Annotated in this window: 109 protein-coding genes, 1 tRNA gene and 3 pseudogenes (2 of these 113 running past the window's edge); 43 read left to right on the top strand and 70 right to left on the bottom strand. The window is 56.3% G+C overall.

Translation table 11 applies throughout. The features are described from left to right. The 26 genes and pseudogenes from NOR51B_RS05580 to NOR51B_RS05455 all read right to left on the bottom strand — a co-directional run. Positions 1 to 172 carry the start of a glycosyltransferase family protein gene (locus NOR51B_RS05580; protein WP_009020412.1) on the bottom strand. The gene continues 962 nt to the left of window position 1, outside the view, so only the first 172 of its 1134 coding nucleotides appear in the window; the start codon lies at positions 170 to 172; its stop codon lies beyond the left edge, outside the window. Between the two features lie 26 nt (positions 173 to 198). Continuing rightward, positions 199 to 629 (bottom strand): annotated as a pseudogene (locus tag NOR51B_RS15775) (GDP-mannose 4,6-dehydratase). Between the two features lie 35 nt (positions 630 to 664). Beyond that, positions 665 to 1153 (bottom strand): GDP-mannose 4,6-dehydratase, encoded by a 489-nt coding sequence (locus tag NOR51B_RS15915; RefSeq protein ID WP_407635207.1) that lies wholly within the window; start codon positions 1151 to 1153, stop codon positions 665 to 667. Between the two features lie 489 nt (positions 1154 to 1642). Next, complete coding sequence (locus tag NOR51B_RS15910) at positions 1643 to 1840, bottom strand: glycosyltransferase (protein ID WP_081443896.1); 198 nt, start codon at positions 1838 to 1840, stop codon at positions 1643 to 1645. A 405-nt stretch (positions 1841 to 2245) separates the two neighbouring features. Then, positions 2246 to 3398 (bottom strand): annotated as a pseudogene (locus NOR51B_RS15160) (DDE-type integrase/transposase/recombinase). Between the two features lie 452 nt (positions 3399 to 3850). After that, on the bottom strand, positions 3851 to 4822 hold the full coding sequence (locus tag NOR51B_RS05560) for a GDP-L-fucose synthase family protein (RefSeq protein ID WP_040481830.1): 972 nt from the start codon (positions 4820 to 4822) through the stop codon (positions 3851 to 3853). Continuing rightward, positions 4822 to 5946 carry a GDP-mannose 4,6-dehydratase gene (gmd, locus tag NOR51B_RS05555; RefSeq protein ID WP_040481829.1) on the bottom strand — a complete coding sequence of 375 codons (1125 nt, stop codon included), beginning with the start codon at positions 5944 to 5946 and terminating at the stop codon, positions 4822 to 4824. Before gmd ends, NOR51B_RS05560 begins: the two co-directional genes overlap by 1 nt. Before the next feature lie 212 nt (positions 5947 to 6158). Continuing rightward, positions 6159 to 6290, bottom strand: a complete 132-nt coding sequence (locus tag NOR51B_RS15905; protein ID WP_407635212.1) for a hypothetical protein — start codon at positions 6288 to 6290, stop codon at positions 6159 to 6161. 129 nt (positions 6291 to 6419) lie between these two features. Beyond that, positions 6420 to 6779 (bottom strand): class I SAM-dependent methyltransferase, encoded by a 360-nt coding sequence (locus NOR51B_RS15655; protein WP_230198411.1) that lies wholly within the window; start codon positions 6777 to 6779, stop codon positions 6420 to 6422. A gap of 184 nt (positions 6780 to 6963) precedes the next feature. Continuing rightward, on the bottom strand, positions 6964 to 7728 hold the full coding sequence (locus tag NOR51B_RS05545) for an FkbM family methyltransferase (RefSeq protein WP_154647607.1): 765 nt from the start codon (positions 7726 to 7728) through the stop codon (positions 6964 to 6966). Between the two features lie 3 nt (positions 7729 to 7731). Next, entirely contained in the window at positions 7732 to 9069 is a 1338-nt protein-coding gene (locus NOR51B_RS05540; RefSeq protein WP_040481827.1) for a lipopolysaccharide biosynthesis protein, read from the bottom strand. A 246-nt stretch (positions 9070 to 9315) separates the two neighbouring features. Then, complete coding sequence (locus tag NOR51B_RS05535; protein WP_009019372.1) at positions 9316 to 10278, bottom strand: GDP-mannose 4,6-dehydratase; 963 nt, start codon at positions 10276 to 10278, stop codon at positions 9316 to 9318. Next, positions 10275 to 11390 (bottom strand): glycosyltransferase family 4 protein, encoded by a 1116-nt coding sequence (locus tag NOR51B_RS05530; RefSeq protein WP_009019942.1) that lies wholly within the window; start codon positions 11388 to 11390, stop codon positions 10275 to 10277. The genes NOR51B_RS05535 and NOR51B_RS05530 overlap by 4 nt, the downstream gene beginning before the upstream one ends. A gap of 176 nt (positions 11391 to 11566) precedes the next feature. Further along, positions 11567 to 12799 carry a glycosyltransferase family 4 protein gene (locus NOR51B_RS05525; RefSeq protein ID WP_009021369.1) on the bottom strand — a complete coding sequence of 411 codons (1233 nt, stop codon included), beginning with the start codon at positions 12797 to 12799 and terminating at the stop codon, positions 11567 to 11569. A 108-nt stretch (positions 12800 to 12907) separates the two neighbouring features. Then, a complete protein-coding gene (locus tag NOR51B_RS05520) occupies positions 12908 to 13759 on the bottom strand; it encodes a class I SAM-dependent methyltransferase (protein WP_009019025.1) in 852 nt (283 codons plus the stop codon). Then, positions 13759 to 14745, bottom strand: a complete 987-nt coding sequence (locus tag NOR51B_RS05515) for a hypothetical protein (RefSeq protein WP_009020630.1) — start codon at positions 14743 to 14745, stop codon at positions 13759 to 13761. Before NOR51B_RS05515 ends, NOR51B_RS05520 begins: the two co-directional genes overlap by 1 nt. A 52-nt stretch (positions 14746 to 14797) precedes the next feature. Further along, the gene (locus NOR51B_RS05510) at positions 14798 to 15754 is read right to left on the bottom strand and encodes a UDP-glucuronic acid decarboxylase family protein (protein WP_040481826.1); all 957 of its coding nucleotides are present in this window, start codon (positions 15752 to 15754) and stop codon (positions 14798 to 14800) included. A 1582-nt stretch (positions 15755 to 17336) separates the two neighbouring features. Further along, entirely contained in the window at positions 17337 to 18482 is a 1146-nt protein-coding gene (locus NOR51B_RS05490; protein ID WP_009020229.1) for an NAD-dependent epimerase/dehydratase family protein, read from the bottom strand. A 569-nt stretch (positions 18483 to 19051) separates the two neighbouring features. Continuing rightward, positions 19052 to 19696, bottom strand: coding sequence for a class I SAM-dependent methyltransferase (locus tag NOR51B_RS14865; RefSeq protein ID WP_050759416.1), 645 nt, complete (start codon positions 19694 to 19696; stop codon positions 19052 to 19054). A gap of 87 nt (positions 19697 to 19783) precedes the next feature. Beyond that, positions 19784 to 20401 carry an FkbM family methyltransferase gene (locus tag NOR51B_RS05480; RefSeq protein ID WP_268257909.1) on the bottom strand — a complete coding sequence of 206 codons (618 nt, stop codon included), beginning with the start codon at positions 20399 to 20401 and terminating at the stop codon, positions 19784 to 19786. 122 nt (positions 20402 to 20523) lie between these two features. Further along, the gene (locus tag NOR51B_RS05475; RefSeq protein ID WP_009019570.1) at positions 20524 to 21855 is read right to left on the bottom strand and encodes a flippase; all 1332 of its coding nucleotides are present in this window, start codon (positions 21853 to 21855) and stop codon (positions 20524 to 20526) included. Between the two features lie 192 nt (positions 21856 to 22047). Beyond that, a complete protein-coding gene (locus NOR51B_RS05470) occupies positions 22048 to 22443 on the bottom strand; it encodes a type II toxin-antitoxin system VapC family toxin (protein WP_009019088.1) in 396 nt (131 codons plus the stop codon). Beyond that, positions 22440 to 22670, bottom strand: a complete 231-nt coding sequence (locus tag NOR51B_RS05465) for a hypothetical protein (protein ID WP_009020291.1) — start codon at positions 22668 to 22670, stop codon at positions 22440 to 22442. Before NOR51B_RS05465 ends, NOR51B_RS05470 begins: the two co-directional genes overlap by 4 nt. A 300-nt stretch (positions 22671 to 22970) precedes the next feature. Then, a complete protein-coding gene (locus tag NOR51B_RS05460; RefSeq protein WP_009020313.1) occupies positions 22971 to 23267 on the bottom strand; it encodes a HigA family addiction module antitoxin in 297 nt (98 codons plus the stop codon). After that, a complete protein-coding gene (locus NOR51B_RS15900; protein ID WP_407635211.1) occupies positions 23260 to 23391 on the bottom strand; it encodes a hypothetical protein in 132 nt (43 codons plus the stop codon). Before NOR51B_RS15900 ends, NOR51B_RS05460 begins: the two co-directional genes overlap by 8 nt. Positions 23392 to 23587: 196 nt before the next feature. Then, positions 23588 to 24466, bottom strand: coding sequence for a tyrosine-type recombinase/integrase (locus tag NOR51B_RS05455; protein WP_009021282.1), 879 nt, complete (start codon positions 24464 to 24466; stop codon positions 23588 to 23590). A gap of 233 nt (positions 24467 to 24699) precedes the next feature. Between NOR51B_RS05455 and NOR51B_RS05450 the strand changes: the two genes are divergently transcribed. Together NOR51B_RS05450 and NOR51B_RS05445 are read left to right on the top strand one after the other, a co-directional pair. Continuing rightward, positions 24700 to 24996, top strand: a complete 297-nt coding sequence (locus NOR51B_RS05450; protein WP_040481823.1) for a type II toxin-antitoxin system RelE/ParE family toxin — start codon at positions 24700 to 24702, stop codon at positions 24994 to 24996. A 3-nt stretch (positions 24997 to 24999) separates the two neighbouring features. Next, the gene (locus NOR51B_RS05445) at positions 25000 to 25290 is read left to right on the top strand and encodes an addiction module antidote protein (protein WP_009021473.1); all 291 of its coding nucleotides are present in this window, start codon (positions 25000 to 25002) and stop codon (positions 25288 to 25290) included. 342 nt (positions 25291 to 25632) lie between these two features. On the opposite strand, the gene NOR51B_RS05440 is transcribed toward NOR51B_RS05445, so the two are convergent. The 4 genes from NOR51B_RS05440 to NOR51B_RS14860 form a co-directional block, all read right to left on the bottom strand. Beyond that, positions 25633 to 26010, bottom strand: a complete 378-nt coding sequence (locus NOR51B_RS05440) for a type II toxin-antitoxin system death-on-curing family toxin (RefSeq protein WP_009021674.1) — start codon at positions 26008 to 26010, stop codon at positions 25633 to 25635. Then, entirely contained in the window at positions 26007 to 26240 is a 234-nt protein-coding gene (locus tag NOR51B_RS05435) for a hypothetical protein (protein ID WP_009020971.1), read from the bottom strand. Before NOR51B_RS05435 ends, NOR51B_RS05440 begins: the two co-directional genes overlap by 4 nt. Before the next feature lie 208 nt (positions 26241 to 26448). Continuing rightward, positions 26449 to 26775 (bottom strand): MarR family EPS-associated transcriptional regulator, encoded by a 327-nt coding sequence (locus NOR51B_RS05430; RefSeq protein WP_009019013.1) that lies wholly within the window; start codon positions 26773 to 26775, stop codon positions 26449 to 26451. Between the two features lie 343 nt (positions 26776 to 27118). Then, positions 27119 to 27763, bottom strand: a complete 645-nt coding sequence (locus NOR51B_RS14860) for a transcriptional activator RfaH (protein ID WP_009021262.1) — start codon at positions 27761 to 27763, stop codon at positions 27119 to 27121. A gap of 267 nt (positions 27764 to 28030) precedes the next feature. Here NOR51B_RS14860 and NOR51B_RS05420 point away from each other — a divergent pair, with 267 nt between their 5' ends. The 5 genes from NOR51B_RS05420 (at position 28031) to NOR51B_RS05400 (ending at position 33343) form a co-directional block, all read left to right on the top strand. Beyond that, on the top strand, positions 28031 to 29086 hold the full coding sequence (locus NOR51B_RS05420) for a Wzz/FepE/Etk N-terminal domain-containing protein (RefSeq protein WP_009021060.1): 1056 nt from the start codon (positions 28031 to 28033) through the stop codon (positions 29084 to 29086). 161 nt (positions 29087 to 29247) lie between these two features. Beyond that, entirely contained in the window at positions 29248 to 30039 is a 792-nt protein-coding gene (locus NOR51B_RS05415) for an SDR family oxidoreductase (protein WP_009021125.1), read from the top strand. Between the two features lie 90 nt (positions 30040 to 30129). Beyond that, on the top strand, positions 30130 to 30495 hold the full coding sequence (locus NOR51B_RS05410) for a hypothetical protein (RefSeq protein WP_040481820.1): 366 nt from the start codon (positions 30130 to 30132) through the stop codon (positions 30493 to 30495). Next, complete coding sequence (locus NOR51B_RS05405) at positions 30492 to 31637, top strand: epoxide hydrolase family protein (protein WP_009018853.1); 1146 nt, start codon at positions 30492 to 30494, stop codon at positions 31635 to 31637. The genes NOR51B_RS05410 and NOR51B_RS05405 overlap by 4 nt, the downstream gene beginning before the upstream one ends. Positions 31638 to 31723: 86 nt before the next feature. Then, positions 31724 to 33343 carry a sodium:solute symporter gene (locus NOR51B_RS05400; RefSeq protein WP_009021423.1) on the top strand — a complete coding sequence of 540 codons (1620 nt, stop codon included), beginning with the start codon at positions 31724 to 31726 and terminating at the stop codon, positions 33341 to 33343. Positions 33344 to 33571: 228 nt separating this feature from the next. On the opposite strand, the gene NOR51B_RS05395 is transcribed toward NOR51B_RS05400, so the two are convergent. Then, complete coding sequence (locus NOR51B_RS05395; RefSeq protein ID WP_009019250.1) at positions 33572 to 33784, bottom strand: hypothetical protein; 213 nt, start codon at positions 33782 to 33784, stop codon at positions 33572 to 33574. 137 nt (positions 33785 to 33921) lie between these two features. Next, complete coding sequence (locus NOR51B_RS05390) at positions 33922 to 34818, bottom strand: prenyltransferase (protein WP_040481819.1); 897 nt, start codon at positions 34816 to 34818, stop codon at positions 33922 to 33924. Positions 34819 to 34970: 152 nt separating this feature from the next. On the opposite strand from NOR51B_RS05390, the gene NOR51B_RS05385 reads away from it, so the two are divergent. After that, positions 34971 to 35582, top strand: coding sequence for a fumarylacetoacetate hydrolase family protein (locus NOR51B_RS05385; RefSeq protein WP_009021288.1), 612 nt, complete (start codon positions 34971 to 34973; stop codon positions 35580 to 35582). Positions 35583 to 35853: 271 nt separating this feature from the next. Further along, on the top strand, positions 35854 to 38295 hold the full coding sequence (locus tag NOR51B_RS05380; protein ID WP_040481817.1) for a TonB-dependent receptor: 2442 nt from the start codon (positions 35854 to 35856) through the stop codon (positions 38293 to 38295). Positions 38296 to 38662: 367 nt separating this feature from the next. On the opposite strand, the gene NOR51B_RS05375 is transcribed toward NOR51B_RS05380, so the two are convergent. Beyond that, a complete protein-coding gene (locus tag NOR51B_RS05375; RefSeq protein WP_009021124.1) occupies positions 38663 to 40918 on the bottom strand; it encodes a TonB-dependent receptor in 2256 nt (751 codons plus the stop codon). A gap of 334 nt (positions 40919 to 41252) precedes the next feature. On the opposite strand from NOR51B_RS05375, the gene NOR51B_RS05370 reads away from it, so the two are divergent. Then, positions 41253 to 41804 carry an HNH endonuclease gene (locus NOR51B_RS05370; protein ID WP_009020782.1) on the top strand — a complete coding sequence of 184 codons (552 nt, stop codon included), beginning with the start codon at positions 41253 to 41255 and terminating at the stop codon, positions 41802 to 41804. 19 nt (positions 41805 to 41823) lie between these two features. Here the strand turns inward: NOR51B_RS05370 and gcvT are convergent, their stop codons facing one another. Beyond that, positions 41824 to 42939 (bottom strand): glycine cleavage system aminomethyltransferase GcvT, encoded by a 1116-nt coding sequence (gcvT, locus tag NOR51B_RS05365; RefSeq protein WP_009021307.1) that lies wholly within the window; start codon positions 42937 to 42939, stop codon positions 41824 to 41826. Positions 42940 to 43024: 85 nt separating this feature from the next. Between gcvT and NOR51B_RS05360 the strand changes: the two genes are divergently transcribed. Together NOR51B_RS05360 and NOR51B_RS05355 are read left to right on the top strand one after the other, a co-directional pair. Next, the gene (locus NOR51B_RS05360) at positions 43025 to 43534 is read left to right on the top strand and encodes a shikimate kinase (protein WP_009019866.1); all 510 of its coding nucleotides are present in this window, start codon (positions 43025 to 43027) and stop codon (positions 43532 to 43534) included. A 333-nt stretch (positions 43535 to 43867) separates the two neighbouring features. Beyond that, entirely contained in the window at positions 43868 to 44095 is a 228-nt protein-coding gene (locus tag NOR51B_RS05355; RefSeq protein WP_009019475.1) for a PA3496 family putative envelope integrity protein, read from the top strand. Positions 44096 to 44130: 35 nt separating this feature from the next. Here NOR51B_RS05355 and NOR51B_RS05350 read toward each other — a convergent pair whose 3' ends face one another. Together NOR51B_RS05350 and NOR51B_RS05345 are read right to left on the bottom strand one after the other, a co-directional pair. Then, positions 44131 to 44991 carry a hypothetical protein gene (locus NOR51B_RS05350; protein WP_009020162.1) on the bottom strand — a complete coding sequence of 287 codons (861 nt, stop codon included), beginning with the start codon at positions 44989 to 44991 and terminating at the stop codon, positions 44131 to 44133. A 2-nt stretch (positions 44992 to 44993) separates the two neighbouring features. Further along, positions 44994 to 46430, bottom strand: coding sequence for a glutamine synthetase family protein (locus tag NOR51B_RS05345; RefSeq protein WP_009019945.1), 1437 nt, complete (start codon positions 46428 to 46430; stop codon positions 44994 to 44996). 41 nt (positions 46431 to 46471) lie between these two features. Between NOR51B_RS05345 and NOR51B_RS05340 the strand changes: the two genes are divergently transcribed. Together NOR51B_RS05340 and epmB are read left to right on the top strand one after the other, a co-directional pair. Beyond that, positions 46472 to 47803, top strand: a complete 1332-nt coding sequence (locus tag NOR51B_RS05340) for an NAD(P)/FAD-dependent oxidoreductase (RefSeq protein ID WP_009020993.1) — start codon at positions 46472 to 46474, stop codon at positions 47801 to 47803. Continuing rightward, a complete protein-coding gene (epmB, locus tag NOR51B_RS05335) occupies positions 47803 to 48873 on the top strand; it encodes an EF-P beta-lysylation protein EpmB (RefSeq protein WP_009020822.1) in 1071 nt (356 codons plus the stop codon). Before NOR51B_RS05340 ends, epmB begins: the two co-directional genes overlap by 1 nt. A gap of 105 nt (positions 48874 to 48978) precedes the next feature. On the opposite strand, the gene NOR51B_RS05330 is transcribed toward epmB, so the two are convergent. Continuing rightward, complete coding sequence (locus tag NOR51B_RS05330; protein WP_009019755.1) at positions 48979 to 49386, bottom strand: SgcJ/EcaC family oxidoreductase; 408 nt, start codon at positions 49384 to 49386, stop codon at positions 48979 to 48981. 65 nt (positions 49387 to 49451) lie between these two features. After that, positions 49452 to 51125 carry a SulP family inorganic anion transporter gene (locus NOR51B_RS05325; protein ID WP_009018832.1) on the bottom strand — a complete coding sequence of 558 codons (1674 nt, stop codon included), beginning with the start codon at positions 51123 to 51125 and terminating at the stop codon, positions 49452 to 49454. 101 nt (positions 51126 to 51226) lie between these two features. Between NOR51B_RS05325 and NOR51B_RS05320 the strand changes: the two genes are divergently transcribed. Next, complete coding sequence (locus NOR51B_RS05320) at positions 51227 to 52228, top strand: hydrogen peroxide-inducible genes activator (protein WP_009018964.1); 1002 nt, start codon at positions 51227 to 51229, stop codon at positions 52226 to 52228. Between the two features lie 261 nt (positions 52229 to 52489). Here the strand turns inward: NOR51B_RS05320 and NOR51B_RS15650 are convergent, their stop codons facing one another. The 7 genes and pseudogenes from NOR51B_RS15650 to NOR51B_RS15770 form a co-directional block, all read right to left on the bottom strand. After that, entirely contained in the window at positions 52490 to 52756 is a 267-nt protein-coding gene (locus tag NOR51B_RS15650) for a cation:proton antiporter regulatory subunit (protein WP_326544574.1), read from the bottom strand. A gap of 15 nt (positions 52757 to 52771) precedes the next feature. After that, a pseudogene (locus NOR51B_RS05315) lies at positions 52772 to 53695 on the bottom strand (RimK family alpha-L-glutamate ligase); the annotation flags it as partial. A 509-nt stretch (positions 53696 to 54204) separates the two neighbouring features. Continuing rightward, positions 54205 to 55428 carry a pilus assembly PilX family protein gene (locus NOR51B_RS05310; RefSeq protein ID WP_009021576.1) on the bottom strand — a complete coding sequence of 408 codons (1224 nt, stop codon included), beginning with the start codon at positions 55426 to 55428 and terminating at the stop codon, positions 54205 to 54207. Positions 55429 to 55470: 42 nt separating this feature from the next. After that, positions 55471 to 56529 (bottom strand): PilW family protein, encoded by a 1059-nt coding sequence (locus NOR51B_RS05305; protein ID WP_009019419.1) that lies wholly within the window; start codon positions 56527 to 56529, stop codon positions 55471 to 55473. Beyond that, positions 56526 to 56960: a type IV pilus modification protein PilV gene (pilV, locus tag NOR51B_RS14855; protein ID WP_009021290.1), complete on the bottom strand. Its 435-nt coding sequence runs from the start codon at positions 56958 to 56960 to the stop codon at positions 56526 to 56528. The genes NOR51B_RS05305 and pilV overlap by 4 nt, the downstream gene beginning before the upstream one ends. Then, positions 56957 to 57442 (bottom strand): GspH/FimT family pseudopilin, encoded by a 486-nt coding sequence (locus tag NOR51B_RS05295; protein WP_040482369.1) that lies wholly within the window; start codon positions 57440 to 57442, stop codon positions 56957 to 56959. The genes pilV and NOR51B_RS05295 overlap by 4 nt, the downstream gene beginning before the upstream one ends. Before the next feature lie 8 nt (positions 57443 to 57450). Then, entirely contained in the window at positions 57451 to 57828 is a 378-nt protein-coding gene (locus NOR51B_RS15770) for a type IV pilin protein (RefSeq protein WP_009019787.1), read from the bottom strand. Positions 57829 to 58506: 678 nt separating this feature from the next. Between NOR51B_RS15770 and NOR51B_RS05285 the strand changes: the two genes are divergently transcribed. Beyond that, positions 58507 to 59607: an IS481 family transposase gene (locus NOR51B_RS05285; RefSeq protein ID WP_009019470.1), complete on the top strand. Its 1101-nt coding sequence runs from the start codon at positions 58507 to 58509 to the stop codon at positions 59605 to 59607. Between the two features lie 56 nt (positions 59608 to 59663). Here NOR51B_RS05285 and NOR51B_RS05280 read toward each other — a convergent pair. Together NOR51B_RS05280 and NOR51B_RS05275 are read right to left on the bottom strand one after the other, a co-directional pair. Further along, positions 59664 to 59740: transfer RNA gene (locus NOR51B_RS05280), tRNA-Pro, on the bottom strand. Positions 59741 to 59781: 41 nt separating this feature from the next. Further along, positions 59782 to 59994 (bottom strand): DUF3094 family protein, encoded by a 213-nt coding sequence (locus tag NOR51B_RS05275; RefSeq protein ID WP_009021418.1) that lies wholly within the window; start codon positions 59992 to 59994, stop codon positions 59782 to 59784. A 232-nt stretch (positions 59995 to 60226) separates the two neighbouring features. Here NOR51B_RS05275 and NOR51B_RS05270 point away from each other — a divergent pair, with 232 nt between their 5' ends. Both NOR51B_RS05270 and NOR51B_RS05265 read left to right on the top strand, forming a co-directional pair. Continuing rightward, on the top strand, positions 60227 to 60970 hold the full coding sequence (locus NOR51B_RS05270) for a ComF family protein (protein WP_009019262.1): 744 nt from the start codon (positions 60227 to 60229) through the stop codon (positions 60968 to 60970). A 78-nt stretch (positions 60971 to 61048) separates the two neighbouring features. Continuing rightward, complete coding sequence (locus NOR51B_RS05265) at positions 61049 to 62023, top strand: serine/threonine protein kinase (protein ID WP_009020329.1); 975 nt, start codon at positions 61049 to 61051, stop codon at positions 62021 to 62023. 47 nt (positions 62024 to 62070) lie between these two features. Here NOR51B_RS05265 and NOR51B_RS05260 read toward each other — a convergent pair whose 3' ends face one another. Then, a complete protein-coding gene (locus tag NOR51B_RS05260) occupies positions 62071 to 62799 on the bottom strand; it encodes an acyltransferase (protein WP_009021546.1) in 729 nt (242 codons plus the stop codon). Positions 62800 to 62819: 20 nt separating this feature from the next. Here NOR51B_RS05260 and trmB point away from each other — a divergent pair, with 20 nt between their 5' ends. Together trmB and cysE are read left to right on the top strand one after the other, a co-directional pair. Then, positions 62820 to 63518: a tRNA (guanine(46)-N(7))-methyltransferase TrmB gene (trmB, locus tag NOR51B_RS05255; RefSeq protein ID WP_230198408.1), complete on the top strand. Its 699-nt coding sequence runs from the start codon at positions 62820 to 62822 to the stop codon at positions 63516 to 63518. Positions 63519 to 63574: 56 nt separating this feature from the next. After that, entirely contained in the window at positions 63575 to 64393 is an 819-nt protein-coding gene (gene cysE / locus NOR51B_RS05250; RefSeq protein WP_009020583.1) for a serine O-acetyltransferase, read from the top strand. On the opposite strand, the gene hemE is transcribed toward cysE, so the two are convergent. The 10 genes from hemE to NOR51B_RS05200 form a co-directional block, all read right to left on the bottom strand. After that, positions 64387 to 65454, bottom strand: coding sequence for a uroporphyrinogen decarboxylase (hemE, locus tag NOR51B_RS05245; protein WP_009018990.1), 1068 nt, complete (start codon positions 65452 to 65454; stop codon positions 64387 to 64389). The two genes, cysE and hemE, sit on opposite strands and share 7 nt — an antisense overlap. 43 nt (positions 65455 to 65497) lie before the next feature. Then, positions 65498 to 66919 (bottom strand): FAD-dependent oxidoreductase, encoded by a 1422-nt coding sequence (locus tag NOR51B_RS05240; protein WP_009019263.1) that lies wholly within the window; start codon positions 66917 to 66919, stop codon positions 65498 to 65500. A gap of 10 nt (positions 66920 to 66929) precedes the next feature. After that, a complete protein-coding gene (gene gltB / locus NOR51B_RS05235; protein WP_009020428.1) occupies positions 66930 to 71417 on the bottom strand; it encodes a glutamate synthase large subunit in 4488 nt (1495 codons plus the stop codon). A gap of 122 nt (positions 71418 to 71539) precedes the next feature. Continuing rightward, positions 71540 to 72652, bottom strand: a complete 1113-nt coding sequence (gene aroB, locus NOR51B_RS05230; protein ID WP_009019789.1) for a 3-dehydroquinate synthase — start codon at positions 72650 to 72652, stop codon at positions 71540 to 71542. A gap of 46 nt (positions 72653 to 72698) precedes the next feature. Then, positions 72699 to 73250 (bottom strand): shikimate kinase AroK, encoded by a 552-nt coding sequence (gene aroK, locus NOR51B_RS05225; protein ID WP_154647738.1) that lies wholly within the window; start codon positions 73248 to 73250, stop codon positions 72699 to 72701. 35 nt (positions 73251 to 73285) lie between these two features. Then, the gene (gene pilQ, locus NOR51B_RS05220; RefSeq protein ID WP_040481809.1) at positions 73286 to 75403 is read right to left on the bottom strand and encodes a type IV pilus secretin PilQ; all 2118 of its coding nucleotides are present in this window, start codon (positions 75401 to 75403) and stop codon (positions 73286 to 73288) included. A gap of 25 nt (positions 75404 to 75428) precedes the next feature. Then, positions 75429 to 75962: a pilus assembly protein PilP gene (locus tag NOR51B_RS05215; RefSeq protein WP_009019543.1), complete on the bottom strand. Its 534-nt coding sequence runs from the start codon at positions 75960 to 75962 to the stop codon at positions 75429 to 75431. Positions 75963 to 75970: 8 nt separating this feature from the next. Then, positions 75971 to 76585: a type IV pilus inner membrane component PilO gene (locus NOR51B_RS05210; protein WP_009018816.1), complete on the bottom strand. Its 615-nt coding sequence runs from the start codon at positions 76583 to 76585 to the stop codon at positions 75971 to 75973. Further along, positions 76582 to 77157, bottom strand: coding sequence for a PilN domain-containing protein (locus NOR51B_RS05205; RefSeq protein ID WP_009019384.1), 576 nt, complete (start codon positions 77155 to 77157; stop codon positions 76582 to 76584). Before NOR51B_RS05205 ends, NOR51B_RS05210 begins: the two co-directional genes overlap by 4 nt. Next, positions 77157 to 78221: a pilus assembly protein PilM gene (locus tag NOR51B_RS05200; protein ID WP_009021100.1), complete on the bottom strand. Its 1065-nt coding sequence runs from the start codon at positions 78219 to 78221 to the stop codon at positions 77157 to 77159. Before NOR51B_RS05200 ends, NOR51B_RS05205 begins: the two co-directional genes overlap by 1 nt. Positions 78222 to 78430: 209 nt before the next feature. Here NOR51B_RS05200 and NOR51B_RS05195 point away from each other — a divergent pair, with 209 nt between their 5' ends. Beyond that, the gene (locus tag NOR51B_RS05195) at positions 78431 to 80914 is read left to right on the top strand and encodes a penicillin-binding protein 1A (RefSeq protein ID WP_040481806.1); all 2484 of its coding nucleotides are present in this window, start codon (positions 78431 to 78433) and stop codon (positions 80912 to 80914) included. Between the two features lie 247 nt (positions 80915 to 81161). Here NOR51B_RS05195 and NOR51B_RS05190 read toward each other — a convergent pair whose 3' ends face one another. Together NOR51B_RS05190 and rpmE are read right to left on the bottom strand one after the other, a co-directional pair. Beyond that, positions 81162 to 82451 (bottom strand): malic enzyme-like NAD(P)-binding protein, encoded by a 1290-nt coding sequence (locus NOR51B_RS05190; RefSeq protein WP_009019499.1) that lies wholly within the window; start codon positions 82449 to 82451, stop codon positions 81162 to 81164. 115 nt (positions 82452 to 82566) lie between these two features. Beyond that, the gene (gene rpmE / locus NOR51B_RS05185) at positions 82567 to 82782 is read right to left on the bottom strand and encodes a 50S ribosomal protein L31 (protein WP_009019629.1); all 216 of its coding nucleotides are present in this window, start codon (positions 82780 to 82782) and stop codon (positions 82567 to 82569) included. A 129-nt stretch (positions 82783 to 82911) separates the two neighbouring features. Between rpmE and NOR51B_RS05180 the strand changes: the two genes are divergently transcribed. From NOR51B_RS05180 to NOR51B_RS05105, 16 genes are all read left to right on the top strand, one after another. Continuing rightward, the gene (locus NOR51B_RS05180) at positions 82912 to 85113 is read left to right on the top strand and encodes a primosomal protein N' (RefSeq protein ID WP_009019493.1); all 2202 of its coding nucleotides are present in this window, start codon (positions 82912 to 82914) and stop codon (positions 85111 to 85113) included. A 121-nt stretch (positions 85114 to 85234) separates the two neighbouring features. Then, a complete protein-coding gene (gene argS, locus NOR51B_RS05175) occupies positions 85235 to 86920 on the top strand; it encodes an arginine--tRNA ligase (RefSeq protein ID WP_009020547.1) in 1686 nt (561 codons plus the stop codon). A 2-nt stretch (positions 86921 to 86922) separates the two neighbouring features. Continuing rightward, positions 86923 to 87534 carry an SPOR domain-containing protein gene (locus tag NOR51B_RS05170; protein WP_230198407.1) on the top strand — a complete coding sequence of 204 codons (612 nt, stop codon included), beginning with the start codon at positions 86923 to 86925 and terminating at the stop codon, positions 87532 to 87534. A 56-nt stretch (positions 87535 to 87590) separates the two neighbouring features. Further along, positions 87591 to 88127 (top strand): ATP-dependent protease subunit HslV, encoded by a 537-nt coding sequence (hslV, locus tag NOR51B_RS05165; RefSeq protein WP_009021727.1) that lies wholly within the window; start codon positions 87591 to 87593, stop codon positions 88125 to 88127. Positions 88128 to 88130: 3 nt separating this feature from the next. Beyond that, positions 88131 to 89441 carry an ATP-dependent protease ATPase subunit HslU gene (gene hslU / locus NOR51B_RS05160; protein WP_040481805.1) on the top strand — a complete coding sequence of 437 codons (1311 nt, stop codon included), beginning with the start codon at positions 88131 to 88133 and terminating at the stop codon, positions 89439 to 89441. After that, positions 89441 to 89827, top strand: coding sequence for a gamma-butyrobetaine hydroxylase-like domain-containing protein (locus NOR51B_RS05155; RefSeq protein ID WP_009021304.1), 387 nt, complete (start codon positions 89441 to 89443; stop codon positions 89825 to 89827). Before hslU ends, NOR51B_RS05155 begins: the two co-directional genes overlap by 1 nt. A gap of 47 nt (positions 89828 to 89874) precedes the next feature. Further along, entirely contained in the window at positions 89875 to 90648 is a 774-nt protein-coding gene (ubiE, locus tag NOR51B_RS05150; RefSeq protein ID WP_009019438.1) for a bifunctional demethylmenaquinone methyltransferase/2-methoxy-6-polyprenyl-1,4-benzoquinol methylase UbiE, read from the top strand. A gap of 1 nt (position 90649) precedes the next feature. Then, positions 90650 to 91294: a ubiquinone biosynthesis accessory factor UbiJ gene (locus NOR51B_RS05145; RefSeq protein WP_009019632.1), complete on the top strand. Its 645-nt coding sequence runs from the start codon at positions 90650 to 90652 to the stop codon at positions 91292 to 91294. Next, positions 91291 to 92856: a ubiquinone biosynthesis regulatory protein kinase UbiB gene (ubiB, locus tag NOR51B_RS05140; RefSeq protein WP_009019520.1), complete on the top strand. Its 1566-nt coding sequence runs from the start codon at positions 91291 to 91293 to the stop codon at positions 92854 to 92856. The genes NOR51B_RS05145 and ubiB overlap by 4 nt, the downstream gene beginning before the upstream one ends. A 20-nt stretch (positions 92857 to 92876) precedes the next feature. Then, on the top strand, positions 92877 to 93260 hold the full coding sequence (gene hisI, locus NOR51B_RS05135) for a phosphoribosyl-AMP cyclohydrolase (protein ID WP_009020376.1): 384 nt from the start codon (positions 92877 to 92879) through the stop codon (positions 93258 to 93260). Further along, complete coding sequence (locus tag NOR51B_RS05130; RefSeq protein WP_009019346.1) at positions 93257 to 93586, top strand: phosphoribosyl-ATP diphosphatase; 330 nt, start codon at positions 93257 to 93259, stop codon at positions 93584 to 93586. Before hisI ends, NOR51B_RS05130 begins: the two co-directional genes overlap by 4 nt. A 39-nt stretch (positions 93587 to 93625) precedes the next feature. Continuing rightward, positions 93626 to 93862: a Sec-independent protein translocase subunit TatA gene (gene tatA / locus NOR51B_RS05125; RefSeq protein ID WP_009020030.1), complete on the top strand. Its 237-nt coding sequence runs from the start codon at positions 93626 to 93628 to the stop codon at positions 93860 to 93862. Between the two features lie 11 nt (positions 93863 to 93873). Beyond that, on the top strand, positions 93874 to 94293 hold the full coding sequence (gene tatB / locus NOR51B_RS14850; RefSeq protein WP_009018828.1) for a Sec-independent protein translocase protein TatB: 420 nt from the start codon (positions 93874 to 93876) through the stop codon (positions 94291 to 94293). Beyond that, positions 94290 to 95042, top strand: a complete 753-nt coding sequence (gene tatC, locus NOR51B_RS05115) for a twin-arginine translocase subunit TatC (RefSeq protein WP_009019500.1) — start codon at positions 94290 to 94292, stop codon at positions 95040 to 95042. The genes tatB and tatC overlap by 4 nt, the downstream gene beginning before the upstream one ends. 70 nt (positions 95043 to 95112) lie before the next feature. Then, positions 95113 to 96972 carry a mechanosensitive ion channel family protein gene (locus NOR51B_RS05110; protein ID WP_009020679.1) on the top strand — a complete coding sequence of 620 codons (1860 nt, stop codon included), beginning with the start codon at positions 95113 to 95115 and terminating at the stop codon, positions 96970 to 96972. 33 nt (positions 96973 to 97005) lie between these two features. Next, on the top strand, positions 97006 to 98832 hold the full coding sequence (locus NOR51B_RS05105) for an ABC transporter transmembrane domain-containing protein (RefSeq protein ID WP_009021019.1): 1827 nt from the start codon (positions 97006 to 97008) through the stop codon (positions 98830 to 98832). Positions 98833 to 98849: 17 nt separating this feature from the next. Here the strand turns inward: NOR51B_RS05105 and NOR51B_RS05100 are convergent, their stop codons facing one another. The 5 genes from NOR51B_RS05100 to NOR51B_RS05080 form a co-directional block, all read right to left on the bottom strand. After that, positions 98850 to 100211 carry an NAD(P)(+) transhydrogenase (Re/Si-specific) subunit beta gene (locus NOR51B_RS05100; RefSeq protein WP_009021731.1) on the bottom strand — a complete coding sequence of 454 codons (1362 nt, stop codon included), beginning with the start codon at positions 100209 to 100211 and terminating at the stop codon, positions 98850 to 98852. A 2-nt stretch (positions 100212 to 100213) separates the two neighbouring features. Next, positions 100214 to 100498 (bottom strand): NAD(P) transhydrogenase subunit alpha, encoded by a 285-nt coding sequence (locus tag NOR51B_RS05095; RefSeq protein WP_009019057.1) that lies wholly within the window; start codon positions 100496 to 100498, stop codon positions 100214 to 100216. Position 100499: 1 nt separating this feature from the next. Beyond that, positions 100500 to 101642 (bottom strand): Re/Si-specific NAD(P)(+) transhydrogenase subunit alpha, encoded by a 1143-nt coding sequence (locus tag NOR51B_RS05090; RefSeq protein WP_009020364.1) that lies wholly within the window; start codon positions 101640 to 101642, stop codon positions 100500 to 100502. Between the two features lie 143 nt (positions 101643 to 101785). Then, positions 101786 to 102445 (bottom strand): ChrR family anti-sigma-E factor, encoded by a 660-nt coding sequence (locus NOR51B_RS05085; protein WP_009018838.1) that lies wholly within the window; start codon positions 102443 to 102445, stop codon positions 101786 to 101788. A 141-nt stretch (positions 102446 to 102586) separates the two neighbouring features. Further along, the gene (locus tag NOR51B_RS05080; protein ID WP_009019934.1) at positions 102587 to 103213 is read right to left on the bottom strand and encodes a sigma-70 family RNA polymerase sigma factor; all 627 of its coding nucleotides are present in this window, start codon (positions 103211 to 103213) and stop codon (positions 102587 to 102589) included. Positions 103214 to 103365: 152 nt separating this feature from the next. Between NOR51B_RS05080 and NOR51B_RS05075 the strand changes: the two genes are divergently transcribed. Genes NOR51B_RS05075 through nhaC form a run of 4 tightly spaced genes read left to right on the top strand, consistent with a single transcriptional unit; the run spans position 103366 to position 108101 of the window. Further along, positions 103366 to 104631, top strand: a complete 1266-nt coding sequence (locus NOR51B_RS05075) for an NAD(P)/FAD-dependent oxidoreductase (protein WP_009019286.1) — start codon at positions 103366 to 103368, stop codon at positions 104629 to 104631. Beyond that, positions 104628 to 105407, top strand: coding sequence for a DUF1365 domain-containing protein (locus NOR51B_RS05070; protein ID WP_009020101.1), 780 nt, complete (start codon positions 104628 to 104630; stop codon positions 105405 to 105407). Before NOR51B_RS05075 ends, NOR51B_RS05070 begins: the two co-directional genes overlap by 4 nt. 10 nt (positions 105408 to 105417) lie before the next feature. Next, on the top strand, positions 105418 to 106674 hold the full coding sequence (locus NOR51B_RS05065) for an SAM-dependent methyltransferase (protein WP_009021470.1): 1257 nt from the start codon (positions 105418 to 105420) through the stop codon (positions 106672 to 106674). A gap of 2 nt (positions 106675 to 106676) precedes the next feature. Next, the gene (nhaC, locus tag NOR51B_RS05060; protein WP_009020000.1) at positions 106677 to 108101 is read left to right on the top strand and encodes a Na+/H+ antiporter NhaC; all 1425 of its coding nucleotides are present in this window, start codon (positions 106677 to 106679) and stop codon (positions 108099 to 108101) included. Between the two features lie 116 nt (positions 108102 to 108217). On the opposite strand, the gene epmA is transcribed toward nhaC, so the two are convergent. The 3 genes from epmA to serB all read right to left on the bottom strand — a co-directional run bounded on the left by epmA (position 108218) and on the right by serB (position 110772). Further along, positions 108218 to 109180, bottom strand: coding sequence for an EF-P lysine aminoacylase EpmA (gene epmA, locus NOR51B_RS05055; protein WP_040481802.1), 963 nt, complete (start codon positions 109178 to 109180; stop codon positions 108218 to 108220). Then, complete coding sequence (gene efp / locus NOR51B_RS05050; RefSeq protein ID WP_009020766.1) at positions 109177 to 109749, bottom strand: elongation factor P; 573 nt, start codon at positions 109747 to 109749, stop codon at positions 109177 to 109179. Before efp ends, epmA begins: the two co-directional genes overlap by 4 nt. Positions 109750 to 109830: 81 nt before the next feature. Continuing rightward, the gene (gene serB / locus NOR51B_RS05045; protein ID WP_230198406.1) at positions 109831 to 110772 is read right to left on the bottom strand and encodes a phosphoserine phosphatase SerB; all 942 of its coding nucleotides are present in this window, start codon (positions 110770 to 110772) and stop codon (positions 109831 to 109833) included. 107 nt (positions 110773 to 110879) lie between these two features. Between serB and NOR51B_RS05040 the strand changes: the two genes are divergently transcribed. Then, on the top strand, positions 110880 to 112136 hold the full coding sequence (locus tag NOR51B_RS05040; protein ID WP_009020695.1) for a hypothetical protein: 1257 nt from the start codon (positions 110880 to 110882) through the stop codon (positions 112134 to 112136). Here NOR51B_RS05040 and parC read toward each other — a convergent pair. After that, positions 112129 to 114378 carry a DNA topoisomerase IV subunit A gene (parC, locus tag NOR51B_RS05035; protein WP_009018813.1) on the bottom strand — a complete coding sequence of 750 codons (2250 nt, stop codon included), beginning with the start codon at positions 114376 to 114378 and terminating at the stop codon, positions 112129 to 112131. The two genes, NOR51B_RS05040 and parC, sit on opposite strands and share 8 nt — an antisense overlap. Before the next feature lie 11 nt (positions 114379 to 114389). Then, positions 114390 to 115211, bottom strand: a complete 822-nt coding sequence (locus NOR51B_RS14845) for a cyclic nucleotide-binding domain-containing protein (protein ID WP_195891467.1) — start codon at positions 115209 to 115211, stop codon at positions 114390 to 114392. Between the two features lie 111 nt (positions 115212 to 115322). On the opposite strand from NOR51B_RS14845, the gene NOR51B_RS05025 reads away from it, so the two are divergent. Further along, positions 115323 to 115343 carry the 5' portion of a GNAT family N-acetyltransferase gene (locus NOR51B_RS05025; protein WP_040481800.1) on the top strand. Its footprint extends 438 nt past the window's final position, so the window shows 21 of its 459 coding nt (coding positions 1-21); it begins with the start codon at positions 115323 to 115325; its stop codon lies beyond the right edge, outside the window.

Raw genomic sequence — 115343 nt, 5'->3', positions numbered from 1 at the left:
CAAAACCCAATGCGGGTAAGCATTCATGTTGACCGCAGAGATCCCATGAATATTTTCCCCCGGGGCCCGAAAAGATAACTGAGAAACCCGCCTCAGTTAAGGAATATGAAGCAACTGAAAGAAACTGAGGATCTCTATTGTAAATATCCAACCAATATATACTTTGACTCACCTTCAAAAATCCTCATATTCGTTTGTTTAGGTGATGTCATCCCCCTCAATGAAACCGGCGATTACATCATCGACTGTCCTTTTAGCTTCCCAGCCTAAGTCGATCTTTACTCTTTGCGGGTTGGCTACGCTAAAGTCAATTTCCTGCGGGCGAGTTAACTCATTAGTTTGCGTTACGAAGTTCTTGTAATTCAAGCCTCGAAACGCAAATGCCTTATCCACAAAAGACTCCAATGAACACGGAACCCCTGTTCCGACAACATAATCACGTGGCAATGAGCCTTGCAGCATTAGCCACATCGCCTCTACGAAGTCAGGAGCCCACCCCAATCACGGACGATATCGAGGCGCCCAAGCGTGAGGCATTTTTTCCGCCCTTCAGATATGGCAACTGCAGCATCACATATCTTTTTCGTCACATACCTACCTCCTCTCAGAGGCGACTCATGATTGAACAAAAGACCAGTACACGCATAAAGGCCATAAACGACCTTTAATTTCTAGCTAGATAGTATGATGACACTTTTCCTACAGCGTACGGGCTAAGCGGGTTGAATGCTGTAATTTCTGTTGCTCCCTTAATGGGGGTGTTTCCAAAGCATTCACTGGAACCGGCAATATATACTCTGCTACTAGAGTAGGAGAGTCTACATGCTTCTAAAACATTTAGAGTTGCGTTCGAAAAGCTCTCGATGGTTTCACGAGGGCTCGAAAACGAAGTGCCGACCGACGACTGACCACTTAGCATGTAGATTTCGTTGGGGTTGATTGATCCTACGATTTCAAGAACACTTTGGAAGTCAACGACATCAGCAACCAAAATCTTTATTCTGTCACGTATATTTAATTTATTCAGGTTGCACTGGATCTCGGAGGAAGGACGTCTTGTAACGCCAAAGACGTGATAGCCTCTTTTTAAAAGTAGGGTGGCCAACAAGCTACCATCTTGGCCCGTAACCCCAAAAATCAACGCCGATTTCATTTAACGACTTGGCCGATTTGGGCTGAGCTTCAACATCTCGATGATTATTTTTTTGGTAAGCATATATTATTACCCACCCGGATTAACCCCTACGTCCAATATGTAAATATTCTAGTGACCGGCGTCTTCCAGCTGCTTTGTGGTTGTTACTTGAAAATCGGCACCCCAGAGATAGGCCAGAAGTGTTTGCGAAGCCTAGGTAGGTTCGTCCGACCTAAGAAAGCTCCCGAAATCAGAAAACTACTGCATTCGCGGCAAAAGCACCCCTATAATGCTACAGAATACCGTCGCTCCGGTAACCATTTCGATGCAGTTTTAATACGCTGCGAGAAATAGCTCACTAGGACGATTAAGCCAACGCACCGGCATACATCGCCGCGTAATGCGCTTCAATATCTGAACAAGCGAATTTTCGCTCTGCCTGTTGGCGAGCTTGGCTTCTCAGTCTGTTAGTGCTTCGCTCGTCCAAAACCCATGCAATGCCTTGAGCTAGATCCTCAGTATCAAATGGGTCGCCAGATACCCCGTACGTTTGTGGTCAATGGTGCCGGGTAGTCCGCCTATATTAAACGCAACAACTGGCGTGCCGCACGCATGGGCTTCTCGCGCGGTTTGCCCGAAGGCTTCTTGGCGTGAAGACACCACTTTGACCTCGCTAGCGCTATAGTGCGCACAGGCTAAGGCCATCTTGTAGATGTCCAGTGTAATGAATCGGAAAACCTAGATCTAATTGTGATTGGGGCGCGTGCTGCAAGAATATGACCAACAGCATATTTCTAGTTCGGGACTCTTCGCGGAGATAGCTAAGCGCCTCATCAAGCAAATCTAAACCCTTTCTTACATCTTCCCCGCCACCAATTGCACCGAACGCAAGCAACGGGACGTCACTAGGCAGCCCTAACAAATTTCGTGTAAATCCGTAGTCTAGCGGTCGCGATACTTTAAGGTACTAAAGTACAATGAATGCACGTTACTGGCCAATCCCGCATTAAAAGACCCTCGCATACCGATTCAGTCTGTATGTCTGCAAGGGATCTGGTACCAATCGGGCCGTTTTCTAAGAGACACTTTTCTGCCAGTTGCTTCTCCAGTCTAGCCTGCTAATTGCAGGTTGTGTTTTTTCCGCTTTGTCATAGTCCTGGCCTTAACCAGCGCCCGTTGATCCAGAATTTCGTTGCGCCGGCCTTCAAACATGTTGGCTGGTGTGTCATTGTCCAGCGGACTCGTAGTTGTAATCATCCACCCACGCGGCAATGGCCTTTTCCAATTCCCATGGGAAGTAGTAATGCTCTAGCTTCACTACATTCTTCATTGAGCGGTGATAACGCCCGATCTTGCCCTGCTTCATCGTGTGATCAGGCGCTCCTCGGGTGTGTTCCTTATCCAAGTGCTGCAACCAGGATTTAAGCTCACCGCTGATGTAGCAGGGTCCGTTATCCGATAACAGGTGTGGCTTGTGCTCGGCTCTCGCCTCGGAAAGGGGGCGTCCTCCAGCGTGTCTGTTGCATCTGCAGTTGCCACCGTGGTCGTCAGCCGCCAGCTGATGATGTAGCGGGAGTAAGCAGCTAACGCCGTGGGCAGGGAGTACCAACCCCAGCCTACTACCCGGAAATAGGTGAAGTCGGTTTGCCACAGCTAATTGATCCTGCATGTTGCGTTCTGGAACTTGTCCGAGGCGTTCACCACGACAAACTTGGGGCGGGTGATTAGATCATGGCCCTTGAGAACCCGATAGACATTGAATTCCGAGACAAAGTAGTCATGGGTGTCGGTGATGTGCCAGGCCAGTTCCCGGGGTGTCAGGTCAGGAGGCTCAAGCGCGACGTCCACAATCAGTTCCCGGACCGAATCAGGGATACGATTCCAATGCTGGCGTACCGCCCGGCTTTGATTCTCAAGGCCCTCCAGACCACCCTGCTCATAGGACCGATACCAGCGGTGGAACTACTACAGCTCAGCCACCGCATGCTTTGGATTCTTGTTCTGGCGCTTGGACTTCATACGTATTAGCTTCACGAGACGTATCTCCGTCCAGCCGCATCATGCCGGCTTCACGGAAGTCCTTGCTCCAGCAGTAGTAAAGGCTGGGGTTAATGCCTTCCTTGCGGCACAGTTCACGGATCTAACTCTCGCCCCGCAGGCCATCCAGAACAATGCGGACCTTTTCCTCAGTGGAGAACTTGCGACGGATATCCTTAACCGTCTTCTCAGTGTTGGACACGCTCATAATGAGACGCCTCTGCATCAGTTTAAAAGTAGCAGAAGCCTCTCTTGGTGAATCAGGCCTATTGGTCAGTCTTGCTTTGACGGCGCACAATAATACGAGATGGTATCATCCGGCTTGAGGTATGCGGTGCCAACTAGGCACAACAAATAGACCACTAAGCCCCCTATGAGTTGCAGTACCGCTTATGTACCCAATGTTTCGCCCATACAATTGGGATCACGCACAATATCGCGTATAAAGATAGCCTGCAGGCCCAACGCGGCGATGCCGCCAAGTCAGCCAAGGAAGGAAGTCGCGAAGTTCAATTGCCCGATTTGCTGAGGGCCAAGGTAACGAGCAATCCAAACACCGTCAAACTCCTACGCCCAGACGTCGGAGTTTGTCGAAGAACAGCCAGCTGATGTTATCGATGATTTTTATCAAGCTGGGGCGATGCGCAATACGACGGTTAAGAAAAAAGAGAACGATATTCAACTCTTCTTCTTAAAGTCTGAATATGCTTTAGCCAGCCCGTTTCTAAGACTCGTTTCGGATCGCCAGCCGAGGTTTAAAATACGATTACTATTCATAAGTTTGCGCGGACTACCGTCTGGCATGCTTGAGTCGAATGCTATCGCTCCCACATATCCGACTACATCTGCAATCAATTCGGCCAAATCTTTAATGGCGATATCAGCACCCGCGCCGACGTTTACATGACTACACCCTGGCTTGGTATATTCACTGTACTCGGCTTTATCGAGATTCATGATGTACACGCAGGCTCGTGCCATATCATCAACATACAGAAACTCTCGCTTTGGCTTGCCAGTGCCCCAGACCTTTACAACCGGCGTGTTATTTTCTTTCGCTTCATGAAACCTTCGAATCAAAGCTGGAATAACATGACTGTCTTCTAGATGGTAATTATCACCAGGGCCATAAAGATTAGTAGGCATCACGCTTCGATAATCAATGCCTCGTTCAGATCCGTACTGCCGGTTATAGCTCTCGCATAGCTTTATTCCTGCAATTTTTGCGATGGCGTAGGGCTCATTGGTTGGCTCTAGCGGTCCGGTTAGTAGGGTTTCCTCGGAAATCGGCTGTTCAGCGAGCCGGGGATAAATACAACTTGATCCTAGAAACAGCAATTTCCTTATGCCTGCAGTGAATGCGCCGTGAATCACATTTGCCTGAATCATAAGATTCTGATAAATAAATTCGCCGGGATACGTGTTGTTAGCGTATATGCCGCCAACCTTGGCGGCAGCGAGGTAAACCTGATCAAGCGCCTTCTCTTTGAAAAACTGTGAAACTTGGTGTTGATTGGTCAGGTCGAGCTGAGAGCGGGCCCTGGTAACCAATTCTATGTTGGGGTTACCATGAAGCTGACGCACAATCGCGCTGCCCACCATACCAGTATGGCCCGCGACGAAAATTATGGTCGGGCCGTGGTGCTTCATTATTGAGGATTCTCTACTGAAACTGATATCCCATGCCCGTGCTGATCCAAAAACGCATGGCGTCGCGCGATCTTCAAGTCCTCAGCAATCATTTCTGCGCACATTTCCTGCGCCGTAATTTCGGGCCTCCAACCAAGCGTATTCATTGCTTTGGATGGGTCGCCCAATAACGTCTCTACCTCAGCGGGCCGAAAGTATCTCGGATCCACTCTAATCAAAATGTCGCCCACGGATACCGCAGGCGCATCTTCGCTGGTGACTGATGAAACCCTCGCAACTTCCTCGACTCCAACCCCTTCGAACACCAATTCAATCCCTAATTCGCGCGCTGACCACATAATGAATTCACGGACCGAGTGTTGGGCACCGGTCGCTATAACGAAATCCTCCGGTCGCTCCTGTTGTAGCATCATCCACTGCATCCTCACATAATCTTTAGCATGGCCCCAATCGCGGAGTGCATCCATATTGCCCATATATAAGCAACTCTCCAGCCCCAGAGCTACATTGGCCAATCCCCGTGTTATTTTTCGGGTCACAAACGTTTCACCTCGTTTAGGAGACTCGTGGTTAAACAGGATGCCGTTGCACGCGTACATGCCGTAAGCCTCCCGATAGTTAACGGTTATCCAATATGCATATAGCTTGGCAACTGCATAGGGAGAGCGTGGATAGAATGGCGTTGTTTCTTTTTGCGGCGTCTCTTGGACGAGACCAAAAAGCTCCGACGTTGATGCCTGATAGAAACGCGTTTTCTTTTGAAAACCGAGGAAGCGGATCGCCTCTAGCAGTCGAAGTGCCCCCATGGCATCAACATCAGCGGTGTATTCCGGCGACTCAAAAGAAACCGCCACATGCGACTGAGCACCAAGGTTATAAACCTCATCGGGTCGAACTTCACTTAAAATGCGCGTCAAGTTTGACGAGTCGGTAAGGTCTCCATAGTGCAGCACTAGGCGTTGATGCTCGACATGTGGATCTTGGTAAAGGTGATCAATCCGCTGAGTGTTGAACTGCGAAGCACGGCGTTTTATGCCATGTACTTCGTACCCTTTCTCAAGCAAAAGTTCAGCCAAGTAGGCGCCATCTTGGCCGGTGATGCCAGTTATCAGTGCTTTTTTCAAACTAAGTGAACCCTATTAATTGGCTTAAGGTTGAGGGCGAGCGTAAATTTTTTCCATGGATAATATATCACCTGCGCGCGGCCCTGCCGCACTCATACCGCAATAATCAACTTCGCAAAAAGATCTCATCCACCTGCAGTGAGCGTCCAGTAGCAGGGTCGGTGAAGCCTTTCGGGATTGCCCAAAGCGTGAATCCTTGCAGGTTCATTCGCTCAATCATTTCGAGCCAGCCGCTGGCCATCGTATAGTGGCACCAGCGAGAGCTCCAACGAAACACCCTTCTCCTGTTTAAGTGTGTTAACCGCGCCGTTAAGCACCTGCCACTCAAAACCCTGGGTGTCAATTTTTATAAAGGGTCGGGAATTGACATCTAAATACTACACAGAAACCGAATCGAGTCGAACTAAAGGCGTTCGCTCGGATGCAACATAAGCAGAGCACGCAGCAGCGGGCGAATGCGCGTCGAGCATGGGCTACACTGATGAAGACACTGAGTTACCCGCGATATTGATCTCGATTTCGCCATCCTCATTACCCACTGCCGACCGTGGATATACCAACCACTCCTGGTCTCGAGCCGCGGCGATGGTGAGTTGCGCATGGGCTGTAGTAAGTGGATCAAAGCTGATGATTTTTCCAAAAAAACCGACCGAGCGAAGTTCCTGAGCGAATTGACCAATATTTACGCCGATATCAAAGACCGTATCAATCCGCACCTGGTTCATTGCGGCTAAGAGCTGAGCGCTAGGATGAGAGGCGGGGCTAAGCCTATTGGTGTCAAAGCCATACGATTTAAGTAGCCTTTTTACAGCTTTTTTAGTACCTCCAAACATAGTTTACTCTGTCTCTAATATTTTGAGAGAGATGCGCCTAGCGAAACTCGCCACTTACTGCTTACTGACTAATACTGGCGCCTCATGGGTGAGCCTCAGATCGGAATACATCGACTCAAAGGGAAGCTCTCTTCTTCGGACCCCTTAAGCGTCTCTAGCAATCTCTCTAGAACACCAATTGGCATCATTGTTTTTCTACGATTAGCTGAATATCGTCTCGTTCCCTACAGTTTGCCATATCAAATTCGTGTGGCAACTCTGTTTCAATTCGTGTTCCGCAGTATTTACTAAATGTTATTTCTAATACTAATGGCAAGCCATCGCTTGATCTAACTGGTGCAAAATTGTTTGCGTGAATGTGGATCAATTTAAGTTTGATGTCGCTTATGAATTTTTCTATTTTTTTAAGATTTATGTCGCAATCATGGAACTCAATTACTAGGCCGCTTATGCGGCTTTGGAGTGAAATGAGAGCATCTAAACAGCGGTACTCGGAACCTTCAATATCGATCTTTAAAAAAATATTTTGGTAGCTCATGGCCTCAAATATCGAATTTAAAGTTATACGATCGCGTTCCTCTGTTTCTACTCCAACGAATTTTTCCAGATGATGATTACCCGGATTGAAAAAGAATCGACGATACTCAAGAAGTGTCTTTAACCGCTTCAATGCTATTTTTGGACGATCGATTCTTATAACTGATTTTATAAATTGCTTTAAAAAGTATTTCTGGCTGACGCTTGCATCATATGCAAAAACCTCAACGTCTTTCAATTTCTTAAAACTGTCCTCAAAACTCCAGTCATCATTGATACCTAACCCAATCAAGACGTCTGAATTATCAATATCAGACCTTGACACAAGATAACCCCCATCATTATCTCTGCCAACTCGCACTAAGTCTGATGCAGATTTAAAAGAAAAACTAAGCGGAAGTTTTGCTATCACTTTTTAGCCCTCCAACTTATAGCAGAAATTCCAGCGTGACTTGATTAGATAATAAACCTGGATTGGCAATGCCACAGCAGCAAATATTAGGCTGCAAATAGTCCCAAGAACGATGCCGCTCAACCCCATGTCAAGATGTTTAACCAAAAACATGGATATCGGGATATTCACTAACATGGCTACTATTGCCGTATACAATTGCAACTTTATCTTCCCTATGCCGTTTACCAACATGGCAAAAATGCTGTTCCAGAGAAAAATCAGGACGAACATGCTTGTCGTGAGGATGAGAGGTAAAGGAACCGCCAGTTCCCGGCCTATCCACAACGCAATTATCGGCTTTGCCGTTAAGCACAGCATGATAACCATGATCACGAAGCCAGCAAAGATTATCAGTTGTTTGCCCAACATGCCCTCGATCCACTGAAAATCATCACGATGGTACGCGTCGGTATAAGCCGACCAGAGCGGGCCAGAAATTAGTCCGTGCAAAAAGATGATTGCACTAAAAAGCTTGAAGACGACTTCGTACTGAGTAACGTATTGCGGACCGAATAGCTGGGTGATTAACATCTTGTCGGTGGTGAAAATGACGAGTACGGCGAGTTGAATGGTGAAGAATTGCAGGCCAACATGCAGTAAAGGATTCGTATGCTGCTTGTTTAGGTAAAGGCGCGGGCGTAATTCTGGATAACGGTGGTAGAACCACAGGCTCAGCGAGATGTTGGCGGCAACCAGCGAAAAGCCGTGGATAACGGCCAGATAGCTGATCGAGGCATCGGTGGTCAAGTTGAGCACATATACCAGCCCCAAAACTACGAGGTTCGAGATCAGTTGGCCCAGTGCGATTACCGAGGTTTTCTGCACAGCTCCCAGTAGCGCCCCAATCAGGCCTATCCAAAAGTTGAGCAATATAAAGAACACTGCGATTTGCACCGTCGCCCGCAGGGTGGTTTCCGCGATCGCTTGAGTATTGAAGACAGCCTGCCATGGAATAAAAAACGATATCACCGTGGCAGACAGCCACAGCGCCATAGCGATCAAGCCGATTAGAGTGTAGCCGGAAGCGATATAGAGAGCAGCTTCGCCTCGCTCTTTTGTGGCCAGAGATTCTGCCACCTTGTTGCGCAGGCCGTTTCCGACACCCAGGTCGAAGAATACCACCCACGATATGACGGTAAGCAGGGTCGACCAGACTCCAAACTGTTCCGGGCCCAGATAACTGATCATGATTGGAATAGCGAGGAAAGAGGCGAACACCGCTACTGATCGATACCCAACCGCACCTTTTATCTGCCGTAGGTAATTACGCGTTCGCTCACTTGAGATTGTTTTAGTCATAAAGCTTTAACCAAGACATTTTATCTCTTATGCGGCAGCAGAAACTTGCAATCGCCAACATCTAGAGCGATTTTGGATGACAAATAAAGTTCAACACGAAGTTAAGTCGCAGCTGCGAGGCGGTTTGGAGGTATTTCTTTGGCCTGATTTCCTGGCTTAGGATACAAAACGTGAATTACAGAGGAAGTTTATCCAAAACAATTAAGTCGAGCGCGGGCCAAGCATTCCGCAGACCGCATGAAATGGCTAGACGACTACAATGTCATCAGAATCTAACATTTTGGAAACAACCTCCTCCATCCCGAATTTTGCCTTCCACCCCATTTCGATCCGCGCTAAAGACGGGTCGGCTCGGCTTACTAAAATATCAGTGGGTCTAAAAAATTCTGCATTAGAGCGGACATGATCACGCCAGTCTAGACCAAGTTGACCGAATGTCGCAGAAACGAATTGCTCTAACGAGTAGGTCTGGCCAGTGGCTATAACGAAATCCCTTGGTAGATCCTGCTGAAGCATGCGCCACATTGCTTCCACATAGTCGGGCGCCCAACCCCAGTCACGTGAAACTTCTAAATTACCCAGCTCAAGTACTTCTCCTGAACCAGCGGCAATCCGCTTCGCAGTTTGAATTATCTTCTGCGTGACAAAGCGATATGGCCGTAACGGAGACTCATGATTAAAAAGCACACCAGTACAGGCAAACAAACCATAAGCTTCACGATAATTCGCTGTCAGCCAAAAAGCTGATGCCTTAGCGACAGCGTAAGGGCTTCGCGGGCTGAAAGGAAAACTTTCATTCGCGGGAACCCCGACCGTATTCCCGAAACACTCACTCGAACCTGCATGATACTGCCTTATCGGCTTGTCGATCATCCGACAGGCCTCCAAAACGTTCAGTGTTCCCAAGGTATAGCTCTGAATAGTCTCTGCTGGTTGTTCAAATGACATTGCCACCGATGACTGGCCACAAAGAAAATAGATCTCGTCCGGTCGGATATTCTTTATTGTTACAAAAACACTTCGAAAGTCCTCTGGGGCCATAGATAAAACTGCTACCTTTTCTTCAATACCAAGCCGGCGTAAGTTGACAAATGACTTTCCCTGCGCATCGCGGGTCGTACCGAAAACCTCATAACCTTTCTGAATGAGAAACTCCGCTAGGTAAGCGCCATCCTGACCAGTCACGCCGCAAATGAGTGCAGTCTTCATACCGGGGCGCCCGTGAGCACCGCGTTATACACATCTACGGTTTCTTCGGCGCACCTCCGCCAAGAAAACTCCCTTGCCCTTTGGTACCCCGCATCGATTAATTGCTTTCGCCGTGAGAAGTCAAAAACGACGGTTTCTAGAGCATTCGCCATAGCCTCTATATCAGTTGGCTCGAAATATTCCCCCGCATGCCCTACAACCTCCGGCATCGAACTCGTATTGCTCGTCGCAACTGGACATCCTTGCGCCATAGCCTCCAAGGGCGGAAGTCCGAATCCTTCATATAAAGATGGGTAAATAAATGCTGCTGCCTTTTTGTACAACGCACCTAAGGTATTATCATCTCCATCGATTTGGTGTATGTCATGCAAGTCGAGGCCGACGGAACGAATTAGCTCACCTTCTCTCGTCTTAATTGGTCCGCCACCGAAAGCGACGACGCTCAACTCATCACTTAAGCTTTTATTCGAAGCAAATGCCCTGATAAAACCCTCAAAATTTTTATACCCACCTCGGCCTCCAACGTAAAGAACGAAGGGCTTTTCAAATACTATGTCACCTACATCAATCACGCCTTCAAGAAAATCCACTCCTAGATGAATCACACTGACTTTTTCCCGAGGAATATCAAATATTTCACAAAGATCGTTTTTTGTACTCCGCGAAATACAAATTATATGCCCGGACCTTTCCACTGCGAGCTTCTTGAGATTTGTTGTGCGATCTGTTGCAGAAAATTGCTTTTTAAATTTTTCATGAATCATATCGTATACAGTCAACACTCGAGCAGCATTTTTATCAGTAATCGACGACCTCGAGTTATAGTAGGTTTCGTGTACTATATTGGGTTTCAGGTTTTTAGCTAACCAAGAAGAGCTGTAGTGGTTTATTAATCGACCCAGTCGGCCGCACTTGTATGGCACCCTGGGAATCTCAAAACCATGCACACGGTTCGAGGGTAAATTTTTCAGGTATTTATTTTGGTAGATCGGCGCAATTAGGTCAGCGTTTACGCCCAGCCCAAGGAGCTCCTCTGAAAGCCGAGCGAAGTAACGCGAGACTCCGCCATACCGTTGAGCGAGAAAAATCTGATGATCAAAAAGAACCTGCACTTTTCCGTCCTGTCAGCCTTCGAATCAATGTGTGAAAGTTATCGGCTCGCCCATCGACCAGCTATCCGAATATAGCTGGCCCATGTCGGTCAAACTTGTCTGCTCGCCAGTCGCCACATTCATTATAAATAATTGACTGATTAACTTTCCGCGATCAAAATAAGAACGATGCAGTACTATTTTAAAAGTGCTTTTTCGTACACATCAATATACTGCTTAGCAACCATCGCAGGATCAAAATATTTCTCTGCCTTAGCTCGTGCGAGCTTGCCCAAGTCGTCCTTGAGTGGGCTATCCAGCACCCATTGAATTCCGGCCGCAAGGTCGTAAACATCAAATGGTTTCGCGAGGTACCCCGTGAGTAGGTGATCGACGGTATCGGGAAGACCACCGATGTCAAAAGCAACAACAGGGGTCCCGCAAGCGTGAGCTTCAGAGGCGGTTTGGCCAAATGCCTCGTTTCGAGACGGCACAACTAACATGTCGGCGGCACTGTATACAGCGCGCAGGCTAAGATCGTCATACAGGTGGCCGGCATAGTGGGTGGGGAAACCTAAGTCGAGTGGCTGCTGCGGAGCGAGCTGGCCAAAGACTACTAATTCTAAGTCATTTATTCTTCCTCGCAGGGAACCGAGCGCCTTGAGCAAAAGATCAAACCCCTTTCTTGGGTCACGCCGCCCTCCCATTGCACCGAAAGCCAGTAAAGGGGTTTCTAGCGGCAAACCAAGCAAAGTTCGTGCGTCCCTTTTTTTTATGGGCGTCCAGATCTCAAGATCTAATGGATAGTAAATAAATTGGCAGGGCCAGTCTCGCATAAGAAGACTTTCAGAGGCGCAACGTGCTATCCAATTACTGTCGCCAACAATGTGCATCGGACGCCCCCAATGCTTACGCTTGCGCCGCCATGTCCAGCGATTAAGGTCAAAGCCGGATTCATGCGCGGGCCTATTGTCGCGCCGATAGCCGTCACGCCAGCGCGCGTCATCGGTGTAATGCTCGGCGCCACAAAAGGCCCACATGTCATGCAAAGTCCAAACGATGGGCTTCTCGATTCGACCAATATCGGCAATAGAGAGCATTTCGCCAGCAACCCAGTGCAAGTGGATCACATCCGCATCGGAGCTGTTAAGGCGCTTGGCCCAACTCGAAGGGAGAAACGCAGGTGAGTGGATGATAGAATTTTTGCTTCGCAGTGTCGCCCGAAGTGGCTTAGCCAATTGCGGCCGCAAACGTGCCGTGAGCCTTGCACATGTGCTCACCGGCCCCTCAACGGTCCAGTCCCCCGCCAGTGCTTCGTTGACACACATTTGCGAGTCCACTCCTGACGCACGCAATGCATGATGAATTCGGTAGGCAGCTCGGGCTGCACCGCCTGCAATATCCGAATAGTTAAGGTGTAAGACTTTCATAATTCCTCTGCGGGAGGTAAGCCAGGCTGTCTACATATGCAATAGGCGGGTTCCTAGGCCCATCATGCCAACCCCCGGCGCAACGAGTTGGTATGACGGGCCGAGGAATTAGAACGGTTTGCGTGCCTCGATATACATCGACTCAGTGCCCTTGCGCGGGCGCCCATCGTCGTCGAGATCTAGCGGCTGGAACGGGAAACTCTCTAGACAGCTGCTTGACGCATCTACGCGCGATACCTCTTTAAACCCAGCTGCTAGCAGCGCGGTACGTAACTGCTCTAGATCCCAGATCCATTGGTGGCACTCGCCGACGGCAGCCATGCTGATATTCTGTGCCCGGAAGGCTTTTGGCAGAAGCTGCATCACAGCACGGATCCAGAGGCGCTCGGCACGACTAATGATTTTACGGCTGAGGAGTGACATCGCCGCTCCCCAGCGCGATACAGACGCGGCGGCCGATGGCGAACTCCGGACAGCTAGCAAATTCTCACCCATACGATCACGCACGAACGAAATGAGTTCCAAATTCTGAGCCCGCGCAGCCGTTAAGTCACGATACAGTTTTCCCAATTCACCGCCGGATTCACGACGCACGCATTGATCAATCATCTCCAGAACCAAAAAATCAGCCTTCGCGTGCTCTCCGCACTCACGGTACCTCAAGTAGGTACGACAGAGATCTTCAAGGTCGGGCAGCACGAAGCGCAACACCCCACCCGGCGCGAGAACACGCCAACACTCCGAAAGGAATTTGGGCACCTGATTACGTGGAATGTGCTCCAGAAAGTGAGAGGAATATACCAGCGACGCACCACCGTCTGGCAACGCTAGCGGAGCCAGCAGATCAGCTCGCTTCACAGCAGGGTGCACGGCGCTATAATCCAAGTTAATCCAGCCATCACCAATGACAAAAGTGGTGCCGCAAGCAAGATTAATTTTAATAGTAGCTGTTCTCTGCATTAGGCCAGAGCCCGCTTCAAGAAGCGATAAGTGACGCCTACCGCACGACGCGGAAAACGTAATAATGAATTGGGGAATCTGAGAAAGCCCCCTCCGAACAAATGTTCAAAAGTATAGCGATCCGCCTCTTCATTCTGCTCGATTTTTATTGGGTGCTGGAGATCTCCAATTGATTCGGCTTGCAAGTTTGCTAGTGGGCTGTCATCCCTCTGGGTATGTGTGGCGTCCGGACCGAACCCTATATTACTGACCAAATTGACATTCGGCACCGCGGTCAATCCACCGTGGTACCAGACGCTGGCCATCCACGGATAATCCCAAGTATCGATCTCTGCTAGCCGCATGCGATCGAAAATTCTCTCCCAATATCGGCGCGCCGTCTTATCTGACCAAAAATTTGCCCAAGCACGACTTTTCTTCCAGACCGGCCAAAATTCAAGATCCATATCGGCTTGTCCCCAAGCTCGCTCCCAGGTAGCCCAGCCCCAAATATGACTGTAGCGCGAAAAATAGTAAGAAGCGTCACCTCGGGCGATACCATTCTGGAAGTTATTGCCTGTAATTGTAGAAATTCGTGTATCGCCGGCATAACGTTTTAGTAGCGTCTCACAAAACATAAAAAAATCGGGGTGCGGCAAGCAATCGTCCTCCAAAATGACTCCTTGCTCTTCGTGCTCGAAAAACCATGTGATGGCGCTGCTGACGGCATTTTTGCAGCCTAGGTTCCTCTCTCGAAACAACGTTTTTACTTCGCAATCCCAATCAACTGCTGTGGCAATAGCGCGAACCTCGGCAACTATTTCCCACTCACCGGAGCGACTTGCCCTGGGACCGTCAGCCGCGACATAAAGACGTGGTGGTCTAGCCTTCCGGATGGCCTCAAACACCTTCGCCGTCGTATCTGGCCGGTTAAAAACAAGAAAGAGCACTGCTGTCTGCAACCGCGAGTCATTGACCGCAGTAGTGTCTACTGAAACGTTCTTCATTTCCAATTTTGATAAATCTCGTTATGCATCAGCGGACATAAACTGACAACGATCAGCGCGCTAGAAGCTGCTCAAAGTACGCGATGGTGTGCTCCAGACCTTCTATGAGGCCTACCGTTGGCTCCCACCCCATCGCCGCATTGGCTAATTGAATGTCAGGTTGACGCTGTTTTGGGTCGTCGGTGGGTAGAGGTTCATAGGTCAATTCTGATTGCGAGCCAGTCAGGTCTTTTACCCTCTCGGCAAGTTCAATCATCGTGAATTCACCAGGATTTCCGAGATTCACTGGGCCAGTGAAATCTCCCGGCATCCTCATCAGACGCACAAAACCCTCAATTAAATCATCCACATAACAGAAAGAGCGCGTCTGAGTGCCGTCGCCGTAAAGGGTAATCGGCTCGCCCTTCAACGCTTGGACAATGAAATTGGAAACAACACGACCGTCGTTGGGATGCATACGTGGCCCGTAGGTATTAAAGATTCGCGCGACCTTAATGTTTAAATTGTGTTGGCGACGGTAGTCGAAAAATAACGTCTCTGCACAACGCTTCCCCTCGTCGTAGCAAGAGCGCGGGCCAACGGGATTAACTTTACCCCAGTAGCTTTCAGGCTGTGGATGAACTTCAGGGTCGCCATAAACCTCACTGGTCGAGGCTTGAAAGATTCGAGCGCCCGTACGCTTGGCCAAACCCAGCATATTTATCGCACCATGCACACTGGTCTTAGTAGTTTGCACCGGGTCATGCTGATAATGAACAGGCGAGGCTGGGCAAGCCAAATTGTAGATTTCGTCCACCTCTACATAGAGCGGGAACGTCACGTCATGGCGCATTAGCTCGAAATGATCATTACCGAGTAGGTGCGAAATATTATCTCTGGTCCCAGTAAAGAAGTTGTCCAAGCAAATAACATCGTGACCATCAGCGAGCAAGCGCTCGCAAAGATGCGAACCAAGGAAGCCGGTGCCGCCTGTGACAAGCGATCGAGTGCGCGAATTATAGTTTTTCACTAAGAATCAAACTCCTTAAAAAAGACAGTATTCACGCACTTTGCATAGGCCACATTTCCAACCTCACCCATAAACTGGCCGATGACTGAATAGCTTCCAAAGCTCTACTAGGGATACGGATTTTGATTCTCTTATCTAGCTTATAAGTTTCATCTGCGCTCGCTAGCAGCATTACCCGTCGTTCATAATTCAGCGTCGACTCGAACTCACCAGATACTGCCGCATCGAGCAGTTTGCGCTCTTCCTTGGTGTATTTTGATCTACTCAAAGCAGTCTCCAAGATACTTGTCGGTGAATTTTCTACTCGGAATAATCATCCTCAACAAGACCGCTTATTCACTTTCCACATAAGGCACGCAATAGCTCTGATAACCTGTCATCGGGTACCAGCAGGACACAATTCAGCTCCCGCCACAGCTCATCCATAACCTTCCACAACCGCTCAAGACTAGGATATCCGTCGTAACTTTCGAATATTTGCGCATGCCATGAGCGCTCACCTGAAGACATTTGCTCAAGGTCATCTACCGAAACCCACCGATCTAGGTCATCTTCCACAAAAATCTCCTGAGAAGATATGAAGTAGCTCGTCGAGGCCACCTTAGCCACGACAACGGAAAGCGATACCATCGTCCACCAAATACAAAATCAAACGCACTGCGATCTGCTTCTTGATCAAGAACAACCTCCGCAGGATAGATGACTTCATCAAGACTCTGTACCGGCAAATTTGCCAGTGGATGTCCAGGGTTAGTTGTATTTTGTGCCGACTCATCGAATCCGATATTGGTAACCAAATTCGAGTTCGGAGTGGCTATGAGGGCGCCCCGTTTCCATAGCCACAGCATCCATGCATAATCCCAATGAACTTTCGAACCGGAACTCAGTGCATCGAAAATGCCATCCCAATAGCTTCTTTCAACGCTATCAGGCAACCACTCCATCCATTGTCTAGATCGCTTTAGCTCTCGCCAAAATTCCGGCTCTAACGTGCAACCTGCCCACGAGTTACTCCATGACGCCCAGCCCCAGCAATGACTGTACTTCGAGAAGTAGTGGGACGCGCCTCCTATCTTTCTGCTCTGGAAATTGTTCCCAGTGATACAACCAACCCTTTCATCCTCTCGATAGAGCTCAAGTAGCTCATCACAGAATCTGAAGAAAGATAGGGTCGGGACGTTGTCGTCTTCCAGAACAATCCCCTTATCTACATTACAAAAGAACCAAGATATGCCTTCAAAACCGGCCGTAGGTCCTCCGACATTATCCTCGTAGAACTTTACGTGTATTTCACAGTCCCAATCTACATCGGTAGCAACGGTACGAGCCTGATTCACTAAAGCGCGTTCTGCCTCGCCGCGGTCGGGCCTAGGCCCATCGCCAACCAAGTACAACTCTCTTGGCCGGACTTTCCTTAGAACCTCCATGACCACAGCGACCTTCTCCGGCCGATTAAAGATTCTCAGAAGAACAGGATTTTTTACAACGTACACGATCACCCTTATCTAAGTGGCAGTTTGTGCTCGTGGAGAATGCCGACTGTGCCTTCGCCAGGGCCACTCAAACCCCACAAATTACACTATTACCACTTTGGCGAGTTAAGGACGGCACCCCTGTCGAAGGACCCCTTACAAAAAGCTGCTATGGTATGAACATCGTCTACTAGCGTTTCATCAAGAAGAATGGGGCTGAAACCTAGTGACACAAGGCCCTCGTTTGAGACCTCTAGGTCGTTCTCGGCGAGCTCTTTTCTCGGATTCTCTATATAAGAGATCTCTGCGCCATACTGATTGGAAATGATCTCCGCGAGATCAGATAGCCGCTTCGTTTCTGCTACCTGATTGAATATTCTCACCCGGTCTGGTTCAAAATCAGAGTTTTCAATTGCGAGTTTCACACACTCTGCCGTATCGTTAATATTTATAAAAGCTCTTGTCTGCCCCCCAGTCCCATAGATCGTCAGTGGTACGCCGTTTGCAGCCTGAGAAATAAATCGGTTGAGCACCGTGCCGTAAACGCCGTCGTAATCAAAACGATTGACGAGCGAAGCGTCCAGCTTGGTTTCAACGGTATCAACCCCCCACACAATGCCTTGATGTAAGTCAGTGACCCGCAATCCCCAATTCTTATTGTAAAACTGGAAGAGCAGCTGATCCAGGCACTTCGTCATGTGGTAAACACTACCTGGATTGGCAGGATACAGTATTGATGCGTCGCTCCCGGTCGAGTTGATAGTTACATCAAGGTACCCCTCAGGAATAGGCCCAAATGCCTTGGTATACCCATACACTCCCATAGTACCGAGATGAACAAGGTGAATGTCTCTATTTGCGTTAACGATCGCACTACAGATGTTGTGAGTGCCAGTGACGTTATTGTCGACCGTGTACCGCCTCTGCTCATCACCAATCATCGAGTATGGTGCCGCACGCTGCTCAGCGAACTGGACAATCGCGTCCGGTCCGAAATCCCTGATCAGTTTCTCCAGTCCGGCGTAGTCTTTCGCAACGTCAAGACGGACAAATGTAATTGGAGCAAAAAGTTTGCTTGCAACCTTCACGCGCTCCTGAATGCTTTTGATAGGGGTAAGGCTCGCGGTGCCAAGTTCATTATCAATTGCTCTGCGAGACAAGTTGTCGACCAAACAGACTTCCATTCCATTATTGGCAAGCCGCAGCACTGTAGGCCAGCCACAGAAACCATCTCCCCCTAATACTAATGCTTTCATCCTTCACTCACCTCTATGGCGTTACGAAAAATTTTATTGCCCGCCTATCTGCTCGTTGTAAAGTGGCCAACCGGTCTCAAATAGACCATGTCAGCATTAAATCGCCAATAGTCCCCAGCACCATACCGCGCATCTTAAAAAAACTAGCTTTGGAACCTAGCCAACTTATTCCTGTGCCGAATCACCAACCAATCGTTGATGATGGAAATCACACAAATCACACCACTTGCTTTTTAAATGGCCCCTCACAGCAAACTGGTTCTGAACCGGATTTTGTGCGGAGCGTTAGCAAAAGGAGGCATTCGGAGGTGCGTTCAACACAATCTCCAAAATATGAAACCTTCGGATCAGCTCCTGATTCTATCTTCATTGATTCAATCAACTGGCACACCGGTAAGGTGCGGCGCGTAAAGTTAGGCGCGGACTTCATTGAGCACTGGTCAAGACGTCATCAGGCGGCACCACCAAGACTGTCGCTTAGGAACTGCTCACACCGACTTCATTTTGGAGGGCTTGAAACGGCGTTGGAAAAACTTGAACTACTGTGTGCATGCCTAGTCAAGCGCCAGCTATTTGATGGCTATTGCATAAATCGACTCAAAATCACGTGATGGATGATCTAAATCACCGTCAAACTCTCGCAAAGAAACACTGCGAAAGGGAGCCATTCTTAAAGTATTGACAAGATTTTCTCTATCAAACATATACTTATGTTGCTCATCCATATACGCAATATAATTCAGTTGATCCAGCAGTGATCCAGTATCTACGATTGCTTCCTTGTAGCCCTCTTCTATCCGTCGAAATCGGTTACCTTGAATATATGCTGAGATATATAGACTCGCGTCTGGAACGCACACGGACAGCTCTCCATTTTCTTTCAGAACTCGAAAACATTCGTTAATAAATATTATCAGACCCTTATAAGGTATATGTTCGAGCATGTGCGATGTGTAAATTCTATCAACGCTCTGAGACGGCAAAGGGAGCCCTTTGCGCAAATCATGCGAGATGTCAGCACCGCGCAGGTCAACTGTAACCCACCCGCTCGCTCCCTTCTTGGCCCCAGAGCCAAGCTCTATGCAAACTCTTTCGCGTTTTCCAAGTGAGCGCCACTTGGGTAGCGATGCCGTATGTACTATTACCGTATACAAGCGCTGAACCAAAACTTGAAGTCCCAAAAACGTTAGCAATCGCTTGGCGAGTTTCTTCATTTTCTATGTGTTCCAAATCTTCTCTGTCAAAACTTGCGAACCTCGAACGTCCGTTTTTTGAGACTGGCGTGTTTGCGAAGCGAAAAGTCAATTCGTGTTGCTTTTACCGCGAGCACTCTTTTTCTCCACCAATAGATCCTCAAAAAATGCGGTGTGGTCAATCTTCGTGAGCAGCCCGTATCCTTGTTCTCTCATAAACTTAACGACAGGATTTTCAAAGACACCCTCGAGCGAGACATGCAGGATTTCAACAAGAACAATCGACGGGCGATACCTTTGCCAATCATTCGATTTGAGAACATCCAGGTCATACCCTTCTACGTCGACACTCAAGAAGTCAATTTTGCGATCAAGAGCATAACGATCTAGGATCCAAGAAAGGGGTTTAGCCTCGATCTCGATGACGTCCTTGATACGATAAGGGAACGTCGAGGATTTTCGAGCCAGTACACACTCATCTGAGAGAGTATTTACGGCAGGCTCATTGTAGATCGTAAATTCAAACGCGCCCTCATCCTGTGCAACACCCAACTCAAGGTTTATATCTCTCGGCCGCCATTTGTTGAAAAGCGCCATACTTCCGGGCATAGCGTCTACATTGATGCCGTACCATCCTATACGATAGAAACGGTACGTATTTGAAAACCGCTTAGGATGATGAGCCCCAACGTCAACGTAGAAACCGCTCTTCTTTTCCCTGAAAATGCGGGCCAGGGCAGTGTCTTCGCCACTTAAAGACCAATAACGACTTGACCAAGGATCCCAAGTCAGACTGTCTCTGCCTCGCCTTAGGAGATTTTTGACCCAGATGGACAGTAACTTTCTGATTATAAATATCTTCCGAAAACGCCCAGCGGATTCAGTGCACTCACTTTCATCAGGAACATCGTTCTTGTGTCCTTCTGTAGCAAGTCTGCAAAAAATGCTGCGATCGCATATGAGATAACTGTGGCAAGTGCGGCACCCACAGCCCCGTAGTCTGGTATCAACCAAAGGTTCAGTATTACGTTCGCTATCGCTCCTAATGCAGAGCGTTGCATGTTCAGCATCTGGCGGTTTTCTGCTAGAAACCATTTGCCGCTAGCTACGCCCAGAAAAACGAAGACCGCAGCCCAAATATGGATTGCTAACACTATGCCGGAATCGGCGAAAGCTTCGCCGAAAATCAGCACTACAAGCGGAGACGATAAAAATGTCATCGGCACTGCAATCGCGATCGCCATCCAAACCATCAGATCAAAAAGATGTTGCAAACGTCTGTAATACTGAGTCTCGCTGCGTTTTTTTGTTTCGAGTAGCGACGGGAATACTGAAGCCGCGATCGCCATCGGAATGAAGTACCAAATTTCGCTAATACGCGTTGCCGCGCTGTAAATGCCTACCGACTCGTCACTAACCATTTGGCCAAGCATGATCTGGTCGATTTTCAGGTAAATCATAATCGCCATGCCTGACATCAGGAGAGGCCAGCTGTCTTTCAGCAGCGCTTTTGCCCGTGTATACGACGCCGACAATTGATGCAGTTTCGGCCCACGTACGCGAAACATCACAATAAGCAGTACTGCTGCGAGCATCGCCTCAGCTGCGGCTGCCCAAGCAAATTCGACAAGAGGCGCGTTGTTTAGGATCAATGCGACCTTGATGGCAGCGAACACCAAAAAGGTGGCATTTCCTACCCAAACCGTATATTTCGAAAGGACCTGCGATTCAAACCAGTAGGCGACCACTTGGGCTGCCCCGAACAGCGTCGTGGTGCCGAGAATGGCGACCAGCACCCTAGCCAACGCGTCATCGGGACGCAGCCAAAAAACTGCTGCAAGGACAATACCGTAGGCCAATAATCCGCCAAGGAGCTGCAGTAACGCCGCAGTGCTCAGGATTTCTTCTTTACATTCAGGGTCGCGCACAATATCGCGTACGACAATATCCTTTAAACCAAGCCCTGCAAACGCACTAAATATTCCCACAAAAGCAATTGCAAAGCTCAACAAACCGAACCTCTCGGGCCCAAGATAGCGCGCGACCCAGACGCCCACAACGACGCCAACACCCATGCGCAAGGCTCGGTCGAAGAACAACCAACCAATGTTATCGATTATTTTTAAAAAATTAGGTCGATGGTCGACATGCCGGCGAATGAAGCCAGGAACTATATTCAATTAGCGTCCATTTATTTTCACAAAAGCGGTTGCGGCGCAATTCGTATGTATCGCCAGCAGGCCAGGCGATTCCTTGAGGCGGCAGGGGCCATCAGGCCTAGACCTCGTTTTGGATAGTGCGTAGTGACTGCTCATTGGAAAGATGGCAATAACAAGAGTTATCGCCGCCAGGGAACATTTACAGCGAGAGGCCTAATACCAGTTCTCCAAACGTAGCCCCTCTACACGACTGAACTCTCCGGTATTGCGCGAGACCAGCGTCATGCCGCGAGCCAACACTGAACCCGCTATCAGTAAATCGTAGGGCCCAATCGGCGTGCCCCGGTTTTCAAGCATCGCACGGACGCTAGCTGCGGCCTGAGCCGCCCGGTCATCAAACTCAATAACATCCACCACATCGAGTAGCTCTCTCAATTGTTGTGAGCGCTTTTGTGGCGACGACGATTTGGCAATTCCGACCTGAAGCTCAAACAGCGCTATCGCGGGAATACCCATGTCGCCCGGAGATCGAGACAGAAGCTCTTCGGCCACACGCCCCTCCCCTTTGAAAAAGTCAATCAGGGTATTGGTATCGAGCGCCCACCTCACAGATCCTCCCGTGCCGCGTCGTCAACACCACCGCTTCTCAAAGAATCCAGTGGTGGAAAGTCAGTCCAACTACCGGCCGCCTCGCGCACGGATTTCGGCCAGTCGGCCTGCAATTTTTCCCTGATGACGCCGGCGACCCACTTACTCTTGGAAAGATTCTGAATACTGGCCGTATCAGCCATCCTCTGCTCGGTCTCGTCGTCGAGATAAATAGTCACTTGTCCCATAAGCCACCTCAATCCACATATATGTGGAAGTATATGTGGATTGAGAGGGTGCCGCAATGAGGTCTCTATTCGATATCCGAATGTTGATTCGCTTATCCTTCTTAAAGGTATTGGTAGCTGCACCTTCAAGTTCTTTCCTTCGAGCATCTGTCAATGTGGATTCGTAATCACCCGATTCGACAGACTCAAGTAGTTTTTTTCCTCTTTCGAGAGCCTTAACTTACCCATTAGCCACCTCCCAGGTACAGTTTGGTGAATTGTCTACCAAGAATCACGGTTTTCAATCGATTGTTTGACAGTTCACGCGGCGGCACACAGTCTTTTGACTTTAAGGTCTTCGGCATGCTGTTTCGCGATCCATAAATCAAACTGAATTTGCTGGTTCATCCAACTCTCTGCTGTCGTGTCAAACGCCATGGATAACCTGATTGCCATCTCCGCGCTGATGCCCGCCCTACCATTCAAAATAGCGGATAGGGTTTTTCTGCTAACACCCAGGCCGGCGGCGGCGGCGGTCACACTCAAACCCAGGGGCTCGATGCATAATTCCCGAAGCACCTCACCCGGGTGAGGTGGTTTGAACATTTGCTCAGCCATCTCTGTGAAAATCCTCATAGTCCGCAGCGAAAGCATCGGGGGAGCTAAACTCAAAAGCTAAGCGCCAGTTCCCGCTCACACGAGCAGACCACCTGCCTTTGCTGGCCCCGGACAAGGAGTGCAGGCGAAGGCCAGGTCACCCCATATCGCGAGGCCCGGAAGCCGCGTTAAGCCTAGCCAGTATCAAGCGCAGTCGCTGCGCGTGGTGTGGGGAGATTCCAGCCGTCGATCCATCAGTGAAGAAACGCTGCATTCCCTTGTGCCTAAAGCGCCTAATCATATCGAATGTAACCTATAACGTTACGCGTTACAATCAATATTCACGGTTCGATATCCTGACTGGCCTGCCAGGAGCGTAGATAGGCCACTACCGTGGACTCCGCCTGCCAGCCACCGCGCAACATGATCTTCTCCAGACTCTCACCCCGCTCCAGCAGGTCAAGAGCAGCGCCCACGCGAAATGAGTGACCACTTAGCTTACCGCCCAATTCCAGGCCGGCCTGCTGCTGTAATTCCTGCAATCGACGAGCAATGCCGCCTGGATGAAGGTCGCTGCCAATCTCACCTTTACGGTAGACCCGGCGCAGCAGGTACCCCGTGTTGCCTGTCAACTCGCCCCAGCGCTGAATATCCCCATGCAGAACTTCACTGATAGGGATCAGCTTGCCAGCACCGTATTGATCTGTCTTGGAAAACCGCAGCCGCAGGGCAGCCTTGCCGCTGGGGAGTTGCTCCAGGTCCTCAAACCGAAAGCTGCATAGCTCGTGGCGACGACGCATGGTCTCGTACCCCAACCTGAGCATAACCCTGTCACGCAGGCCGCGGTGACTGTCATCACATTCCGCTAGAAGTGCCTGCAATACGTTATGCGTCAGAGGTATCGCCTGACGCTGCCATCTTCCTTTGCGGCGATAAATGCGCTTCATCGCCAATACCACCGGGGCGCCCTTGCCGATATCTTCCCGGCCGCTCAGCTTTAGAATCGAACTAATGCTGGCTACATGACGGCGTACAGTGGAGCCGACACAGGTCTTGGCAAGATATTCGGCGAAACCAGCAAGGTCTTCCGAAGTCGCATCCAGTGGTGCCAAATCATTCTCGTCACACCACCGGGAAAATCGGCTGAAGTCGGACCGGTAGCTACGAATGGTGTTCTCAGCAAACGCGCCTTCAAACTCGGCGAACAGTTCCTCGATCATTGTGAGCCCCTTCCCTGAGTCAGCCCTGTTACAAGAGCTTAGTCACAAACAATCGCTAATCAATTAATCGCCTTGTTTTGATGGAAACGCTTACTGCCTGTTGAATCAACAAGCCCTGCGGAGCCGGCAAGCCGGATCTGATTGCCTCATTCCGCTTTCTGTTTATCCTGGCGCGGGACTAGCCCGCTCCATAAACCACTTGCCCGCCGTATCCATTTGGATACAATAGGCCCATGCGGAAAATCGTTCGCCCACTTCCAGAATTCACTAAATGGCTCAACAGCCTGGATGGTCAAGCGAGAGGTCGTATATCCGCTCGACTGACGAAGGTATCCCGCGGACTGACGGGAGATGTAAAGCCAGTCGGTGACGGCGTTTTTGAGTTGCGTGAGCACTTTGGTCCGGGCTATCGAATGTATTTTTTGGAGCGAGAGAAGGTAATGGTGATCATGTTGGGCAGAGGTACCAAGCGCACCCAAACGGGAGACATTGAGAAAGCAAAATCCTTGGCAAGAGACCTGGAGGAATAAGTTATGGCAAAGCGCAGAATAAGCGATCTGCCCGTCTTTGATGCGGCCGAACATTTAGATACTGAAGAAGCGCAAAGAGCGTATCTAAGTGCCATTCTTGAAGAAGGCGACACCGAGTTGTTTCTTCAGGCCCTTGGTGATGTTGCGAAGGCAAAAGGCATGTCAGAGATTGCGGAAAAGTCTGGCCTGGGCCGAGAGAGCCTGTACAAAGCCTTTGCTCCCGGCAAAAAACCTCAATTTGAAACGGTTTTCAAAGTGGCCAGAGCGGCTGGATTGGAAATCCGCATCCTGTAATACCTCTCGCATCTAACATGGCAAATAGTCCACCGTCTCTTGACTCAAATGCTGTGTAACACCAGACGATAGCCGGGCCACATCTTGAGGCGCTTGCCCTGCGCTCCAGCCAGGGGCCTCTGCACGTTCGGCCGGATGCACAGCGCTTATCTCGCGTCGCTAGCGCTGCTCAGCGGCATAATCAACTTCCCATCCGACTTAAATTTTATTTTTACAGCGGCGTTGAACGGATTCCATTCTTTTTTACCTCATCTTCAAACGCCAGCCTGTGGGTCATCCAGCGCAACGCCTACCAGCGGCGGGTGCGGCCTCGCGTATTGCTTACGGCCCGCACGACACGAATTAAACCGCTTCTGCGTTGGCGAGCAGCCACGAGCGGAGATTCTCGAAATTAATTTCTCCGGCGCCATAAAGCCCCAAAATTTGTCGTTGCGCGCTTTCATCGGTCGCAGTGATTTCAACTCCGTTGACGGCAAGAAAAGTGAACGTTGCCGCGAAGGCCGTTCGCTTGTTGCCGTCGACGAAGGGATGGTTTTGCGAAAGGCTTTCCCACATCGCGGCAGCCTCATCAATCAAGGTGTCGTAATAGCCTGTCTGAGGGCGGAATAACGCCGCCTCGAGTAATCCGGGGTCCCTTAACCCGTGAGAGCCACCGTAGCGCTCGATTTGGTCGCGGTGAATAGCGAGCACATCCTCCAGTAACAGGTAATCGAACTTCACTCAGCCAATTTCTTGTAGAGCCCCGAGTAGCGCTGGGTGCTCTTCAGGTACGCCTGCATCACGTGCTCCCGTCCTTTGGGCGCGCGCGATTGTCGCGTCGCTATATGCTCTCTTAACGCATCCTCCACAATCGCCTGAATTTGGCGACCCTCGGATCGTGCGATCTCACGCACGTTTGCCAGGATTTCGACATCTACCTGGGTGGCGAACTTTTCTCGTGTTACCGCCATCGCAAAAGCCTCATGATATTTCCTGATCTGTCATGATAAATCATGATAGCGGCTCCGGCAAACGACGGTTGGCCATTTAAGCGGCAGCCTTTAGTACACAAACTGCCACTGCCGCAAATGCCGAATCACCGTCGATTCCGCCTGCCAGCCGCCAAAGTAAAGAGCTTCCGCTGGCCGCAGCACGCCAACCGCGAGGTGATCGCAACGATCACAAATTGCTGCGCTGCGCCTCCTCCTGCAGCAAGCGGATCTCCGCGGAGAGGCGCTCGTGCTCCTGCAGCTTGCGCTTCAAAAAGGCCGTGGTGAGCCGGGCTTTACCCGCCAGGCCGCTGGGGGTCAGCACATACAGATAGCGCGCCTTGGTCTTGCTGCGCTGAAAGTTCTCCAGCTTCACCCAGCCTTTTTCAACCAATGCCTTCAGGCAATAATTGGCCGCGCCCACGCTCACACCCAGCGCCGCAGCAAGTTCGCGCTGGGTCATTTCGGGTTTTTCTTCGAGTAATCGCAGGGCGTTCAGGTGACGTTCGTCACTCATACTTTGCGTGGCCGTCGTGGTTAAATTTTTTTTGCCCGGGCAGGCTACCGCAGGGCGTGCACCTTCCCATAAAGTTGGTAGGTGGCAGCCCTGCGTTCAGATGTTGAACATCAGTCGCCAGCATACGCGTTCAGCCATTGAACGCAAGGGTAATTATCAGCGGCGCGGGGCATTTTCCTCAATACCGCAAACATCAGCGCCTAGCAGCCTGTCGGACTTAGGATGATCCTACTGCGGCGGCGTGAAACCGGCTCATTTTCCCGCCATGTTTCGTTGCGTAGCCCCAGCTGCAGGAAGCATGCGCGCCCAGGGCGTGCGAGAACCAGCGAGATACAGGCAAGGGTTATTGGTGGCAAAGTGCACCGAGCAGTGGATTGACCGTCACCCTGTTGCAAAAACCTGCGCTACCGACGGGCCAGCGTACTGGTGCAATATGCGGGCTAGGTCTCAGGGTCGATATCCTCGCGGGAAACCACCACCGAGCGCTGGACCCGAGCAGCGTAATCAGCACCTCGGCGCGGTCCTGCCCCTTGGGCATTTTGAAAATACCGGAAAGCCCCTCGAAGGGTCCGGCCTCAAAGCGCACGGCCTGGCCCGGCTGAAATACCGCCTCAGACGCATCGGGTGATTCACCGATCGACAGCAAAGGCTGCATAACCGCCTCGGGCACCGGCACAAACTCGCGGCCCATGCGCACCAGGCCAATGCAACCGAGGGTTGAGCGAATCGGGGCCGGGTCATCCACGCCCAGGCGCAGTGCAACAAACAGGTAGCCCGGAAACAGCGGCTCAATGACCTGCTGCCACTTACCCCGTTGCCGCTTGCGCAGCTTGATCCGGGGTGCGCAGGTCACAAAGCCCTGCCGCTCGAGCTGGCTTTTGGCGACCCCTTCCGACCGGGGTTTACTGGCTACCACGTACCAGCGGCGCGGCGCGGCGGCGATCCCGTCATTGATCGCGGATTTTTCCTGCGCCGGGTCAGTGCCCATAGTGTGATCTCGCCTGCGAATGCATCGCTCAGTGTACCCGCGGCCTGAGCAACATTGAATGTGGCGCCATTCCCATGGTTTAGATAGTAATCTTCCCGCGGATTTCCCAGTCTGGCCGCGCGGGCAAGCGGTTATCGCAACCACCCTATACTGCCGGACACTGCAAAGAAGACCGATAATGGACAAAAGGAGAGTTTGGCTTGAAGTGAAGACAGTTCAGCGCAGGAAAGTCATAATGCGCCGATCCTTCCCTAAAGAAAGCCGCTCATGAGCAATCCATCGCAATCCCAGGACACCCCCGTCGACCCAACCGGCAATCCACAGCCCCAGAATCCTCCCCCGCCCGGCGTTTGGGTGCCTTCTTATCAGTGGTCCGACGCCCGCGATGACGAGATCGACCTGTTCGAACTAATCGCTGGCCTCTGGCGCCGGCGCTTTCTCATTGTCGCGCTCACCGCTGCCTTTGTTATCGCCGCCGCAGGCTATGTAACGTTAATCGCCACACCGACCTTTGTAGTTGAAGCGCGAATCCGGCCTGCCACTGAACAGGCGCTAATCGGTTTGAACAAAGCCCGCAGTTTTTCCGTGGGTCCGGCGGCGGCACTCGCACAGTTTTCAGCGGAGTTTCAATCACGCAGCGTTTTGCAAAGCGCTTTCGACGCCGTAATGTCCAGTAATCCAGGCACCGTCGCCTGGACCGGCGAAGAAATGCCACCTTCCCTCACCCGGGAACAGCTATTTCTCGAGGGCTTTTTGCCGAGAATCAATATTGAGGAAGAAACCGTTCCGTCTGGCAATGAGTCCATTCGACTGCTCTCCTTCGAGGCGCAGAACGCGGAGGCAGGAAGAGACACCCTAGACGCCATTATTCAAAGGGCTAAAGCCGCAGCCACCACCGCCATAACAAACAGTTTCACCGCCAACCTGGACCTTAATATCAGCCAAAGAAAACGCGAACTCGAACGGATCCTGGCACAAATCGCCGACGGCCGGACCGACATGACCCGAATAGCCACCGAGGTCGCACAGAGCGAGACCGGGCAGGGTATTGCAGTTGCCGACTCTTCGGGTGTGCGTTACACCTCGGTGTCGGCGCAGCTACAGGCCGAGATCGCGCAGCTCGAGGTACTCCAGAAAATCCCGCTCGATAATCTGCAGGTCATTCGCATCGACCAACCCCCCATCGCACCAACCCGGCCCGTGAAACCAAAAAAGACCCTGATCGTGGCCGCTGCCGGTGTAGCCGGTGCCCTGTTTTCTTTATTGGTGGCACTGGTGCTGAATGCCCGCGATGCCCGGCGGGCAAGCGCTATAAGCCAGTAGCGGTGAAACAACCGATGGGTTTTGTTGCTGCTGGACGCCGGGCAGTAGACGTCAACGAGCAGTAAATAGCGGCGCGATGACCCCATCGGCCCCATTGACATCACTGAGTACGCCGCGTGAATCGGTCCAATAATCAACACTGAATGCTTCAAAGGAACCCTATGAACACCACCACCCTCTTCTCCCTCGCCGGCCGCACCGCCCTCGTCACCGGCGGCTCCCGGGGCATTGGCCGAATGATCGCCGAAGGCTTTCTCGCTCAGGGGGCGACGGTGTATATCTCCTCGCGCAAGGCCGATGTGTGCGACGCCGTGGCCAAGGAGCTCGGCCCCAATTGCCATTCGCTGCCTCAGGATGTCTCGACGGTGGCGGGGTGCCAGGCGCTGGCTGAGGCCTACGCTGCCAAGGAATCGAGCCTCGATATTCTGGTCAACAACGCGGGCGCCGCCTGGCTTGCCGAGTTCGAGGCCTTTCCCGAGCAGGGCTGGGACAAGGTCATGGATTTAAACGTGAAATCGGTGTTCTTTCTGACCCAGGCGCTCTACCCGGCGCTCAAGGCAGGCGCGAGCGCCGAGCAACCGGGTAAGGTGATCAATATTGCCTCCATCGACGGTATTCGCCTGAACCCCTGGGAGACTTACAGCTATCAGGCCTCCAAGGCCGCCGTGATCAACCTCACCCGGCGCACCTCGGCACGGCTGATTGAAGACCACATCAACGTGAGTGGCATCGCGCCCGGGGCGTTTGCTTCGGATATGAATACCGCCGCGCGGGACCAGGCCGATAACGTGCAGCAAACCATTCCCGCCGGCCGCATTGGTCGCGATGAAGACATGGCCGGAACAGCGATTTACCTGGCCTCCCGCGCCGGGGATTACGTCGTTGGCGAGACCATCGTCGTCGACGGCGGCATGGTCCACGCCGAGCTCAAGGGCGACTGGACCTTCGACTGAGCCTTCGACTGAGCCTGTGCCAGCCTCAGCGGGCACGATCGCCCAAGCTGCGCTAGGATTGACGATCAGCCCTCTAACGGAGCCACGCCCATGAAGCGCTTTATTGCCGCATTCCTGCTTGTCACCGCATCACACACCCCCTTGGCCAACGACGTCGGCGATGCCTTTATCGGTATGTGCGACCGGGTTGAAGCCTGCGTCCGCGAGGAAATGGTCGCCAGCGGGGATGTCAGCGAAAGCGTCATCGAAAAGGCCCTCGGCCAGATGCGCCAGCAATGCGCCTCGAAAAAAGGCGAGTTTGAGGCGAGCATCCCCGACGATCGCGCCGATGAGGTCGTCGCCTGTTTTGAAGCGGCCTCGAAGCTCGACTGCGAGGTCATCAAGAGCGGTGAGGATCCGACCGGTTCGCTCCCCGCCTGCGAGGACCTGGAAGAACTGATGAACGAGTCCCAATGAGCGCGATCACGCCCTTTACCATTGCCATCGATGAAGCCGATCTCGACGACCTGAAACAACGCCTCGGCCGCACCCGCTACCCGGAGCGCGAGGCGGTGGATGACTGGTCCCAGGGGATTCCGCTGGCCACGGTCCAGTCCTTCGCCGAGTACTGGCGCACCGGGTACGACTGGCGCCGCTGCGAGCAGGAGGCCAACGAGTGGCCCCAGTTCATGACCAATATCGAAGGCCTCGATATCCACTTTTTTCATATCCGCAGCGAGGTCGGCGGCGCCACGCCGCTGCTTATGACCCACGGCTGGCCGGGCTCGGTGCTGGAGTTTCTTCCGGTGATCGAATCTTTGGTCAACCCGGTGGCCCGGGAGATGGCCTTTGATCTGGTCATTCCCGCCCTGCCCGGTTACGGCTTTTCCGGCAAGCCCGCGCGCCACGGCATGGGCATTCCACAGATCGCGAGGCTCTGGGATGAGCTGATGAAACGCCTCGGCTACCACCACTACCTCGCCCACGGCGGCGACTGGGGCGGTCTGGTCACCCAGGCGATGGGGGTGCAACAACCCCGCGGTCTTCAGGCGATCCACACCACCTTGCCCATTGTCGCGCCGGGGGACGCCGAATCCCCCACCGAAGCCGAGCTCAAACAGCTGGCGAGCTATGAGTTTTACGATCGCTGGGACAGCGGTTACTCAAAACAGCAGTCCACGCGACCGCAAACCGTGGGCTACGGTCTGGCCGATTCCCCGGTGGGGCAGCTGGCGTGGATTCTCGAAAAATACGGCCAGTGGACCGACTGCGCCGAGGGCGCCCAGCGGGTTCCGGACAACGCCGTCAGTCGCGACCGGCTGCTCGATGTGGTCACCCTCTATTGGCTCACCAACAGCGCCGCGAGTTCGGCGCGGCTGTACTGGGAGAGCTTTACCGATTTCGACACCACACCCATCGAGCTGCCCGTCGGGATTTCCCAGTTCCCCCACGAGGTCGTGCGACCCCTGCGGCGCTGGCTCGATTCGCGCTTCAGCGACATCGTTTATTTCAACGACGAGATTGCCAACGGCGGCCACTTCCCAGCCCTCGAGGTACCGGAAGCGCTGGTGAGCGAGCTGCATGGCTGGCGCGGGGCGCTGGCGGAAAGCGGTATCTGATAGTGAATGCTTACTACGATCCAGCCCCTATGAAAGAGACCCCTGTGACAGAGACCCCATGACCGAATCCCTATGACCGAGCCCCAATGACCGAATCCCTGAGCACACTCGACTGGTGGGTCATCGGCGTCTATCTGGTGGGGCTGATTGGCTTTGCCGTGTGGCTGTCCCGCTCCCAGTTCAGTCGCGAGGACTATTACGTCGGCGGTCGACACGTGGGCGCCTGGCCGGTGGCCCTCTCAATCATGGCCACCCAGTGCTCGACCAACAGTATTCTCGGTGCGCCGGCGTTTGTTGCCTTCGCCGCCGGCGGTGGCCTGATCTGGTTGCAGTACGAGCTGGCCGTGCCGCTGGCGATGCTGTTTCTCATCCTGCTGGTCATGCCGATGTTCCGGCACCTGCAACTGGTGTCGGTGTACGGCTATCTTGAACAGCGCTTTGACTTAAAAACCCGGCTCACGCTGAGCGCACTGTTCCTGTTTGTGCGTGCCTTTGCTACTGCGGTCACGGTGTACAGCATCGCACTGGTGATCGATCTGATTACCGGCGTGGGCTTTTTCTGGTCGGTGGTACTGCTCGGCGCCTTTACGGTGGTGTACGACGTCTTCGGCGGTATACGCGGGGTCATCTACAGCGATGTGATCCAGCTGTTAATCCTTGTGGTGGTCCTCGCCGCCATTCTGGGTTCACTCATCGGCGACAGCGGCGGGCTGATGGCCATGCTCGATGCCGTCCCCGACGAGCGCCGCCAGACCCTCGACTTTGCCCACCATGGCCTCGGAGACGGGGAGACCTTCGCCTTCTGGCCCATGCTCATCGGCGGCTTTTTTCTGTATGTGTCCTACTACGGCTGCGACCAGAGCCAGGTACAGCGCACCCTCAGCACCGCCAGTATTGACGAGACCAACAAGGCGCTGTTCCTGAACGGGCTGCTGCGCTTCCCGCTGGTATTGCTCTACTGCCTGGTGGGCGTGGGTATTGCCGTTTTTGCTGTGCAGGAAACGTCCTTTATCGACTCGTTGCCCACAGTTGACGGCACCCCCGAGTACAACCTCGCCGTACCGCTGTACATGATTAACGCGCTGCCGAGCGGCGTGGTCGGGCTCGCGATTGTGGCGCTTTTTGCAGCCGCCATGTCATCGCTCGATTCGGTGATCAACTCCCTCAGTGCTACCACCATGGAAGACTTTGTCCGCCGCTTCCATCGCGGTCACTGGGACGATCGCAAAGAGCTACTGCTTTCGCGCCTGCTCACGGTCACCTGGGGCACCATCACGTTAATCATGGCGTTTTATGTGGGAGACATCGCCACCACGGTACTGGAAGCCATCAACAAGATCGGCTCGCTGGCCAACGGCCCTATTCTCGCGGTGTTTTTGCTCGGCTTTTTTACCCGACGCGTGGGGGGCACCGCCGCGGTGATGGGTCTGGTTACCGGTGTGCTGGTCAATGGGTGGCTATGGCGGTTTCAACCCGACATCTCCTGGCTGTGGTGGAACCCGCTGGGGTTTGCCGTGACCTGGGGTGCCGCCTGTGCGGTGACCGTCGTCTCTCGCTCAGCGCCTTCAGCTGCCCTCGATACCAGTGAAATCGATGTGCAGCGCTACCTGCGCGAGGAAGCCAGCATCAATTGGTACTGGCGCAGCGGCTGGCTGCTGCTCTGGTTTGCCGCCTTGGCGCTGTTATTACTCTGGATAGGGATGTAGATAAGGGTATTGATCGAGCGTTAAATGGGCCGTCAGCACCGAGCGAGTATCGAGAGCCCTGCAGTCAGGCGGCAATAACTCCACTACAAACCCGAATACGCTGATCGCTGGCTGGCTTTACTTCAATTTTGATTTAAGTAGGAATTTTGAGCTAAGTAGGGTCGTATCTTGGGGGCGGTTCCGAAGTATCGACCCCGAAGAATCAATAAGGCAAGGCGTCAACCAGACTCACAATTTTGCCAGGTAACCAATCAATTTATCGGACGAAAGGGTATCGACCTTGCCCCCGTCGCGCCCACTGGCATCGAGCTGAGCCGACTCGCGCTGTTCAAAGATGCCGCGCAATAAATGCGTGAGGTCTTCCCGAAGCTCCACATCCGCAGCGTCCTCGCGGTCCGGTGTTACGGCGTCAAAAATAGTACTGTAGGCGAGGTTGTCCATCTGATGGGACTCCGGTAGATACCGCGAATTTATGCTGACTATTATGTCCCTTTTGACCATGAGTGACCTTGGAAGTTCCCTCCCTGCCGACCGCCACTCCCGCCGGGGCGGCACGCCTCGAGACGACAACGAGAACCTCAGGCCGCTATCAGTAGGGGCACTGCGATGAGCACCGGGGTGAACAGCGACACCACCACATTACCCGCCATTGCCGGTAGCAAGGGCTGAACATCGCCAGTAAAGCGCAACGCCCGCAGGGTAACCCATGCCATCAGGGGTGCAGTCAGCAAACCAGTGAGCGCTATAGCCGGCAGCACCCCAAGCGTTGTCGCGCCAATCAGCGTTAGATAAGCGAGCAGCCCGCCCCCGCCGTAAACCACCGCGGCCGTTCGCGCGCCGTAGGCAATGACCACATTGTCACGCCCGCTACGCCGATCGGCATGGCGATCGGGGAATTGATTGAGCAGCAGCAGATTATTGACCAGAAAAAACGGCACCAGCGACAGCCAGACGCCCGCAACCGATACCCCACCGGTGATACAGACCTCGGCGCCGAGGACCATCATCGGACCAAAACCGAGGCCCGGCGCCACCGATATAGCAAACCGATTGCGGCTGATAGGGCCGCTGTAAAGCACGACCAGCGCCAACCCGATCACACCGAAGGGCAGCAGCGCCCGCCCCACCCGATCGATAAGCCACGCGCCACACGCCAGGGTCACCAGGACACAGGCGATACCTAGCCCTAACGCCGCATTGGCCAATTGGGGGTGGGCAATCAAGGTCCCGCTGCCCCCGCTGAACGGGGTTCGCTGCGTCTTAAAATCGAGGCCCGAATGAAAATCGCTGACCTCGTTAAGGGCATTGACCGCCGCGTGGGCCGCGATGGCACCCAGCAGCACCGGCCCGAGGGCAAACCAGTCGGGCTCCCCGCCCGACACAACCCCAGCCGCGATACCGAGCAGCACACACGCCGGGGTAAGCAGCAAAAAACCAGGTCGGATAACGCCAAACACGGGACGCCTCGGCGCCATCGGTAGACTCTCTGCAATCGGGAGGCGGTAGTGTGCTCGAGTCGGGGCGCGGCGCCAAGGGTGCGCAGAGTTCTCACTTGTATCCGGCAGTGGCTAATTCCAACCGTCGTGGTAGCGTTTCACCGTCCAATACAATCTCTCGGAGGGTATTCATGCATCAGGTGCAGTTTATGGGCGAGGAAGTAACGCCGGGTAAGATTATCTGTATCGGCAAAAACTATGCTGCGCATATCGCCGAGATGGATGGCCAGGTGCCCGATGCCATGGTGGTGTTTATGAAGCCGCCGGGCGCTATTGGCGATACCCTGCATGCCCATGCCGGCGAGCCGCTCCATTACGAGGGCGAAATCAGCTTCCTGATGCGCGACGGTGAGGTCGCCGGTATCGGCTTTGGACTCGATCTCACCAAACGCGCATTGCAGGGAAAGCTCAAAAAAGCCGGCCTGCCCTGGGAGCGCTGCAAGGCCTTCGATGGCGCGGCGCTGTTCAGCGAGTTTGTGCCCGCCCCCGCCAATCTCGAGGCGCTGCGCCTCGAAACCTGGGTCGATGGGGAGTGCCGCCAGAACGGCGGCGTTTCGATGATGCTCTACCCGCCTGCCGTGATGCTGCCGGAACTGCAAACCTTCACGCACTTCGCCGATAACGACATCATCATGACGGGAACGCCTTCCGGTGTCGGCGAAATAAAACCCGGCGAACGTTTTGAGGGCCGGGTGTTTGATGGCAATAGGCTGCTGGTCGAGGCGACCTGGAGCGCGGTTTAGGTGCAAGAGCAGCAGCAACCGCCCTCGGGAAAGACGACCACACGTGACGCCAATCGACAATCCATGGCCTCTTCTGTAGCCGCGAAATTCCGTCACGCGGCCCCTTTGTCGCGAAAAAATTCGCGTCAAAAAATCGCGTCTTAGAAAAATAACATACCGTGTTGAATGTTTTTGATCTACGGTTTAGGCTTGAACCTGGTTACGGACGGCGCACAAACTATGGGCTACCGATGCCACCCAAAATAATAGTGATAACGAAGAGGATATATTCATGAAGCAGAGAACTCTCGGCATAGCCGTGTCCGCAGCCATTGCGGCAACCTGCATTGGCGCCACACCCACCTTCGCTCAAGAGCAGGCCGCAGGTGGTCTCGAAGAGATCGTGGTCACCGCGCGAAAGCGTGAGGAGAGCCTTCAGGACGCCCCGCTCACCATGCAGGCCTTTTCCCGGGAGCGTCTGGAAAAGTTTGATTTAACGAGTATCGAACGGCTGCAGGCGGCCACGCCCAACCTGTATGTGGCGCGGGTATCCAACGGCTCCGGTGCCCAGATCACGATGCGCGGTATTGGTGCCTCGAGTGCCACCAGTATCGGGATAGAACAGTCGGTGTCCGTGATTCTGAACGGCGCCTACTACGGTCAGGGACGGGTACTCAACGAGGGGATGTTCGACCTCGCCCAGGTCGAGGTCCTCAAAGGGCCGCAAACCCTGTTCTACGGCAAGAACGCTACCGCCGGCGTAATCTCGCTGCGCACTGCACGCCCCACCGACGAGTTTGAGGGTACTTTGCGCGCGGGTTACGAATTCGAAACCGAGCAGACCCGCATCGAAGGTATTCTCTCCGGCCCCATCAGCGACAACTGGAGTTACCGGGCCGCGTTGCGCTGGTCGGACATGAACGATGGCTATTACAGCAACAACGCCGTCGACAAAACCTACACCTACCTCGACCCCACGTTTACACCCGTGTTGACCGAGGTCGTTCCGGGCGATACCCGGAATATGCCCCAGGAAGAGGAGGTCATCGCACGTCTCGCGCTCGCCTACGATAACGACAGCAGCCTGAGTGCCCTGCTGACCGCCCAGTACACCGATGTAGAAATCCTCAACTCGGCCTACAACAACATTCCGTTTGAGTGTAACAACGGGTTTTTCCCCGCAGGTCAAAATGGCTCGGGGTTTGAATGTGGCGATAATTTTGCCGTTGCCCACAACCGAATGCCGGCAACGCTGGCGGCGGAAATGCCCTTCGCCCGCTCCAACGGCGATCTGTACAACGAGTACGACAGCTATTCAATCAACCTCGAGCTCGACTATCAGCTCACCGATAATCTCGCCCTGAATTCTGTCACCAATATTCAGGAGAACGAAAACAACTGGGCCCTGCCCGGTGACTTCGCCAACGTCGACAACGGCATTTTCGCCACCGAGCACGCCACCTGGGAGGCGTGGTCGGAAGAACTGCGCCTGAACAGCCAGTTCGACGGGCCCTTCAACTTCATGCTGGGTCTGTACTATCAGGAGACCGAGCGCGACTTTAACCAGTGGGTGACCTTTGGCTTTGCCTCATTCAATGACGCTGCACCCCCGGGGCTCGAATACACGACGTACAACAAGCAGAGCGTCACCGACGGCGAGACAATGTCCGCGTATTTTGAGCTGGTCTATGACATCACCGATACCGTAACGATCTCCGGTGGTGCCCGCTACGTCGACGAGACCAAAGATTCGTTCTTCGAACAGCCTTATGTTCATCCCTCGGGTCAGGGTGCGCTGGGCTGGGCCGAAGGTCGGCTTGAGGCGGACCAGAGCTTCGACGAGGTTACCCCGGAGCTCACCGTCAGCTGGCAGGCAACGGATAACGTCAACCTGTATGCGGCCTACAAAACCGCTTACAAGTCTGGCGGCTTCTCCAACGGCGCTGTGCTGAGCTTCGAGAACCAAAACTCCGTGTCCGACTTCACCTTCGAACCGGAGACCGGTGAGGGCTTCGAGGTCGGTGTGAAATCGACGCTGATGGATAACCAGCTGCGCCTGAACGCCTCTGTTTACCAGTACACCTACGAAGACCTGCAGCTGGACTACTTCGACTCCGCGGCGATTGTCTTCATCACCCTCAACGCCGGTGAGGCCACGTCTGAAGGTGTCGAAGTGGACTTTGAATATGCGCCGTATGCCCTCCCCGGACTCGTAGTTCGCGGTCTGGTAGCCTACAACCAAGCCGAGTACGACGACTTCATCGCCCCCTGCTGGGAGGGCCAGACCGTGGAAACCGGCTGTAACGCAGAGTTGCCCGGCATTGCCGCGAGCAAACCCGGGCAGGATATCAGTGGTCAGCCCACCGGTATGGCGCCGGAGTGGAGCGGCTCGCTGGGCTTCACCTACGACGGTGAACTGGCCAACGGCATGGGTTGGGGCGTTGCCTTTGATGCGCTCTACAGCGACGACTACACCGCGTCAGCGCTGGGCAATCCTTTCGCCGGTCGCGACAGCTTTATCATGACCAATGCTGCCGTCTATCTCAGGGGCGTCGACGACCGGTGGGAACTCAAACTGATGGGTAAAAACCTTGGTAACGAGGTGGTGGTCAACGGTGTGCTCGAGTCCGCCGGCAGCCGTAACCCGGCCGGTGGCCCGGGCACCCATGCCGACCTCATTGGTTTCGCCGGCGTCCCCAAAACCATTCAGGCGCAGTTGACTTACAACTTCTGACACCTGCAGTAATCAAGGGGTGGTGGATCGAGAGATCCATCACCCCTTTTTTTGATTTCGTAGCCTGCCCGGACGAGCCACCCTGGTGGTTGGATCATGGCTGGGTAAAAACACTGTCCCGGTTTCGCACTTGCGAGGTGGGAGAGCGGGGAGCCCTTTGGGCGTCGTCGAGCGACTACGACAGTGCGCTGACCCTGCTGGAGATACGCGAGCAGCTCAAAGGACTACCGGCTGCCTCGCCGGCGAAAAGAACGCAGGGTTGGCCGTCAGCAGCTGCCATTCAGTCTGATACTGGTTCCATCAAGTGCAGTCTCGCAAGGGTTTCGCGAATGACTCCGTAGCAGCCGCAGACGCCCCGCCCGGTCAATCAGAGCGTATAACTCGCCTGCACCCCCACCGTCGCCGGCCTGCCCAGTGGAGCGAAGGTGCCACCGAGCGACGACGGCAGCTGGGTGTCGTTGCCATGGCGCACCGTGTTCAGGAGGTTGCGACCAAATAACGACAGGATCCAGTGTCCATCGCCGGTATGGAAGTCGAGGGCAACATCAAGGATTTCCTGTTCGAGGATGAACCCGAGGTTGTTATCGGTGTAGGCGGTGTCATCCCGGTAGCCATAGCTTACCCGTGAAGAGAGGTAGCCGTGACTGCCGAAATCGATGTCGTAGATACCACTCAGACTCCAGGTCAGGTCAGGCGCGCGGGGCAGGCGCAGGCCTTTGTCGGCATCATCAACCACGCCGTCGCCATTGATATCAAAGGCCACCGCCGTGTATTCAGCGTCCAGATAGCCCAGCGATGCTTTGAGGGTAAAACTGTCGGTTACCGCAAACGTACCCTCCGCCTCGACGCCGTAGATATCCGCATCCGCCGTGTTCTGAATCAGCTGTAGCACCACCGACGTCGGGCTGGGCAGGTTCACCTCGCGCTGCATGTCCTTGACCTTGCTGAAAAACGCGCCCACGTTCAGCTGGCCTCGGGCCCACTCCGACTTGTAACCGATCTCGAAGTTATCGACCTTCTCCTCGTCAAAGGGGCCGGGGCCAAAGACGATCGGAAACTCGGTATTGCGCAGGTTATAACTGCCCGAGCGATAGCCCACCGACCAGTGGGCGTAAACCCGGCGCTGGTCATCAAGGGCGTACTGGGCGCCCAGACGGGGCGAGACAAAGCTCCAGGATTCATCATCGGTGAAATCGTAAATACACTCACCCTGCCCCGGTCGCGGTTTGCCGATGTAACAGGGGTTATTGACGTTGGCCGAGACGGTCGCCACCTGGGCGTCTTTTTCCTCTTTGGTCCAGCGCAGTCCTGCGGACAGCGTCAGTTTATCAGTGAGGTCATAATCGCCGGAGACAAACACACCCAGACTGCGGACATCGAGAATCCCGCCACCCTCCTGGGTAGACCCGGGGACGATGCCATCGGGGGTACGGGTGCCACCGATCAGCCGATCCTCGTCATACTTGAGCTCGCTTTCGAACAGGAAGACACCGGTGGTGAGCTCGAGCCGGTCGTCGAGTAAACGGCCGTTGTAACGCAGTTCGTTGGAGATTTGCTCGTGTTGAGTGGTGGTATCCGAATTGAAGAATACCCGCGGCTGGGAGTCGATGTCCGCATCGGTCTCCATCTCCAGTGAGCGCACACCAAAGACATTGGTCACGGTGCCGCCCCACACGTCCCAGTTGGCGGTCAGATTGAAAAAGTCAGCGCTCTGTCGCGAATAGCCGGGGTTGTCGATGCTGAAACCAAAGCTGTCGCGATCAAAATTGATCGTCGCCCCGGGAACCCCCGAGCCGTTGGTGTGGGTCTGGCCCGACGGACCGTCGGCATCCACATCCTGATACTCGTAACGGGCGATCAACTCAAGGGTGTCGGTGGGTCGCCAGGCGATGGAGGGGCGCAGCAGCAGCTGCTCGTAGGCACCATGATTCGATCCGTCGAACTGATTCTCCAGCGCACCCTCGTCGTCGTTTACGTAAACCGCCAGTTTTGCCGCGATCGTGTCCGTGAGACCGCCCGTGATCACAGCCTGGACTATGGAACTGCCGCCACCGCCCTCCTCGGTAGGCACCTCGTAAGACCCCCTGGCCTTGAAGCCAAACTCGGCATCGGGCGCCCGGGTATTCAGTAGTACCGCGCCGGCGGTGACATTCCTGCCAAACAGCGTACCCTGGGGTCCGCGCAGGACCTCGATACTTTCCAGATCAAAGGTATCGAACACCACCCCAACACTGCTGCCCAGATAGACGCCATCGACCAGTACCCCCACCGTCGGGTCGATGGAGGGAATGCCGCTGTTGAGGGCGAGCCCCCGGATCGAAAAGTTGGCGTAGCCGCGCCAGGTCCCAACCTCGTCCAGCACCACATTGGGCATGCCCACCGCGAGGTCAGTGAGATTGCGCACCTTGAGGGCATCGAGCTGTTCGCTATTGAAAGCGCTGATGGCAATCGGCACGTCCTGGCCGCTCTCTTCACGCTTGCGCGCAGTGACCACGACTTCCTCGAGCAATACTGCCGACGAGCCGCGCCGCGTATCCTGAGCCTGAACCACCGGGGTTAGCAGCGCCGCACCGAGGCATACGCTGAGAGTGGATCGTGCAAGCCGAGGCTTACCATGGGACATCGGGGAAACTCCTGTCACTGCATCGTGTTTCGCGGATTACGCCGCTTTGGGGACCTACGGTCGACGAGCGTTGGCAACGTGTGTTGCCGATTGTAAAACATCGGCAATTCACGCCTTCCTCACTCGCTGCTGTTTACCCACCTGTTGTTATGTTCGTAGTCAGAGCAAACAAGCACAGCGTTTATAACAGATTGGCGGCAAAAACGAACCTTGAAGACCCATCAACTGGCCTGTGTTTATGGCCCAATTACTCTACTTGTGCTGGAATGGGCAAGAGTAATTGTCACAGCCTGCGTTTTTCAGTAGCTTAAGCAAAACCGGACGAGCGAGACCGATGCACGCAATCCTGAAATTGGATGTGGCTGGTCAGCCCCGAGGCTGGCTTACCCTGCACGAAGCCGTGACGGCCTATGCCCGAGGCGATGTCCTCTTTGGCATCGGCGACGCACTGCCGCCCGTCTACGGTGGTATTCAACGCTGCAGCGGCGAGCGCTCGCAGATCGTTTTGCAACCCATTATTGCCATCGATGGCCGCGTCCGCGGTGGTTTTACACCCCCTTTGTGCAACCGAACCCTGTTTCGCCGCGATGACCATCGCTGCCTCTACTGTGGCCAGCAGTTTTCACGCAGCGAGCTGACCCGCGACCATGTTCTACCGGTCTCCCGCGGCGGTGATAATCGCTGGGAAAACGTGGTGGCCGCCTGTCGGCGCTGCAACTGGGCCAAAGACAACCGCACCCCGGAAGAGGCCGGGATGCCCCTGCTTGCGGTACCGTTCAGACCCAACTCCCACGAATGGCACTTTCTCGCCAAAGATCGGGTGATGGCGGATCAGATGGAGTATCTGTCGCAGCAGTTTCGCGCCGACCGCGCCTGGGCGCACTGAACAAGACCCAAGGGCCCGCTTATCCCCGGTAATAGCGCGGGGGCACAAAGGGCATCGGAACCACTTCCGCCATCACTATCTTCCCCCGCACGTCGACCTGCACCAGGGTCCCCGCGGTGGCGTGGTCGACCGCGACAAACGCCATCGCTATGGGCGCACCCACGCTGGCGCCAAAGGCCGACGAACTGATGCGACCGATAGCCTGGCCGCTCTGGTCGCACACCAGCTGGCCGTCGCGCACCGGGCGTTTGCCTTTCACCCGCAACCCGACCCGGCGTTCGCCGATCCCCTCCCGCCACTGGCGGTTGATGATCTGGGCGCCGGGATAGCCACCGGGTCGCGCGCCATCGACGCGTCGGGCTTTGGCGATGGCCCATTTGAGACCCGCCTGAATCGGAGTAATGCTGGCGCTCAACTCGTGGCCGTACAGACATAACCCGGCCTCGAGACGCAGCGAGTCCCGGGCGCCGAGACCAATCGGTGCGACCCCCGGCTGATCGAGCAGTAATGTCGCCAAACGCTCCGCCTCCGCCGCCGGGATCGACAGTTCAAAGCCGTCTTCCCCGGTGTAGCCGCAACACGACACATAAACCGGGACACCATCGATAGCCGCCTCAACGCCGGTCATAAATACAAGCTCGGCCGCGTCGGGGCACAATGCAGACAGCACCTCCCGGGCCCGCGGACCCTGCACCGCGAGCAGTGCGCGATTCTCGAGCACCTCCAGCGAGCATCCCGGCAGGTGCGCCCGCAGATGGTCCACGTCGGCTACCTTGCAGTCGGCGTTGACCACCAGAAAAAAGCTGTCGTCGGCCCAACGGGTGATGATCAGATCATCAAGCACGCCGCCCTCTTGATTGAGCAGCAGCGAATACACCGCGTGATGGTCTGGCAGCGCCGCGAGGTCTGCGGGCACGAGCGCTTCAAGCTCGGCGGTAGCGACATCACCGCGGATCACCACCTGCCCCATGTGGCTGACGTCGAACAAACCCGCCGCTTCGCGGGTGTGCCGATGCTCCTTGAGGATACCGTCACTGAACTGCACCGGCATTTCGTAGCCGGCGAAGGGCACCAGTTTGGCACCGAGTTCACGGTGTAACGGCGTTAAAGGGGTTTGCAGCAAGGTCATGGGCATCTCCTGAATCGGCGCCTATTCTGCGCAGTGGCTGGCCCGAGAACAAGCGCCGCGCTAGAGTGACGACTGGCAAACGGAGACAGAGATGAGCAGCGACCACGTGATTAGCCTGATTGGGTTTCCCGGCAGCGGCAAAAGTACGGTAGGCGTTTTGCTGGCGAAACGTCTCGGGCTCGAGTTCATCGACACCGATTTGCTGATCCAGACCCGGGAGCACGCCACCCTCGCCGAGATCATTGCCGCCAGCGATCACCACAACCTGCGCCGTATCGAAGAACAGGTGCTGCTCGATATGCCCATCGGCCCCAGCGTGATCTCGACCGGCGGCTCGGTGGTCTATAGCCCCACCGCCATGGAGCGCCTGAAAAAAGTCTCCACCGTGGTCTACCTGCGCGCCACCTACGTGACCGTGGAATACCGAATCTCCCTCGCTCCCGACCGCGGCATTGCCTCGGGCGCCGACGAAACCCTGGCTGATATTTACAGCGAGCGTATTCCGCTCTACGAGCAGTACGCCGATATCACCGTGGATGTAGACAACACCCCCGCCGAGACGCTCGCTGGACAGATCACCGCGCTGGTGGACGCCCAATAACCCTCGCTGGACGCGTCCATTCCGCGAACCCTGCCGGTGAATACCCGCCGAGCCCGCAAAAACTCGTGCCCTAGTTTCTGGCACGGCGTTTGCAATCCCCAGGGTGGCGGCCCGCCGCACCGAGGGATTCGGTAACAGACGCGGATCAACTCCATCCGTGGCCAGGGAGGGCTTTCTGTCGGCGGGCCGCCATATTTTTTAATAGTTATTAAAAATCATCGACGCAATTCCAAAATAATCGTAGCCATAGCGCACGACTCGGCGCTAACTCGCGATTAGGGCTGACAGGGTTTTGTCGGCGTGGACTTGTTCTGAATCATCGGGAGGTGATTTATGGGTGAGCGTAAACAGGAAGCGTCGAACGAAGACGCGTTTGACGACTTCTTCGACGTCACAGTGGGCGAGATGCTCGAGGATGAATTCGAAGAGGTGGTGACCGCTTCGGGGCGATCGGAGCAGGCGGAGCTCGCCGTCAAACGTCGTCGTGCCGAAGCGCGGTTGGAAGCCTTGCGCCTCCGCGAAGAGCTGGGTGATTACGACTTCGACTTTGACGACCTCTGAGCGTTAGGCCATCGCCCGACCCCAGCGGCGAAAGGTCAGTCGGTAATCTCCTCGTGGCTTTTCGCGCCTATCTCGTTTTGCCACTCGAATACATTGAGTTCGATAAACACAAACGCAAACAGCCACAACGCCGCATCCCAGAAATCGAGAAAATCACCGCGGAAACCCCAGTACACCGCCGCCCATAACAGCGTTCCATACAGCACTATTTTTGCGGTATTCATCACCGGCAATACGCGCGCGGGTACGCCACCCTTGAGCTGCAGGCGCACCTCTATTTCGAGCATGATGACAATCAGTATCCAGGCCGCCGCATTGATCAGATCCACCGACGCCAGCATTTTTGCCGCATCGTGAGTGAATTCACTGGCGACCACCTGATCGAGATTGGTCAGATTGACCATCGCCGTGCCGTCGCAATTCGTGGCCGATAGCTCGGCAAAATCGTCGAACTTTAGCATCAGCGACCAGTCCTGGCCGACAAGTTCGCAGGCACTGCCGACAATAGGGGACCCGTCCAACAGCGCTATCCACTCCGCGTAGTAGCCGAAGGCGGCGAAAATAATTAGAAGGCCGCATAACAGACGAACCGTGTGGATACTCAACTTGGTGCCGCCGACCAGTTTTTCGTCGGGAAGCACCGCGGTCTCCAGCTCAAACAACAGCAGCAGCACAACCCAGGCGATGGTATCGATAGTGGCCGAGAACATGGCGATGACCGACGTCACGGTCCATTCACTGCTGCCACTGTGGGCGGCCGTGGCCGTCTCCTGCTGCAAAAACAGGTAGATATTAAAGCCCAGCGCCAGATAGACGAAATATTTTACCGCCTGAAAAGTGCGGTGGCGCCAGCCTCCGGGTGCCCAGGGGGAAATCGTTTCGCTGTCGCTCGTCATGGTTATACCTGTAGCAGCAGGTGCTCGCGTTCCCAGCGGCTGATCACCCGGTTGAATTCTTCAAACTCATCGAGCTTCACGGCGGCATAAGCACGCATAAACAACTCGCCAATCATGGCCTGCAGCTCGGGGGTATCGTTGAGTCGTCGCACGCCTTCCTCGAGGGTTCGCGCGAGGACAACGGCATCGTCGTTAGCCGTGCCACGATGTGGCGGTGTCGGGTCGAGCTTCTGGCGCATCCCCAGAAGACCACTCGCCAGCGATGCCGTAATGGCCAGATAGGGGTTGGCGTCGGCGCCGGGGAAGCGGTTCTCGATACGCAGATTGGCAGCATCGCTGTTGGGCACCCGGAACGCGGTGGTTCGGTTGTCAAAGCCCCAGCTCAGGTTGATCGGCGCTGAAATATCCGGTGCCAAGCGACGGTAAGAATTGACGTTGGGCGCGTAAAAACTGATCAACTCGGGGGTGTAACGTTGAAGACCGCCGATAAAGTGCATCATCGCCGCGGTGGGCTTGCCGGCTTCGCTGCAGAAAATATTCTTCCCGGTGGCGATATCAATAACGCTCTGGTGCAGGTGTAGTGCACTGCCCGGCTCTTTCTGCATCGGCCGCGCCATAAAGGTGGCGTACATGTCGTGCTGCAGCGCGGTCTCGCGGACGGTGCGTTTGAAGGCAAACACCTGGTCGGCAAGGCTCAGCGGATCGCCGTGATTGAAGTTCACCTCCATCTGCGCCGCGCCGTTCTCGTGAATCAGGGTATCGAGGTTCAATTCCTGGGCATCGGCGTAGTCGTACATGTCTTCGACGAAGTCCTCGAATTCCGCCACGGCATCGATGCTGTAAGAAAGGCGCGCCGATTCCCGACGCCCCGAGCGGCCCTTGGGGGGAATCAGCTCGTAATCCGGATCGGTATTTTTGTGCACCAGATAAAACTCCACCTCCGGTGCAAGAATGGGTTTGAGACCGGCCTCCTCGTAGAGCGACAGCACATAGCGCAGTACATTGCGGCTGGACAGCGGGTGCGGATCGCCGTTGGGCTTGTAGCAATCGGCGATCACCTGGGCGGTCGGTTCCCGGGCCCAGGGCACCATGCGCAGAGTGCTCGCATCCGGGCGCAGAATCATGTCGGTGTCGGTGGGCTCGACAAAATCCCAGTGGTCATCGGTGTACTCACCGGTGACGGTCTGGACCATGATGCTCTCGGGGAGCTTGTGGTCCCGCTCGGTAATAAACTGATAGGCGGGGATGAATTTGCCCCGTGCATTGCCGGTGACATCGGGCACCAGACACTCGACCTCCGAGATCTTGTGCTCCTCGAGCCATTTCGAGATGGCTTCGGTGTCACCCACCGGGATCAGATCGCTGTCGAAGGTATCTTCGGGGAAATAAACCGTAATGCCGTCACTATCGGTGGCACTGCCACTTTCATCGCTACTCATAATTAGTCACTTTTCGTCGTGTCCACCTGGTCACTTTCAGTATGGGTTGGCACAAGGCCACCGGCAAGCGGCATAATACGCTCATGACCACTTACGAACAGCATCCCGACTCCTGGTATGCGGCGTCAACCGCAGACCTGTCCGATTTTCCACCCCTTTCGGGGGAGGTGAGCACCGACGTTTGCGTCATAGGCGGTGGCTATACCGGCCTGTCGAGCGCCATCCACCTGCGCAAGCTCGGTTACCAGGTCACGCTTCTCGAGGCCAATCGCGTCGGTTGGGGTGCCTCGGGCCGCAATGGCGGTCATGTGGGTACCGGCCAGCGTGCCGGCCAGGACGATCTGGAAAAATGGGTGGGGGAAAGCGCAGCCAAGGACCTGTGGCAACTGGGCCTCGACGCCGTGTCACTGGTAGGGGAACTGATCGATACCCACGGGATCGACTGTGAATGGGGCCACGGCTGCCTGCACGTCGCCTCCCGTGCCGGTCACGCCGCCGAGCTTGAAGAGGAAGTTGCCCACCTGCGCGATCATTACGGTTACGACCAGATTGCCTACCTCAACAAGGAACAGGTCGCCGAGCGCACCAGCGCCCGGGGCTGTCACGGCGGCACGCTCGATTGGGGCTCCCGGCATTTGCACCCCCTGAAATACGCCGCCGGTCTGGCGCGAGTCGCCGCCGAATTGGGGGTCAAGATTCATGAGGGCAGCCGCGTGCTCGGTTACGAAGAAGGGCCCCTCGTCAGTATCCGCACCGACTCGGGCAGCGTAAAGGCCCAAAAAATGGTGCTGGGTTGTAACGGCTATCTCGGCACGCTCGAACCGCGAATCGCCGGTAACATCATGCCGATCAACAATTTTGTCATCGCCACCGAGCCTTTGCCCGATGCGGTGTGCGAGCGTCTGATCAAAGACAATACATCGATGTCGGACACACTGTTTGTCATCAACTACTGGAAGCGCTCGGCCGACAATCGCATCATTTTTGGTGGCGGCGAGACTTATACCAAGCAATTCCCCGCCGACATCAAAAATTTTGTTCGCCCCTACATGCTCAAGATCTACCCCGAGCTCGCGGATACGCGTATCGATTACGGCTGGGGCGGCACACTCGGCATTACCATGAATCGCATGCCCGATTTCGGCCGGCTGGGGCATAACGTGTTTTATGCCCACGGATTCTCAGGCCATGGAGTGCCCACGGCGACCCTGGCGGGCAAATTACTGGCCAACGCCATTCACGGCGATACCACCGATTTCGATCGGATGGCCGCCGTGCCTACCCACCGCTTTCCGGGCGGTACGCTGCTGCGTTGGCCAGGACTCGTGGCGGGTATGCTGTTTTACAGCCTGCGCGACAAGCTCGGCGTTTAATGACCGCAAAAACCGCGCTGGCGGCGGACGCCCTGCTCGCCCGGGAGTCCGCACCCTGGCAGACCCAGCTGCGCAACGCGGTGCGCTCGGTTAGTGCCCTGCTCGACAGCCTGAATCTGACCCCGGCTGACGTTGAACACGGGGAACCTAAAACCCGTGGCGAGGACGCGGAGCGGGCGGCGCAGGATTTTCCCGTGCGCGCACCCCAAAGCTTTATCGATCGTATGCGCCCGGGTGACCCCAATGATCCGCTACTCAGGCAGGTACTGGCGGTATCGGCGGAGCAACAGCATGTGCCCGGCTATGTTGAGGATCCGCTACAGGAGCGCGATGCCAACCCGACTCCCGGTATTGTTCATAAGTATCAGGGTCGACTATTACTGATGCCCACCGCGGCCTGCGCGGTGCATTGCCGCTACTGCTTCAGGCGTCACTTTCCCTATGCCGATAATCGTCTGGACGAGGGCGCCCTCGATCGGGCTATGGATTATCTGGCCTCGCAGCCTGAAGTCACCGAGGTCATCCTCAGCGGCGGCGATCCGCTCATACTCGATGACGCTGCTCTGGGTAGGCTTATTGACCGCCTCGAGTCGCTAGGTCACTTATCGCGGCTGCGCATCCACTCGCGACTGCCGGTGGTGCTCCCCGACCGACTGACCGAGGCGCTGGCCGAACGACTGGATGCCTCGCGGTTATCGACCAGCCTGGTACTGCATGGCAACCATCCGGCGGAAATCGATGCCGGGCTGACAGAGCGACTACAGCGCTGGCGACCGGCCTCCCTGACACTGCTGAACCAAAGCGTGCTCCTCGCCGGGGTCAACGATGACCCGGCGGTACTGATTGCACTGAGTGAACGCCTGTTTGAGGCAGGCGTTTTGCCCTATTACCTGCACCTGCTCGACCCGGTTGCCGGTGTCGGTCACTTTGCCGTGGCCGACGAACAGGCACTGGCGATCTATCGGCAAATGGCGGCAAAACTACCCGGGTACCTGCTACCCAAGCTGGCCCGAGAATTGCCGGACCTGCCCAGCAAAACCACTTACGGGCTCGATACGCTGGCTGGCTGAAGCCTATAGCCTGGCGCTACACAATCGATACCGAGCACAAAAAAGCGCCCTCCGAGGGGCGCTGTCGCGATCGCTGAGGGTTTCGATCAGCGATAGTTAAGCCAATCAGGCGGCAGCGATATCCTGCTGAGGTGCGTCGGTAACAGTCTCGGGCATTGCCGAGCTGTGGTGCTCGGTGATCTTCCACTCGCCATCGACCCGCTTGTAGAGATAGGTGAAGCGTGCGGTAACGCTTGCGCCATCGCCGAAGGTGAAGGTGTACACGCCCGAGTTAATCACCAGATCCCTGGACAGGTGACGCACATTGGACTCATCAATCACACCCTGTGGCTGCTTCGCCAGAAACGCCACAAAGTAGTCACGAATCTCATCGTGGTTGTGGCGCACCTTGTTGGACACCGTCGGCAGCAGCACCGCATCTTCCGCATAAAGTGCGACCACGTTATCCGGATTGCCGGTGGCAAGGGCGGCGTTCCAGCGATCAAAAAGACCCAGCACATTATTGTCAATCATGTCGTTCTCCTGTTGTTACAGCGGCCAATCAGGCCAATGGTTAAGTCAGTTAAAAAGTAATGGATTTAGGCGACAGCGCTCGCCGGTTTCAGCGGCTTGTCCGACGATCCTCGGCCACCGGCTTCGGTTATCTGTGAGCGCCCGTCGATTGCCTCGAGTGCCTCAAGCCGGGTAGCAAAGTGGGCATCGCCCGGCAGGCAGCAATCGGCGCCCAAACTGGACAGGGTTTCGATGACCTGGGGCGCCATACCAACGATATAAATGGTCTTCTTGGCCTTGGCCGCATCACAACCAATGGTCTCGACGGCACGTGCGGCGGATACATCCATGAAAGGTACCCGGTTGAAATCGAGGATGATCGAGTGGGTCGCGTTCTTGTAGCGCTCGCGCACGTGGTGGCCGACATCGGCCGCCGCTCCAAAGCTCAGCGGACCACCGAACTCGAATATGGTGACCTGCTTGCCGAGGCGATCAAGAATCGCACGCTCTTCCGGGGTGGCCTCGGTAAAGGGACGCGAAGTCAGTTCGTCGAGCTGAGTTTTGGCGACCTGCTTGACATAAGCCAATGCGGCCAGAACCACACCAGCGCCGACAGCGGTGATCAGGTCAACAAACACGGTAAGGCCCAATACCAGCGCCATCAGCACCAGATCCCAGCGAGGTCCACGGTGCGCACGCTTCAGGTAGCTGAAGTCGACAATGTCCATGCCCACCTTGAAGAGAACGCCGGCAAGGGCCGCATGGGGGATATAAGAGGCGACAGAACCGACGCCCAGAACGACCGCGGCAAGCACCACGGAGTGGATCATGCCCGACAGGCGAGTAACACCACCCGAGCGAATATTGATCACCGTGCGCATGGTGGCACCGGCACCGGCGATTCCACCAAACAGACCGGCGACGGTATTACCAATACCCTGGCCGATAAGCTCCTTATTGGAGTCATGGCGGGTGCGGGTCATGTTATCGGCGACCAGCGAGGTCAGCAGGCTGTCGATAGAACCAAGCACCGCCAAAATAAAGGCCGCTTCGATCACCAGCATCATCGCCGACTGATCAAACACCGGCAGGTGGAGGCTGGGCAGGCCCGAGGGGATATCGCCGAGAATCGGCATGACCGGAAGAAACAGGCTCAATACTGTACCCGTGATCAGCGCCGCCAGTGGTCCCGGAACATAGACACCCCACCTGGTGGGCCAGGCGTAGGCCACGGCGAGGGTCACAACACCAACGGTCAACGCCGCCATGTTGATGTCAGAGAGCGCGGTGGGAATGTAGGCCAACGCGGACAACGTTCCCGCAGGCGCGTCGTGACCGAACAAGGCATCGAACTGGAGAATAATAATAATCACACCGATGCCGCTCATGAAGCCCGACACCACGGGATACGGCACCAACCGGATGTAATTACCAAAGCCTACCGCACCAAACACAATCTGGAAGGCGCCAGCCAGCATAACGGCCGTGAGGATTAGCCCGACGTCACCGGAGAGGCTCGCGAACAGACCCGCGAGTACCACCACCATGGGGCCGGTGGGGCCCGAGACATTGGTGGGGGTACCACCGAACAAAGCGGCGAAGAAACCCACAATAATTGCGCCGTACATACCGGCAATGGGACCAAGACCCGAGGCGACACCGAATGCGAGGGCCAGCGGAATGGCCACGACACCGGCGGTGAGACCGCCGTAAATGTCACCGCGCAGGTGATTCAGGTCAAATTTCAGTAACGAACGCATAACTCAAACTCCAAACTCTGGGGCGATTGCCCCTGTACCCGCACACTATGGCCGGCCTTTAACCACAAACAAATATGCGAAATTCTTTTATGTGATAGTCTTTGGCTATCGAAAATGCGATTGCGGGCTGGGGCCACAGGCAAACCCGGCAATCCGAGGCGGGCACCATGGCAACGGTCAAGCAAATCCAGTACTTCCTCGCGGTCGCTGAGGCCCAGTCGATCCGTCGCGCCGCAGATCGGCTTGATGTGGCCCAGCCCACGCTCTCGACCCAGCTCTCCGCCCTCGAGAAAAGCCTGGGCGTGACACTTTTCGAGCGCAGCCGTCGCGTGACCCAGCTCACGCCCGCCGGGCGCGAGCTCCTGTCCACCGCCAAACAGTTGATTGCCAAATGGCACGAACTCCAGGAGCTGGCGCATACCCTTTCCGATACCGCGGCCACCACCCACCGGCTGGGGGTACCCCCTACGCTGGGGCCTTACCTGCTGCCGAATATCGTGCCCGCCATCCACCAGAAGTTTGAACGGCTCAAGCTGTATGTTCGCGAGGAACAACCGAGCCAGTTGGAGGGGGGTGTACTCGACGGACGGTATGACCTGGCACTGGTACCCCTCCCCTTGAGCAACGACCAGTTAGCGATCGAGGTACTCTTTCGCGAACCGCTACTGGTAATCGCCGCCAAAGAAGCGGGGCTTGCAGTGAATGGCAAGCTGCGCGAGGAGCAGCTAGCGGGCATGAGCATCCTCGGGCTCGATGAACGCCACCGTCTGCATCAGGAAGTACAACGGATCTGCGATCGAACCGGTGCGCGCATTAATCGGGACTATGAAGGCACCAGTCTCGATACCCTGCGGCAGATGGTGGTCATGGGCATGGGGATCGCGCTGTTACCGGCGCTGTACATCCGATCGGAGATTCACCGGCCCGAAGAGCTTGATGTGATTAAGGTCGAGGGTGCGCAATTGTTTCGCGAGCATGCGCTGATCTTTCGGGCAGGGAGCCCCGTGCGCCACCTTTACCAGGAGCTGGCGCAGTTGATCCGCGAGCGCATGGGCGAGGCGTTTAGCGATGTGGTGACGCCGATTTATAACCGGTCGGCGTGATGGACGGGGCGCCATTTCACAGCAGGCCCCACAATATGCTACCGATTACTGCCGCGACCGTAATCCCTAAACCAAGAAAGCCACGGGTCGCTTAAAACCCATTTCAGCCACTTCCAAGAACTGACAATGTTAGGTGAATTGTTGGCGTTAAATAGCTGGCTCCAGCGAGTCAATAGCCAAAATCTTAAACATTGCTCATCGAAAGGCTTAATTTGATAACTTCTTCCCGTCGCTTAAGCGTGCAAACAGAGAGCGATCACATTACTCGGCCTGCCCCTCAGCCGTTATGTCGGTTTCCAACTGCTGTATTTGAGGCTTACGACGCCGGCGGGCACGCGAGGGAATCATGCCGCGCATGGCTTCGAGCTTGCCGTAACAGAGCAGTTTATCGCCCGCTTCAAGCACCCGATTACCCTTGGGATTGGGGATAACCTTGCCGCCTCTATAGAGGGTAAGCACGTTGATATCACTCTCGTAGAGTTTGGTTTCGGTAATGGTCTGACCCACGAAATGGGCACCTTCAGGCACATAAATTTCGCTGACGCCGTAACCCTTGCTTACCGTCAAACGCTGGCGCACATCGATTTCAGGGAAGTCGACCTGGGCTGCAATGTAATCGATCACCGAACCCGCAACATCGAGACCCGTAGCCGTTTCGATGCCCTCGAGACCGGGTGACGAATTCACCTCCATCACCTGCGGGCCGTCTTTACCCTCGAGCATATCAACGCCGGCGACGCGTAAGCCCATGATCTGGGTACAACGAATAGCGGTCTGTACGTAACGCTCATCGAGTTCGACAGGTTCGGCGATACCGCCACGGTGGACGTTACTGCGGAATTCCTGCCCTTGGGCCACACGACGCATCGCGGCAACGACCTGATCGCCGACGACAAACGCCCGGATATCCTTGCCCTTGCTCTCGGCAACAAATTTCTGGATCAGGACATTCTGCTTCTGGCTTTGCAGCAGTTCGATGATGCCCTCGGCGGCTTTAACAGTCTCGGCGAGCAGTACGCCGATGCCCTGAGTGCCCTCGATCAATTTGATAACGACCGGTGCGCCGCCGACCCGCGCAATCGCCGGAAGCACATCGCGTTTATCACGGACGAAGGTGGTTCGCGGGATACCGATATGGTGTCGGCTCAGAATCTGCAAACTGCGCAGCTTATCCCGGGAGTTGATGATGCCGTGGGCCGTATTCGCCGCAAAAATATCCATTTCCTGAAACTGCCGAACCACTGCAGTCCCGTAATAGGTGATGGACGCGCCGATTCGTGGCAACACTGCATCGTAACTACTGAGCTGCTTCTGGCGATAGTAAAGGTCAGGACTACCCTCATCGAGATCGATCGCAAATTTCAGTGTATTCAATACCTTGGCCTGATGATCCCGCTGCTCGGCCGCTTCTTTAAGGCGGCGGGTGCTGTAGGCGTTGGGTGCACAGGACAGAATGGCCAGTTTCATGGGTCTCCATTGATCGTTGGATTAATAAACACCTTAACATGGGGTGGTTCGCAGACAACGCGGACCTATACGCCCGAGTGGCGGTGCCGCGCGTGGTCACGAACAGAGATAAAAAGATTCAACGACAAGAAGCCCGTCTAGGTGCTTTTAATCTCATGTCAAACGACAGACACTCACACCACCAGAAGTAAAACGACGAATTGTAGTCACTGTGCCCAGTATCCGCGAAGATCGCGCACTGAGAGACAATAGCCTACCGAAATCGGGGTCGCGAATTCACGCAAAGGTCCCGAAACAGGCACTAAAGCATCTGCAAACCTGTAGTCAGCGTGAGCGTTGCGGGGGAGCCGGCTGGCTAAGGATTAGCGGCATTTCGCAGCCGACAACGCGCCTAGCTAGAATCAGCGATTAATCGAATCCGCTCCGGGAGCGGTACCCGAAACGCATCGGCCTGCCAAACACCTCGGCTCTGCGACCTGAGCAAAATTTATCCGGCGTGATTGGCGTGATCAGTAAATCTCACGCCAGGAAAGAATGCTAGGCGGAACAGGGATCGGGTCAGGGTCAGGTAATTGAAGATTGCCTGAGAAGCGTTTGGATTGAACAAAAGCCAGTCCACCGTTTTTGGTGAAATCGCCGCCCGAGACCACGGCACCAGTGAGTGTGGAAGTACCATTGTGTATAACGTCGCCCTCAGCCCAGAACACACCAAAGGTATCCGTCTGGCCATTAAGGGTTATCTCTCCACCAGCGACCAAGGCGACGTCAAGCGCGTTATTCACGCCAATATCACTGCTGCCATTTTGTGTAATGTTGCCCGTTGCGAGAATCGTCACGTTTTGATGACTAGCGTTACGATCGAGGTCGACGTCTCCATCGCAATAGTACATCCGCCCCAATCCATCACCATCCGGAATTTCGCAGGCCGCGATAGCCGCTGTGAAGCCGTCGGCATCGGGGCTGGCGTTAAGTCCATGATCTGTGACGAAATCAGCCGCTGAGGGCACGTCAAAAGGCTCGGCATCAGATGTAACCCTATCTGCAATCGTGCTTCCATCTGGCACATCTCCACTGAACGTTGCAGTACCCGATGCGCTGATATCAGAGGGGTAGGGGACCAGCTCGCCCTCGGCATCTAGGTCATTGAGATCAACCAGTTCGCCCCTACCGTCAAACGCCTCGTTAGCATGCGCACTACCGGTGAACGACGACGTTCCGTTCACGGTAATGCTGCCCTCCGTCAGCAAGCCTTTTGCAAATGCCGGCCCCGGACCGGGAGGTATGTATAGCTGTGGCTTTTGGTAAGTAAGTTGGAGCGTTGTCTGCCCCACGCTGTCCGTGCCACCGAGCGAGTTACCGGTCACGTTTACCACCACATCATCGGTGCCCCAGATTATGGCGCTGATATAATACGCACCATAAGTACCTATGCTGGCGGTGGTGACCGGCGAGTCGGGAAGTGTGAAGCCCACTGCTGTTTTCCACGACTCCTGCCAGGTGGCATCGGTCCAATCAACTGTGCCGGCGTCGTCCTCGGCGACCAGCCAGCCCAGAAACTCACTGCCCCCGGCTTCGGCGGCAACGAAGGAGATCGACTTGTTATTCTGGTTGGCGGTCATCCGTTCCTGTAAGTTGGTTCCGCGCATTCCGTATACGATGACCAAAGTAGCGACTGCCAGCAATATCAAACTGACAACCAACGCGGCTCCTCTCTGTTTCCTGAATGCCTGCATGACGTCTTCCTCTCTGCCCCACCGGTTGAATCGATGAATTGGTTAGTACGCCGTAAGACAGCGGACTTCGAAATTCCCTTCTTTTTCGCTAAGGCCCGAACTGCAACCATCGTCAAAGTCGACCGATAGGGCGAAGTTTCTATTTTGAGATTGGCTGGACCAATAAACAGTTGCTCCAAAATCGCCCAACGAGCCCCTAACCGCGCAAATACCCTGAAGCTGATCCAATGTGGGTAATGCCTTCCCTATATTGGAACAAAAATCAATTGCTTCCTGATAAGCCAAAAGGTTATTTCCGCTCGGGTTTTGGACACACAGCCTAAACTCATTGCTATACACAACCGATCCAGGATCAGTCGGGCACACATCCCCGGGAACGGGAGGGTTGATGGGGCCTGGATCCTCAGGGTCCTCGAGAGGGGGCACGGGAGGCTCGACCGGCGGGGGAGGCTCCTCCACGGGAGGATCGTCTGGGTTAGGCTCAGGAGTTGGCGTCAGATCGTCTACCGTTACTCCGTATTCATCCGCAATCGCCTGCAGATCTACGCCGGCATACAGATTCAGCACCATGGGTCGCGCAGTGGCAGTGAAATCAGTAGCTAGCGCCGAGCCCGCCATACCGAGGGTAACGCGGACACTGACGTTGTTACCGAGGCTGTCTGGTAGCAAAGCAGCCGTGAACGCGGACACACCGCGGGTGATTACCTCGCCGTTACACTGGAGGTCTCCCGCGACCACGCTGAATACATCTGTATTTGAACCGGCGCCAGCCACCGCTCCCAAACAATTGCGAACCCCTGCACCGCCATCATAGGTGACCGTGAGGGTGTTGCCGGCTACCGCCAGATTATCCGCCTCACGCACCACGCGGGTGATTGTTTGCGATGCAAAGCGGATGCCATCCTGCGCGTTATCGAGATCGCGTTTCACCGCCGCTGACTGCTGGTTGGCCAGAAACATGGCCACCGCGCCAGAAATGATGAATAACCCTAACGCCATGGCAACCATGAGTTCGATAAGGGTAAACCCGGTTTGCGGGCGAATTCTCTGAACTTTGCCGTTCAGTGCTGCCAGTACATCTAGCGCTCTACGTTTTTTCATACACACCCCGCAAGGCTGGGAATGACAACGGTTCGACTGAGGGATTCACTCAGATCGAAACGGTTATCCTGCCACGTCACCGTGATATCAAAGCGAAAAGAAGGATCGCCGGTGGTCCCGGTCAGCGTCGCCGCCCCCGTCCAACTGCCCAGCGTGCCGCCCGTATGGGCCGCTTCCCACGCAGTCACAATGGCTGCAGAAGCGGTAGCCGGATCGGCCTGAATATCACAGGCACCGTTCCACAGACGCTCGGCCAAATCTGAGACCTGAACAATGGCCAGCGCACGCTGTGCACTGGCGTAGGAATACTTCTGTGACTGGATCTGCATCTGCGCGGCACCCAGCAGACCGATGGACAATATCAGTACCGTCACCAGCACTTCCATCAGGGTAAAACCGCGCTGCTGTAACGCTAACCTGGACTCAATCATGGGCATCCACTCCCGGTTGCCGCCATACCGCCGACATATACACAGACGGTGTCACTGCTGCTACCCACGGTTACCGTAAAGGTATTGGCGCTCGAGGCGGACCCCACCGGCGAAAACACGATGGACGTGGGACCCCCGGTAATGGCAACCGTGCCCTGAACAGCAGGAGCAACACGCAAGACATCCGTCAACGCAGGGTTTGCCGGGTCGGGTCGGGTGACGATCCAGCCAACCGTCCAGTCAGTACCGCCGGAACAGGCGGCGCCGTCGGCGCTAGGACAAAATGTCACATCGGTGGCGTAGCGCACGGCTTCGCTGCGCGAAAGCTGGAGGTGATAAAGCAAGCTGTTTGCCGCGGTGCTCAGGCGATTGCTTTCGAAAAAACGGGTGAACGAAGGCGCGGCAATGGCAAGCAGGATCGCAACCACAATAATCACGACCATCAACTCGAGCAGCGAAAACCCCTGTGAAGCGCGCGGCATCAGCATGGCTAATCCCAGCAATCCGTAGCGCCGGCGGTTCGCGCACCGGTATGGGTTACCGTCATGGTCCCACAGGGGTCAGTCGCCTGCGGGCCAGTAGGTGCAGCACTCACGGTGTACGTGGTCGCTGTCAGGGTTGGCAAAGTGAGCGTATAAAATTCAACGTCTACGCCGCTGATATCAGTACCCGTATACGCGTTGGTCGTTGTGAACTGCCGCTCCGCCAGTTGTGCAGCTTCCAGGAGCGCGGTCTGCCCGGCGGAACGTCGCGATTCCTGAATTTGCGCCCGGTAAGACGGTATAGCCACGGCGGCGAGGATACCAACAATGGCAACGGCGATAAGTAACTCTATCAGCGAGAAGCCCGATTGAGTCGCGCGACACATTGCGGCCCCTTCGACGGGTCGAGCGCGAACTCTACAGCCAGATCTGGCCGTGAAGCGGGACAGTTGATGGCGAGAAAAGCAGTAGAAACGAGAAATTTCAGGTGTCATGGGGCCTTTCCTGCAAAGGATGCGTATCTATCATAACGCGAATGCTTCTGCGCATGATGAGGGCCCTCTGTTAATTTCACCACTGTCTAAGGCTGCTACACCTTTTCCTCTGTTGCTGTAACGAAGAAAATGCCGGTGCGTTCGCTGCACCTAATCCAACGAACGTAGCACCACAACAAACAAAAGAAAAGATTTGATTTCGCGTTTTGTGACGGGGTCGAAATTATGCTCTTAAGGTAAGAAAGGGTATCTCCGAAGCAGTTTTAAAGCGTATCGCGTTCAATTCTTCGGTCAAACAGTTAGGTGGGGACGGACAGTAGTGGAACACCTTCGCTCAAAAAGTGTTAAGTCTGTCATCGGAATAAACTGTTACCTATGTGCCAAGAAAGCACCTTTTTGTGAGTAGCGAGACATAGGCTACACAATATACCGGAGACATGGTTTACACATTAAGGCATTTGGAGGAGGACTCCCGATGCCGTGGAAGGAGTGTAAACCGATGGAGGGCCTGCCCCTGTTTATGGGCATGAACGACTCAGGTTCGTAGCTCGTCTTCTTGATGGCGAGCAGATGTCAGCCCTTTGCAAGGAGTTTGGAATTTCCAGACCCACGGGCTACAAGATCTACAATCGATACAAGGAGCTAGGCCCCAAGGGACTCGAGGATCGGAGCCGAAGGCCCTACAGGCATGCTAATAAACTACCGTTTCAGATCGAGCGAGCAATTCTCGCGATCAAGCGGGAGTACCCGTCCTGGGGCGCGCCCAAGATCCGAGAGAAGCTGATCAAGCAATTTCCGATGGTGAATCCGCCGGCCAAGAGCACGGTGCACGCCATTCTCGATCGTAATGGTCTGGTAAAGCGCCAGAAGCGTCGGCGCCGAAAAGCGCAGGGCACAGCGCTGAGTGAAGCTACCGTACCGAACGGGCTGTGGTGTGCGGATTATAAGGGTGAGTTTCTACTGGGTAACCGTCAGTACTGTTACCCACTGACGATCACTGACTATCGCTCACGATATCTCCTAGCCTGCGAAGGCCTCGACTCCACCAAGTCGGCACTTGCCTTCAATGTCTTCGAACACGCCTTCAAGGAGTATGGTTTGCCGCAGGCCATTCGGACCGACAACGGCATCCCGTTTGCCTCGCCCAACGCATTCTTCGGACTGAGCCGGCTGTCAATCTGGTGGCTTAAGCTAGGCATTAACATTGAGCGCATCAAGCCAGGCCACCCAGAGCAAAACGGGCGTCATGAGCGTATGCATCTGACACTGAAGAAAGAAGCAACGAAGCCTGCTTCCTTCAATTTCTTACAACAGCAGGGTCGCTTCGACAGATTTATAGAGGTTTACAACAACGAGAGGCCCCATCAGGCACTTGGCGGGCAATATCCTGCAGAAGTATTTACACCTTCTGTGCGGGAATACCGGCCTGCCGAAGAGCCCCTGTACCCATTCCACGACAAAGCTGTGAAGGTCACCAAGTGCGGACGCATTTGCATGGGCCATCGTAAGATCAACCTCAGCATCGTGTTCAGCGGTCAGGTCGTGGGGGTACGCGAAGTTGCTGACAAAATTTGGCTGGTCAGCTTTATGGATTTTGATCTAGGATTCTTTGACGAGGATTGTGGAAGGGTCGAGCCCGCCACCAATCCCTTTTTACCGGCAACGGTGTAAACCATGTGCCCGGTATCAGATGTAAACCATGTCTGCGGTATACACCTTTTGTGAGATGGTCGGTGTGAGAGGATTCGAACCTCCGACCCCTTCCTCCCGAAGGAAGTGCGCTACCAGGCTGCGCCACACACCGAGGGCGCGAAGAATACCAGAAGCGCGAAATCAGGCCAACGGTCAGTAAACACCGGCCCACTGGGCAATGATCTGGCTGAGCAGGCTGAAACCGGTGACGACCGCAATCAGCAGAAAAATCAGCAGCACCGGGCGGAACGGTTTACGCTCGACCGAATTCACACCGCGCTTTAAAAAGCCGTCAACCCGGGCCTGATCCTCGGGATACAGGCGGGTCTCATTCGGGTCATCGGTAGCCACGTCATCTTTTTCCACAACTGCTCCGTTTGCGCTCACAGCGCCGTGCAGGAAAACACCCCTGAAGTATTGCGCGATTGCGATGATGCGGCAACGTATTGGCACCCGAGCCAGACCAGGTCAAAGCGTCTTGGAAACGATTGACGAGCATCTATCGATATCGAAGTAGACCGGACACCTATGGTTTCCCACTATGGCCGATTATTCACCTATGGGATTAAAAATACCGAGGGGGCTAAACAGAAGGTCGGTGCAGCGATCCAGCCTCGACGCGCTCCCCAGCACCGCGAAAAAACTGCGACAACTCATCGGCCAGGCACTGCCACCGATCTGCATTCTGTGTGATCAGAGACACGATGAATTTACCCTGGTCTGCCAGCAATGCGCCAACGGCATTCAAACCAATGACAATCCCTGCCCCGGCTGCGCTGAACCCGGCGTCGGTGCTGTTCACTGCGGACGCTGTCAGACGTCACCGAGGAGTTTTGATCGGGCAACCGCGCCCCTTTTATTCGAAGGCCCCGTGCGCGAGCTCGTCCATCGCTGGAAGTTCAACAACGCGCAGGAGCTGTCCGCGCTGCTCGCGAATTTACTCGCGAGCCATTTACCCCCGCCGAACCCGAAGGCCGTTTATGTCCCCATCCCCTTGCACTGGCGCCGCCGCTGGTTCCGGGGCTTTGATCAGGTGTGGCAATTGACCAACGCCCTGGCCCAGCAACAAACCCGGACCTACGGCGATGCGCCTGCGGTACTCCCGCTACTGCGCCGTGTCCGGCATACACCACATCAATCCGGTGCCAAACTGAGCAACCGGGAAAGCAATGTTAAAAACGCCTTTACGCTTTCGGGATCACCTCCCAAGACGGCTGAAATCATTCTGGTAGATGATGTTCTGACGACCGGAGCAACCGCCAATGCGGCGGCGCGCCTGCTCAAAGCCAGCGGTGTTGCACAGGTGGAGCTCCTTTGTCTGGGTCGTGCGGCGCGGCATTAAGCACGGTATAAAATCAGCGCCCCCGCATAACACCCGGGGAAGGAGTATGCTCACGGCACCTGAAGCAGAGCGCCGTCCATGGATCATCCGTTTGATTCGCTGTCCCCCGATACCGTCGTCGATTCAATCGAGGCGCTGGGCCTGCGCTGTGATCTGCGCATGATTGCCCTCAACAGCTATGAGAATCGGGTGTATCAGGTCGGCATTGAGGATGCGACGCCGATCATTGCCAAATTCTATCGCCCCGAGCGCTGGACGACGGCACAGATCCTGGAAGAGCATGCCTTTGCCGCCGAGCTCGTTGATGCCGATCTTTCGGTGGTAGCCCCCATGACCATTGGCGGACAGACGCTTCATGAAGTCGGGGACTTTCGCATCGCCGTGTTTGAGCGCCGGGGCGGGCATGCCCCCGAGCTCGACAATTTCGACAGTCTATTGATTCTCGGTCGAACCCTGGGCCGGATCCACCGGGTCGGTGCAGCGAAGCGCTTCAAGCACCGGAGGTCGCTAGATATCGATACCCTGGTCAGCCAAAGTCGGGAGTTCATCAGCGACCGGTTCATCACCGACGATTTGAAACTCGCCTACGACAGTCTCGCCCGGGATCTCGAGGCCGGTATTCGCGAAACCCTCGCCGACTATTCCCCCGATGACCACATCCGCCTGCATGGCGACTGCCACGTCGGCAATATTTTATGGCGCGATGATGTGGCGCATTTCGTCGACCTCGATGACTGCTGCAATGGCCCTGCCATCCAGGATTTGTGGATGTTTTTGAGTGGCGATCGATTTCATCAGGAACAGCAACTGTCCGAAGTGATCGCGGGCTATGAGGAGTTTATGGATTTTGCGCCGCGCCAGCTGCGCTGGATTGAAGCACTGCGCGCCATGCGGTTGATGCACTACGCCGCCTGGCTGGGGCGTCGCTGGAGTGATCCGGCTTTTCCCAGGGCTTTCCCCTGGTTCGGTCAGGCGCGTTTCTGGTCCGACCACATTCTGGAGCTTCGGGAGCAACTCGCCATGCTCAACGAACCGCCGCTGCGACTGCTCTGATAGTACGGCGATAGTGCAGCGCGGGAGTATCTCGCGCCATTGCCGAATCATCGTCGAGCCCGAGCGCCCGGGTAAATCACGCCCCATAACCAGGGCAAGAACCGGTTTCCCGCCAGCGCCTGGCGATCGATGGCGTCGATCTGACAGGCGGTGGCCTCCGGGTCGGCAAAAAAATCAGCGCGGGTGTTACGGGGCTGCTCCGGGTCCAGTTGTCTGACTACGGTGGCGGGGTTACCGGCGACCACGACATTCTCGGGCACATCTCGGCTGACCACCGCGCGCGCCGCGATAACGCTGTTCGCACCGATGGATACGCCTTTCAATACCAGCGCATGATCACCAACCCAGACATTGTCACCGATAATCACCGGCCGGACCGCCGGGTCGCGAGCAATGCGATCATACAGACCGTGCCAGTCGCTGTCGGTGATATAGGCCCCATTTGCCAGCATCACGCCATTTCCCAGCGTAATCTCGTCGCTGGCACTGATTCTTGATCCGGGACTCATGAGGCAGGCATTCCCCAGCGTGATGCGGCCCTCCCCGGGCCCTCGCCCCCAGACCCCAATCTCAATCGGCTGGGCGCTCGTACTCACCGCGGTAAACGAATGTCCAATCCTGATATTGTCGCCGGATATATGCGTGGTCCAGGGCCGCATGAAGGTCGCATGGGGCCCGAGGTATTCGCAGTGCGGGCGAATAAAGTAATCGACCCAGAGATCGCAGAAACGCAAGTAGGCTCGTTTGACCCAATAGGGCCGCAGGTCGGGTCGCATCGCAGATTTGGTATTCCATAGTGAGTGATGACGGGTATCATCGTCGCTCCATGACGCCACCGCAAACCAGCACCCCGTCGCCGATTGTCAGCGACCAGCCATCGGTACATCCGGATCTCGAAAACCGGGTGCTAAAGCATTTGCGCACGCATTGGCAAAAGCCCATTCCGGATCACACCCGGGCGGTGGCCGATCAACTGATTGATGAAATCCCAAGCCGTGAGCGACCACTCATACTCGACTCCTTCTGTGGCACCGGGATGAGCAGTGGGTTCATCGCGCAATCGTTTCCCGATCACTGGGTGATTGGAGTCGACCAGTCGGCACACCGGCTCGACAAACATCAGTTGGGGGATGCGACCAACTACCAGCTGGTTCGCGCCGAGTGCGAGACACTGTGGCAATGCCTTGTCGAGGCGGGCGTTACGGTCACACACCATTTTCTGCTCTATCCCAACCCGTGGCCCAAGGCCGCGATGCTCAATCGACGTATCCATGGCCATCCGTCGTTCCCATTGCTGGCACGGTTGGGTGGCCGGATTGAATTGCGCAGTAACTGGTCAATCTATGTCAGCGAATTTGCCCGGGCGGCACGACTTATCGGTATCGACGGCACTGCCGAAGCCTTTACCCCCACCGCTCCAATTACGCTTTTTGAGCGTAAGTACCAGCAGAAAGGCCAGACCTTGTGGCGATTTTTGTCACAAGATCCACCCTAGAGTCCGCCTTTAGGGTGAGCTAAGGTGTCAAACACGTACCATCGGAGTATCGATCCATGCCTGCTATTCACGCCGCTATCGGAGCGCCCGCCACCAGGGATTCGATCTGGGAACGGATCCGTGAGGAAACTCGGGCCGCCGCCGCCGAAGAGCCTATTCTTGCAAGCTTTCTGCACGCCACCATTTTGCATCACGATGAACTCGAGTGCGCGCTCAGCTTCCATTTGGCCAACCAGCTCGGGAGCACCATGGCGTCATCGATGACGCTGCGGGAAATCATTCTCCAGGCGTTTCGGGATGACGAGCACATCAGGGCGGCGATCCGCGCTGACCTGAATGCGGTGCTCGAGCGCGACTCCGCCTGCAATGAACTGTATCTGCCGTTTTTGTATTTCAAGGGCTTTCAGGCGCTGCAAACCCATCGGGTGGCGCACTGGCTATGGGGTCACGACCGACAGTCGCTGGCGGCATTTCTACAGAGCCAGGTATCCGCCAAATTGGGGGTCGATATCCATCCCGCGGCGCGCTTTGGTAGCGGCATCATGCTCGATCACGCCACGGGGCTGGTGGTTGGAGAAACCGCAGTGGTGGGCAACGATGTCTCGATTTTGCAATCGGTCACCCTCGGTGGTACCGGCAAAGAAACCGGCGATCGCCACCCGAAAATTGGCGATGGCGTACTGATTAGCGCGGGGGCAAAGATTCTCGGCAATATTCGCGTCGGCGAGGGCGCCAAGGTAGGTGCCGGATCGGTGGTGCTGCAGGAAGTGCCGCCGCACACGACGGTAGCCGGGGTTCCCGCCAAAGTGGTGGGGCGACCCAGCTCCGAATCACCCGGTCTTGATATGGATCACGCGCTACCCGACGATTACTGAGCGTGGTACTGGGGGCCTAACTCAACCACCGCGTCGACCATAGCGCCCACATGCTCGGGGTTAATTCCGGGAGTGACGCCGTGGCCCAGATTGAAAATATGCCCGGTGCCCGGGCCAAATCGTTCGAGGATGGTAGCCACCTCGCTGCGGATGCGCTCTGGCGACGCATGCAGCATCGCCGGATCCATATTGCCCTGAAGCGCGACCTTGTCGCCAACCCGCTCCCGCGCCGCGCCGATATCGGTGGTCCAATCGAGTCCAACCGCGTCCGCGCCGCACCCGGCAATCGCTTCGAGCCACTGGCCGCCGCCCTTGGTAAAGACAATCACCGGAACACGCCGGCCATCGGCCTCTCGGGGCAGCTGCTCAATAATTCGGGTCATGTAACGCAGCGAGAACTCCTGATAGGCCGCATGACCCAACGCCCCGCCCCAGGTATCAAAGATCTGTAACACCTGGGCGCCCTGGGCAACCTGCTCTGAAAGATAGACCGCCACTGCCTGCGCCAGCTTTTCGAGGAGCTGGTGCATTTGCTGCGGCTCGTTGAACGCCATCGCCTTGGTCTTGGCGAAGTCTTTGGAGGACCCACCCTCCACCATGTAGGTCGCCAGCGTCCAGGGGCTTCCGGAAAAGCCAATGAGCGGCACGCTACCGTCGAGTGTTTTGCGTATCAACGACACCGCATCCATAACGTAACCGAGCTCATCCCGGGCACGATTCGGGTCGAGCCTGGCCACATCCGCGGCGCTATCGATGGTGCGCTCAAACCGCGGACCCTCACCTTCAGAGAAGTAGAGACCCAGCCCCATGGCATCGGGAATCGTGAGAATATCGGAAAACAGAATGGCGGCATCCATGGCGTAGCGGCGCAACGGTTGCATCGTCACCTCGCAGGCCAATTCCGGATTCGAGCACAGGGCCATAAAGCTGCCGGCTTCGGCACGCGTGGCGCGGTATTCGGGTAAGTAACGTCCCGCCTGGCGCATCATCCATAGTGGGGTTCGGTCTACTGGCTCGCGCAGCAGCGCGCGAATCAGCCGATCGTTTTTGAGTTCGGTCATTGGGTCTGCCTGAATAGTCCTGTTGCGTTTCCGGGGTGCTTACTTAAACACCGAGGTAGTCGAGAATCCCATCGGCGGCCTGACGCCCTTCCCAGATGGCGGTCACCACCAGGTCCGAGCCGCGCACCATATCACCGCCGGCGAATATTTTGGGGTTGGTGGTCTGAAATTTATACACCTGCTGCTCGGGCGCTACCACACCCTGCCAGTCGTTAAGTGTGATATCCAGATTACCAAACCAATCGGCGGGGCTGGGCTGGAAGCCAAACGCCATAATAATGGCATCGGCCTCGATAACCTGTTCGCTCCCTTCGACCGGCTGCGGACGACGACGGCCGCCTTCATCAGGCTCTCCGAGTTCGGTGGTCACAACCTTGACGCCGAGGACCCTGCCAAAGTACTCAACGACTTCCACCGGCTGGCGATTGAACAGGAACTGGATACCCTCTTCCTTGGCATTCTGAACTTCTTTACGCGAGCCGGGCATATTCTCCTCGTCGCGTCGGTACACGCAGTAGACACGGTCGGCCTGCTGTCGCACTGCCGTTCGAACACAATCCATCGCCGTGTCACCGCCACCGAGCACCACGACCGTTTTCTCCTTCAGGTCTATGTAGGCATCGTTTTCCTGCGGATAACCCATTTTCTGATTGACGTTGCCAATCAGATAATCGAGGGCTTTGTAGACCCCCGGAATGTCTTCGCCGGGGAAGCCGCCCTGCATGGCGGTGTAAGTACCCATGCCTAGAAATACCGCGTCGTAATCCGCCATGAGATCGTCGATATCAATATCGACACCGATCTCGGTATTGAGCACAAACTCAATGCCCATTTCCTCAAAGACCACCCGACGCCGCTCCATCACGGACTTCTCGAGCTTGAATTGCGGAATACCGAAGGTCAGCAGCCCGCCGATCTCAGGGTAGCGGTCGTATACCACCGCTTTAACGCCGTTTCGGGTGAGCACATCGGCACAACCCAACCCCGCGGGGCCGGCACCGATAATGGCCACCCGCTTGCCGGTTTGGATAACACCCGACAGGTCGGGACGCCAGCCCATCGCCAGCGCCGTATCGGTAATGTATTTCTCGGAATTACCAATGGTGACCGCACCAAAACCATCGTTCAGCGTGCACGCACCTTCGCAGAGACGGTCCTGGGGGCAGACCCGACCGCAGACTTCGGGCAGGGTATTGGTCTGGTGGCTGAGCTCCGCCGCTTCAAACAGGTTGCCTTCCGCGAGCAATTTGAGCCAATTGGGAATGAAGTTGTGAACCGGGCATTTCCATTCGCAATAGGGGTTTCCGCACTCAAGGCAACGGTCGGATTGCTCCGCAGCCTGACCTTTGGTGAAGGGGTCATAGATCTCAACAAAGTCTTCGGTCCGCGACTCGAAAGACTTTTTATTCGGCTCCTCTCGCTCGACATCGAGGAATTGAAAGTTGTTACCCAGTCGTGTGCTCATAAGCAATCCCTCAATCGGTGTCGCGCAGTCGCGCCATCAATTTATTCAGGTCAGCCGCCTTCGGCTTGACCAGCCAGAATTTACCGACGTAGTCCTCAAAGTTCTCAATCAGATTGGCGCCCCAGGCTGAGCCCGTTTCGCTGACAAACTCGCGAATCTGGTCCCTGAGGAAACGACGGTAGGCCTCCATGTGCTCGCCACTGACCCGATAGATCTCCACCAGTTCGCTGTTATAGCGATCGATAAAGCTTCGGTCTTCATCGAGTACCATGGCGAAACCACCGGTCATGCCGGCACCGAAATTAACACCGGTGCGACCCAGAACAACGATGCAGCCGCCGGTCATGTATTCGCAGCAGTGGTCTCCAGCACCCTCGATCACCGCATGGGCACCCGAGTTGCGCACACCAAAGCGCTCACCCGCGACTCCCGCTGCAAATAGGGTCCCACCGGTCGCCCCATACAGGCAGGTGTTACCGATGATGGAGGTATGGCGGCTCTCAAATGACGAATCGAGGGGCGGATAGACCACCAGCTTACCGCCGGCCATACCCTTGCCCACGTAGTCATTGCAGTCCCCTTCGAGATACATGTGAAGACCACCGGCATTCCAGACACCAAAGCTCTGGCCCGCAGTACCACTCAGGCGAAGCACGAGCGGGTTCTCGTCGAGCCCGGGGTTGCCGTGTCGCTTGGCAATTTCGCCGGACAGGCGGGCGCCGATCGAGCGATCGCAGTTGGTAATGGTATAGCTGAATTCGCCTCCGGCCTTGGACTCAATCGCTGATAGCGTGTCCGCGACCATCTGCTCGGCCTTGTCCGCGGTATCAAACGGGTCGTTGCTGCTGACCTCGCAGAACTGGGGCTGGCCTTCAGCGGCGGGGTCAACCCACAAAATCGGGTCCAGATCGAGTCTCTGCTGTTTGTCGGTATTGCCGGGGAGCCGCTGCAGAAGATCGGTTCGCCCGATCAGATCATCTATGCGGGCAACACCCAGCTTCGCCAGCCACTCGCGGGTCTCGTCGGCAACGAAGGTGAAGAAATTGATGACACGCTCGACGTCGCCAACAAAATGCTCCTCGCGCAGAGTCGCATTCTGGGTGGCGACACCGGTAGCACAATTGTTGAGATGGCAGATCCGCAGGTATTTACAACCCAGCGCGACCATGGGCGCGGTACCAAAGCCAAAGCTCTCGGCACCCAGAATCGCCGCCTTGATAACATCAAGACCCGTCTTCATACCGCCATCGGCCTGCAGGCGAATCTTGCCTCGCAACCGATTGCCACGCAGCGTCTGCTGGACTTCGGCGAGACCCAGCTCCCAGGGGGAGCCCGCGTAGCGAATAGAAGTCAGCGGGCTCGCGGCGGTACCGCCATCATAGCCGCTGATGGTAATCAGGTCCGCGTAAGCCTTGGCTACACCCGCCGCAATCGTACCGACCCCCGGCTCGGAGACGAGCTTGACCGATACCAGCGCATCGGGATTGACCTGCTTCAGATCAAAAATCAGCTGTGCGAGATCCTCAATCGAGTAGATGTCGTGATGCGGTGGTGGTGAGATCAGCGTAACGCCCGGAACCGAGTAGCGCAGGCGCGCAATCAGATCGTTGACCTTGCCCCCGGGCAACTGTCCGCCCTCCCCCGGCTTGGCGCCCTGGGCCACCTTGATTTGCAGCACCTCGGCATTCACCAGGTAATGGGGCGTAACACCGAATCGACCGGATGCAATTTGCTTGATCTTGGACACCCGATTGGTGCCAAAGCGGTTGGGGTCCTCGCCACCCTCACCGCTATTCGAGCGGGCACCGATCGCGTTCATACCCATGGCCAGGCTTTCGTGGGCCTCAGGTGACAGCGCGCCGAGTGACATCCCCGCCGAGTCAAAACGCTTGAGAATCGCCTCCACCGGCTCGACCGCATCGATATCAAGCGGCGTCTCCGCGAGTTTTACGTCGAGCAGATCTCGCAGTGTGGCCACGGGTCGCTGATTACAGTAGTCAGCATATTCCCTGTAGTCGCGATAATTACCGCTGGCGACGGCGCGTTGCAGGCTCATCACCACATCGGGGTTGTAGGCGTGGTACTCCCCGCCGTGCATGTACTTGAGCAAGCCCCCGGTGTGGATGGGCTTTCGACGAGACCGTGCCCGGGCCGCGAGCTGCCACTGATCGCGCTCGAGTTCGGCAAAACCTGCGCCCTCGATGCGCGAAGCAACGCCGCAAAAAGCAACATCAACGACTTCTTTGGAGAGCCCGACCGCCTCGAACAGCTGCGCACCGCGGTAGGAGTTGACCGCGGAGATGCCCATCTTGGACATGATCTTGAGCAAGCCCTTGTTAATGCCTTTTCGATAATTCTTGTAGCACGCAGCGGGTTCGCCAAGCAGCTCACCGGTGCGTAACTGATCCTCGATGACGCTGTAGGCCAGATAGGGATAGATCACAGTGGCGCCAAAGCCGAGCAGACAGGCGAACTGATGCGAGTCGCGGGCGCTACCGCTCTCGATCAAGAGGTTGGCGTCGGCGCGCAGACCCTCACGAATCAGGTGGTGGTGCACCGCACCGGTAGCCAGCAGACTGTGGATCGGTAAGCGATCGCCTTCGATATTACGATCGGAGATAACCAGCAGCGTGGCCCCTTCGCGAATGGCGGCCTCCGCTGCCGAGCACAGTGCCGCCACCGCTTCGCGCAGGTTGCCCTTGGCCGGATCGTAGGTCCCATCGATATTCGCTTTCTTGAGAACATCATCGCCGAGGCTGGTCAGCGTATTGAATTTACCCTCTGACAGCACCGGCGAGGTGAGACTGACTCGTTTGGCATGTTCCTCGGTCTCGATAAACACGTTGCCCTCACCGCCGAGGTCCACCTCCAGTGACATCACTATCGATTCCCGCAATGGATCGATGGGGGGATTGGTCACCTGGGCAAATTTCTGCCGGAAGTAGTCAAACAGGGATCGCTCCTGCTGGGACAACACCGCCATCGGTGTGTCGTCCCCCATGGAGCCCACCGCCTCGTTGCCCGATTCCGCCAGTGGGCGAAGTACCTGATCGCGCTCCTCAAAACTGACCTGGAACATCTTCTGGTAACGATCAAGAATCTCATCGGGAATCCCGGGTGAGACCTCGCCACCGAAACTGCCCTCGATGAACTGGGCATGCTCTCTCAACCAGCGCTTATAGGGGTGGCGCTGCTTGAGCATGTTATCGATGTCTTCCGAGTGGAGCACTTCGCCGGCATGGGTATCAACGACCAGGATCTGACCCGGCCCAACGCGTCCTTTAGCAATGACATCGGATGTTTTGTAGCCATGGGTGCCAATTTCCGAAGCGAGGGTGATGAACCCATCACGGGTGGTGACCCAGCGCGCAGGCCGCAGGCCATTGCGGTCAAGCAGGCAGGCGGCGTAGCGACCGTCGGTCAGAACAATACCCGCCGGGCCATCCCAGGGCTCCATGTGCATCGAGTGGTACTGGTAAAACGCCTTGACGTCCGGGTCCATGCCTTCGATGTTCTGCCAGGCGGGAGGAATCAGCATACGCAAAGCGCGCGGCAAGTCGACACCGCCGGTGGTAAGCAGCTCGAGCATGTTGTCGAGGCTCGAGGAGTCGGAGCCGTCGGTATTGACCAGTGGCGCCACGCTTTGCAGGTCCGGAAGTAACGGCGATTCCAGTTTCGGGGTACGTGCCTTGGACCAACTGCGGTTGCCTTCTATGGTGTTGATTTCGCCATTGTGGGCAACCATTCGGAAGGGCTGCGCCAGAGGCCAGCGCGGCAAGGTATTGGTTGAAAACCGCTGGTGGAACACACAGATTGCGGTTTCCAGGCCAGGGTCGCTCAGGTCCGGGTAAAAATGCTCGAGGTCGGCGGGCATAACCAGCCCTTTATAGGCCACCACCTGATCGGAAAGACTGCACACATAAAATTCTGAATCATTCGCCAGCGCTATCTCTGCCTGCCGTCGCGCCATGAAGAGGCGGGCACTGATTTGGTCATGGGCCAGGGCGCCCGCGTCGACAAAGACCTGCTCGATGCGCGGCAACTGCTCCAGCGCAATCTCGCCGCAGACATCCGAGGCGGTGGGTACCTCACGCCAGCCGACGACCTCGAGCTGATTCCCCTTTAACGCGGTCTCCACCGCCTCTCGAGCGAGAGACTGGGCAGCGGCCTCCCGGGACATAAAAATCATCCCCACGGCATAGCGTTCGCCAAGCTCACGACCGAACAGCGCCTTAGCCTGCGCCCGCATGAACGCATCGGGCATCTGCAACAACAGCCCGCAGCCATCGCCGGTCTTACCATCGGCTGCAATGCCACCGCGGTGGGTCATGCAGGTCAGCGACTCGATGGCGGTTTGCAACAGACGATGGCTGGCCTCGCCCTCGATATGTGCGATCAAGCCAAAACCGCAGTTATCGCGGAATTCTTCCGGGCGGTAGAGTCCCCGCGGGGCCGTCGACTCAGGTGCGTCGACCCCCGTCACAGTGCGTTGGGTCATAGTGGTCCTAAATTAAACTGCGTCAGCGACTTAGCGCCGACAGGCCCGCTTTTGCGGAAAAAGGATCAAGACAAAGAAGTGTGTATTTTACACATACTGGCAAATCTCGACAATGAAGCAACTCAGTCCAAATTCGCGCGATCAAAGCATGCCGACTCGATCTCGGCGGCAGAGACATCATCAACAATGACGGCATTCCCGGGCTGCGCCAAAAGAATAAAGCGGATGCGGCCCTCGACGACCTTTTTGTCGCCCGCCATCGAGGCCATGAGGTCGGCGACCGACATGTCCTCGGGTGGAGTCACCGGCAGCTCGAAACGGCCCAGTAAAGCGACCAGCCTGTCCACAAAATCGCGGGGAACCTGGCCACGCGCAGCCGATACCCGGGCGGCCATCACCATGCCGCAGGCCACGGCCTCGCCGTGCAACCAACGGCCGTACCCCTGTACCTGCTCAATGGCGTGACCAAAAGTATGTCCAAAGTTGAGGATGGCACGAACGCCCCCCTCCCGTTCATCCGCGGACACGACGTCGGCCTTAACAGCGCAGCTGCGCTCAATGGCTTCGGCGAGCACCGACTCCTCGCGGGCCAACAGTCGCGACGCGGACTGTTCCAACCAGTCGAAAAAGCCAATATCACTGATCAGCCCGTACTTGATTACCTCGGCGATACCCGCAGAAAACTCTCTGGCGGGCAGGCTATGAAGGGTCTGCAGATCAATCAGCACCGCTATGGGCTGGTGAAAGGCGCCAATCATGTTCTTGCCCTGGGGGTGATTGACCCCGGTTTTACCGCCAACCGAGGAATCCACCTGCGCCAGCAAGGTCGTCGGCAACTGCAGAAAATCGATGCCACGGAGATAGCAGGCCGCGGCAAAGCCAGTGATATCGCCAACCACACCACCGCCAAGCGCCACCATTACCGCCCCACGCTCGTGGCGATCCGCCAGCGCCGCGTCGAGTATGTCGCCGACTGCCGCCATGGTCTTGTTGGCCTCACCGTCCCGGAGTATGACCTCGGTCACCCGACGCCGACTGCCCAGCGCCCCACGTACCCGCGCGGCAAAAATGGGTGCAACAACATCATTACTGACGAGAATCACGTCCCGTCCCTCGAGGATATCGGCAAAAATCGATTCATCCGCCAACAAGTCCCTGCCGATGAGAATCGGATAGCTACGATCGCTTGATGGCGTCGAAAGATCGACGTGCAGGGTATGTAAACAGGTACTCATTGGGTCTCCGATGGTGCTGGGGCGGAATCAGCAGGCAACGTGGTTCTCAGGATACCGCTGTATGGCCGTTGGGCTCCATATCCATCTTCACAAGCTCGGCGATAATGCGATCGACCGCTTTTCGCGAGCCGGAGCCCTCGGTCTTTACCGTGATATCCGCGGCCCCTGAGTAGAGTGGCTCGCGAACCCGCATGAGGTCGGTGAGGATCTGCTGGCGATTACCTGTTGCCAGCAGGGGGCGACTTCGGTCCTGCGCCGTTCGTTTTACCTGTGCGCGAATGCTCGCCTGGAGATACACCACGACGCCAGCCGCAGCCATTACCGCACGATTCGCTTCGCGCAAAATAGCCCCGCCGCCGGTAGCCACCACAATATTCTGACGCTGCGCCAGCTCAGCGATAATGGCCTGCTCCCGATCGCGAAACCCCGATTCTCCCTCAACATCAAAAATCCAGGGAATATCAGCGCCGGTACGGTGCTCGATCTCGCTATCAGAGTCGACGAATTCGCGGCCCATTTTGACAGCGAGCTGGCGACCAATAGTCGATTTGCCGGCACCCATAGGCCCGACAAGGAAAATACAGCGGCTAGGATCCAACACGATTCCGAGCGGTGCGGAGGACGCGAACGCCCTCAGTCCAACAGCGCGTCCGACAGAATCCGCGGCGTGATGAAAATCAGGGTTTCCTGCTTGATGCTCTGCTTAATCGTACTCTTGAAGAGATTGCCCAGGTAGGGAATATCACCAAGCACCGGAACCTTGCTCACATCTATGCGCTCATCGCTTTGGAAGACGCCACCCAGTACAACGGTTTCGCCATTACCAACCAGTACCTGGGTCGTCAGTTCGGTAGTGTCGATAGAGGGAATACGGCCACCATTGGGCGTGCCGACTTCTTCACCCACCGAGTCCTGGTTGATGACCAGGTCGAGCAGGATTCTACCGTCGGGGGTGATATTGGGCGTTACCTCGAGCTTCAGCACGGCTTCTTTAAACTGGGTCGTGGTTGCCCCTGAGGCCGCCCCTTCCTGGTAGGGGATTTCAGTACCGGATTTGATGGTGGCGGGCAGCTTATCGCCGGTGATCACCTTGGGCTGCGAAACAATTTCACCCTGACCCGAAGCTTCGAGTGCCTGCAATTCTGCCGTCAGGAATAAATCCTTTGAGGTAAAGCCTATGGCAAAACCACTTTTTCCGCCCTCTTCAATACCCAGATCCACCAGGGGATTCGCCGGATAAGACAGTCCTGCCCCTGCTATGGCCTGCGTATTCAATGTTGCAACATCATCAAGGCCACGGGCCACCGAGGTGATACTGTCGCTACCCCGGTTGAGATAGCCGCCACCCCATCGCACTCCGAGGCTGTTGTTGAGGTCAGAGTCGGCAATAACAATTCGGGCTTCGATCATGACCTGGCGAATAGGTATGTCGACCTTTTCAATCAGATCCCGGACTGCCGCCAGATTTGCGGCCGTGTCAGTAATAATGATGGAGTTGGTCCGTTTGTCGAATTTAATCGAACCCCTCGCTGACACCATTGACCGACTGGCGCCCTCTGACTCGGTGAGCTCAGCGTCTCCCTTCAGGAGTTCAACGATATCCTCGGCCGAGGCGTAGCGAATACGGATAAATTCGTTCTGCAGGGGCGCCAGCTCCGCAATGGTTTTATTGGCCTCCACCTGCTGACGCTCACGCTCTGCAATTTCCTCCGCGGGTGCCACCATGAGCACATTGCCAATCTGCCGGCTATCCAGGCCCCGGGTTTTCAGTACCAGCTCCAACGCCTGGTCCCAAGGTACGCTCTGGAGGCGCAGCGTGATATTGCCCTCGACGGTATCCGAAGCAACGAGGTTAAGTTCCGTGAAGTCGGCGATCAGCTGCAGCACTGCTCGCACCTCTATATCCTGGAAGTTGAGCGAAATCCGATCACCGACGTAACTGAACTCGCTTTCCAGCTCCTCCTTCTCTTTCTCGGTCAGCGGTTTGACGCTCAGGATGTACTCGTTGCCGGTTTGGTAGGCGAGATAATCAAAATAACCCGTTGCGGCTAATTGAAGTCGGGTGCCACGCTCAGTAGTGTTGACCTCGACGGAGGTCACCGGAGTGGCGAAGTCGGTCACATCGAAGTTGCGCAGCAGCGATTCGGGCACTGCGGTATCGAGGAATTCGAGGGCAATACGACTACCCTCGCTGAACACGTTCACATCTACTGCGGCATTGCTCAAGGTCAGTACCAGCCGGCCTTCGCCTTCCTCCGAGCGACGGAACTGCAGGTCGGTAATCTCTGATTCGACCTTTGCTACCCGATTCATCTGGGTTTCCAACACGCCGTCAGCGGTTGAAGTCTGCGCATAGCTGCCGGAACTGTCCTGGCCCACCTGCAAAATAAGCTGGTTGCCACGAACGCTGGTCTCGTAGGGAACGAGTTTGACCAGATTCACCACCATCCGGGTGCGATCACCGGATTCAAGTACCAATACGCCCGTCGCATTACCAAACGACAGTGGATACCGTTTTTGCGCCAGAGCACTTTGTGTTGCCGGAAAATCGATGGCTATGCGGGCAGGCTTCTCAATCGTATAGGCATCAAGGTCTACCGGCGGTGGCTCGTTAAAGTCGAGTCTGATCTCGAACTTCCCCCCCGGCTGGGAACTAAACGTAATGTCCTCTATGACCGGATCCGCGAGCGCGGTCTGCCCCGCAGTCAAGCCGACCATCAGAGCCAGATAGCCCATCGTCCTTTTCAACATCACAGACATCTCCATCGCCCTCGCCTCAAGACCCAAGCAGGTCAATCGTGCGGGGCCGTTCAACCCAGCCATCCGCTGTTCCATCTGACACAATCTCGATAACCGACACATAGGTGTCGGTTGTCTCTACAATCTTGCCGTGATCGCGCCCCAGATATTCACCCACCTGAACCCGATGGATACCACCATCGGGGTCTTTAATCAGACTCCAGTCCTTACCATCGCGTTCAAGCGCTCCCACCAGCTGCAGGGAGTCGAGCGTAAACTGCTCCAGAAATTGCCTGGGACGATCGGGGTCCGGACGAACCACAGCACCGCTTTGCAAGCCCGCAACCAGCTTCACCGCAACCGGGCGATCAAAGGGGCTGCGCTGGGTAGTCGCCGAATAAGCAAACGCCTCGTAAGCCTGAAAAGTGGGTACCGGCTGGATCACCCCACCCGGGCGCGCCAGCTTCTCGGCCATAAACGCGTCAAGGTCCCTCATATCATTACCCATACACCCAGAAAGCAAAAAAACCGGGCCGAGTAGTGCCAGTATCGCCGTTGTTTTCGATTTCACGAACCCGCTCATTCTTCATCGTCCCGATAGCGGTAGGTTTTTGCGAGAATGCGCATCTCCAGGCGATGTGTTTGTTCACCGGGGGAGACAATCTCAAAATCATGCAAGGTCACAATTCGGGGCAGGCTGGCCATGCCACTGATAAAGGCTCCGAGGTCATGATACGAGCCCACCGCATTAATCTCGATCGGAAGCTCAATATAGAACTCCTGTTTTTGCTCATCCAGAAGATCAATGCTGTCGATCTGGAGGCCATTTACCTCACCCTTGTTGGTAATATCCTCAAGAAGGCCCGGAACTTCGGTATCGCTGGGCAGCTGGCTTACCAGAGCGCCGAAACTTTCCTGCATTTCAATCAGCTGCGCTTTGTAGGCCTCAAGGTTTGCGGCTTCAAACGCTTTCTTCTCAAAATCCCGCTTCAGCTCAACCTCTGTCTGCTCGACCTGACGCAGCTGGTTTTCCAGGCTCTCGAGGTGGTAGTAATAACCGGCCACTACAATCGCCACGAATACCAGTATGCCCGTAAACACCTTGACCGGCGCAGGCCAGCTACCCGTGTTATCGAGCGACAGGTCAGACAGGCTGATCTCATTGAGCGACTTGAGGGATTCGAGGAAGTTCACGCGTCGGACTCCCCGTTCGCTTCACCCTCTTTCGCGAGCTGCACACCCACGGTCAGCGTAAACGTCGCGGCCTGATCACCGAATTCCGGCGCGGCAACGACCGCATCGAGGTTGGGATCCTGAAGCCACTCTGAAGCGTCGAGTCGCCGCATCAGGCTCGAAACCCTGTTGTTGGACTCGGCCACGCCCTGAATGGTGATCATTCCCTCCTCGGTGGTGAGCTCGGTGTAGAAAACGCCATCGGGTAGCGTGCGTACGAGCTGGTCAAGAATCCGCACAATAACCGGCCGGGTTCCCTGAAGTTCCTGAATAATGCGCATGCGCTCGATCAACTGGACCCGCTTTTTCTGCAAATCGCGAATCTCCGCCACCTTCTCATCGAGCTTAGCGATGTTTTGCTCGAGATAGGCATTACGCTGCTTTTGGTTCTCGATGCGGCTGTTTTCCAGACGGTCTGCGCCGACCAGCGCCAGCACAGCCACCATCGCAACGCCGACCAGGTTGAGCGTGAACTGCTTTTTGCGCTCGGCGCGAAGCTCCTCGCGCCAGGGCAATAGGTTAATGCGCGCCATTAGTCGAAACTCCGCAGAGCCAACCCGCAGGCCATCATCAGGGCGGGGGCATCGCTATTGAGCGCTACTAGGTTTACCTTCGGAGACACCGTCATATCGGCAAACGGGTTGGCGACAAAAGTAGGCGTACTGAGGCGCTCCTCAACCATCGCCGCCAATCCGTCCATGGCTGCCACACCACCGGCGAGGCAGACGGCGTCGACACTGCTGAAGTCACCCGACGAAAAGAAGAACTGCAGCGACCGACCGACCTGCTGCACCACCGCCTCAAGAAAGGGCTCCAGCACATCGGTCTCGTAGTCATCGGGCAAGCCGCCCTGTTTTTTCGCCAAACCCGCCTCATCGAGGGGCAGACCGTAGCGGCGCATGATTTCATCAGTAAGCTGCTTGCCACCAAACAGCTGCTCTCGGGTGTACACCGTATTCCCGCGATGCAGCACCGAAAGCGTCATCATGGTGGCACCAATATCCACGAGTGCCACGGTGGCCCGCTCTTCGATATCGGCCTGAGTGCGCACCAGTTCAAAAGCCCGCTCCATGGCATAGGCCTCGACATCGATAATCCTCGGCATTAGATCAGCGAGTTCCAGCGCATCCACACGACTATCGATAGTCTCACGGCGGCAGGCTGCGAGCAGCACATTGACCTGATCTTCGCGCCCCTGAACAGGGCCCTGCACTTCAAAATCGATAGCCACTTCGTCGAGGGGATAGGGCACATACTGATCCGCCTCAAGGGTAAGCTGGGTTTCCATGTCTTCGTCGCTCAAACCAATCGGCATTGGAATCGTCTTGGTGATCACCGAAGAGCCCGCCACAGCGCTAACCACCTGGCGGTTTTTGCTACGGGACTGGTTAACCACATTGCGAATCGCAACGGCCACTTCGTCGACGTTATTGATAGCCTTTTCGACCACGGCGTCGATAGGCAGCGATGCGACACCAAAGCTCTCCACCCGGTACCGTCCGTTGGACTGACTGAGCTCCAGCAGCTTGACGGTCGTCGAGCTAATATCGATCGCAAGAAATTGCGTTTTTCCACGCTTTCCTAACAGGCCGAACACATTGGCGCCCCTACAACCTTCCCCAGTCAAACACGAGTTCTAAGCGCTCGTGACTTGTTGTTACCGTATACTAAGCATTAATAGGCATTACATGCCAATATAACTGTGCAAAAAGAACACTTTGACGCAGAAATTTCAGGTTTCTGTGGTCAAAACCGGCAAATTCACCGAAACGTCGAACCTCGACGCACAACTTGGAGCTCCGAGCCTTGCGCGTCATACGCAAGCTACTACTTTTTTTTGTCTTGATGGCCGGCGCGTCCCTATGGGGACTGGCAGGTTTATACCTGTATCTGAGCCCGAACCTGCCCGAGGCCGATACCCTTCGGGAGGTCAAGCTGCAGACGCCCATGCGCGTGTTTAGCCAGGACGGCCTGCTGATCGGGCAGTTCGGTGAGCAAAAGCGCAGCCCACTCCGTTTTGACCAGATCCCCCAGGGTTTCATCGATGCACTGCTATCTGCCGAGGATGATCAATTCTTCAAGCATTCGGGCATTGACCCGGGCGGACTGCTGCGCGCGGTCTCAGAGCTCGTTCTGACGGGCGAAAAAGGCTCGGGCGGCAGCACCCTGACGATGCAGGTAGCACGCAATTACTTTCTTTCCCTGGAGCGCACCTTCCTCCGCAAGTTCAATGAAATCCTTTTGGCACTCGAAATTGAGCGCGCACTGACCAAAGAAGAAATCTTCGAGCTTTATGTCAACCGTGTCTTCCTGGGGCATCGTGCCTACGGCTTCGAAGCGGCGGCACAGACCTACTATGGGCGCTCGCTGTGGGAGTTAAGTCTCGCACAGCAGGCCATGCTGGCAGGCATTCCCAAGGCACCCTCACGCAACAACCCCCTCAGCAACCCCGAAAAAGGCAAGGCCAGGCGCGACTGGATCCTGGGGCGCATGGCGCGCCTGGGCAAGCTGGATGAGACACAGCTGGCCGAAGCACGTGCTGAACCCGTGACCGCCGAGTACCACGGCCTCCAGGTTCAGGTCGATGCTGATTATGTGGCCGAAATGGTGCGACAGGAGATGGTCGATCGCTTCGGGCAAGGCGCCTACAACGACGGATACGTGGTTCACACTACAGTGGATAGCACCTTACAGCTGGCCGCACGCGACGCCCTGCTGGGCGGACTTCGAACCTACGATGCCCGTCACGGCTGGCGCGGTCCGGAGCGACGACTCCCTCCGCCCCTGCCATTGCCAACCCCGATCGATGAATCCAATTCTGAAATACAGGAAGCTCAAGAAGCGGTAGCAATCCCTGAGGAACTGTTTGATCAATGGCAGGATGCCCTGCGGAATATGCCGGTTATTGCGGATCTCGATCCTGCAATCGTCACCCGCATTAGTGAGCAGGGGGCGGAGCTACTGCACAAAAACGGTTCGATGATCACCCTGGCCTGGGAAGGCGATCTCGAGCAGGTACGGCGCTATTTGAGCGAAAACTCGCGCACTGCGCGGCCGGAGACAATTGCCGATGTGCTCGCTGTCGGCGATCTGGTCCGCGTCACATCGGCGGGAGATGGCAGCTGGAAACTGGCGCAGGTACCTCGGGCACAGGCCGCACTGGTGGCGCTCGATCCCAGCGATGGAGCGATCCGTTCACTGGTGGGCGGCATGGGTTTCGAGCTGTCGAAGTTCAATCGCGTTACCCAGGCGAAGCGCCAGCCAGGATCGAATTTCAAACCTTTCCTCTATGCCGCGGCGCTGGAGTCCGGGGTCACCGCCGCCACGCTGATTAACGACGCGCCCATTGTGCTGGACAACCTCGCGAGCGATGAAATCTGGCGGCCGGAAAACGACAGCGGTAAGTTTTATGGGCCAACACGCCTGCGCAACGCCCTCACCTTCTCCAGGAACCTGGTGTCGATTCGGGTGCTTCAACGCCTCGGCGTCGACCGCTTCACTGACTATCTGGACCAGATAGGTTTTGATACCAGCAACATGGCCCGAAACCTCACCCTGGCACTTGGCACCCACGCCTACACGCCGATGGATATTGTGTCGGGCTACGCGATGCTGGCCAATGGCGGCTATCGCGTCGAGCCCTATCTGATCAACCGCATTGAAGATGCCCGCGGCGATATCATTTGGCAATCGCGTCCCGCCCTCGCCTGTCAGGACTGCGACCGCCTGCGGGAAGTCGATTCGATCGATGCCGACCAACCGCTGCGGATGGAAGACATTTTGAACGAGACGAGTACCGAGACGGTTAACGAAGCACCGCAGGTAATGGATCCCCGCATTACCTACATTGTGACATCGATGCTGCAGGACGCCATCCAGCGGGGTACGGGTCGACGGGCACGGGTGTTGGAGCGACAGGATATCGCGGGTAAAACCGGAACGACCAACGGCCCTAGAGACGCGTGGTTTTCTGGCTACAATCGCAATCTCGTCACCACGACCTGGGTAGGCTTCGACGACTATAGCCTGTTGGGTAAGCGAGAGTTTGGCGGCACCGCTGCCCTGCCCATCTGGATCGATTTCATGCGCGAGGCCGCAGGACCCACACTCACTCCGGCGCCAATGCCCTCGGGTGTGACGCGGCTTCGAATCGATGCGAAGACCGGCGAACGGGTTACGGGCTCGCCGAAAGGCAGCATGCTGGAGTACTTTCTCGAGGAACACCTACCGCCGAGTGCAGCGGACGGCGGCTCGTCCATAGCCACCGACGAACTCAAGGGGCTTTTTTAGGGGCTTTTTTAAAACAGGTTTAATTTAGCCTTCATTGAGGCTCATCACGGATTAGCGGAATCAGGGCCTGCGCGGTAGCTCAATCAGTGCCCTGGAAGCTGTTCGCCGACAACCACACCCTGTATCCTGATATCGGTGACGCAGACGGTAGCCCTTTGCGCTGCTCGCTTGGCTCCCGCACGTTCAGCGCATTGCCAGAGTCGCTCGTCGACGCCCCAGCCCATCTCACCTCGCCTCGCGGCAGTGCTCAGCGCCAGTTACGGTCGGCACCAAAACCAACGCCACCCCAGAGCTGCTCCTCATAATCTTCATCCAGCGGCGCCCGCGCCACACCCGATTCGATCGCGGCTTTGGCCACCGCGGGAGCAATAATAGGCATGAGCCTTGGATCCATGGGCTTAGGCAGGATGTAATAGGGACCGAACTCGAGCTCAACCACACTGTAGGCATCGAGTACGGATTCCGGTACCGGCTCCCGCGCCAGCTGAGCCAGTGCCTTAACCGTTGCGATCTTCATCGCCTCGTTGATGGTCGATGCGCGAACATCGAGGGCGCCTCTGAAAATAAAGGGGAAACCGAGCACGTTGTTGACCTGGTTGGGGTAGTCGGAACGACCGGTGGCCATAATCAGGTCATCGCGGGTGGCGAGCGCCAGTTCGCGATTGATTTCCGGATTGGGATTCGAGCAGGCAAATATAATGGGTCGCGGCGCCATGGAGCGCACCATATCGGCGCTCACCAGGTCAGGGCCCGAGAGCCCGATGAGTACATCGGCGCCCTTCATGGCGTCGTCAAGGGTTCGTTTGTCCGTATCAACGGCAAACAGAGCCTTCTGCTCGCTCAAATTATCTCGCTTGCTATGAATCACACCCTGCCGATCCAGCATCATCATTCGCGACGGATCTGCGCCCATTTCGAGCAGCAGGTTCATGCAGGCTACCGCGGCCGCACCGGCACCGAGACAGACCACCGTGACATCCTCCAGGGATTTTTCCTGCACTTCGAGCGCATTGACCAGTCCGGCGGCAGTAACAATAGCGGTGCCGTGCTGATCGTCATGGAACACCGGGATATCGCAGCAAGCCTGCAGCCGTCGCTCGATTTCAAAACACTCAGGTGCCTTGATGTCCTCGAGATTAATTCCGCCGTAAGTGCATGAAATAGCCCGTACGGTGTTGACGAAGGTATCGACGTCCTGCGTATCAACCAGCACATCGATGGCGTTGATGTCAGCGAAGCGTTTGAACAGCAGTGCTTTACCTTCCATTACCGGTTTACTGGCTAATGCGCCCAGATTGCCCAATCCCAGCACTGCCGTTCCATTGCTGATCACCGCAACACTATTGCCTTTGCCGGTGTAGCGATAGGCCAGTGAGGGGTCGTGGGCAATTTGGCTGCAGGGTTCAGCAACCCCGGGGCTGTATGCCATCGCGAGATGTCGCATGGTTTCGGCAGGTTTTGTCAGCTCAATACTGATTTTTCCCGGAACCGGTAATGCGTGGTACTCCAAAGAATCCCGCTTCAATCGTTCTGACATACTTTTCCCCTATCGTTATTCACGTCAGACCACCGCCTGTGGCTTTATTGTAATGCGATGGCATTCGGGCAAAAAAAACGCCGGCTGTGCCGGCGTTTCTGTGTACTGCGCTTGACTACTTCTTGAGACTGCGTCCGGCGAAGCGCTTGTTGAACCGGTCAACGCGCCCACCAGAATCGGCCTTCTTCTGCTTGCCCGTATAAAATGGATGGCAGTTGCTGCAGACGTCGATACTGAGGTCGTTGCACAGCGTTGAACGGGTCTTGATTTCGTTCCCGCAGCTGCAGCGAGCAGTCACTTCTTCGTACTTTGGGTGGATTTCAGCTTGCATGATTTTCCCTGCCAGGAGACTGACGTGTAAAAAAAGAGGGCGAATGGTACCAGAGCGGCCCGCTTTTACAAGGCCTGCTGTACACTCCGGTAATGGTCATATTACCCTCGAAGCAGCACTACTGACGCCATGGCCGGCCACGAACCCCCTGCATCGAGACCTATTGTCGCCTGCGCTGTTCAGACCCCGCTTCGGCGCGCGTTTGACTATCTGATACCCCACAACATTGACCCCGGCGCGGTGATGCCCGGGAACCGGGTTCAGGTACCCTTTGGCCGCCGCCAGGTGGTCGCCCTGATCCTGCACCGGGTCGATGTCTCGACCGTGGATCCGATGAAACTGAAGCCGATCACGGCCGTGCTTGATGAGCAGCCCCTGCTGGACCCTCTCCACCAACAGCTCATGCGTTGGGTTTCTGATTACTATCTACACCCCATTGGCGAGGTTTATCCGCTGGCCTTGTCACCCTGTGAGCGCCGCGGCGAGCCGCCGGCATCAATGGGTGAACCGGGGCTGAAGTTAACACTCAGGGGCCAGGGTCTGCCCGAAAACGCGCTCAAACGCTCACCACGACAGGCACAGCTGCTCGCCCTGCTACAGGCGGAGGCGCAGCCGCTCTCAGCACTCCGCGATGCCGGCATCAGCACGGGTATTGTGCGCCAGCTGATTGCCAAGGATCTGGCGGTGCGTTGTCAGATCGACGGTAATCCGGCGTGGAACGCGGGGCCGCCCCTGCCGCCCTCCAGCGAGCAGCAGGAGGCCATCAGCGCGATTCGCGACACCCTCGGTGGGTACCGCTGCCACCTGCTTGATGGCATTACCGGGAGCGGTAAAACCGAGGTCTACCTGCAGGCGATCGCCAGCTGTATTGCAGGCAGCAGACAGGCCTTGCTGCTCTTACCCGAGATCGGGCTCACCCCGCAGATGCTGGCGAGATTCAAGGAGCGCTTCGACGCGCCCATTGTGGTGCTGCACTCAGGATTGTCCGATGGGGAGCGCGATCGCGGGTGGTCAGCGGCCAGAGCCGGCAAGGCCGCTATTGTCATAGGCACACGCTCGGCGGTTTTTGTGCCCCTCGCCCGGCCCGGACTGATTATCGTCGATGAGGAACACGATGCGGGCTACAGCCAACAGGATGGGTTGCGCTATTCCGCCCGGGATGTGGCCGTGAAACGGGGACACCTGGCCGACTGCACCGTCGTATTGGGCAGTGCCACACCCAGCATAGAATCCCTCGATAATGTGAATCGCGGACGTTATCAATTGCTCCGTCTGCGCCAGCGCGCCGGCGGTGCCTCGCTGCCGAGCGCACGCGCAATCGATGTCCGCGGTCTGGCGCTGCGCGGCGGCCTGTCTACAGAAATGCTCGACACGGTCAGGCAAACCCTCGATCGAGGTGAGCAAGCGCTGTTGTTTGTGCATCGACGCGGCTTCGCCGCTGGGTTGCAGTGTCACGATTGCGGATGGGTCGCCCAGTGCCGCCACTGCGATGCGGGTCTCGCGGTTCACCGGCATCCAATCCGACTGCGTTGCCATCATTGCGGCTGGAACCGGGACCTGCCGGGGCACTGCCAACACTGCGGCGGATCGCGACTGGCATCAACCGGAGTGGGCACCGAGCAGAGCGAAGCGGTGCTCGCAGCACAATTCCCGGGTACCGCACTGTACCGGGTTGATAGCGATACCATGACCGGCAAAGGCAGTCGTGACGCCTTTCACTCCGCTGTCAGGGACCCAGCCCCCGCCATCATGATCGGAACGCAAATGCTCACCAAGGGACATCACTTCCCCAGGGTGACCCTAGTGGGCGTTGTCGATGCCGATAACCTGCTGTTCAATCCCGATTTCCGGGGCGAAGAGCGACTGTTACAGCTGCTCTATCAGGTCGCGGGGCGCGCCGGGCGCGGTGACCACCCGGGCCAGGTGCTGCTGCAAACCCGGCATCCGGAGCATCCCATCATTGCGCGAGCGTTGCGGGAGGAGTACGGCGTGATGGCGGCCGAGATCATTGAACAGCGTTATCAGCGGGGTCTGCCACCGGTGGGTGCCATGGCAGTTATGCGTTGCGACAGCACCTCCCTCGATCAGGGTATCGGGTTCCTCCAGCAGGTAAAACGCGAGATGAATACCACAGCCAGCACCCTTATTGGTCCGCTGCCGGCCGCGATGGCGCGGCGTGCAGGGCGCTTTCGCAGCCAACTGATCGTAATGGCCGACACGCGCAGGGCGCTGGCCCTGGCGATGAACACGCTGGTGGCGGTCGCCGAGGCATTACCCCGGCCCAGCGGGCTCAACTGGTTTGTCGATATCGACCCTATCGAGACGCTATAAACTAAACGCAACTGGTGAAGCGGCGCCACAGCAGGGATAATCCTGACTGCTGGAAACCAAGCCAGTGGCCATGATCGGCGCTATCCGCTTATGGCCCGCTCATTGAATCTGAGGTATCGGTATGAAAGAAGCGCTCACTTCGCTTCTAGAACAGGCATTGCAATCACTGGTTGCCGCGGGGACGCTATCTGATGGCGAAGTCGTCAGCCCCAAAATTGAGCATCCGAAGGATCCCAGCCACGGCGATTTCGCGACCAATCTGGCTATGGTGTTGGCGAAGCGCGCGGGAATGCCGCCACGGGAATTTGCCCAGCGCCTGATCGACGCGCTGCCCGATAACTCCCTGATAGAAGGCACTGAAATTGCGGGACCCGGTTTTATCAACTTCCGACTCAGCCAGGCCAGCAATACCGGGGTTATTCGAGAGATTCTCACTCAAGGTGCTGAGTACGGATACCAACGGCACACCCGCCGCGGCAAGGTACAGGTCGAGTTTGTCTCGGCCAATCCCACGGGGCCACTGCACGTCGGGCACGGGCGCGGTGCCGCCATCGGCGACTCCCTGAGTCGACTGTTGACGGCTACGGGCTGGGATGTGCATCGCGAGTTCTACTACAACGATGCAGGGCAGCAGATAAGCAACCTGGCGCTATCGGTTCAGGCACGCGCCAAAGGGCTGACACCGGAAAATGCGAACTGGCCTGACGATGGCTACCGCGGTGAATACATCGCGGATCTGGCGGATGCTTTTTTGAAAAAAGAAGCGGTGGCGGCAGCGGACCGCGAAGTCGCGGCCAATGGTGATAGTGACGATCTGGATAATATTCGTGCCTTCGCCGTGGCCTGGTTGCGGCGTGAGCAAGATGCCGATCTGAAAGCATTTGGCGTTCAATTTGACGAGTATTTCCTCGAATCCTCGCTTTATGACGGGGGCGAAGTCGATCGAGTGGTCGAAGAGTTGACCATAAACGGTCACACCTACGAACAGGACGGTGCGCTGTGGCTGCGCAGCACCGAATTCGGTGATGACAAGGACCGCGTCATGCGTAAGCGCGAGGGCGGCTATACCTATTTCGTGCCCGACGTTGCCTATCACCGCAATAAATGGCGGCGGGGTTACCAGCGCGTGATCAACGAGCAGGGAGCCGACCACCACAGCACGATTACACGCGTCAGGGCCGGTCTGCAGGGGCTGGACGCGGGAATACCCGATGGCTGGCCCGAATACGTGCTGCACCAGATGGTGACGGTCATGCGCGACGGCGCCGAGGTGAAGCTTTCCAAGCGCGCCGGCAGTTACGTCACGCTAAGCGATTTGATTGATTGGGTAGGCCGTGACGCTACACGCTTTTTCCTCACGGCCCGAGCGGCGACGTCCCAGCTTACGTTTGATATCGATCTGGCGCGCTCACAAAGCAACGAAAATCCGGTCTATTACATCCAATACGCGCATGCTCGAGTCTGCAGCGTGGAGCGTAAAGCCCGCCAACAGGATCCGGACTGGACACCCACTGACGGACTCGAATCCCTCGATACCCTGATTGAACCAGAGGCACTCGCCCTCGCGCTGACCCTGAGCCGGTTCCCGGAGGTGGTCAGCACCGCCGCCGAGCGACTCGAGCCCCACGATATCGCCAATTACCTGCGCGGTGTGGCCGGCGAGTTTCACTCGTTTTACAACGCGCACAAGATGCTCGACGCTGAGCCACCGGTGGCAAGAGCGAGACTGGCGTTGGCGGACGCGACACGACAGGTGATAGCCAATGGCCTGGCGCTCCTTGGCGTCTCTGCACCAGAGAGTATGTGATTGTGGCAAGCAGCCAGGGAAACCGTCGCGCGCCGGCGCGCAAAACCACCACCAGTCGACGCGGCGCGGCGACTCGTGGCAAGAAGGCTGATGCACAGCCTCCCACGCTGTCGAGAGCGCATTTCCAGGGCTTTGTCGCCGGGGTGTTCGCCGGTGTTGTCATCGCCGTACTGGGCTACGATTATTGGCTGGATCGCTCCAACACGGGGGAGTCGGTTGCGAAAGTCGTGCCCGCAGAGGTCATCACTGCCGAAGAAGAAACGGGGCCCCGGTTTGATTTTTATACCGTCCTGCCCTCGCAAAAGCTCGACGTGGTCGGCGACGTCACTCGGGAAGCCGCCAGAAACAGCCAGGAGGCGGCAATCTCAAGTAATAGCCGCTACATTCTTCAGGCAGGGTCTTTTCGCGACCCGCGGGATGCCGATCGACGCCGAGGGGAGCTGGCACTACTGGGGCTGAGTGCATCGATAGAAAAAACCGTCAGCGATAATGGCACCTGGCACCGGGTCTATATCGGCCCCTTCGACAACCGCTCACAAATGGCCAACGCCCGTTCACTCACCGCGCAACAGGCGATCGATACGCTGCTGCTCAAGCGTACCATCGAGCGCTGACTTGATTTCGCCGCCTATCGTCGCCACATCTGCTCGACGTCAACAGGAATAAAGTAATGGAACAGTATCACGGCACTACAATTGTATCGGTGCGCCGCGACGGAATCGTCGCCATTGGCGGTGACGGCCAGGTGTCTATGGGCAATACCGTCATGAAAGGCAACGCGCGCAAGGTTCGTCGATTGTTCCGTGACCAGGTTATCGCCGGTTTTGCCGGTGGTACCGCCGATGCGTTCACCCTTTTCGAGCTCTTCGAGGCGCAACTTGAGAAATATCAGGGGCAGTTGACCCGGGCCGCAGTGGAACTCGCCAAGCTCTGGCGCTCGGAACGCTCGCTGCGTCGACTGGAAGCCCTGCTTGCCGTCGCAGACCGGGAAACATCGCTCATTATTACGGGTAACGGCGATGTTATCGAGCCCGAAGACAACCTGATTGCGATTGGCTCAGGCGGTCCTTACGCGCAGGCAGCTGCACGGGCGCTGCTCGACAATACCGAGCTTGGCGCAGAGGCGATTGTCCGCAAAGGCCTGACGATTGCCGGTGATATCTGCGTTTTCACCAACCACAACCACACGATCGAGACCCTGGACTAGCTGATGTCTACCATGACCCCCCGAGAAATTGTCCATGAACTGGACAAGCACATCGTCGGCCAGTCCGATGCCAAGCGCGCGGTTGCCATTGCGCTGCGCAACCGCTGGCGCCGACAACAGCTCGACGATGAACTGCGCGCTGAAATAACGCCCAAAAACATCCTGATGATTGGCCCGACCGGTGTCGGCAAAACCGAAATTGCCCGGCGGCTTGCAAGGCTTGCGGCGGCACCCTTTGTCAAAGTGGAAGCCACCAAGTTTACCGAGGTGGGCTACGTCGGCCGCGACGTGGAGTCGATGGTCCGCGATCTCGCTGAAACCGCCATCAAAATGCACCGCGAGCAGGCGATGGAAAAGGTGCAGTACCGAGCCGAGGAGGCCGCCGAAGAGCGCCTTCTTGACCTTCTACTTCCCCCCGATCGCGATGACTCCAATACCAGTACACGCCAGATTCTGCGTAAAAAGCTGCGGGAAGGTGATCTCGACGACCGCGAAGTCGAGATTGAAATCACCCATCAGGGCGCCAGCGTCGACATCATGGCGCCACCCGGTATGGAAGAAATGACCGAACAGCTGCAGGGGCTCTTCAGCAACCTGCGTCCCAGCGGTAAGTCCCGACGCCTCCCGGTAAAGGAGGCGCTCAAGGCGCTGGTGGAAGAAGAAGCGGCCAAACTGATCAACCACGATGATCTCAAGGCAGAGGCCCTCGAAGCGGCCGAACAGAATGGTATCATCTTTATCGACGAGCTCGACAAGGTCGCCAAGCGTGGCGAGGTGGGTGGTGCGGATGTTTCGCGCGAGGGTGTGCAGCGTGATCTGCTTCCGCTCATCGAGGGCTGCTCCGTATCGACCAAGCACGGCACCATAAAGACCGACCACATTCTATTTATCGCCTCCGGCGCGTTTCACCTGTCCAAGCCCTCTGACCTGATCCCCGAACTGCAGGGGCGCCTGCCCATCAGGGTGGAGCTCGAAGCGCTGGGAAGCGCTGAGTTCCAGCGGATACTCACCGAGCCTCGCTCATCGTTAACCGAGCAAAATCGGGCATTGATGGCTACCGAAGGTGTCGAGCTGGAATTTACCGAGGATGGCATCAGGCGGCTTGCCGAAATCGCCTGGCAGGTGAACGAGCAAGCAGAGAATATTGGCGCGCGGCGCCTGCATACGGTAATGGAACGGCTTCTGGAGGAGGTATCGTTCACTGCCGCCGACGCGGGTCTGGAACAGCGTCAGGTCGTGATCGACGCCGACTTTGTCGACGAGCGTCTGGCTTCCCTGGCGCAAAATGAAGACCTGTCGCGCTTCATTCTCTGATGTCCCAGCCCAAAGTCAGCAATCTGCATTATTCGCGCAAACGCCGGGAGCTCGATATCAGCTTCAGCGACGGTACCAGCGGAGCCCTGAGCGCCGAAATGCTGCGAATCTGGTCGCCTTCAGCGGAGGTGCGCGGCCACGGCGTGGGCCAGGAAACCCTGCAGACCGGAAAGTCGGATGTCGGCCTGGTGGAGATAAAGCCCGTGGGGCATTACGCGGTGCAGTTGATCTTCAGCGATGGCCACGACAGTGGGCTATTCACCTGGGCTTATCTGCGCGAACTGATCGATACCCGCGAGCAACGCTGGAAATCTTACCTGGCTGCACTCAAGGCCGCGGGAAAAAGCCGCGACTCCGACGTTCAGGTGCTTCACTTCGAACCCTAGGTGCCGCGGTCGGTTACAATGCGGGTTTGATTTTCTGGACTGGCTGCATGACCGATCAGGATAAAGACACGCCGACCGGCGACGACACGACCGACTTTGGCTTTTCACGGGTAAAACGTGATCAGAAAGTCAATATGGTGCGCGGTGTCTTCGACTCAGTAGCCGCTCGTTATGATCTGATGAACGACTTGATGTCCGCGGGCATTCACAGGCTGTGGAAACGCTTCACCATTGAACTCAGCGCGGTGCGGCCGGGACAGGTAGTGGTGGATATCGCCGGCGGGACCGGCGATATAGCGGAGCGTTTTTCACGGATTGTAGGCCCCGACGGCCAGGTCGTGCTGGCAGACATTAACGCGGCAATGCTCGGGGTTGGCCGCGACCGACTGATCGACCGGGGTGCCCTCGGCAATATCGACCTGGTCCAGTGTGACGCTCAGGCACTGCCCTTCCCTGACAACTCCGTCGACTGCATTACCATCGCTTTCGGTCTGCGCAATGTCACTGACAAGGATGCGGCGCTCCGCTCCATGGAGCGGGTATTGAAACCCGGTGGTCGACTCCTGGTACTTGAGTTTTCAAAGCCCACCAATCCGCTGCTTGAGCAGGCTTACGATACCTATTCGTTCCGCATCCTGCCGTTCATGGGTCGCGTGGTCGCCAACGACGCGGACAGCTATCGCTATCTGGCCGAGTCCATTCGCAAACACCCCGATCAGGACACCCTGCTCGGGATGATGGAAGACGCCGGCTTCGTGGATTGCCAGTACCACAACATGACCGGCGGTATTGTTGCCGTTCACCGCGGCATCAAGGCCTGACGTGAATCAAACCCACGACCCCGCCGCACTCAGCGGATTGCTGGCCGGACTCGAGGCGGCCATCAATCGCGCCCTTGCCCTGGCACCCGCCGCATCCCGTGAGCTTGGCGATCTGGGTAATGTGGTGCTGGCGATCGAATGTACGGCACCGGAGGTCACTGTCTTCATCCGCGTGGCGCCACAGGGCACGTTACAACTCATGGGCTATTGCGAGGACAAGGCAACCACAAGGGTGCGCGGCACGCTCGAGGATTTCATCGCACTGGCGATGTCTGACGATCCCGCCGCCACACTGATTAACAGCGAGCTCGAAATCGTGGGTAACACAGCACCCCTGGTTGCGATTCAGCAAATAGTCACCCGCATGGACGTGGACTGGGAGGCGCCGCTGGTCGAGAAGCTCGGCGACGTCGCCGGTCATCAGTTGGCCGAGGCCATGCGCGCGACCTTCGCCTGGGGCAGCAATGCAGTCACCAGCCTGCGACGCCAGTTATCAGAATATATTCTCGAGGAAGGCAGGCTGTCGCCGCCCAAAGCCGAGCTTGAACACTTTTTTGAGCAGGTACAGGCCGTTGGCCACCGTGTTGATCGTCTCCAATCCCGTATCGAGCGCCTGAAACGTCGGCTCGATAAGGCGGGCGTATGATTCGTTTATTTACCCTGTATCGGGTCGCAGCCTACTATCGGCTCGACGAGTTTCTACCCGAGGATCGTCGCGGCAAAATCCTGCGCGGTATTTTGCGCTTGCACCCCAAAGCCCGGGCGGCGATCGACGATGCCCGCGGTGTGCGATTGCGGCGTGCACTCGAAGACCTCGGGCCTGTCTTCATCAAGTTCGGCCAGCTGCTATCCACGCGCCGGGATCTTCTTCCGGACGACATCGCCAGAGAGCTCGCGCTGCTGCAGGACACAGTCCCACCCTTTGCGTCGGATACCGCACAAGAATTGATCGAATCAGCGCTGGGTTCCCCTATCGACAGCCTGTTCGCGCGCTTTGATCGCGAACCCCTGGCCGCGGCATCTGTCGCACAGGTGCATTCAGCACAACTGCCTACCGGCGATGAAGTCGTGGTCAAGGTTTTGCGGCCCGATATTCTTCCCGTGATCAATGCCGACCTGAAGCTGATCAAGATCGCTGCGCGATGGGTGGCCTGGTTAATGCCAGAAGGCAGGCGTTTACGCGCCCGCGAGGTAGCGGCGGATTACGAACGCACGCTGCTCGACGAGCTTGATTTACGACGCGAGGCTGCCAATGCCTCACAGCTGCGACGGAACTTCCTCGACAGCGACCTCATAATGGTACCCGCAGTTATCTGGCCGCTGACGCGGCAGACCGTCATGGTCAGCGAACGTATTTACGGGGTTCCCGTTACCGACGTCGATACCCTGCGCGAGCGCGGGGTCAATATGCGCGTGCTTGCTGAGCGAGGCGTGGAGATCTTTTTTACCCAGGTACTTCGCGACAGCTTTTTCCACGCCGACATGCATCCGGGCAATATCTTTGTCGATACCAGCAACCCGGAGAGGCCTAAATATATCGCTATAGATTGCGCCATTGTCGGGCAGCTTGAGCAGGACGATCTCTATTATCTGGCACGCAATCTGCTGGCCATATTCGAGCAGGATTACCGTTTGGTCGCCCGATTACACGTAGAGTGCGGCTGGGTCCCACCCGATACACCCATCGCCGAGTTCGAATCGGCAATGCGCGCCCTGTGCGAACCGGTGTTCGAGCGACCACTGGGTGATATCTCGTTCGGTGGCATGCTGGTGAGCCTGTTCCGCACCGCCGGCCGCTTCGATATGCAAGTTCAGCCACAACTCGTGTTACTGCAGAAGACCCTGCTCAATATTGAAGGACTGGGTCGCCAGCTGTACCCCGAACTCAACCTGTGGGATACCGCAAAACCCTTTCTCGAGCGCTGGCTTGCAGAGCGCTACTCGCCACAAAATCTGTTACGTCGCATTCAACAGGAGGCGCCGAGCATTCTGGAAACGCTACCGCAATTACCCGATCTTGCTCTTAGCCGCCTGCGTGAGCCCCTGAATAGTCCGGCTCCTGCGGCGCGACCGTGGGCCGCCGCAGTCATGCTCGTCGCCGGTGGCTTTCTGGTCAGTCGGGGGTACAGTGTTTACCCCGACGATATTCCGGGGCTTCTGATCGGGTTGATATTAATAGCGGCAGGTACTTTCAGCCTTAAGCGCTAGCGCTCTGGCATACTCTCATCATGAATGAACCCAGCTACAGCGAAGCGCCCGAACGAATGCAGCCCCGATGGGGCGACAATGGACTGTTACCTGCCATAGCGCAGGATGCGGCTACCGGTGATGTGCTGATGCTCGCCTGGATGAACGAAGCGGCGCTCGAGGCGACGCTGGCGGAAGGCAGAGCTGTTTACTGGTCGCGCTCCCGCCAATGTCTCTGGCGCAAGGGAGAGTCCTCGGGCAACGTGCAGCGGCTACTGGGTATTGCGCTGGACTGCGACGGCGACACCTTTTTGCTGTCCGTTGAGCAAATCGGTGGCCGCGCCTGTCACACGGGGCGTAGACATTGTTTCTTTTACCAGCCCGTCGACGGCGAATGGCGCCTGGGTAAGGAGAGCGACGGATGAGTGATACCTTGGACAGGTTGCAGCAGGTCCTCGAGCAGCGTAAAAATGCCGACCCGAGTAAGTCTTATGTAGCCGGCCTGCATGCCTCCGGCCTCAATAAGATTCTCGAGAAAGTAGGCGAAGAGGCCACCGAGGTCATTATTGCAGCAAAGGATGCCTCCCAAAGCGGCACTAAAGAGGCGCTGACCGAGGAGGTTGCCGACCTCTGGTTTCACTCACTGGTGATGCTGTCGCACCTCGGATTGAGTCACAATGATGTATTAAGCATTCTGGCGGGTCGTTTCGGCTTGTCAGGTCTCGAAGAAAAGGCAAATCGTCCGTCATAGGCATTTCGTTCAACACAGAATCAAATAGGGAGTAGCGTTATGGGAATCGGTGGAATCAGTATCTGGCAGCTCCTTATCATTCTCGCGATTGTGGTAATGATTTTTGGAACGAGCCGGCTCAAAAGCCTGGGCAGCGACCTCGGCAGCGCCATCAAAGGCTTCAAGAACAGCGTCAATGATGACAAGCAGAAATCGGAATCGGAATCGGAATCGACCAGCGATGACACAGCCACCATCCAGAATCGTGAAAGCGACGAGACACCCAAGAAGGACTGAGTCTTCAGGGCATGTTTGATATCGGATTTGCGGAGTTCCTGCTTATCGGAGTCGTGGCGCTTGTCGTCATCGGGCCCGAGCGCCTGCCGGAGACCATCCGTACGGTATCGGCCTATGTCAACCGGATTCGGCGCAGCGTTACCGAACTCAAGAATGACGTTGCACGCGAGCTGCACAACGATGAAGTCATGCGTGAGCTTCGCGACAGTGCCAAAGGGCTGAAAGATGAGTTTGATCAGGCGCGAACGTCAATCGAATCGGAGATCGGGTCCGAAACCGAAGGCCTCTCTGAGGAACTCCGGAACGTTCATACCAATATCAAACAAACTGCGGCCGCCGCAGAACCGGAAACCGAGCTCGGGGGACCTTCTGGGATAGCCGGGAACGCCGGCGCGCCGCAACCTGATCCAGCTCAGCGCCAAGAAACATGAGTGACGATGCCGAGGACACGCCTCAGCCGCTGGTTGCGCACCTGACTGAACTGCGCGATCGATTATTGCGCGCCTTGTTGGCGGTACTGATCGGCTTTATCTGCCTGTTCCCCTTTGCCAACGATATTTATCAGTTCGTCTCCGACCCCCTTCGCGAATTGTTACCCGAGGGGTCGACGATGATCGCTACCGAGGTCGCCTCGCCCTTTCTCACGCCCTTCAAGCTGACTTTGGTGCTGGCACTGTTCCTGGCGATTCCAGTGATTCTTTATCAGATATGGGCGTTTATCGCGCCCGGGATGTACCGCAACGAGAAGCGTATTGCCTTTCCACTCCTATTCTCCAGTGTGGCGCTGTTCTACGCCGGCGCAGCGTTTGCCTATTTCGTGGTATTCCCGCTGATTTTTGCCTTTTTCACCAGCGTCGGGCCCGACGGGGTCGCCGTAATGACCGATATCAACAGCTATCTCGACTTTGTTCTCAAGCTATTCTTTGCCTTTGGCATCGCGTTTGAAGTGCCGATAGCGACGCTGATACTGATATGGACCGGTGCGACGACCGCCGAAAACCTGGCCAGAAAACGCCCCTATGTGGTGGTTGGCTGTTTCGTTTTCGGAATGCTATTGACACCGCCGGATGTGGTATCGCAATCGCTGCTGGCGCTGCCCATGTGGCTGCTGTTCGAAGTTGGCATATTTTTCGGTAAAAATATTGATAAGCAACGCAAAAACACCAACGCCGCCACGTAAAACATTGCACCCGCGTTATGCGTCAGGATTTGACGCTACACTACACGTCGATAACAACCGGTGTAATTCAATGGCGAAAGCGTTAGCGGCAGTGTTCCTGGCTCTTATTTTCGCGCTGTCTATCGATACGGCATCGGCGCAACAGGACGGCGTTGGAAAGAGAGCGACGACAGCCGCTGCTTCAGAAGCCGAGGAGAACATGGCAGAGGTAGCAGCAGACGAAGCAGCGGCCAACGGGACCGTCGCTGAGCTGTTGCGGACCGAGGAATCCGCGGAGCAGATACTTAACACGAAACGTCAACATGGCTTCGAACCGGGCTTTGCGCGAACCCCCCTGGAAGCGGTTGTCGGCCTCGGCACCGCCTTCAATGAAGGCAATATGACTGAAGCGGCGCTGTACCTTGATCTGCGTTATCTGCCCAAAGAAATCACTGAGCACACACCCGAAGATCTGGTCGCCGGGCTGCTTTTCGTCTGGTCGCTGCAGAATGTGGTCGACCTCAGCAGTATCAGCGACCTGCCCAGTGGTGATCTCGATGACGATTTACCCGCTTACCGGGATCAGGTCGGTGTGATTACACTCAGCGATCGCACAGTGCCATTCTACCTCCAACACATACCCGATGGCCGCGGGGGCAGGATCTGGCGCATCTCCAACGAGACGATTGCCCAGCTCCCGGCCATGTGGAAAGAGCTGGGTTACACCGAGCTGGCAGTATGGGCCGGTGATCATCTACCGAGCTTCAGATTCCTGGGCATGACCAACTGGCAGACCGTCGCGCTCGGCATCGCCCTGGTGCTCGGCTGGTTTGTGGCGTTGTTGATTTCCTGGCTGCTTACCTGGCTGAGCCTCAGGCCCCATTTCGATCTCGACGCCGGAATCCGGCGGTTTTGGCGGCTGCCGGCGCGAGTCTTTATCTACCTTATGCTGATCAAATGGGTTATCGGGCATCTCGGTCTGTCGGTAACCGCCCGGGTTTATCTCGAGTCGTCAGGCATCGACTATCTTGCGGTGACCGTTCTCCTGTCGGGGTTGATAACCCTGTTCAGGGATTACAAGATTCGCGATCTGCAACGAAAGCAGGACGTTCAGTTCATCGCGCTGCTGCGACCGCTCACCCTGATCATCAAAATCATTCTGTTCATCACCGCCGCACTGCTGTGGGCTAACCAGGCCGGCTTTAAAATCACTACGATTCTGGCGGGGCTGGGGGTTGGCTCGCTGGCAGTGGCCCTGGCGGCACAAAAAACCCTGGAAAACATTATCGGCGCAATCACCCTTTATTCAGCGCGGCCAGTGCGCCCCGGCGATATGTGTCGTTTTGGCACCACCGTGGGGGTCGTCGAGGAAATCGGCCTTCGCTCGGTGCTGTTGCGCACCCTCGATCGCACCCTGGTGAGTATTCCGAACGCCGTATTTTCCTCCGTCGAGGTGGAGAACCTTGCTGAACGTGATCGGATTCGTTATTTCAAACGCCTGCAATTGCAGATGCCCACCTCGTCGCAGCTGCGAGTTATTCTGGCGGAGCTTCGGGCACTGTTCCTCGCCCACCCGCGGGTTATCGCAAATACGGTGAGCATTCGCCTCGAGACCATTGAAGCGGCCACCGCAGTGCTGCGTATTGATGCCGGTATAGATACTCGGAACTACCAGGAATACCTCGGCATCGCAGAAGATTTAAACCTGCGCCTCATCGACACGGTTCACAGCAACGGCGCAATATTCTCTGGTGCTGGACAAGTGCTTCAGGTTCGGGACTTTCACAAAGCATCGGAGCAAATACTCAGCGAGGTCGAGGCAAAACTGCAAGGCTGGAAGCAAGAGCAGGAGCTCCCCTTCCCCGACTGGTCTCCCGAGGCTAAAGAGCGTCTTCAGGATTCCCTCGACTTCCCACCCGAGGGTTCCCCTGAAGCCTCAAAACCTCGCTGACATGAACCCGCCCATACCCCACGGATCCACGTCATGGCCTATGTAAAGGACGCGCCCAAGAGTCGCGACATGTCGGCGCTGCGACAGGTGCTTATCTTTCTTTGGCCGCATAAATTAAGGCTGCTCGGCGCGACCGCTGCACTAATGCTAACCGCCGGGGCGACCTTATCGCTGGGTTATGGCGTACGAATTCTCATTGATTCGGGGTTTTCCGCGGGAAATCAGGACGGGCTGAAATCCGCCGTACTGCTCTTGGTGGGCATCAGTATGGCCATGGCCTTTGGCACCTTTGTGCGCTTTTATCTGGTGTCCTGGCTGGGCGAACGTGTCAGCGCCGATTTGCGCAGCGCGGTCTTCCGCAATCTGGTGCGCTTGCACCCGGGCTTCTTTGAGCAAAATCAGGCGGGGGAAATCATGTCTCGCCTGACCACCGATACCGCGTTGCTGCAGACGCTCATAGGGTCATCGGTAAGTCTGGCGGCGAGAAATACGCTGACCCTCGTCGGTGCACTTGCCCTGATGCTGTTCACCAACTTTAAGCTCAGCCTGTTCATCTTGCTCATAGTCCCATTGACGATCGCCCCCATTCTCATTTTTGGGCGCAAAGTTCGACGGCTTTCCAGCGAAAGCCAGGACAGTATTGCGAGTGTAGGCAGCTACGCTGGAGAAGTCCTGCAGAGCATTAAAGTGGTTCAGAGTTTCAAACAGGAGGGTCGCGAGGTCAGCGCCTTCGACGGCGAGGTGGATCGCGCGTTTGTAATCGCCAAGCGGCGGATTCGCCAGCGCTCCATATTGATGGCGGTGGCAATATTTTTGTCGCTCTCGGGAATGACCGCCATGCTCTGGAGCGGGGGCAACGATGTCATCAGCGGCAGGATGACCGCCGGCGATCTCGGCGCCTTCGTGTTTTACGCCATTATGGTCGGTGGTGCCTTCGCCACCTTGTCGGAGGTCTGGGGCGACCTGCAGCGGGCGGCGGGGGCTGCCGAACGCCTGCTCGAGCTACTCGCGACCACCTCGCAGGTGCCCGATGAAGGCCGCGCCTTGCCGGCGCCCGGTCCGGAGCGCGTGGTCTTCGACCGCGTGGGGTTTTTCTATCCATCAAGGCCTGACAACACCGCCCTCGACGCCTTCAATCTGGTGATTGCGCCGGGCAAGTCTCTAGCGCTGGTGGGGCCATCGGGGGCCGGAAAATCGACCGTTTTCGAACTGCTGCAACGATTTTACGACCCGCAATCCGGTGCCATCCGTTACGGCGACACTGACTTGCGCCAATTTTCGCTCCACAGCTGGCGCAGCAAGACCGCTTTGGTACCACAGAATCCGGTGCTCTTTACCGGTACGGTCAGGGACAACATTGCTTACGGCAAACCCGACGCCCGCGACAGCGATGTGCTGGCGGCCGCCAGGGCAGCACACGCCGATGTGTTTATTCGCGAACTTCCCGGTGGTTTTGACTGCACCCTCGGTGCACAGGGGATGCAGCTATCCGGTGGTCAGCGACAGCGAATCGCGTTGGCCCGAGCGATTCTTGATGACCCGGAGATCCTGTTGCTTGACGAGGCAACCAGCGCCCTCGACACCGAGAGTGAATACCACGTACAGCAGGCATTGGGCGACATTATGCGCGGCAGAACCACCGTCATCATCGCTCACCGCCTGTCGACGATTATCAATGCTGACCAGATTGCGGTGATGGATCAGGGCCAGGTGGTCGCCACCGGCACCCATGAGCAACTGCTACTACAGTCACCGCTGTACAAGCGTTTGGCTGAATTGCAGTTCAGGGAAGCGCCACTTACGCCCGCGCGTTCAGTGGTAGAGCAAACAGAGGTGGAACGGTCCACCAGCGACGGGTAACGCCGCCGGCGGATTGATCAGTCACCGAATTCACGCACCAGGTGACCCAGGGTTTCCTTGGCATCACCAAAGATCATTCGGGTGTTTTCTTTATAGAACAATGGGTTCTCGATACCCGCAAAGCCCGACGCCATTGATCGTTTGAGCACCAATACCGTCCGCGCATCCGATACATTGATCACCGGCATGCCGTAGATCGGCGACGACTCAACCTCACGAGCCGCTGGGTTCACAACATCGTTGGCGCCGATAATGATCGCGACGTCCACGTTGGCCATGCGGGGGTTGATTTCGTCCATTTCAAGCAACTGGTCGTAGGGCACGTCGGCCTCCGCGAGGAGTACGTTCATGTGCCCCGGCATACGGCCGGCTACCGGGTGGATGCCAAAATTGACTTCCGCACCGTTGGCCTCCATCAACTCAGTCAGCTCCTTCACCACATGCTGTGCCTGGGCAACCGCCATACCGTAACCCGGAACGATAGCCACATTGGTTGCCGCTTCAAGAATGTAGTAGGCATCGTCGGCAGAGATCGGCTTGACTTCACCATCAATTTCGGTGACTTCGTTGGAGACGCTGGCAAAACCTGAGAACAACACGTTGGAGAGCGAGCGATTCATTGCCTTACACATGATCTGGGTAAGAATGATGCCGGAAGCACCCACCAACGAACCGGCCACAATCAGCACATTGTTGTTGATGGCGAAGCCCGCCGCACAGGCGGCGAGGCCGGAGTACGAGTTCAGTAGCGAGATCACGACGGGCATATCCGCGCCGCCGATCGGTATTACCGCCATGACGCCGAACAACAGCGCCAGCCCGATAACCACATACAGGAAAGTAGGGTCCGCGGGATTCATGCAGAACAGGACCGCTCCAGCGACCACACCGAGTATCACCAGAGAGTTAACAATCTGCTGACCGCTGAAATTCACCGCACCACTGCCAAGTACTTCGGACAGCTTGCCGTAAGCCACCAGCGAGCCGGTTAAGGTAACCCCACCGATGAGAATAGACAGCACGATCGTGATCAAGGTAAAGGTAGAGGAATCGGGGGTTAATGCGGCCCAACCGACCAATAGACTGGCCGCACCGCCAAATCCGTTGAACAAAGCGACCATTTCCGGCATTGACGTCATGGCGACGACACGCGCCGCGATGGCACCGATAAGACCACCGGCGATCATGCCACCTGCAATCCAGGTGTAATCAACAATGCCCTGGTCGAGCAGTGCCACGCATACCGCGATGAGCATACCCACGGCGGAGATCATGTTGCCCTTGCGTGCGGTGGCCGGGGAACCCAGCAGCTTCAGGCCAAAAATAAACAGCCCGGAGGCGATTACATAGCCAAACGCAATGATTGATGCGGTGTCCATGATCAACCCTCCTTCTTCTTGAAGAAGCCAAGCATTCGGTCGGTTACCATATAGCCGCCCACCACGTTGATCATGGCAAGCCCGACCGCAGCAGCGCCGAGTATCTTGGACGTTGTGGGATCACCCGCACCCGCCAGTGCGACTGCACCCACCACCGTGATTCCGGAAATAGCATTGGCGCCCGACATTAGCGGCGTATGCAGCGTCGCGGGAACCTTGTTGATCAACTCGAAGCCGAGAAAGACTGAGAGCATCAGGATAAAGAGCAGAAATTCAGCACCGTTCATGTCAGCTAGCTCCGTCAATAATGTCTTTAATGGTCGGATGGATTACCGCACCATCGTGGGTAATTACACAGCCGGGGAGAATGTCGTTCTCGAGGTTGAGCACGAATTGCTTCGACTCCTCATCCCAGGTGTCATCTACCAGGTTAAACATGTTGCTCGCATACATCTGAGTGGCATCGCGTGCGACAAGATTGGAGAGATTGCCCGTGCCCACGATAGTGACGCCGTTCACTTCGACGGTTTCATTGGGCTGTGAGCCCTCGACGTTGCCACCGGTCTCCGCCGCCATATCGACAATCACCGAACCGGGCGTCATGCCTTCGACCATATCCCTGGTCACCAGCACTGGAGGCTTGCGACCAAACACCTGGGCCGTGGTGATCACGACGTCAGAGTCAGCAATGATCTCCTTCTGCGCCTGGCGCTGGATTTCCACCTGCTCGGGCGTCAGCTCCTTCGCGTAGCCATCTGCCGTCTGCCCCATTTCACCGAGGTCAATCTCCAGGAACTTGGCCCCCAGCGACTCCACCTGCTCGGCAACCACAGGGCGGGTATCAAAAGCGGTGACGCGCGCCCCAAGACGCTTGGCGGTCGCGATGGCCTGCAGGCCCGCAACACCAGCGCCGATAATAAAGACCTTGGCGGGCTTCAGTGTTCCGGCAGGTGTCATCATCATCGGCAGAATGCGTGGAAGTTGGGCCGCGGCGAGCATTACCGCGATGTAGCCTGCGAGGTTGGCCTGTGAGCTCAAGGCATCCATCTTCTGGCTTCGGGTGGATCGCGGAATCATTTCCATGCTGATCGCCGTAACGCCCTGCTCGGTAAACGCGCGAATGAGGTCGTGCTCGTTGAAGGGGTCCAGATAGCTGACATGGATGCAGCCCCTCTTCAGCTTGGCGACCTCTTCAATATCGGGCTTGCGCAAGCGCAGCACCATATCGGCTTTGCCCAGCATGGCATCGCGATCGGTTTCAATCGTCGCTCCAGCCTCGGCAAATTCTTCGTCGCTGAAGCCGGATCCGGCGCCGGTGCCAGCCTCAACCACCATTTCAGCGCCCAGACGAGTCAGCTTTTTGATGGTCTCTGGAGTAACGGACGCGCGGTTTTCACCCGGGTGCGTCTCTCGGGGTATGGCTACTAACATTGTGTCATCGCCCTATTTTATTAGGTTGTAAAGCGCGCCAATTTACTAAAAAGCAGGCCTAAAAGCTGCTCGCATTTCAGAAACGCGGTTAATGTGACTGGAGATTGGCCTTTTACGCCGGCACACCGCTGTGCCGGCAACGTTTAGCCAGCACGTAATTGCAAGAAAGGATTCAGCCAACGATGCTGCCAGCGGGTGAATCGAAGTGGCGCATCCATGACCGCCAAACAAATGCACTCTTCTGACTGAATGGCAGTCGGAGCGTGGGTTTCCGAAGGTTTTCGGTAAACAAAGTCACCGGGGCCGTAATGGCCACTTTCGTCCGAGAAGCCACCCTGAAGCACCAGGGTCATTTCGCTGCCCTCGTGATCGTGTTCCGGGATTTGACCGCCCGCGGCGATGCGATAGAGGGCAAATTCGTGGTGCTCATCGCCCGTTTTCAGGTAGCTGACACTGAGCGAGCCGGTGATTTTCCGCCACACCAGTTCGCTGAAATCACCGTTAATCAGCCGCTGCAGCAGGCCGGGAATCGCAGTGTCAGTGAGCCCCCGCTTACTGGTATCAAAGCTCAACGGTGCGGGCTCATCGAGGCGGGCAAGCACATTGTCCAGTACCGACTCGGAAACAGCCGCAGGCGGCAAGCGCTCCAACAACGCACCCCCGATGTCCTGGAGTTGCTCTATCGAACGCCTGCACTGTTCGCAGTAATTGACGTGCCCGGATATGCAGGCAGCCTGCGCAGGGGGCATGGCTCCAGTGGCGTAATCCGTTAAGAAATCTGCGGTCGGATGATGATTGACCATGAGTCGAAACCTCTGATCGTCCTACCGGCGCGACGACCCTATCTGTAAGTTTGGTTGTGCACCTGCACGTGTACCGGTTGTTAGAAAATACGGGGGGTGAGGGAAAGTGGTTTACCGATTCCGACCCGTTAACTGTTATTTTTACGCCTTTTCCATGTGCACCTGGAGTTTCTGGATAGCGAGCCTCACCCGGGATTTGACGGTGCCCAGCGGCAGATCCAGCTCATTGGCGGCCTCAGAGTGGGATTTACCCTCCATATAGACCTTGGCGAGGATCTGCGCCTGGTCGGGCGGCAGCTCGCCCATAAGCTCTCTAATGCGATCGGAGCCGCGGCGGGTATGTAGCACGGCGAAGGGCTCTTCTTCTTCAAGCTCGAAATTGAAGTCCTCAGCAGCGAGCGGCGTATCGAATTTCTGTAACCTACGGAACATATCGGTACGACAGTTGCGGGCAATGGTATACACCCAGGTGCTCGCAGCGGCCTTCTCAGGGTTAAAGCCACCGGCTTTCTGCCAGACCTTGAGCATCACTTCCTGAACCAATTCATCGGCGTGATTCGCTGACAGGTTAGAACCCGAGAGCGCAAAGGCCTTGATCAGCGGGGCAAAGTGTCGAAAGAAACGCGTAAATGCGGCGCGATCCTGGCTTTTACCAATCAATACGAGCGCTTCGCTCCATTCGTCGGTGCGTCGGCCCGTAGGTGCAGTCCACGATTTGTTGTTGCCACTCACCGGCAAAGAAATCCCCTCATTCATAACATTATCCATCGGCGCGTCACCATCGGATGGCAACCCATCCTGCAGCTTCCCCTATGTGGGGCCGCATCGCAAGGTAAACAATACCTCAATGATCCGAGCCTTTGGGGTCGCCGTATTTAATTGCTCTACCACTTTCCCCCAAAAATCCCACGGAGCCATTGGTGAAAATAGCGATAGTAGGAGCCGGCATCTCCGGACTGGGTTGTGCCAGGCGGCTGCATGCAGCCGGCCACGACATCGCCGTTTTTGAATCGGGACCCCGCATCGGCGGACACACCGCCACTTATGACGTCAAGCTGGGTGCCCGGCGCTATGCGATCGATACCGGCTTCATTGTCTATAACGACTGGACTTATCCCGAGTTTATTGCACTCATCGACCAACTGGCGGTGTCGAGCAAGCCTACCGAGATGGGCTTTTCGGTGTGCGATGAGGTGTCTGGACTGGAATATGCGGGCAACAACCTGAACACGCTTTTCGCCCAGCGGCGCAATCTTGTCTCACCCCGTTTTATCAAAATGGTCCGCGAGATCCTGCGCTTCAACCGGAAATCGGTGGAGGATTTGGACGGCAATCGGCTGCGGGGCGATGAAACACTCGGTGACTACCTCGAGCGCAACGGTTATGGCGATGCGTTCTGCAATCAATACCTTATTCCAATGACCTCGGCGATCTGGTCTGCCGACGTCAGTGATGCCCGCGATTTTCCCGTCGAATTTTTTATCCGCTTCTTTCGCAACCACGGGCTGTTGTCCGTCACCCATCGACCGCAATGGCGGGTAATCGAAGGGGGTAGTCGCGAATACCTCGCCCCGCTGGTGCAGGACTTCGAACACCGTATCCGAACCGGCTGTCCGATCTCCAAAATACAGCGCCCACCCTCAGGGGGCGTCGATTTGACGTTACCGGACGGCAAAAAGGAACATTTCGATGAGGTGGTTATCGCCACCCATTCGGATCAGGCGCTGGCACTGCTCGATGACCCCAGTCCTGACGAAAAATCGATTCTCGGTGCATTGGCCTATCGCGACAACGATGTGGTGCTACACACCGACACCCGCGTGCTACCAAAGAATCGCAACACCTGGTCGAGCTGGAATTACCGCCTGCGTCCGGGTAATAATCGCGCTGTGCTGACCTACAATATGAACATCCTTCAGGGTATCGAGGCCCCCGAGACCTTTTGTGTCACCCTCAATGACACCGATGCCATCAATCCACGCAGAATTCTGGGGCGGTTCAACTACGCGCATCCCCAGTTCTCCGTTGAAGGGATAAAGGCCCAGTCGCGATGGTCGGAGATTAACGGTGTTCGCGGTACCTGGTTCTGTGGTGCCTACTGGCGCAACGGTTTCCATGAAGACGGGCTCGTCAGCGGTCTGCGGGTTGCCGATTCTCTTGCACAAGGCGGCATGATCGCGGCGTGAATTCGCGGCTTTACACCGGCGTCTTACGCCACCTTCGCTACCGACCGACCCAGCACCAGTTCAGTCAACGGGTTTTCATGCCCTTCGTAGAACTGCAACGACTACCCGAGCTGGTGAAACAGATTCCTCTGTGGTCTGCCACCCACCCGGCTATCGCCCGGTTCAAGCGGGACGATTTCCTCGGTGATTCCTCGATGTCACTGGTCGACGCGGTCAGGCTGCGCATCTTTGAAGAGACGGGTGAGCGGCACCAGGGGCCCATATTCCTGCTCGCTAACTGGCGCTATTTTGGTATTCAAACCAACCCCATTGCCACCTATTATTGCTACCACGAAGATCGTCAGAAACTGGAATATGTTGTCGCCGATGTGACCAATAATCCCTGGGGGGAGAGCTTCAGCTACGTTCTGCGTGCCCCCGAAGAGGCGACGACCCTCGCTGCGGAGTTCAACAAAGCCCTGCATGTCTCTCCCTTCAACCCCATGGATATGGTGTATCGCTGGCGAAGCAATGCGCCGGGGGACACATTGACCATCCAGTTAGCTACAATCCACGAGCAGAATCGGGTTTTCGACGCAGTCCTCAATCTCACGGCACAGCCCCTGAACGCTGGCGCCATGAACCGAGCACTGGTGACTTACCCCTTCCACACCGCGCACATCCTGCTGGGCACCTACTGGCAGGCACTGCGGTTGTGGCTGAAGCGGACACCACTGTACCCACATCCTGTAACCACAACACCGACTGACGGTGGTAAAGCGACAACCAAGCATTAAGGAATCTGAAATGAGTGATGCCAGCGTCAGAAACATCGCCCGACTGCCTGCGGTCAGCCGAATAAAGCGACCCGAAGTCGCCCGCTCCATCCTACTCAAGGTTCTGAGGGGTATTCGTGTCGGCAGTCTGACCATTCACGACGGCGATGATGTCTTTTACTTTGGCTCTGACGAGCAGCCCGACGAGCCCCATGCCGAGGTGGTGGTTCACAACCACCGCGTTTATCGACGGGTACTCACCGGCGGCACCGTCGCCTCCGGCGAGGCGTTTATTGATGGGGATTGGAGCAGCGACAACCTGACCGAGGTAACCCGTCTTTTCAGCGCCAATATGGAAACCATGGATGCGATGAAAGACAACCAGCACTGGTGGGTGAACCTCGCACTCAAACTATCCCATCTGGGTAACCGAAACACGTATTCGGGGTCGCGCAAGAATATCTCGGCGCACTACGACCTCGGCAATGAATTTTTCAAACTGTTTCTCGATGACACCATGATGTACTCGGCGGCCGTATTTCCTGAAAACAGCCACGATCTTCATGAGGCCTCGCTGCACAAACTGGAGCTGATCAGCGAAGCCCTCGACCTGCAACCGGGTGATGAGGTGGTCGAGATCGGCACCGGCTGGGGCGGCATGGCGATTTATGCGGCAGAAAATTACGGCTGCAAGGTCACGACGACGACCATTTCCGAGGAACAGTACCAACACACCAAAGCCCTTGTTGCGTCCAAGGGACTCCAGGATCGAATCACGGTATTGTGCGACGATTACCGCGACCTTGAAGGCAAATTCGACAAGCTGGTATCTATCGAGATGATCGAAGCCGTAGGCCACCAGTTCTACCAAAGTTATTTCGAAACCTGCGCGCGGCTTCTCAAGCCCACCGGCAAAATGGTTATTCAGGCCATCACCGTGCCGGATCAGCGTTATGAGCAGGCTCGGGATTATGTCGACTTTATCAAGCGTTATATTTTCCCCGGGGGCTGCCTGCCTTCACTACAGGTGATCAATCACAACCTGTCCAATTTTACCGATCTTCATATGACCGGTGTTCGAGATATCACCCATGATTACGCGCTGACCCTGAAAGCGTGGCACCATACCTTTCTCGATCAACTCGATAAGGTGAAAGAAATGGGCTTCGATGATCGCTTCATCAACATGTGGCGCTTTTACCTCAGCTACTGCGAAGGCGGGTTCCGGGAGCGGATTATCGGCACCTACCAGCTCACCATGACCAAGCCCGACTACCGACCCAGCTAATCGTGTTAATCAGCCTGTTACCCATCGCGCTACTGGTGGGTATGTTGTTTTCAGCGGTACAGCTTTTTGGCTCGGATGCGTCGTACGGACCCAATCAAATAGCGCTGGTGGTAGCCACCGGCGCCGCCGCGCTCGTTGGGCTGTATCGTGGCCAGAGCTGGGATGACCTCCAGGACGGCATCACGTCAGGGATCCGCGTCGGTCTCACTCCCACCTTGATACTGCTCGCCGTGGGCGCGCTGATCGGAAGCTGGATCATCGCCGGCACAGTACCGGCGATGATCTATTACGGCGTTGCCCTGCTCAATCCCGATATTTTTTATGCCGCCTGTGCAGTCATCTGTGCCTTTGCCGCGGTCAGTATCGGTAGCTCCTGGACCGTTGCCGGAACACTGGGAATAGGCCTTGTGGCGATCGCCAACAGCTTTGGTATGTCCCCTGCCATCACCGCCGGAGCCATTATCGCCGGCGCCTACTTTGGCGATAAATTATCGCCGCTGTCTGACACCACGAATCTTGCCGCCGCCTGCGCCGGGGTCGACCTCTTCTCACACATTAAACACATGCTCTGGACCACCGTACCGGCGTTTACCATCGCCATGGTGGTGTTCCTCACCATGGACAGTTCGGTGTCCCGCCCACCCGAAGACATTATCGCGCTTCGCAATGCCCTCGATGCCCAATTCGGCATCGGCCCACACCTACTGATCCCGCTGGCGGGGATGCTACTGCTGGTCACATTTCGTGTCCCCGCCTATCCGGCAATACTGTTATCGACTGTCGTTGGCTGCGTGATCGCCGCTATTTTCCAGCCCGAAGCCGTGAAAGAACTGACGCTCAGTGCTAACCCGGAGTCCACGATGCCCGTAATAGAGGGTTTGTGGATGGTGCTTTTTAGCGGCTATGTGGGTACCAGTGCTGATCCCGCATTGAACGAGCTCCTGAGCAAAGGCGGGATGGCGAGCATGCTCAACACGGTGTGGCTGATTATTACCGCGCTCGGGTTTGGTGGCATTCTGGAGCGCACCGGTATCCTGAAAGAGCTACTCGATGTGGTGCTCACTCGCGTCAAAAGCACCGGCGATCTCGTACTCGCCACCATTACCGGCGGAGTCGTAACCAATATGTTGGCTGCGGACCAGTTTCTTGCATTGGCATTGCCCGGCCGACTATTCACCTCCGCCTACGACGCGAGGGGCCTTAGCCGGCTGAATCTGTCGCGATCACTCGAGGACTCCGCGACGCTGACTTCAGTACTCATCCCGTGGAATACCTGTGGCGCCTATATGAGTGCAACGCTGGGCGTAGCCACCATCGATTACCTGCCCTACACCGTTTTTAATTATGTCTGCCCGCTCATCGCCATTCTGCTCGGCTATCTGGTGATCGGTCAGAAACCAGCGGTGCCACAAACTGCACCGGCCTAAGGCTTACGTTTGCGGGTAAAACGCCGGCCTCTGCGCTGCACAGCGGTTTTCCACTTTAGTGAATGAACACGTAGGCCGCATGAGCGGTTCGCGTGAACCAGGAAGTCGAAGGCGGGTCAGCTTCGGTGCCAGTCGAAAGCGAGTATTCCCGACAGATTCCGGGTGCCCAGCTGGCAGGCGAGCAGCCGGTCCAGCCCGAGCGCGACACCAGCGCAGTCAGGCAATCCCGACGCCATCGCCGCCATAAAACGGGGGTCCAAACATCGGGCCGGCTGCCCTGCAGCAGTCAACCGGGCATTGTCGTCGTCAAATCGCCGTTTCAACTCGACCGCGTCGGTTTCCTCCCAATACCCGTTGGCCAATTCCACACCATCGACATAGCATTCAAAACGCGCCGCGGTGGCGCAGCACTCACCTCGCGGCAGTATCCTCGCCAGCGAGGCCTGACTGGGCGGGTAATCGACCACAAAGACAATACCCCAGGTGGAAATCGCCGGTTCAATACAATGGCTCATCAATAGATCGAGCCACCCATCGCGACTGAGTGCAGGGGGTACTTCACCGCATTGTTCCCGCGCGATTGTCTCCAGTACAGCGACCTCCGCATCAAAGGGGTTGATCGCCAGTAGTTCTTCGAAAAGCGTGGCGTAAGGCCAGACCTGCCAGCGCTGATGGGGCAGGAGTGTGAGTAACAGTTCAGCCACCTCGCGAAGCAACTGATAATGGTCTATGCCAGTCCGGTACCACTCCAGCAGGGTATATTCCGGGTTGTGGCGACGGCCGACTTCGGCCGCCCGGAAGGCTTTGCAAATCTGGAAGATATCCCCGCTGCCCGCCGCCAACAGGCGCTTCATGGCGTACTCGGGGGAGGTTTGTAAAAACCGCTCTCCGTCAGCGCAGGGCACCCTGATTGGCTCGAGTGCCGGATCAGTCACTCCGGCGGACGCGAGCAGCGGTGTCTCGACCTCCATCACCCCCCGGGTAGCAAAAAACCGGCGTATCGTCGCCAGCGATTCAGCCCGGACCCGGAGCGCGTCGAGCCCGGCTCCCGGCTGCCAGTCAGCGCTGTTGTCCGTCAGCTTTTACCGCCGCGGCTCACGTATTCACCGCTGCGGGTATCGACACGGATGACCTCGCCCTGGGCAATAAAGAGGGGAACACGCACCACCGCTCCCGTGACCAGCGTCGCCGGTTTGCTGCCGCCCTGGGCGGTATCACCCTTGAGGCCGGGGTCGGTCTCAACGATTTCAAGCTCGACGAAGTTGGGAGCCGTCACAGCCAATGGCGTGCCGTTGTATAACGTCACCTCACAGGGAGCCTGATCGGTGAGCCACAGCTTGGCATCACCCACAGCAGCCTCGTCCGCCTGGTGCTGTTCAAAGGTGGTGGGTTCCATGAAATACCAGAACTCGCCGTCGGTATAGAGGTACTCCATGGCATGGTCCATGACGTCGGCACCTTCCAACGACTCACCGGACTTGAAAGTGCGCTCCCAGGTCCGTCCGGTCTTCAAGTTGCGCATTTTGACGCGGTTGAACGCCTGGCCCTTGCCCGGCTTTACAAATTCATTCTCGACGATGGAACAGGGGTCTCCGTCGAGCATCACCTTGAGTCCGGACTTGAATTCACTGGTTGAGTAATTGGCCATACTGACATCCTTGAAAAAATCGTCGTGGATAATACCCCAGCCACATCGGGGTTGGAATTGATGGACGGCTGTCGCGGTGGTCTATAGCCCCTCACTGGGGGCACCCAACAAATAGAGCACACCATCGAGTCCCGAGTAGCGCAGGTTATAGGGTGCGCTCTCGCGCACAATGGGCTTGGCATCGAAGGCAACACCCAGTCCCGCAAGACCAATCATCTTCAAATCATTGGCGCCGTCCCCAACGGCGATAGTATCCACCAGATCGATCCCTTCGCGACTGGCAATCTGCTGCAGCAAAGCCGCCTTTCTATCGCCATCGACGATGTCACCGACTACCTGCCCGGTAACACGGCCATCCTCAATCTCAAGCCGATTGGCATGATATTGCTCGAAGCCAAAGCGCCTTTGCAGCTCCTCGGCAAACACATTGAAACCGCCCGAAAGAATCACGGTTCTGATGCCCCGTGCGCGCAAGGTGGTAATGAGTTCGGGCATGCCCTCGGTAATGGGTAGCGTTGCCGCAATATCGGCAATGACCGACTCACTGAGACCCGCAAGCATCGATAGGCGCTCGGTAAAACTGCCAACGAAATCGAGCTCACCGCGCATGGCGCGCTCGGTAATCGCCGCCACCCGGTCACCCACCCCCGCTCGTGCCGCCAACTCGTCGATGACCTCACAGCGGATGAGGGTAGAGTCCATGTCAAAAACCGCGAGACGATAGCGTCGCCTGCGCACCGCCATCGCCTGAAAAACCAAATCGATTTCCAAATCATCCGCGAGGCGATCGAATTCCTGGGCCAAACCGTCAACGCCGCCCTCTGCTGCCAAATACCAGACTTCGACGATACGGTGTTCAGCAAGCGAGCGCGGCACGGGAACCGCTCGACGCTCGACGATATCGATGCCAAATCGCGCCAATAACGCGGCCACCGGCGTAGTATCGGGCGCCCCGGTGCAGGGAACGGTGCGGGGAACAATGAGCGTGAGCGCGTGAGTGGATACGGCCATAGAAAAATTCACATCGATTTTCACGAGAAACGGGCGCGTGCATAGTGCAGAAGCGCAAGCGACAAGGCAACATGTCCGCGCTCGGTTTATACTCGTCATCTTTCCCAGGATCATTCGATTTGTTCAGCATTCCGCAACGCCTCCAGCGCTTACCGCTTGGCCATCAGCTGGCATGGACAGCGGCCCTGTGCTGCCTGGTCGCCACGCTGTTATTGGTCGCGCTCGCTGCACAGTCCAGTGCGCATACCCAACGCGCATTGCAGGACGAGTTCGGTCAGGCAGTGGCGCAGCAGCTGGCGCGCAGGCTTTCCGTAGAACTGGCGGCTGGAGACCTTTTGGGTGTCGCCGCAGAGCTGCAGCGGTTGATCGAGCAGCCCACCATCGCCGGAGCGCAGGTATTCGACGTTGAAGATGCCATTATCGGCAAGGCCGGGAATCCGCTGAGCAAGAACGCTTACAGCGCTGCGATCACCATCGCCGGTGATATAGCGGGGTCGATAGCCGTCACTATCGACACACAGATTCAGGACCAGGCGCGTTTGCAGTTTATCTTCGGGCTGTCCGCGCTTTCGGTAATTCTCAGTATCGCGGTATTTCTTATTACGCGACCACTCGGTTCGCGGCTCGCGCGGCACATCGATGCGGTGAGTGCTGAATTGGCGATAGCGGCCGGCGAAGGCGTGGATGCCACCAACGAAGTTCACAAGCTTCGCCAGCAGGTGGCCGCACTGCCCCTTGAACTGCTGAAACCCAGCACCGGGCTTGCTCAGGGGGACGAGCATTACGATGACACCGGGGTTCTCTTTATTCAGCTAAAAAGCCTGCCTGACTACATCGACACCCTTGATGAAAAGCGGCTACAACGCTACATCCTTCTGCTGCATCGACTGGTTTACGGTGCCCAGGGCTTTTACAGTGGCCACCTGCAGGTTGTGCGTCAATTTGGTCTCGCCGTATTTTTTTCCGGGGAGCACAAAGTGGGAAGCCCCGCGTTGCGCGCCACGAGCTGTGCCTGGCTGATTCAGAACGCCATCCCTGCCATCGAAGAACGGCTGCGCCTATCGCTGAAAATGGGGTTGGCGGTGGGTATGAGTGAACTCGGCCATGGTGACGCCGAAGATATCTATCCGGGTTTATACACACAGGCCACCCTCGACGAGCTTCAGGGCCTTGCTCAATCGCTGCCCGATGGCATCAGCCTGTCAGATAAAGCCGCCAGTGATATCGACGTCTCGACGCGGGTGACCGTCGAGAACACGAACAATCATGGCGCCGTGCTCGGCGCACTCGCCGACGGGCACCGCGACCTGCTGGAGCGACAACTACAGATTCTACTCAAAGCCGTGCTCGAACGCCGACCCGAAAAAGTCAGCTGAGCACTCGCATCGAGGCTACTTTCTGGAAGCCCTTGGGCAGCTTGTTACCACGCCGCCCGCGTTCACCGCGGTAGTGCTCCAGATCAGCAGGCTTGAGCTTGAGATGCTGCTTTCCTGCGGTAACCTCAAGCACATCATCGCTGCGCATCGCGCATACACCCACTACCACTTCTTCCCTCGCCGCCGCTTTGGGCCCGGGAATGCCGATGATCTTGTTCCCCTTGCCTCGTGCCATTTCGGGTAAATCCGATAGCGGGAAAACCAGCAAGCGGCCAAGACTGGTGACCGCGGCCACGAGCAGCTGGTCCCCCAGTGGTACCGCTGCTGGTTGTAACACGCGAGCACCTTTCGGCAGATTCAGGCAGGCCTTACCCGCTTTATTCTTGGATTGCAGGTCAGCAAACCGGGCGACAAAGCCATACCCTGCATCGCTGGCTAAAAGGAACTTATCGCTGTCTGCACCGGTTAACAGGCCCTCGAACGTCGCCCCCGACGGCGGATTAATTCTTCCGGTCAGTGGCTCGCCCTGGCCCCGGGCCGACGGCAACGCATGACTGGCAATGGAATAAGCGCGGCCGGTCGAATCGAAGACAACTGTGGGTAAATTGGATTTACCCCGCGCCGCGAGCTTGAAACCGTCGCCGGATTTGTAATTCAGACTGGTGGGATCAATATCGTGCCCCTTTGCCGCACGTATCCACCCCATCTCCGAAAGAACAATGGTAAGCGGATCCGAACTCGCGAGCTCGGTCTCGCTGAAAGGCCGGGCCTCTTCACGCTGAGTAATGGGTGATCGACGCTCGTCGCCATGAACCTCAGCAACCGCCATCAGCTCTTTTTTAATCAGTGTTTTCATTCGCGCATCACTACCGAGGGTCAACTCGAGCTTGTCGCGCTCAGCCGCCAGCTCATCCTGCTCGCCACGAATCTTCATCTCCTCAAGCTTTGCCAGGTTGCGCAGCTTAAGATCGAGTATGGCTTCTGCCTGAACATCAGACAGTCCGAAGCGGGCGATTAGCGCAGGCTTGGGCTCCTCCTCTTCGCGGATAATGCGGATGACCTCATCGATATTGAGGTAGGCAATCAGATAGCCTTCCAAAACATGCAGGCGCCGATTCACCCGATCGAGTCGGTGCTCCAGCCGGCGCTGGACGGTGGTTCGCCGGAAGCGCAACCACTCACCGAGGATGACATTGAGCGCTTTTACCGCGGGCCGACCGTCGATACCGATGAGATTGAGATTTACACGATAGTTGCGCTCAAGATCCGTTGTCGCGAACAGATGCGACATCAACCCCTCGAGATCGACGCGGTTCGAACGCGGAACAATGACGAAGCGGGTGGCATGCTCGTGATCGGATTCGTCCCTGAGATCAGAAACCATCGGCAGCTTTCTGGCCTGCATTTGCGCCGCAATCTGCTCGAGTACCCGAGACCCGGAGACCTGGTAGGGAAGTGCATTAACCACAATGGCACCGTCCTCCACCGACCAGGATGCACGCATTTTCACGCTGCCACGGCCGGACTGGTACATCGCCTGAAGATCATCCTCAGGCGTGATGATTTCGGAATCAGTCGGGTAATCGGGACCCTTCACATACTCACAGAGGTCGGCCACCGTTGCTTTGGGGTTCTCGAGCAGATGCACGGTGGCATCGACGATCTCGCGAAGATTGTGTGGTGGCACATCGGTAGCCATTCCCACTGCGATACCGGTAGTGCCGTTGAGCAGCACATTAGGTACCTGAGCCGGCAGCACCACCGGCTCATTGAGTGTGCCGTCGAAATTGGGCTGCCAGTCGACGGTGCCCTGACCAAGCTCCCCGAGCAGCACTTCGGCATAACGGGCCAGCTTTGACTCGGTGTAGCGCATCGCGGCAAACGACTTGGGATCATCGGCCGAGCCCCAGTTACCCTGGCCATCAACCAGCGGGTAGCGATAACTGAAGTCCTGCGCCATCAGTACCATGGCTTCATAGGCGGCGCTGTCGCCGTGGGGATGAAATTTACCGATTACGTCGCCCACAGTACGCGCCGACTTTTTGTATTTCGAACCGGCCTTCAAGCCAAGTTCGCTCATGGCGTAGATAATGCGTCGTTGGACGGGCTTCAGCCCGTCGCCAATATGGGGCAGAGCGCGATCGAGAATGACATACATCGAATAATCGAGATACGCCTTCTCAGCGTAATCGCGCATTGAGAGCGTCTCGACCGATAACGGCCCAGCAATTACATCAGTCATGGAACCCCGGTTCAGGCGTTAGTGGTGTGGTTCAATTGTTCACGAAGCCGCACAACCTCTTCGTTCAATTCGTTGATCGAACTGGCCATATCGACCAATAGCCCGTGGACTGCATTCGGCCGCGAGCGGATCAGTTCAAAAAAATGATCTTTGGGTAGTCTGACGACCTTACAGTCCTCGATCGCGCGCACAGTAGCCCGGCGATGACTACCCATTAGGGCAGCCATCGTACCGAACAATTCTCCAGGTCGCAGCTCGGCGACAGGCTGGTCATTCACCAGAACCTGCGCCAGTCCATCAATCATGGAAAACACATCATCCGCCGGGGCTCCCTGGGCAATAATGATTTTCCCCGCGGAAAACAGCTCCGTAGTCAGCCCCTCGCCCACCGTTTCGCGGATATGCAGCGCGTTGAGTCGCAAGATGGTGGTGATCTGGAGAATTAGTGCCCGGTTCCAGGCCTCGATAGTGGCCGGCTCACTGGCAATCGCCGACTCGACCTGATCTCGCTGATACAACCGAACATGAGCGCCCGATTCGGAACCATAACGCAAAGGCGCAGAGCCCGGCCCGATAACGTTGGTGTCGGGCAGCAGCAGATCGCCCCCATCAAATACTCCGATCACCGTATGACCTTGCACCACCGATACATGCCCGCTGATGACCACCGCCACACAGTTGCCATCGAGCGCCTTGTAGTCACCCGACCCCATGGGTGGCATGTCGAGCTCCCGCCCGCTGATGGAAAGCCTGGAAAAAACATCCCGCACAGCGGCCTTGGCCGATTCATTCAGCGCCTGGAAGTCTGACCCCGATTGTGCTGTCGCCAACATGGTGCGCATCTACCCTTGGATGACTCTAAGCCGTATCCTAACCGACGGCGCTGGGAGCGGCCATGAAAACCCACTCCGAGTGCAATTGTTAACAGCTGGAGAGCCCATTTCATGTCCAAGGCCAACGATATC

It is taken from the genome of Luminiphilus syltensis NOR5-1B (assembly GCF_000158175.1).
In the GTDB taxonomy this organism is placed as follows: domain Bacteria; phylum Pseudomonadota; class Gammaproteobacteria; order Pseudomonadales; family Halieaceae; genus Luminiphilus; species Luminiphilus syltensis.
This window is presented reverse-complemented; position numbering and strand designations above follow the sequence as displayed.

Coding starts and splice junctions, on each gene's coding strand:
- NOR51B_RS15915 (WP_407635207.1), bottom strand. CDS start 1,153: ATGAAATCGGCGTTGATTTTTGGGGTTACGGGCCAAGATGGTAGCTTG.
- NOR51B_RS15910 (WP_081443896.1), bottom strand. CDS start 1,840: ATGGCCTTAGCCTGTGCGCACTATAGCGCTAGCGAGGTCAAAGTGGTG.
- NOR51B_RS05560 (WP_040481830.1), bottom strand. CDS start 4,822: ATGAAGCACCACGGCCCGACCATAATTTTCGTCGCGGGCCATACTGGT.
- NOR51B_RS15655 (WP_230198411.1), bottom strand. CDS start 6,779: ATGTTTGGAGGTACTAAAAAAGCTGTAAAAAGGCTACTTAAATCGTAT.
- NOR51B_RS05540 (WP_040481827.1), bottom strand. CDS start 9,069: ATGACTAAAACAATCTCAAGTGAGCGAACGCGTAATTACCTACGGCAG.
- NOR51B_RS05535 (WP_009019372.1), bottom strand. CDS start 10,278: ATGAAGACTGCACTCATTTGCGGCGTGACTGGTCAGGATGGCGCTTAC.
- NOR51B_RS05525 (WP_009021369.1), bottom strand. CDS start 12,799: ATGAAAGTCTTACACCTTAACTATTCGGATATTGCAGGCGGTGCAGCC.
- NOR51B_RS05520 (WP_009019025.1), bottom strand. CDS start 13,759: ATGCAGAGAACAGCTACTATTAAAATTAATCTTGCTTGCGGCACCACT.
- NOR51B_RS05515 (WP_009020630.1), bottom strand. CDS start 14,745: ATGAAGAACGTTTCAGTAGACACTACTGCGGTCAATGACTCGCGGTTG.
- NOR51B_RS05490 (WP_009020229.1), bottom strand. CDS start 18,482: ATGAAAGCATTAGTATTAGGGGGAGATGGTTTCTGTGGCTGGCCTACA.
- NOR51B_RS14865 (WP_050759416.1), bottom strand. CDS start 19,696: ATGAAGAAACTCGCCAAGCGATTGCTAACGTTTTTGGGACTTCAAGTT.
- NOR51B_RS05465 (WP_009020291.1), bottom strand. CDS start 22,670: ATGGGACAAGTGACTATTTATCTCGACGACGAGACCGAGCAGAGGATG.
- NOR51B_RS05460 (WP_009020313.1), bottom strand. CDS start 23,267: ATGGCTGAGCAAATGTTCAAACCACCTCACCCGGGTGAGGTGCTTCGG.
- NOR51B_RS05455 (WP_009021282.1), bottom strand. CDS start 24,466: ATGATCGAGGAACTGTTCGCCGAGTTTGAAGGCGCGTTTGCTGAGAAC.
- NOR51B_RS05450 (WP_040481823.1), top strand. CDS start 24,700: ATGCGGAAAATCGTTCGCCCACTTCCAGAATTCACTAAATGGCTCAAC.
- NOR51B_RS05445 (WP_009021473.1), top strand. CDS start 25,000: ATGGCAAAGCGCAGAATAAGCGATCTGCCCGTCTTTGATGCGGCCGAA.
- NOR51B_RS05435 (WP_009020971.1), bottom strand. CDS start 26,240: ATGGCGGTAACACGAGAAAAGTTCGCCACCCAGGTAGATGTCGAAATC.
- NOR51B_RS05430 (WP_009019013.1), bottom strand. CDS start 26,775: ATGAGTGACGAACGTCACCTGAACGCCCTGCGATTACTCGAAGAAAAA.
- NOR51B_RS14860 (WP_009021262.1), bottom strand. CDS start 27,763: ATGGGCACTGACCCGGCGCAGGAAAAATCCGCGATCAATGACGGGATC.
- NOR51B_RS05420 (WP_009021060.1), top strand. CDS start 28,031: ATGAGCAATCCATCGCAATCCCAGGACACCCCCGTCGACCCAACCGGC.
- NOR51B_RS05415 (WP_009021125.1), top strand. CDS start 29,248: ATGAACACCACCACCCTCTTCTCCCTCGCCGGCCGCACCGCCCTCGTC.
- NOR51B_RS05410 (WP_040481820.1), top strand. CDS start 30,130: ATGAAGCGCTTTATTGCCGCATTCCTGCTTGTCACCGCATCACACACC.
- NOR51B_RS05405 (WP_009018853.1), top strand. CDS start 30,492: ATGAGCGCGATCACGCCCTTTACCATTGCCATCGATGAAGCCGATCTC.
- NOR51B_RS05400 (WP_009021423.1), top strand. CDS start 31,724: ATGACCGAATCCCTGAGCACACTCGACTGGTGGGTCATCGGCGTCTAT.
- NOR51B_RS05395 (WP_009019250.1), bottom strand. CDS start 33,784: ATGGACAACCTCGCCTACAGTACTATTTTTGACGCCGTAACACCGGAC.
- NOR51B_RS05390 (WP_040481819.1), bottom strand. CDS start 34,818: ATGGCGCCGAGGCGTCCCGTGTTTGGCGTTATCCGACCTGGTTTTTTG.
- NOR51B_RS05385 (WP_009021288.1), top strand. CDS start 34,971: ATGCATCAGGTGCAGTTTATGGGCGAGGAAGTAACGCCGGGTAAGATT.
- NOR51B_RS05380 (WP_040481817.1), top strand. CDS start 35,854: ATGAAGCAGAGAACTCTCGGCATAGCCGTGTCCGCAGCCATTGCGGCA.
- NOR51B_RS05375 (WP_009021124.1), bottom strand. CDS start 40,918: ATGTCCCATGGTAAGCCTCGGCTTGCACGATCCACTCTCAGCGTATGC.
- NOR51B_RS05370 (WP_009020782.1), top strand. CDS start 41,253: ATGCACGCAATCCTGAAATTGGATGTGGCTGGTCAGCCCCGAGGCTGG.
- gcvT (WP_009021307.1), bottom strand. CDS start 42,939: ATGCCCATGACCTTGCTGCAAACCCCTTTAACGCCGTTACACCGTGAA.
- NOR51B_RS05360 (WP_009019866.1), top strand. CDS start 43,025: ATGAGCAGCGACCACGTGATTAGCCTGATTGGGTTTCCCGGCAGCGGC.
- NOR51B_RS05355 (WP_009019475.1), top strand. CDS start 43,868: ATGGGTGAGCGTAAACAGGAAGCGTCGAACGAAGACGCGTTTGACGAC.
- NOR51B_RS05350 (WP_009020162.1), bottom strand. CDS start 44,991: ATGACGAGCGACAGCGAAACGATTTCCCCCTGGGCACCCGGAGGCTGG.
- NOR51B_RS05345 (WP_009019945.1), bottom strand. CDS start 46,430: ATGAGTAGCGATGAAAGTGGCAGTGCCACCGATAGTGACGGCATTACG.
- NOR51B_RS05340 (WP_009020993.1), top strand. CDS start 46,472: ATGGGTTGGCACAAGGCCACCGGCAAGCGGCATAATACGCTCATGACC.
- epmB (WP_009020822.1), top strand. CDS start 47,803: ATGACCGCAAAAACCGCGCTGGCGGCGGACGCCCTGCTCGCCCGGGAG.
- NOR51B_RS05330 (WP_009019755.1), bottom strand. CDS start 49,386: ATGATTGACAATAATGTGCTGGGTCTTTTTGATCGCTGGAACGCCGCC.
- NOR51B_RS05325 (WP_009018832.1), bottom strand. CDS start 51,125: ATGCGTTCGTTACTGAAATTTGACCTGAATCACCTGCGCGGTGACATT.
- NOR51B_RS05310 (WP_009021576.1), bottom strand. CDS start 55,428: ATGCAGGCATTCAGGAAACAGAGAGGAGCCGCGTTGGTTGTCAGTTTG.
- NOR51B_RS05305 (WP_009019419.1), bottom strand. CDS start 56,529: ATGAAAAAACGTAGAGCGCTAGATGTACTGGCAGCACTGAACGGCAAA.
- pilV (WP_009021290.1), bottom strand. CDS start 56,960: ATGATTGAGTCCAGGTTAGCGTTACAGCAGCGCGGTTTTACCCTGATG.
- NOR51B_RS05295 (WP_040482369.1), bottom strand. CDS start 57,442: ATGCCGCGCGCTTCACAGGGGTTTTCGCTGCTCGAGTTGATGGTCGTG.
- NOR51B_RS15770 (WP_009019787.1), bottom strand. CDS start 57,828: ATGTGTCGCGCGACTCAATCGGGCTTCTCGCTGATAGAGTTACTTATC.
- NOR51B_RS05285 (WP_009019470.1), top strand. CDS start 58,507: ATGTCAGCCCTTTGCAAGGAGTTTGGAATTTCCAGACCCACGGGCTAC.
- NOR51B_RS05265 (WP_009020329.1), top strand. CDS start 61,049: ATGGATCATCCGTTTGATTCGCTGTCCCCCGATACCGTCGTCGATTCA.
- NOR51B_RS05260 (WP_009021546.1), bottom strand. CDS start 62,799: ATGCGACCCGACCTGCGGCCCTATTGGGTCAAACGAGCCTACTTGCGT.
- cysE (WP_009020583.1), top strand. CDS start 63,575: ATGCCTGCTATTCACGCCGCTATCGGAGCGCCCGCCACCAGGGATTCG.
- hemE (WP_009018990.1), bottom strand. CDS start 65,454: ATGACCGAACTCAAAAACGATCGGCTGATTCGCGCGCTGCTGCGCGAG.
- NOR51B_RS05240 (WP_009019263.1), bottom strand. CDS start 66,919: ATGAGCACACGACTGGGTAACAACTTTCAATTCCTCGATGTCGAGCGA.
- gltB (WP_009020428.1), bottom strand. CDS start 71,417: ATGACCCAACGCACTGTGACGGGGGTCGACGCACCTGAGTCGACGGCC.
- aroB (WP_009019789.1), bottom strand. CDS start 72,652: ATGAGTACCTGTTTACATACCCTGCACGTCGATCTTTCGACGCCATCA.
- pilQ (WP_040481809.1), bottom strand. CDS start 75,403: ATGTTGAAAAGGACGATGGGCTATCTGGCTCTGATGGTCGGCTTGACT.
- NOR51B_RS05205 (WP_009019384.1), bottom strand. CDS start 77,157: ATGGCGCGCATTAACCTATTGCCCTGGCGCGAGGAGCTTCGCGCCGAG.
- NOR51B_RS05190 (WP_009019499.1), bottom strand. CDS start 82,451: ATGTCAGAACGATTGAAGCGGGATTCTTTGGAGTACCACGCATTACCG.
- rpmE (WP_009019629.1), bottom strand. CDS start 82,782: ATGCAAGCTGAAATCCACCCAAAGTACGAAGAAGTGACTGCTCGCTGC.
- NOR51B_RS05180 (WP_009019493.1), top strand. CDS start 82,912: ATGGCCGGCCACGAACCCCCTGCATCGAGACCTATTGTCGCCTGCGCT.
- argS (WP_009020547.1), top strand. CDS start 85,235: ATGAAAGAAGCGCTCACTTCGCTTCTAGAACAGGCATTGCAATCACTG.
- hslV (WP_009021727.1), top strand. CDS start 87,591: ATGGAACAGTATCACGGCACTACAATTGTATCGGTGCGCCGCGACGGA.
- hslU (WP_040481805.1), top strand. CDS start 88,131: ATGTCTACCATGACCCCCCGAGAAATTGTCCATGAACTGGACAAGCAC.
- NOR51B_RS05155 (WP_009021304.1), top strand. CDS start 89,441: ATGTCCCAGCCCAAAGTCAGCAATCTGCATTATTCGCGCAAACGCCGG.
- ubiE (WP_009019438.1), top strand. CDS start 89,875: ATGACCGATCAGGATAAAGACACGCCGACCGGCGACGACACGACCGAC.
- ubiB (WP_009019520.1), top strand. CDS start 91,291: ATGATTCGTTTATTTACCCTGTATCGGGTCGCAGCCTACTATCGGCTC.
- hisI (WP_009020376.1), top strand. CDS start 92,877: ATGAATGAACCCAGCTACAGCGAAGCGCCCGAACGAATGCAGCCCCGA.
- NOR51B_RS05130 (WP_009019346.1), top strand. CDS start 93,257: ATGAGTGATACCTTGGACAGGTTGCAGCAGGTCCTCGAGCAGCGTAAA.
- tatA (WP_009020030.1), top strand. CDS start 93,626: ATGGGAATCGGTGGAATCAGTATCTGGCAGCTCCTTATCATTCTCGCG.
- tatB (WP_009018828.1), top strand. CDS start 93,874: ATGTTTGATATCGGATTTGCGGAGTTCCTGCTTATCGGAGTCGTGGCG.
- tatC (WP_009019500.1), top strand. CDS start 94,290: ATGAGTGACGATGCCGAGGACACGCCTCAGCCGCTGGTTGCGCACCTG.
- NOR51B_RS05110 (WP_009020679.1), top strand. CDS start 95,113: ATGGCGAAAGCGTTAGCGGCAGTGTTCCTGGCTCTTATTTTCGCGCTG.
- NOR51B_RS05105 (WP_009021019.1), top strand. CDS start 97,006: ATGGCCTATGTAAAGGACGCGCCCAAGAGTCGCGACATGTCGGCGCTG.
- NOR51B_RS05100 (WP_009021731.1), bottom strand. CDS start 100,211: ATGGACACCGCATCAATCATTGCGTTTGGCTATGTAATCGCCTCCGGG.
- NOR51B_RS05095 (WP_009019057.1), bottom strand. CDS start 100,498: ATGAACGGTGCTGAATTTCTGCTCTTTATCCTGATGCTCTCAGTCTTT.
- NOR51B_RS05090 (WP_009020364.1), bottom strand. CDS start 101,642: ATGTTAGTAGCCATACCCCGAGAGACGCACCCGGGTGAAAACCGCGCG.
- NOR51B_RS05085 (WP_009018838.1), bottom strand. CDS start 102,445: ATGGTCAATCATCATCCGACCGCAGATTTCTTAACGGATTACGCCACT.
- NOR51B_RS05080 (WP_009019934.1), bottom strand. CDS start 103,213: ATGGATAATGTTATGAATGAGGGGATTTCTTTGCCGGTGAGTGGCAAC.
- NOR51B_RS05065 (WP_009021470.1), top strand. CDS start 105,418: ATGAGTGATGCCAGCGTCAGAAACATCGCCCGACTGCCTGCGGTCAGC.
- efp (WP_009020766.1), bottom strand. CDS start 109,749: ATGGCCAATTACTCAACCAGTGAATTCAAGTCCGGACTCAAGGTGATG.
- parC (WP_009018813.1), bottom strand. CDS start 114,378: ATGACTGATGTAATTGCTGGGCCGTTATCGGTCGAGACGCTCTCAATG.
- NOR51B_RS14845 (WP_195891467.1), bottom strand. CDS start 115,211: ATGTTGGCGACAGCACAATCGGGGTCAGACTTCCAGGCGCTGAATGAA.